The organism is Celeribacter sp., from assembly GCF_048259695.1.
GTDB lineage: Bacteria > Pseudomonadota > Alphaproteobacteria > Rhodobacterales > Rhodobacteraceae > Celeribacter.
Genome location: NZ_JBLXHL010000005.1, coordinates 1 through 109,815, shown reverse-complemented (window position 1 = coordinate 109,815; position 109,815 = coordinate 1). Strand labels below are relative to the sequence as shown.

113 protein-coding genes, 3 tRNA genes and 1 pseudogene (1 of these 117 only partly in view) are annotated in these 109,815 nt (G+C 59.7%); 56 read left to right on the top strand and 61 right to left on the bottom strand.

What is annotated here, in order from left to right; translation table 11 throughout:
- From ACN0Q0_RS10745 to ACN0Q0_RS10695, 11 genes and pseudogenes are all read left to right on the top strand, one after another.
- Positions 1 to 947 (top strand): annotated as a pseudogene (locus ACN0Q0_RS10745) (transposase domain-containing protein); its annotated part reaches 706 nt to the left of the window's first position; the annotation flags it as partial.
- 72 nt (positions 948 to 1,019) lie between these two features.
- Entirely contained in the window at positions 1,020 to 1,322 is a 303-nt protein-coding gene (locus ACN0Q0_RS10740; RefSeq protein ID WP_417243634.1) for a hypothetical protein, read from the top strand.
- 312 nt (positions 1,323 to 1,634) lie between these two features.
- Positions 1,635 to 2,228 (top strand): phage protease, encoded by a 594-nt coding sequence (locus ACN0Q0_RS10735; RefSeq protein WP_417243392.1) that lies wholly within the window; start codon positions 1,635 to 1,637, stop codon positions 2,226 to 2,228.
- Complete coding sequence (locus tag ACN0Q0_RS10730) at positions 2,167 to 2,847, top strand: phage tail protein (protein ID WP_417243391.1); 681 nt, start codon at positions 2,167 to 2,169, stop codon at positions 2,845 to 2,847. Before ACN0Q0_RS10735 ends, ACN0Q0_RS10730 begins: the two co-directional genes overlap by 62 nt.
- Positions 2,841 to 3,050: a tail protein X gene (locus ACN0Q0_RS10725; protein WP_417243390.1), complete on the top strand. Its 210-nt coding sequence runs from the start codon at positions 2,841 to 2,843 to the stop codon at positions 3,048 to 3,050. Before ACN0Q0_RS10730 ends, ACN0Q0_RS10725 begins: the two co-directional genes overlap by 7 nt.
- Positions 3,047 to 4,024 carry a phage late control D family protein gene (locus ACN0Q0_RS10720; RefSeq protein WP_417243389.1) on the top strand — a complete coding sequence of 326 codons (978 nt, stop codon included), beginning with the start codon at positions 3,047 to 3,049 and terminating at the stop codon, positions 4,022 to 4,024. Before ACN0Q0_RS10725 ends, ACN0Q0_RS10720 begins: the two co-directional genes overlap by 4 nt.
- Before the next feature lie 10 nt (positions 4,025 to 4,034).
- The gene (locus ACN0Q0_RS10715) at positions 4,035 to 4,310 is read left to right on the top strand and encodes a hypothetical protein (RefSeq protein WP_417243388.1); all 276 of its coding nucleotides are present in this window, start codon (positions 4,035 to 4,037) and stop codon (positions 4,308 to 4,310) included.
- Positions 4,311 to 4,312: 2 nt separating this feature from the next.
- Positions 4,313 to 5,008 carry a winged helix-turn-helix domain-containing protein gene (locus ACN0Q0_RS10710; RefSeq protein ID WP_417243387.1) on the top strand — a complete coding sequence of 232 codons (696 nt, stop codon included), beginning with the start codon at positions 4,313 to 4,315 and terminating at the stop codon, positions 5,006 to 5,008.
- A gap of 330 nt (positions 5,009 to 5,338) precedes the next feature.
- Positions 5,339 to 5,839, top strand: a complete 501-nt coding sequence (locus ACN0Q0_RS10705) for a YbjN domain-containing protein (RefSeq protein ID WP_417243386.1) — start codon at positions 5,339 to 5,341, stop codon at positions 5,837 to 5,839.
- Positions 5,840 to 5,979: 140 nt separating this feature from the next.
- On the top strand, positions 5,980 to 6,792 hold the full coding sequence (gene proC, locus ACN0Q0_RS10700; RefSeq protein WP_417243385.1) for a pyrroline-5-carboxylate reductase: 813 nt from the start codon (positions 5,980 to 5,982) through the stop codon (positions 6,790 to 6,792).
- Entirely contained in the window at positions 6,789 to 7,130 is a 342-nt protein-coding gene (locus ACN0Q0_RS10695) for a tRNA-binding protein (RefSeq protein ID WP_417243384.1), read from the top strand. Before proC ends, ACN0Q0_RS10695 begins: the two co-directional genes overlap by 4 nt.
- Positions 7,131 to 7,134: 4 nt before the next feature.
- Here the strand turns inward: ACN0Q0_RS10695 and ACN0Q0_RS10690 are convergent, their stop codons facing one another.
- The 4 genes from ACN0Q0_RS10690 to ACN0Q0_RS10675 all read right to left on the bottom strand — a co-directional run bounded on the left by ACN0Q0_RS10690 (position 7,135) and on the right by ACN0Q0_RS10675 (position 14,243).
- Positions 7,135 to 7,725: a thymidine kinase gene (locus ACN0Q0_RS10690; protein WP_417243383.1), complete on the bottom strand. Its 591-nt coding sequence runs from the start codon at positions 7,723 to 7,725 to the stop codon at positions 7,135 to 7,137.
- A gap of 90 nt (positions 7,726 to 7,815) precedes the next feature.
- Positions 7,816 to 9,147, bottom strand: coding sequence for a DEAD/DEAH box helicase (locus ACN0Q0_RS10685; protein ID WP_417243382.1), 1,332 nt, complete (start codon positions 9,145 to 9,147; stop codon positions 7,816 to 7,818).
- Between the two features lie 342 nt (positions 9,148 to 9,489).
- Positions 9,490 to 12,849 carry a carbamoyl-phosphate synthase large subunit gene (gene carB / locus ACN0Q0_RS10680; protein ID WP_417243381.1) on the bottom strand — a complete coding sequence of 1,120 codons (3,360 nt, stop codon included), beginning with the start codon at positions 12,847 to 12,849 and terminating at the stop codon, positions 9,490 to 9,492.
- A gap of 122 nt (positions 12,850 to 12,971) precedes the next feature.
- Positions 12,972 to 14,243, bottom strand: a complete 1,272-nt coding sequence (locus tag ACN0Q0_RS10675) for a glycosyltransferase family 87 protein (protein ID WP_417243380.1) — start codon at positions 14,241 to 14,243, stop codon at positions 12,972 to 12,974.
- Between the two features lie 194 nt (positions 14,244 to 14,437).
- On the opposite strand from ACN0Q0_RS10675, the gene aspS reads away from it, so the two are divergent.
- The gene (gene aspS / locus ACN0Q0_RS10670; RefSeq protein WP_417243379.1) at positions 14,438 to 16,231 is read left to right on the top strand and encodes an aspartate--tRNA ligase; all 1,794 of its coding nucleotides are present in this window, start codon (positions 14,438 to 14,440) and stop codon (positions 16,229 to 16,231) included.
- Positions 16,232 to 16,351: 120 nt separating this feature from the next.
- Here aspS and ACN0Q0_RS10665 read toward each other — a convergent pair whose 3' ends face one another.
- Positions 16,352 to 17,071, bottom strand: coding sequence for a response regulator (locus ACN0Q0_RS10665; RefSeq protein ID WP_417243378.1), 720 nt, complete (start codon positions 17,069 to 17,071; stop codon positions 16,352 to 16,354).
- Positions 17,072 to 17,236: 165 nt separating this feature from the next.
- Between ACN0Q0_RS10665 and mce the strand changes: the two genes are divergently transcribed.
- Together mce and ACN0Q0_RS10655 are read left to right on the top strand one after the other, a co-directional pair.
- Entirely contained in the window at positions 17,237 to 17,641 is a 405-nt protein-coding gene (gene mce, locus ACN0Q0_RS10660) for a methylmalonyl-CoA epimerase (protein ID WP_417243377.1), read from the top strand.
- 23 nt (positions 17,642 to 17,664) lie between these two features.
- Positions 17,665 to 17,946, top strand: coding sequence for a DUF1467 family protein (locus ACN0Q0_RS10655; protein WP_417243376.1), 282 nt, complete (start codon positions 17,665 to 17,667; stop codon positions 17,944 to 17,946).
- Positions 17,947 to 17,977: 31 nt separating this feature from the next.
- Here ACN0Q0_RS10655 and ACN0Q0_RS10650 read toward each other — a convergent pair whose 3' ends face one another.
- Positions 17,978 to 18,682: an EI24 domain-containing protein gene (locus ACN0Q0_RS10650; RefSeq protein WP_417243375.1), complete on the bottom strand. Its 705-nt coding sequence runs from the start codon at positions 18,680 to 18,682 to the stop codon at positions 17,978 to 17,980.
- On the bottom strand, positions 18,682 to 19,260 hold the full coding sequence (locus ACN0Q0_RS10645) for a nitroreductase (protein WP_417243374.1): 579 nt from the start codon (positions 19,258 to 19,260) through the stop codon (positions 18,682 to 18,684). Before ACN0Q0_RS10645 ends, ACN0Q0_RS10650 begins: the two co-directional genes overlap by 1 nt.
- Before the next feature lie 168 nt (positions 19,261 to 19,428).
- Between ACN0Q0_RS10645 and ACN0Q0_RS10640 the strand changes: the two genes are divergently transcribed.
- From ACN0Q0_RS10640 to ACN0Q0_RS10625, 4 genes are all read left to right on the top strand, one after another.
- Positions 19,429 to 19,707, top strand: a complete 279-nt coding sequence (locus tag ACN0Q0_RS10640) for a DUF167 domain-containing protein (RefSeq protein ID WP_417243373.1) — start codon at positions 19,429 to 19,431, stop codon at positions 19,705 to 19,707.
- Between the two features lie 99 nt (positions 19,708 to 19,806).
- Positions 19,807 to 20,523 carry a M48 family metalloprotease gene (locus tag ACN0Q0_RS10635; RefSeq protein ID WP_417243372.1) on the top strand — a complete coding sequence of 239 codons (717 nt, stop codon included), beginning with the start codon at positions 19,807 to 19,809 and terminating at the stop codon, positions 20,521 to 20,523.
- Positions 20,524 to 20,756: 233 nt separating this feature from the next.
- A complete protein-coding gene (locus ACN0Q0_RS10630; protein ID WP_417243371.1) occupies positions 20,757 to 21,017 on the top strand; it encodes a DUF6455 family protein in 261 nt (86 codons plus the stop codon).
- Positions 21,018 to 21,072: 55 nt separating this feature from the next.
- The gene (locus ACN0Q0_RS10625) at positions 21,073 to 21,351 is read left to right on the top strand and encodes a DUF6455 family protein (protein WP_417243370.1); all 279 of its coding nucleotides are present in this window, start codon (positions 21,073 to 21,075) and stop codon (positions 21,349 to 21,351) included.
- Between the two features lie 87 nt (positions 21,352 to 21,438).
- Here ACN0Q0_RS10625 and ACN0Q0_RS10620 read toward each other — a convergent pair whose 3' ends face one another.
- The gene (locus ACN0Q0_RS10620; RefSeq protein WP_417243369.1) at positions 21,439 to 21,939 is read right to left on the bottom strand and encodes a DUF4405 domain-containing protein; all 501 of its coding nucleotides are present in this window, start codon (positions 21,937 to 21,939) and stop codon (positions 21,439 to 21,441) included.
- Positions 21,940 to 22,014: 75 nt separating this feature from the next.
- Between ACN0Q0_RS10620 and ACN0Q0_RS10615 the strand changes: the two genes are divergently transcribed.
- Both ACN0Q0_RS10615 and ACN0Q0_RS10610 read left to right on the top strand, forming a co-directional pair.
- Complete coding sequence (locus ACN0Q0_RS10615) at positions 22,015 to 22,455, top strand: diacylglycerol kinase (protein WP_417243368.1); 441 nt, start codon at positions 22,015 to 22,017, stop codon at positions 22,453 to 22,455.
- A 19-nt stretch (positions 22,456 to 22,474) separates the two neighbouring features.
- Positions 22,475 to 22,822 (top strand): YigZ family protein, encoded by a 348-nt coding sequence (locus ACN0Q0_RS10610; protein WP_417243367.1) that lies wholly within the window; start codon positions 22,475 to 22,477, stop codon positions 22,820 to 22,822.
- Here the strand turns inward: ACN0Q0_RS10610 and ACN0Q0_RS10605 are convergent.
- The 4 genes from ACN0Q0_RS10605 to rimO all read right to left on the bottom strand — a co-directional run bounded on the left by ACN0Q0_RS10605 (position 22,813) and on the right by rimO (position 26,348).
- Complete coding sequence (locus ACN0Q0_RS10605) at positions 22,813 to 23,229, bottom strand: thiol-disulfide oxidoreductase DCC family protein (RefSeq protein ID WP_417243366.1); 417 nt, start codon at positions 23,227 to 23,229, stop codon at positions 22,813 to 22,815. The two genes, ACN0Q0_RS10610 and ACN0Q0_RS10605, sit on opposite strands and share 10 nt — an antisense overlap.
- A gap of 36 nt (positions 23,230 to 23,265) precedes the next feature.
- Positions 23,266 to 23,658, bottom strand: coding sequence for a rhodanese-like domain-containing protein (locus ACN0Q0_RS10600; RefSeq protein WP_417243365.1), 393 nt, complete (start codon positions 23,656 to 23,658; stop codon positions 23,266 to 23,268).
- Between the two features lie 69 nt (positions 23,659 to 23,727).
- On the bottom strand, positions 23,728 to 24,936 hold the full coding sequence (locus ACN0Q0_RS10595) for a PD-(D/E)XK nuclease family protein (protein ID WP_417243364.1): 1,209 nt from the start codon (positions 24,934 to 24,936) through the stop codon (positions 23,728 to 23,730).
- A complete protein-coding gene (gene rimO / locus ACN0Q0_RS10590; protein WP_417243363.1) occupies positions 24,924 to 26,348 on the bottom strand; it encodes a 30S ribosomal protein S12 methylthiotransferase RimO in 1,425 nt (474 codons plus the stop codon). Before rimO ends, ACN0Q0_RS10595 begins: the two co-directional genes overlap by 13 nt.
- A gap of 163 nt (positions 26,349 to 26,511) precedes the next feature.
- Here rimO and ACN0Q0_RS10585 point away from each other — a divergent pair, with 163 nt between their 5' ends.
- The gene (locus tag ACN0Q0_RS10585; RefSeq protein WP_417243362.1) at positions 26,512 to 27,720 is read left to right on the top strand and encodes a cytochrome b/b6 domain-containing protein; all 1,209 of its coding nucleotides are present in this window, start codon (positions 26,512 to 26,514) and stop codon (positions 27,718 to 27,720) included.
- A gap of 75 nt (positions 27,721 to 27,795) precedes the next feature.
- On the opposite strand, the gene ACN0Q0_RS10580 is transcribed toward ACN0Q0_RS10585, so the two are convergent.
- From ACN0Q0_RS10580 to ACN0Q0_RS10565, 4 genes are all read right to left on the bottom strand, one after another.
- On the bottom strand, positions 27,796 to 28,371 hold the full coding sequence (locus tag ACN0Q0_RS10580) for a YceI family protein (RefSeq protein ID WP_417243361.1): 576 nt from the start codon (positions 28,369 to 28,371) through the stop codon (positions 27,796 to 27,798).
- Between the two features lie 196 nt (positions 28,372 to 28,567).
- Complete coding sequence (locus ACN0Q0_RS10575) at positions 28,568 to 29,329, bottom strand: ABC transporter permease (protein ID WP_417243360.1); 762 nt, start codon at positions 29,327 to 29,329, stop codon at positions 28,568 to 28,570.
- Positions 29,326 to 30,276, bottom strand: coding sequence for an ABC transporter ATP-binding protein (locus tag ACN0Q0_RS10570; protein ID WP_417243359.1), 951 nt, complete (start codon positions 30,274 to 30,276; stop codon positions 29,326 to 29,328). Before ACN0Q0_RS10570 ends, ACN0Q0_RS10575 begins: the two co-directional genes overlap by 4 nt.
- Before the next feature lie 195 nt (positions 30,277 to 30,471).
- Positions 30,472 to 31,086, bottom strand: a complete 615-nt coding sequence (locus tag ACN0Q0_RS10565) for a GcrA family cell cycle regulator (protein ID WP_417243358.1) — start codon at positions 31,084 to 31,086, stop codon at positions 30,472 to 30,474.
- A 182-nt stretch (positions 31,087 to 31,268) separates the two neighbouring features.
- On the opposite strand from ACN0Q0_RS10565, the gene ACN0Q0_RS10560 reads away from it, so the two are divergent.
- From ACN0Q0_RS10560 to argF, 4 genes are all read left to right on the top strand, one after another.
- Entirely contained in the window at positions 31,269 to 32,081 is an 813-nt protein-coding gene (locus ACN0Q0_RS10560; protein WP_417243357.1) for an ABC transporter permease, read from the top strand.
- A gap of 146 nt (positions 32,082 to 32,227) precedes the next feature.
- Complete coding sequence (locus tag ACN0Q0_RS10555; RefSeq protein ID WP_417243356.1) at positions 32,228 to 33,088, top strand: trypsin-like serine peptidase; 861 nt, start codon at positions 32,228 to 32,230, stop codon at positions 33,086 to 33,088.
- Positions 33,089 to 33,339: 251 nt separating this feature from the next.
- A complete protein-coding gene (locus ACN0Q0_RS10550) occupies positions 33,340 to 34,506 on the top strand; it encodes an aspartate aminotransferase family protein (RefSeq protein ID WP_417243355.1) in 1,167 nt (388 codons plus the stop codon).
- A 24-nt stretch (positions 34,507 to 34,530) separates the two neighbouring features.
- Positions 34,531 to 35,454 (top strand): ornithine carbamoyltransferase, encoded by a 924-nt coding sequence (argF, locus tag ACN0Q0_RS10545; protein ID WP_417243354.1) that lies wholly within the window; start codon positions 34,531 to 34,533, stop codon positions 35,452 to 35,454.
- 100 nt (positions 35,455 to 35,554) lie between these two features.
- Here argF and ACN0Q0_RS10540 read toward each other — a convergent pair whose 3' ends face one another.
- Both ACN0Q0_RS10540 and ACN0Q0_RS10535 read right to left on the bottom strand, forming a co-directional pair.
- Entirely contained in the window at positions 35,555 to 37,033 is a 1,479-nt protein-coding gene (locus ACN0Q0_RS10540) for an inorganic phosphate transporter (protein WP_417243353.1), read from the bottom strand.
- Positions 37,034 to 37,299: 266 nt separating this feature from the next.
- Complete coding sequence (locus ACN0Q0_RS10535) at positions 37,300 to 37,758, bottom strand: NUDIX hydrolase (RefSeq protein ID WP_417243352.1); 459 nt, start codon at positions 37,756 to 37,758, stop codon at positions 37,300 to 37,302.
- 208 nt (positions 37,759 to 37,966) lie between these two features.
- Between ACN0Q0_RS10535 and gndA the strand changes: the two genes are divergently transcribed.
- Complete coding sequence (gndA, locus tag ACN0Q0_RS10530; protein WP_417243351.1) at positions 37,967 to 39,403, top strand: NADP-dependent phosphogluconate dehydrogenase; 1,437 nt, start codon at positions 37,967 to 37,969, stop codon at positions 39,401 to 39,403.
- Positions 39,404 to 39,480: 77 nt separating this feature from the next.
- On the opposite strand, the gene hrpB is transcribed toward gndA, so the two are convergent.
- Positions 39,481 to 41,910 (bottom strand): ATP-dependent helicase HrpB, encoded by a 2,430-nt coding sequence (gene hrpB, locus ACN0Q0_RS10525; protein ID WP_417243628.1) that lies wholly within the window; start codon positions 41,908 to 41,910, stop codon positions 39,481 to 39,483.
- Between the two features lie 209 nt (positions 41,911 to 42,119).
- Between hrpB and meaB the strand changes: the two genes are divergently transcribed.
- The 5 genes from meaB (at position 42,120) to ACN0Q0_RS10500 (ending at position 45,568) form a co-directional block, all read left to right on the top strand.
- Positions 42,120 to 43,097, top strand: coding sequence for a methylmalonyl Co-A mutase-associated GTPase MeaB (gene meaB, locus ACN0Q0_RS10520; protein WP_417243350.1), 978 nt, complete (start codon positions 42,120 to 42,122; stop codon positions 43,095 to 43,097).
- Positions 43,098 to 43,373: 276 nt separating this feature from the next.
- The gene (gene rpmB, locus ACN0Q0_RS10515) at positions 43,374 to 43,661 is read left to right on the top strand and encodes a 50S ribosomal protein L28 (protein WP_417243349.1); all 288 of its coding nucleotides are present in this window, start codon (positions 43,374 to 43,376) and stop codon (positions 43,659 to 43,661) included.
- A 272-nt stretch (positions 43,662 to 43,933) separates the two neighbouring features.
- Positions 43,934 to 44,215 carry a hypothetical protein gene (locus tag ACN0Q0_RS10510; RefSeq protein WP_417243348.1) on the top strand — a complete coding sequence of 94 codons (282 nt, stop codon included), beginning with the start codon at positions 43,934 to 43,936 and terminating at the stop codon, positions 44,213 to 44,215.
- Between the two features lie 85 nt (positions 44,216 to 44,300).
- Positions 44,301 to 44,822, top strand: coding sequence for a copper chaperone PCu(A)C (locus ACN0Q0_RS10505; protein ID WP_417243347.1), 522 nt, complete (start codon positions 44,301 to 44,303; stop codon positions 44,820 to 44,822).
- A gap of 194 nt (positions 44,823 to 45,016) precedes the next feature.
- On the top strand, positions 45,017 to 45,568 hold the full coding sequence (locus tag ACN0Q0_RS10500; protein ID WP_417243346.1) for a 2OG-Fe(II) oxygenase: 552 nt from the start codon (positions 45,017 to 45,019) through the stop codon (positions 45,566 to 45,568).
- A gap of 10 nt (positions 45,569 to 45,578) precedes the next feature.
- Here ACN0Q0_RS10500 and ACN0Q0_RS10495 read toward each other — a convergent pair whose 3' ends face one another.
- Genes ACN0Q0_RS10495 through ACN0Q0_RS10485 form a run of 3 tightly spaced genes read right to left on the bottom strand, consistent with a single transcriptional unit; the run spans position 45,579 to position 47,381 of the window.
- Positions 45,579 to 46,268 (bottom strand): NAD-dependent deacylase, encoded by a 690-nt coding sequence (locus tag ACN0Q0_RS10495; RefSeq protein WP_417243345.1) that lies wholly within the window; start codon positions 46,266 to 46,268, stop codon positions 45,579 to 45,581.
- 2 nt (positions 46,269 to 46,270) lie between these two features.
- On the bottom strand, positions 46,271 to 47,005 hold the full coding sequence (locus ACN0Q0_RS10490; RefSeq protein ID WP_417243344.1) for a DUF4336 domain-containing protein: 735 nt from the start codon (positions 47,003 to 47,005) through the stop codon (positions 46,271 to 46,273).
- A gap of 4 nt (positions 47,006 to 47,009) precedes the next feature.
- Entirely contained in the window at positions 47,010 to 47,381 is a 372-nt protein-coding gene (locus ACN0Q0_RS10485) for an arginine transporter (RefSeq protein ID WP_417243343.1), read from the bottom strand.
- A 450-nt stretch (positions 47,382 to 47,831) separates the two neighbouring features.
- On the opposite strand from ACN0Q0_RS10485, the gene lepA reads away from it, so the two are divergent.
- Positions 47,832 to 49,631: a translation elongation factor 4 gene (gene lepA / locus ACN0Q0_RS10480; protein WP_417243342.1), complete on the top strand. Its 1,800-nt coding sequence runs from the start codon at positions 47,832 to 47,834 to the stop codon at positions 49,629 to 49,631.
- Between the two features lie 169 nt (positions 49,632 to 49,800).
- Here the strand turns inward: lepA and ACN0Q0_RS10475 are convergent, their stop codons facing one another.
- The 3 genes from ACN0Q0_RS10475 to ACN0Q0_RS10465 all read right to left on the bottom strand — a co-directional run bounded on the left by ACN0Q0_RS10475 (position 49,801) and on the right by ACN0Q0_RS10465 (position 51,363).
- Entirely contained in the window at positions 49,801 to 50,247 is a 447-nt protein-coding gene (locus tag ACN0Q0_RS10475) for a helix-turn-helix transcriptional regulator (RefSeq protein ID WP_417243341.1), read from the bottom strand.
- Complete coding sequence (locus ACN0Q0_RS10470; RefSeq protein ID WP_417243627.1) at positions 50,244 to 50,510, bottom strand: DUF4258 domain-containing protein; 267 nt, start codon at positions 50,508 to 50,510, stop codon at positions 50,244 to 50,246. The genes ACN0Q0_RS10475 and ACN0Q0_RS10470 overlap by 4 nt, the downstream gene beginning before the upstream one ends.
- Before the next feature lie 490 nt (positions 50,511 to 51,000).
- The gene (locus tag ACN0Q0_RS10465; protein ID WP_417243340.1) at positions 51,001 to 51,363 is read right to left on the bottom strand and encodes a type II toxin-antitoxin system prevent-host-death family antitoxin; all 363 of its coding nucleotides are present in this window, start codon (positions 51,361 to 51,363) and stop codon (positions 51,001 to 51,003) included.
- 146 nt (positions 51,364 to 51,509) lie between these two features.
- On the opposite strand from ACN0Q0_RS10465, the gene ACN0Q0_RS10460 reads away from it, so the two are divergent.
- Positions 51,510 to 51,692, top strand: coding sequence for a CTP synthetase (locus ACN0Q0_RS10460; RefSeq protein WP_417243339.1), 183 nt, complete (start codon positions 51,510 to 51,512; stop codon positions 51,690 to 51,692).
- Positions 51,693 to 51,767: 75 nt separating this feature from the next.
- On the opposite strand, the gene ACN0Q0_RS10455 is transcribed toward ACN0Q0_RS10460, so the two are convergent.
- Positions 51,768 to 52,550 (bottom strand): alpha/beta fold hydrolase, encoded by a 783-nt coding sequence (locus tag ACN0Q0_RS10455; RefSeq protein ID WP_417243338.1) that lies wholly within the window; start codon positions 52,548 to 52,550, stop codon positions 51,768 to 51,770.
- 53 nt (positions 52,551 to 52,603) lie between these two features.
- On the opposite strand from ACN0Q0_RS10455, the gene ACN0Q0_RS10450 reads away from it, so the two are divergent.
- On the top strand, positions 52,604 to 52,975 hold the full coding sequence (locus ACN0Q0_RS10450) for a hypothetical protein (protein WP_417243337.1): 372 nt from the start codon (positions 52,604 to 52,606) through the stop codon (positions 52,973 to 52,975).
- A gap of 58 nt (positions 52,976 to 53,033) precedes the next feature.
- Here ACN0Q0_RS10450 and glyA read toward each other — a convergent pair whose 3' ends face one another.
- Complete coding sequence (gene glyA / locus ACN0Q0_RS10445; RefSeq protein ID WP_417243336.1) at positions 53,034 to 54,329, bottom strand: serine hydroxymethyltransferase; 1,296 nt, start codon at positions 54,327 to 54,329, stop codon at positions 53,034 to 53,036.
- A gap of 247 nt (positions 54,330 to 54,576) precedes the next feature.
- Here glyA and ACN0Q0_RS10440 point away from each other — a divergent pair, with 247 nt between their 5' ends.
- Complete coding sequence (locus ACN0Q0_RS10440; RefSeq protein WP_417243335.1) at positions 54,577 to 55,335, top strand: NAD kinase; 759 nt, start codon at positions 54,577 to 54,579, stop codon at positions 55,333 to 55,335.
- Positions 55,336 to 55,409: 74 nt separating this feature from the next.
- Here the strand turns inward: ACN0Q0_RS10440 and ACN0Q0_RS10435 are convergent, their stop codons facing one another.
- Both ACN0Q0_RS10435 and ACN0Q0_RS10430 read right to left on the bottom strand, forming a co-directional pair.
- Positions 55,410 to 57,299, bottom strand: coding sequence for an AMP-binding protein (locus ACN0Q0_RS10435; RefSeq protein WP_417243334.1), 1,890 nt, complete (start codon positions 57,297 to 57,299; stop codon positions 55,410 to 55,412).
- A 333-nt stretch (positions 57,300 to 57,632) separates the two neighbouring features.
- A complete protein-coding gene (locus ACN0Q0_RS10430) occupies positions 57,633 to 59,915 on the bottom strand; it encodes an NADP-dependent malic enzyme (RefSeq protein WP_417243333.1) in 2,283 nt (760 codons plus the stop codon).
- A 260-nt stretch (positions 59,916 to 60,175) separates the two neighbouring features.
- Here ACN0Q0_RS10430 and cdd point away from each other — a divergent pair, with 260 nt between their 5' ends.
- The 5 genes from cdd (at position 60,176) to ACN0Q0_RS10405 (ending at position 65,382) form a co-directional block, all read left to right on the top strand.
- Positions 60,176 to 60,562, top strand: a complete 387-nt coding sequence (gene cdd, locus ACN0Q0_RS10425; protein WP_417243332.1) for a cytidine deaminase — start codon at positions 60,176 to 60,178, stop codon at positions 60,560 to 60,562.
- 8 nt (positions 60,563 to 60,570) lie between these two features.
- Positions 60,571 to 61,881, top strand: a complete 1,311-nt coding sequence (locus ACN0Q0_RS10420) for a thymidine phosphorylase (RefSeq protein ID WP_417243331.1) — start codon at positions 60,571 to 60,573, stop codon at positions 61,879 to 61,881.
- The gene (locus ACN0Q0_RS10415; RefSeq protein ID WP_417243330.1) at positions 61,878 to 63,089 is read left to right on the top strand and encodes a phosphopentomutase; all 1,212 of its coding nucleotides are present in this window, start codon (positions 61,878 to 61,880) and stop codon (positions 63,087 to 63,089) included. The genes ACN0Q0_RS10420 and ACN0Q0_RS10415 overlap by 4 nt, the downstream gene beginning before the upstream one ends.
- 45 nt (positions 63,090 to 63,134) lie before the next feature.
- Positions 63,135 to 63,767, top strand: a complete 633-nt coding sequence (upp, locus tag ACN0Q0_RS10410; protein ID WP_417243329.1) for a uracil phosphoribosyltransferase — start codon at positions 63,135 to 63,137, stop codon at positions 63,765 to 63,767.
- Between the two features lie 79 nt (positions 63,768 to 63,846).
- Positions 63,847 to 65,382, top strand: coding sequence for an SPOR domain-containing protein (locus ACN0Q0_RS10405; RefSeq protein WP_417243328.1), 1,536 nt, complete (start codon positions 63,847 to 63,849; stop codon positions 65,380 to 65,382).
- A gap of 125 nt (positions 65,383 to 65,507) precedes the next feature.
- On the opposite strand, the gene ACN0Q0_RS10400 is transcribed toward ACN0Q0_RS10405, so the two are convergent.
- Entirely contained in the window at positions 65,508 to 66,530 is a 1,023-nt protein-coding gene (locus ACN0Q0_RS10400; protein WP_417243327.1) for a hypothetical protein, read from the bottom strand.
- A 556-nt stretch (positions 66,531 to 67,086) separates the two neighbouring features.
- Here ACN0Q0_RS10400 and ACN0Q0_RS10395 point away from each other — a divergent pair.
- On the top strand, positions 67,087 to 67,800 hold the full coding sequence (locus ACN0Q0_RS10395; protein WP_417243326.1) for a Hint domain-containing protein: 714 nt from the start codon (positions 67,087 to 67,089) through the stop codon (positions 67,798 to 67,800).
- Positions 67,801 to 67,875: 75 nt separating this feature from the next.
- Here ACN0Q0_RS10395 and ACN0Q0_RS10390 read toward each other — a convergent pair whose 3' ends face one another.
- The 7 genes from ACN0Q0_RS10390 to ACN0Q0_RS10360 all read right to left on the bottom strand — a co-directional run bounded on the left by ACN0Q0_RS10390 (position 67,876) and on the right by ACN0Q0_RS10360 (position 75,334).
- Positions 67,876 to 70,083 carry a 3-hydroxyacyl-CoA dehydrogenase NAD-binding domain-containing protein gene (locus ACN0Q0_RS10390; RefSeq protein WP_417243325.1) on the bottom strand — a complete coding sequence of 736 codons (2,208 nt, stop codon included), beginning with the start codon at positions 70,081 to 70,083 and terminating at the stop codon, positions 67,876 to 67,878.
- A 12-nt stretch (positions 70,084 to 70,095) separates the two neighbouring features.
- Positions 70,096 to 71,307, bottom strand: a complete 1,212-nt coding sequence (locus tag ACN0Q0_RS10385; protein WP_417243324.1) for an acetyl-CoA C-acetyltransferase — start codon at positions 71,305 to 71,307, stop codon at positions 70,096 to 70,098.
- 10 nt (positions 71,308 to 71,317) lie between these two features.
- Positions 71,318 to 71,956 carry a glutathione S-transferase family protein gene (locus tag ACN0Q0_RS10380; RefSeq protein WP_417243323.1) on the bottom strand — a complete coding sequence of 213 codons (639 nt, stop codon included), beginning with the start codon at positions 71,954 to 71,956 and terminating at the stop codon, positions 71,318 to 71,320.
- A 67-nt stretch (positions 71,957 to 72,023) separates the two neighbouring features.
- Positions 72,024 to 72,236 carry a hypothetical protein gene (locus ACN0Q0_RS10375; RefSeq protein WP_417243322.1) on the bottom strand — a complete coding sequence of 71 codons (213 nt, stop codon included), beginning with the start codon at positions 72,234 to 72,236 and terminating at the stop codon, positions 72,024 to 72,026.
- A gap of 91 nt (positions 72,237 to 72,327) precedes the next feature.
- Positions 72,328 to 74,100, bottom strand: coding sequence for an acyl-CoA dehydrogenase C-terminal domain-containing protein (locus tag ACN0Q0_RS10370; protein WP_417243321.1), 1,773 nt, complete (start codon positions 74,098 to 74,100; stop codon positions 72,328 to 72,330).
- A gap of 29 nt (positions 74,101 to 74,129) precedes the next feature.
- Entirely contained in the window at positions 74,130 to 74,528 is a 399-nt protein-coding gene (locus ACN0Q0_RS10365; protein WP_417243320.1) for a MerR family transcriptional regulator, read from the bottom strand.
- A 434-nt stretch (positions 74,529 to 74,962) separates the two neighbouring features.
- Positions 74,963 to 75,334: a MerR family transcriptional regulator gene (locus ACN0Q0_RS10360; protein ID WP_417243319.1), complete on the bottom strand. Its 372-nt coding sequence runs from the start codon at positions 75,332 to 75,334 to the stop codon at positions 74,963 to 74,965.
- A 275-nt stretch (positions 75,335 to 75,609) separates the two neighbouring features.
- Between ACN0Q0_RS10360 and ACN0Q0_RS10355 the strand changes: the two genes are divergently transcribed.
- The 3 genes from ACN0Q0_RS10355 to ACN0Q0_RS10345 are packed head-to-tail and all read left to right on the top strand — an operon-like array spanning position 75,610 to position 77,832.
- On the top strand, positions 75,610 to 76,035 hold the full coding sequence (locus ACN0Q0_RS10355; protein ID WP_417243318.1) for a PaaI family thioesterase: 426 nt from the start codon (positions 75,610 to 75,612) through the stop codon (positions 76,033 to 76,035).
- Positions 76,032 to 76,499 carry a PaaI family thioesterase gene (locus ACN0Q0_RS10350; protein WP_417243317.1) on the top strand — a complete coding sequence of 156 codons (468 nt, stop codon included), beginning with the start codon at positions 76,032 to 76,034 and terminating at the stop codon, positions 76,497 to 76,499. The genes ACN0Q0_RS10355 and ACN0Q0_RS10350 overlap by 4 nt, the downstream gene beginning before the upstream one ends.
- Positions 76,492 to 77,832: an MATE family efflux transporter gene (locus ACN0Q0_RS10345; RefSeq protein WP_417243316.1), complete on the top strand. Its 1,341-nt coding sequence runs from the start codon at positions 76,492 to 76,494 to the stop codon at positions 77,830 to 77,832. Before ACN0Q0_RS10350 ends, ACN0Q0_RS10345 begins: the two co-directional genes overlap by 8 nt.
- Here the strand turns inward: ACN0Q0_RS10345 and ACN0Q0_RS10340 are convergent.
- Together ACN0Q0_RS10340 and ACN0Q0_RS10335 are read right to left on the bottom strand one after the other, a co-directional pair.
- Positions 77,829 to 78,902 (bottom strand): quinone-dependent dihydroorotate dehydrogenase, encoded by a 1,074-nt coding sequence (locus ACN0Q0_RS10340; RefSeq protein ID WP_417243315.1) that lies wholly within the window; start codon positions 78,900 to 78,902, stop codon positions 77,829 to 77,831. The two genes, ACN0Q0_RS10345 and ACN0Q0_RS10340, sit on opposite strands and share 4 nt — an antisense overlap.
- Positions 78,899 to 79,249 (bottom strand): DUF952 domain-containing protein, encoded by a 351-nt coding sequence (locus ACN0Q0_RS10335; RefSeq protein WP_417243314.1) that lies wholly within the window; start codon positions 79,247 to 79,249, stop codon positions 78,899 to 78,901. Before ACN0Q0_RS10335 ends, ACN0Q0_RS10340 begins: the two co-directional genes overlap by 4 nt.
- A 242-nt stretch (positions 79,250 to 79,491) precedes the next feature.
- Between ACN0Q0_RS10335 and ACN0Q0_RS10330 the strand changes: the two genes are divergently transcribed.
- The 3 genes from ACN0Q0_RS10330 to ACN0Q0_RS10320 all read left to right on the top strand — a co-directional run bounded on the left by ACN0Q0_RS10330 (position 79,492) and on the right by ACN0Q0_RS10320 (position 82,210).
- Positions 79,492 to 81,069 (top strand): bifunctional metallophosphatase/5'-nucleotidase, encoded by a 1,578-nt coding sequence (locus ACN0Q0_RS10330; RefSeq protein ID WP_417243313.1) that lies wholly within the window; start codon positions 79,492 to 79,494, stop codon positions 81,067 to 81,069.
- 69 nt (positions 81,070 to 81,138) lie between these two features.
- Complete coding sequence (locus ACN0Q0_RS10325; protein WP_417243312.1) at positions 81,139 to 81,444, top strand: DUF1992 domain-containing protein; 306 nt, start codon at positions 81,139 to 81,141, stop codon at positions 81,442 to 81,444.
- A 106-nt stretch (positions 81,445 to 81,550) separates the two neighbouring features.
- Positions 81,551 to 82,210: an SOS response-associated peptidase gene (locus ACN0Q0_RS10320; protein WP_417243311.1), complete on the top strand. Its 660-nt coding sequence runs from the start codon at positions 81,551 to 81,553 to the stop codon at positions 82,208 to 82,210.
- Positions 82,211 to 82,260: 50 nt separating this feature from the next.
- Here ACN0Q0_RS10320 and ACN0Q0_RS10315 read toward each other — a convergent pair.
- Positions 82,261 to 82,334: transfer RNA gene (locus ACN0Q0_RS10315), tRNA-Gly, on the bottom strand.
- Positions 82,335 to 82,530: 196 nt separating this feature from the next.
- Here ACN0Q0_RS10315 and ACN0Q0_RS10310 point away from each other — a divergent pair.
- Positions 82,531 to 83,997, top strand: a complete 1,467-nt coding sequence (locus ACN0Q0_RS10310; RefSeq protein ID WP_417243310.1) for a UbiA family prenyltransferase — start codon at positions 82,531 to 82,533, stop codon at positions 83,995 to 83,997.
- Positions 83,998 to 84,027: 30 nt separating this feature from the next.
- On the opposite strand, the gene rpe is transcribed toward ACN0Q0_RS10310, so the two are convergent.
- The 3 genes from rpe to ACN0Q0_RS10295 all read right to left on the bottom strand — a co-directional run bounded on the left by rpe (position 84,028) and on the right by ACN0Q0_RS10295 (position 86,583).
- Complete coding sequence (gene rpe / locus ACN0Q0_RS10305) at positions 84,028 to 84,708, bottom strand: ribulose-phosphate 3-epimerase (protein WP_417243309.1); 681 nt, start codon at positions 84,706 to 84,708, stop codon at positions 84,028 to 84,030.
- A 176-nt stretch (positions 84,709 to 84,884) separates the two neighbouring features.
- Positions 84,885 to 86,111, bottom strand: a complete 1,227-nt coding sequence (locus ACN0Q0_RS10300) for a DUF1566 domain-containing protein (RefSeq protein WP_417243308.1) — start codon at positions 86,109 to 86,111, stop codon at positions 84,885 to 84,887.
- A gap of 166 nt (positions 86,112 to 86,277) precedes the next feature.
- Positions 86,278 to 86,583, bottom strand: a complete 306-nt coding sequence (locus ACN0Q0_RS10295) for a hypothetical protein (RefSeq protein ID WP_417243307.1) — start codon at positions 86,581 to 86,583, stop codon at positions 86,278 to 86,280.
- A gap of 425 nt (positions 86,584 to 87,008) precedes the next feature.
- Here ACN0Q0_RS10295 and ACN0Q0_RS10290 point away from each other — a divergent pair, with 425 nt between their 5' ends.
- The 3 genes from ACN0Q0_RS10290 to ACN0Q0_RS10280 all read left to right on the top strand — a co-directional run bounded on the left by ACN0Q0_RS10290 (position 87,009) and on the right by ACN0Q0_RS10280 (position 89,947).
- On the top strand, positions 87,009 to 87,902 hold the full coding sequence (locus ACN0Q0_RS10290) for a hypothetical protein (RefSeq protein WP_417243306.1): 894 nt from the start codon (positions 87,009 to 87,011) through the stop codon (positions 87,900 to 87,902).
- 256 nt (positions 87,903 to 88,158) lie between these two features.
- Entirely contained in the window at positions 88,159 to 89,403 is a 1,245-nt protein-coding gene (locus tag ACN0Q0_RS10285) for a cytochrome P450 (RefSeq protein WP_417243305.1), read from the top strand.
- Complete coding sequence (locus ACN0Q0_RS10280; RefSeq protein WP_417243304.1) at positions 89,396 to 89,947, top strand: hypothetical protein; 552 nt, start codon at positions 89,396 to 89,398, stop codon at positions 89,945 to 89,947. Before ACN0Q0_RS10285 ends, ACN0Q0_RS10280 begins: the two co-directional genes overlap by 8 nt.
- On the opposite strand, the gene ACN0Q0_RS10275 is transcribed toward ACN0Q0_RS10280, so the two are convergent.
- The 13 genes from ACN0Q0_RS10275 to ACN0Q0_RS10215 all read right to left on the bottom strand — a co-directional run bounded on the left by ACN0Q0_RS10275 (position 89,944) and on the right by ACN0Q0_RS10215 (position 98,297).
- The gene (locus ACN0Q0_RS10275; RefSeq protein ID WP_417243303.1) at positions 89,944 to 90,801 is read right to left on the bottom strand and encodes an alpha/beta fold hydrolase; all 858 of its coding nucleotides are present in this window, start codon (positions 90,799 to 90,801) and stop codon (positions 89,944 to 89,946) included. The genes ACN0Q0_RS10280 and ACN0Q0_RS10275 overlap by 4 nt on opposite strands.
- Positions 90,801 to 91,223, bottom strand: coding sequence for a hypothetical protein (locus ACN0Q0_RS10270; RefSeq protein WP_417243302.1), 423 nt, complete (start codon positions 91,221 to 91,223; stop codon positions 90,801 to 90,803). Before ACN0Q0_RS10270 ends, ACN0Q0_RS10275 begins: the two co-directional genes overlap by 1 nt.
- A 460-nt stretch (positions 91,224 to 91,683) precedes the next feature.
- Positions 91,684 to 91,758: transfer RNA gene (locus ACN0Q0_RS10265), tRNA-Phe, on the bottom strand.
- Positions 91,759 to 91,837: 79 nt separating this feature from the next.
- A complete protein-coding gene (locus tag ACN0Q0_RS10260; RefSeq protein WP_417243301.1) occupies positions 91,838 to 92,044 on the bottom strand; it encodes a DNA gyrase inhibitor YacG in 207 nt (68 codons plus the stop codon).
- On the bottom strand, positions 92,044 to 93,078 hold the full coding sequence (locus ACN0Q0_RS10255; protein ID WP_417243300.1) for a ribonuclease E/G: 1,035 nt from the start codon (positions 93,076 to 93,078) through the stop codon (positions 92,044 to 92,046). Before ACN0Q0_RS10255 ends, ACN0Q0_RS10260 begins: the two co-directional genes overlap by 1 nt.
- Positions 93,075 to 93,653 carry a Maf family protein gene (locus ACN0Q0_RS10250; RefSeq protein WP_417243299.1) on the bottom strand — a complete coding sequence of 193 codons (579 nt, stop codon included), beginning with the start codon at positions 93,651 to 93,653 and terminating at the stop codon, positions 93,075 to 93,077. The genes ACN0Q0_RS10255 and ACN0Q0_RS10250 overlap by 4 nt, the downstream gene beginning before the upstream one ends.
- Positions 93,654 to 93,674: 21 nt before the next feature.
- Positions 93,675 to 93,893, bottom strand: a complete 219-nt coding sequence (infA, locus tag ACN0Q0_RS10245) for a translation initiation factor IF-1 (protein ID WP_062220139.1) — start codon at positions 93,891 to 93,893, stop codon at positions 93,675 to 93,677.
- Positions 93,894 to 94,055: 162 nt separating this feature from the next.
- Complete coding sequence (locus tag ACN0Q0_RS10240) at positions 94,056 to 94,514, bottom strand: low molecular weight phosphatase family protein (RefSeq protein ID WP_417243298.1); 459 nt, start codon at positions 94,512 to 94,514, stop codon at positions 94,056 to 94,058.
- Between the two features lie 5 nt (positions 94,515 to 94,519).
- Positions 94,520 to 94,999 (bottom strand): UPF0262 family protein, encoded by a 480-nt coding sequence (locus ACN0Q0_RS10235; protein WP_417243297.1) that lies wholly within the window; start codon positions 94,997 to 94,999, stop codon positions 94,520 to 94,522.
- Positions 94,992 to 96,305 carry a histidinol dehydrogenase gene (gene hisD, locus ACN0Q0_RS10230; protein WP_417243296.1) on the bottom strand — a complete coding sequence of 438 codons (1,314 nt, stop codon included), beginning with the start codon at positions 96,303 to 96,305 and terminating at the stop codon, positions 94,992 to 94,994. Before hisD ends, ACN0Q0_RS10235 begins: the two co-directional genes overlap by 8 nt.
- Before the next feature lie 66 nt (positions 96,306 to 96,371).
- The gene (locus ACN0Q0_RS10225) at positions 96,372 to 96,851 is read right to left on the bottom strand and encodes a DUF2948 family protein (protein WP_417243295.1); all 480 of its coding nucleotides are present in this window, start codon (positions 96,849 to 96,851) and stop codon (positions 96,372 to 96,374) included.
- A gap of 11 nt (positions 96,852 to 96,862) precedes the next feature.
- Positions 96,863 to 98,131, bottom strand: a complete 1,269-nt coding sequence (gene murA, locus ACN0Q0_RS10220; protein ID WP_417243294.1) for a UDP-N-acetylglucosamine 1-carboxyvinyltransferase — start codon at positions 98,129 to 98,131, stop codon at positions 96,863 to 96,865.
- Between the two features lie 10 nt (positions 98,132 to 98,141).
- Complete coding sequence (locus tag ACN0Q0_RS10215; protein ID WP_417243293.1) at positions 98,142 to 98,297, bottom strand: hypothetical protein; 156 nt, start codon at positions 98,295 to 98,297, stop codon at positions 98,142 to 98,144.
- Between the two features lie 201 nt (positions 98,298 to 98,498).
- Here ACN0Q0_RS10215 and ACN0Q0_RS10210 point away from each other — a divergent pair.
- A tRNA-Thr gene (locus ACN0Q0_RS10210) sits at positions 98,499 to 98,573 on the top strand.
- 316 nt (positions 98,574 to 98,889) lie between these two features.
- Here the strand turns inward: ACN0Q0_RS10210 and ACN0Q0_RS10205 are convergent.
- Positions 98,890 to 99,096 carry a hypothetical protein gene (locus ACN0Q0_RS10205; protein ID WP_417243292.1) on the bottom strand — a complete coding sequence of 69 codons (207 nt, stop codon included), beginning with the start codon at positions 99,094 to 99,096 and terminating at the stop codon, positions 98,890 to 98,892.
- A 202-nt stretch (positions 99,097 to 99,298) separates the two neighbouring features.
- The gene (locus ACN0Q0_RS10200) at positions 99,299 to 101,194 is read right to left on the bottom strand and encodes an acyl-CoA synthetase (protein ID WP_417243291.1); all 1,896 of its coding nucleotides are present in this window, start codon (positions 101,192 to 101,194) and stop codon (positions 99,299 to 99,301) included.
- A 247-nt stretch (positions 101,195 to 101,441) separates the two neighbouring features.
- On the opposite strand from ACN0Q0_RS10200, the gene ACN0Q0_RS10195 reads away from it, so the two are divergent.
- Positions 101,442 to 102,560, top strand: a complete 1,119-nt coding sequence (locus ACN0Q0_RS10195) for a beta-ketoacyl-ACP synthase III (protein WP_417243290.1) — start codon at positions 101,442 to 101,444, stop codon at positions 102,558 to 102,560.
- Here ACN0Q0_RS10195 and ACN0Q0_RS10190 read toward each other — a convergent pair.
- The 3 genes from ACN0Q0_RS10190 to ACN0Q0_RS10180 all read right to left on the bottom strand — a co-directional run bounded on the left by ACN0Q0_RS10190 (position 102,557) and on the right by ACN0Q0_RS10180 (position 106,254).
- On the bottom strand, positions 102,557 to 103,798 hold the full coding sequence (locus tag ACN0Q0_RS10190; protein WP_417243289.1) for a DUF2254 domain-containing protein: 1,242 nt from the start codon (positions 103,796 to 103,798) through the stop codon (positions 102,557 to 102,559). The genes ACN0Q0_RS10195 and ACN0Q0_RS10190 overlap by 4 nt on opposite strands.
- Positions 103,799 to 103,890: 92 nt before the next feature.
- A complete protein-coding gene (gene lysM / locus ACN0Q0_RS10185) occupies positions 103,891 to 104,322 on the bottom strand; it encodes a peptidoglycan-binding protein LysM (RefSeq protein WP_417243288.1) in 432 nt (143 codons plus the stop codon).
- Between the two features lie 144 nt (positions 104,323 to 104,466).
- A complete protein-coding gene (locus ACN0Q0_RS10180) occupies positions 104,467 to 106,254 on the bottom strand; it encodes an ABC transporter transmembrane domain-containing protein (RefSeq protein WP_417243287.1) in 1,788 nt (595 codons plus the stop codon).
- Positions 106,255 to 106,673: 419 nt separating this feature from the next.
- Here ACN0Q0_RS10180 and ACN0Q0_RS10175 point away from each other — a divergent pair, with 419 nt between their 5' ends.
- From ACN0Q0_RS10175 to ACN0Q0_RS10165, 3 genes are all read left to right on the top strand, one after another.
- Positions 106,674 to 107,675 carry a glycine betaine ABC transporter substrate-binding protein gene (locus ACN0Q0_RS10175; protein WP_417243626.1) on the top strand — a complete coding sequence of 334 codons (1,002 nt, stop codon included), beginning with the start codon at positions 106,674 to 106,676 and terminating at the stop codon, positions 107,673 to 107,675.
- A 99-nt stretch (positions 107,676 to 107,774) separates the two neighbouring features.
- Complete coding sequence (locus ACN0Q0_RS10170; RefSeq protein WP_417243286.1) at positions 107,775 to 108,662, top strand: ABC transporter permease; 888 nt, start codon at positions 107,775 to 107,777, stop codon at positions 108,660 to 108,662.
- Complete coding sequence (locus tag ACN0Q0_RS10165) at positions 108,655 to 109,743, top strand: quaternary amine ABC transporter ATP-binding protein (RefSeq protein WP_417243285.1); 1,089 nt, start codon at positions 108,655 to 108,657, stop codon at positions 109,741 to 109,743. Before ACN0Q0_RS10170 ends, ACN0Q0_RS10165 begins: the two co-directional genes overlap by 8 nt.
- Positions 109,744 to 109,815 lie beyond the last annotated feature (72 nt).

The following is a 109,815-nucleotide window of genomic DNA, read 5'->3' as shown; positions in this document are numbered from 1 at the left end:
CCAAGCCCATGCAAGTCCTTGCTCGCGTGGGCATGGATGGGCTGAAGAACATGTACCCTGCGCAGACCCGCGACAAGTCGGGCATGCATGCCCTCGAGTATGTGAACGCCGACTACCACAAATGGGACGTCATGGTGAAATGGCCCCTCGGCGGTGGTAAGTTCGAAGTGATCCGCCCGCAGATGTGTGCGTTTCAGGACATCTACTCTGGCCGTATTCTGTGTTGGCGTCTGGATCAAACGCCGAACAAGAGCTCTGTTGCGCTCACGTTGGGTGATCTGGTTGAGCAATGGGGTATCCCCGGTCACGTGGTCCTCGATAACGGTCGGGAATTTGCCAACAAATATCTGACAGGCCAGTCTCCGACGCGCCATCGCTTCAAGATCAAGGACGATGATATTCCGGGCTGCTGACACTTCTTGGGTGCCAAGTGCATTGGGCGAAGCCTTACTCGGGCCAGTCAAAGCCGATTGAGCGCGCCTTTCGCGACATGTGCGATGACATCGCCAAGGATCCGCGGTTGGCCGGCGCGTACACGGGCAACAAGTCAGGCGCACAGCCAGAGAATTACGGCTCGCGTGCCGCTGACTACGACACCTTTCTTCAGGTGGTGGGAGACGGGATTTCAGAGCACAACGCCCGCCGTGGTCGTCGTGCCGAGAACTGTCATGGACGCAGCTTTATCGAGACGTTCGATGTCAGTTACGAGACGGCGCCAATCCGCAAGGCAACGCCCGCGCAGCGCCGTCTTTGGCTCATGGGGGCAGAAGGTATTAAGGCCACGCCTTCGGGCGAGGTCCGGTTCCAGAAAAACCGGTATTGGGATCACTGGATGCATAGCATTGCAGACAGGAAGGTTGTGGTCCGCTTTGACCCTGCCGACCTGCATGCGGGGCTTGATGTGGATCTTGATCAGCTCGTATCTGGTGCGTCCTCTGCGGATCTCGTGAAGTTGAAGGAGTTGGAGTTGAACTTCCGCGCAGATCTCAAAGCCGCGGGAGTTCAGCTTGAAGAGGTGCATGCCTCTGATCGTGCATCGGCGCGGGAAGGCAGACCGGCAGATCACCGACCTCTTTCATTTCGCGGATCTCGATCGCGCCACCGATGTGATCCTTCAGAAGAAGGACGGATTGAAACACCCGCGCGTTGTGTTCTTCCTGCCTCAAGCTGCGAGCGGCGAAACCGGATATCTGGCACAGCCCCTGATCGTGTCGGTCGTCGTGAAGCCGAACGGCAACTTCGTTTCGACGTTCTGGCGCGCGGGAAGACGTCGCTGGGATCGATTGGTCGCCAGCGAAGGTGTGACAGTGCTGAAGGAGTGAAAAGAGCGCGGAGGGGCGGGAACCCTCACCTGGTCAAGCCAGACTCCCATCATGTCGCGCTCGTGGTAAATTTATGCCAAGTCGGGGCAAAATTCAAGGGCGGGTCGCAGCTGTGAGGACGCAATGGGCTCCGAGTGGCCCGCACAGCGAAATTAAATACCGGTTGAATACCCTTTGACCATTCCCACGGCTCGGCATAGCTTGGGGCCGCAAAAGTCCCTGTACGGGCAATTTTTCACAGCTTTGGATTTGACGCCCCCCCCGACCAATGTCGGTGGCGATTTGCGTTGTTGCATCGCGCATTGTCGCTCCATGGTCAAAAACGTTGCATATCTCACCCCTGTCGCCCTCAACTTCGCCGTTGGTGAAGAGGTTCCCGAATGGGTTCAGCTTCTGCCCGCTGCGCCACACGTCATCGGGCGTGACGGTCGTCGTTGGCATATGTTTGATCCCTCGGTTGTCGTGTCCCGTTTTGATCCGGCGAAACTTCCACAGGTTGATATCGAGCACTCGTCTGAACTTCTCGCGCCGCAAGGCATGCCTGCGCCCGCCGTCGGTTGGATCGAGGCGCTTGACGTTCGGGATGGCGCGATTTGGGGGAAGGTGAGTTGGACTGGCGTCGGGCGCGATTACGTTGCCTCGCGTGCGTACCGTTACCTTTCTCCAGTGTTCCGCCACACACAGTCCGGAGAAATTATCGAGATCGCTTCGGCGGGCCTGACCAACAACCCCAATCTTGAGATGGCCGCGTTGAACGCGGCTCAGTATGAGGAGAACGTGATGGATCCTGCCATCCTGGAGGCGCTTGGTTTGAAGCCTGACAGCTTCTGCTGTCGACGTCGTTGTGGCGATCAACAGCCTGAAAGACAGCGAGCGCACTGCGCTCAATGCTGCGCAAACCCCTGACCCTGAAAAGTTTGTTCCACTTGCGGATCACACGTTGGCGCTCAATCGTATCAAGACCTTCGAGGCAGATGAGACCAAGCGTCTCGACTGCAAGATTGAAGATGCCGTCAGCAAGGCTATCGAAGATGGCAAAGTTGCGCCTGCATCACGTGACTATCATCTCGCTGCATGCCGTGCAGATGGTGGCCTCGAGCGTTTTCAAGCGGCCATGAATATGCTTAATGCTCTGGTCATGATGGCCTTAGGCTCTTTTCGTTTCGGGGTGAGCAAGCCCGAGCACAAGAAGCTCTCTCGCTCAACGGTCTATCGTTGGAAAGCGATGGAGCGGATCGGGCGCGCCCCTGCTCTGCAGTTTTTGGGTGAGGGGGGCGATGAAATCACTCTTGAAGGCACCATTTACCCCCAGTTCAAAGGCGGTTTGAAACAAGTTGACGGCATGCGTTCGATGGCGGGAACCGGCGTGCCGATGATGTTGGTTGATGGCGGCGGAGCGGTCTGGAAACGTTGGTGTATTACATCTGTGGATGACACTAAAACGTACTTGTTTGCCGATGGCACACCGCGCCGCATCGATTTCTCTATCCACCTCGCTGCATACGGAGGCGACGTGCTATGGTGATGTATCGCACAAAGCAGGGCGACCGCCTTGATGCCATTTGTCACGAACAGCTCGGCAACGTTTTTCAAGTCCCTGAAATCTACACGTTGAACCCCTGGCTCTCGGCGAGGCCTCTTCTTTTACCTGAAGGCCTTCTCATTAATTTGCCGATGAAAGCCGCCGCCGTTGAGCCGACTACTGTGAAGCTTTGGGGGACGGCATGACGCCTGCGTTTTCAGTATCGATCAATGGGGCCAACCGAACATCGGTGATCGCGGATCGCTTGTTGTCTCTGGTGATCGTCGATCATGACGGAGGATCCGCTGACCGGCTCGAGATCGAGCTCGATGACCGGGATGGTCGTATCGAAGTGCCCGATGATGCAGCGGAAGTGACCGTTGCTCTTGGTTTTGAGGGCGCAGCACTCGCTCCGATGGGAGTGTTTTTTGTTGATGGGGTGTCTGGATCAGGTCCGGACCAGAAAATACGTCTGACCGCGACAGCCGCCGATATGAAAGGTGCAATCCGCTCGGCCAAGACCCGCCCCTGGTTTAACAAGACATTGGTGGAGATTGTTGAGACGATTGCGAGCGAAGCCGGTTTGACGGCGGTGGTCGGTGAAAGCGTTTCGTCTATCACCTGGGACTACCTGGCCCAGACGGCCGAAAGCGATCTGCATTTTCTGGACCGGATCACCCGGCCGCTCGATGCGACTGCCAAGCCGGCAGGCGGCGCTTTGCTCGTTCAGCGCAGGGGTGAGGGCAAGAATGCCGCCGGCGAAGGGCTTGCTCCGGCTCAAGTCTCTCGATCCATTTTGACGAACTGGGCTTGGGACTTTGATGACCGGAAAAAGGTCGGGGCGGTTGCCGCCAAGTGGTCCGACACCGGCAGCGGTTCCATTGAGACGGTTGAGGTCGGGGAAGGAGAGCCCCGCAAAACGTTGCGCACAGTTTACGGAAGCGCTGACGCCGCCACGCGGGCCGCAGAGGCCGCCAAGCGGGCCGCCACGCGTGCGTCGGGGACCTTTAAAGGGCAATTGGCCGGTTTTAACCCTGATCTGTTTGCGGGCCGTGCGCTCGCACTGACAGGCATGCGCTCTGAACTGAACGGTGAATGGCATCTCAAAACAGTGACGCATCGTCTGGGCAATAGCGGACTTCAAACTGAGTTCGAGGCGAATGCCTCTTCAGAAATCTAAGGAGAAAATGATGGCAACTCATCAATTGAATGCAGAATGGCTTGGCCCGATCGATATCGGCTTGGATGCAGAGGTCTCCGGCCCTTGGGTTCTTCAGGCTCAAGGCGGGGATGTGTTCGTTCGTATGTTCGATGCGCCAGGGGGCGAGGAGGGGGGATTTCTCCTTAAGGAAGGACAAAACGAGAAGTTCGGCTTTGCACCGGGGGCTCAAATCTGGCTGCGTGCCGCTGGCACCAACAAGTATGCAAAGGCCTATCTCGGCCGTTGGCAACTGCCTGGAGTTTGAACATGAAGAAAATATTGGAACTTCGGTCTCGTGGGCTCCTGACGGAGCAACAAATTCTTACGGCAGGCCGCTTCAAGAAGAACCCGCAGGCATTCAAACTCTCCCCCACTTTGTTTCGCGTGCTACACGATGTGATCATTAAAGAGCGTGGTTTCGAAGAGATCGAACGACAACGCGGATGGTCTGCGCGAAGCTGTAAAGTCCTTGTGTCGGTGTTGCTTTATTCACTCGAAGAGTGTGATGGCATGGTTTGGGATGCGGATGAGAAAACGTCTGATAAGGAACTAGTCGAGTTTTTGCGTGCTGATGATATTGAGATTCTGACTTCGGCCATGTCATTGCTCGGGTTAACCGAAACACTGGCCCGCCTGTTTTTAATTTTGGCGCGCTCCAATGGGCCCGCTTCCAAGGAAACAATACATCGGCGCCTGTACTGCGAGGAGATGGATGACACACCATCTCTCAAAAGCTTGGATGTGATGGTTTGTCTGCTCAGAAAGAAACTTCCACCAGGGATGAAAATCGAGACGATTTGGGGGATTGGTTATGAGTTGAAGAGCGCGGAGAGTTTGAAGCGAAATCAGCATTGGGCGGAGCTTCAAAACGAGGGCCACTCACTTCGGAAAATTGCAGATGTTTTTGGGGTGCAAGCATCCACGGTGAAACGTGCTATCGACAATTTGCCGGTGTGGACGTGATTGCCAACTTCCCTTAGGCAGTGCCACTCACGCGACTGATTCGAAGAAGATGGAAAAACATGCATACTTCAGACACGCAAATTTTCATCTGCTGCAAATATCTCTGTCGAACACTGCAAATATCTCTGTCGCGCTTCACATCCCCTGTGGAGGAACGTCGATTGCTGGGGATAAGGTGAATAAATAACTTTACAGCTGCGCCCCTTTCGGACCACCATATCTAGTAAGGGGGCGCGATGAAACATCACCCCCTTGAGCAGGCACCAAGTCTTAGTGGCGCCGTGGGGGCTTTGCGCACGGTCACATGAGCAAACAAACATGAGGCCGTAAATGTCGCTGATCGAGCATGATATCTCCGAAGACATTCACCCCATTGATCTTGTCGAGACCCTCGCCGAGTATAATGACTGGGAATTCGAACGCGTCGCCGAGGACCAGATCGCTATGGCGGTCGAGGGTCAGTGGCGGACCTATTCCATCACCCTCGCATGGTCGGACTACGACGAGACCCTGCGCCTGATTTGCACGTTCGAGATGGAGCCACCCGAAGACACGCTGCCCAAGATTTACGAAGTGCTCAACCACGCCAACGACCAATGTTGGACGGGGGCGTTTTCCTATTGGAACGAGCAAGGTCTGATGGTGTTCCGCTATGGCTTGCCGCTCATGGGCGGCCAATTGGTCAGCTCCGAGCAAATCGACCGCCTGATCGGATCGGCCGTTGGCAATTGCGAACGCTTTTACCCCGCCTTTCAATTGGCTGCGTGGTCGGATCGCACCGCCAAAGACGCAATGGATATCGCGATCCGCGAGGCGTATGGCCGCGCGTGACCGCAGCACATCGCCTAGCTCACGGGGGGGTGTGCATCTGCGCGCGGCCCCTGTCGTTGCGCTTGTGATTTGAGCCGCTAAAATGCCCCCTGTTCCCGCAGGGGGTTTTTAATTCGACACGATGGAAAGTGGGAAATGCCATGTCTATGGATGATGTAACGACACGCGGATTGGTCCTTTTAGGGTGCGGAAAAATGGGCTCGGCCATGCTCAAGGGATGGTTGGAGGGCGGGTTGCCGGCATCGTCCGTGACCGTGATCGCCCCGCGCCCGTCCGACTGGGTCAAATCCACGGGCGTCAATATCAACACCGCGCTGCCCACCAATCCTGCGGTGGTTCTGCTCGCGGTCAAGCCGCAAAAGATGGCCGAGGCGCTGCCTGCGTTGCAGGCCTTGGGCAATGGCTCCACCGTGTTTTTGTCCGTGGCTGCCGGTCTCACGCTTGCCAATTACGAGGCGATGCTTGGCGCGGATACCCCGATTGTTCGCGCTATGCCCAACACCCCCGCCGCCGTGGGGCGCGGCATTACGGGGATTGTGGGCAATGCGGCGGTGAGTGCGGCGCAAATGGATTTGGCCGACACGCTCCTACAGGCCGTGGGACAGGTGGTGCGCCTCGAAAACGAGGGCCAGATGCGGGCGCTCACGGCAGTATCGGGTTGTGGCCCCGCCTATGTGTTCCACCTGATCGAAACCATGGCGGCGGCAGGTGAAAAGGCGGGTCTATCGGCGGATCTGGCGCTGCAACTGGCGCGTACCACCGTCGCGGGTGCGGGGCATCTGGCCGAAAATTCGGAGGAAACCCCAACCCAGTTGCGCATCAATGTGACCTCGCCCAACGGGGTAACGGCCGAGGCGCTGCGGGTCTTGATGAGCGAAACCGATGGCTTTCCACCTTTGCTCGACCGTGCCATTCAGGCCGCGATGGCCCGCGATGCGGAGCTTGGGCAATGAGCGACGAGATTGCGTTTGACGATTTTCTAAAGGTCGATGTGCGGGTGGGAACCATCACCCGCGCCGAACCCTATCCCGAGGCCCGCACGCCCGCGATCAAACTGTGGATCGATTTCGGCGGCGAGATCGGTGAGAAGAAATCATCGGCCCAGATCACCGTGCATTATGCGCCCGAGACCCTGATCGGAACGCAAGTGATGGCGGTGGTCAATTTTCCGCCGCGCCAGATCGGCCGGTTCATGTCGGAGGTTCTGGTGCTCGGGTTTCCGGACGCCAACGGCAAGGTTGTGTTGGCGCGTCCCGATCAAACGGTACCTGTGGGCGGGCGGTTGCACTAACCGCTCAGGGTGCGGCGCGGTCGCCCATGGCCTCGCGCCAATGACGGCGGCACAACGAGACATAGCGCTCGTTGCCGCCGATCTCGACCTGCGCGCCCTCGGTGAGAACAGTGCCGGCCTCATTCATGCGCACGACCATCGTGGCCTTTTTCCCGCAATGACAGATGGTGCGCACCTCGCGCATTTCATCGGCGAGGGCCAAAAGGGCCGCCGAGCCGGGAAAGAGATGCCCCTGAAAATCGACGCGCAAGCCATAGGTCATGATCGGCACGCCCAAATCATCGACGACACGCGCCAGTTGCCAGACCTGATCGTGGCTCAGGAATTGCGCCTCGTCGATAAAGATGCAGGTCACGGGGCTCTGGTCCAGGCGGGCTTTGATCTTGGCAAACAGATCCTCGCCCTCTCCGAACGTATCGGCCTCTTCACCGATGCCGATGCGGCTACCGATGCGCCCCTCGCCCGCGCGGTTGTCGAACTGCGCGGTCATCAGATAAGTGTCCATGCCGCGCTCGCGGTAGTTGTGCGAGGCCTGCAACAACAGGGTCGATTTGCCCGCGTTCATGGTCGAGTATTGAAAATAGAGCTTTGCCATAGGGATAGGGTTTGCCCCACGACCGCAGTGCGATCAAGGGGACTTGGCACGAAAAAGGCGCGAAGGTTTCCCCCCGCGCCTGATTTCGGATCAGCCTTGTGATTTGCCGCCGCCGGACCGCCGGCGGCTGTGGCCGGGACGACCGCCGCCATTGGCCGCTTTGGGGGCGCCGCCTTGGGGTTTGCCGCCGCCCGAACGGCGTGGTCCACCGCGGCCGCCGCCACCGCCGCCGCCGCCATTGCCACGACGGCCTTGCTGCTTGGGTTTGGGTTCGGCTTTTTGGTCATCTGCGGCCCATGACGCGGCTGTCGCGATGGGGATGCGGATTTTCATAACCTTCTCGATCGAGCGGAAATCGTCCAACTCGGTGGGCGCACAGAATGCTACGGCCTTGCCGTCACGCCCCGCACGCGCGGTGCGGCCAATGCGGTGAACGTAATTTTCCGGTACGTTGGGCAATTCGTAGTTGTAGACGTGGCGCACGGCGGGAATGTCGATACCACGCGCCGCCACATCGGTGGCCACGAGGACCTCGATCTGACCGTTGCGGGCGTCCTTGATGGTGCGCTCGCGTTGGTTTTGCGATTTGTTGCCGTGGATCGAACCGGCGTTAAAGCCCGCCTTTTGCAACTGTTTGGACATGCGTTCCGCGCCGTGTTTGGTGCGCGAGAAGACAAGTGCCAGATCGCCACGGTGTCCGGCAAGCATCTCTTTGAGCGTGTCGAATTTATCGCCCGCAGGGATGAAATGGACCTCTTGGTCGATCTTGTCGGCGGCCTTGCCCGCAGGGGACACTTCGACGCGCACAGGCGATGTGAGATAGCTTTGCGCGATCTCGTTCATCTGTTTGCTCATCGTGGCCGAGAACAACATGGTCTGACGCTCTTTGGCGAGCATCGGCACCAATTTGCGCAGCGCATGGATGAACCCCATGTCGAGCATCTGGTCGGCCTCGTCGAGCACGAGGAACGAGGTCTCGGACAGGGTGATGGCGCGGCGGTCAATCAGATCCATCAGGCGGCCGGGCGTGGCGACAAGGATGTCGGTGCCACGCTCAAGGCGCTTGATCTGGTTGTTGATCGAGGTGCCGCCCACAACGCGGTTCAATTTGAGATGCGTGTCTTTGATGTAGGGAAACAGCGTGTCGGCGATCTGGTTCACCAACTCGCGGGTCGGGGCGAGGATCAGCGCCCGCGCGGTCTTTGCCGATGGTTTGGAACCTTCGGTCAGGGCCATGTGCAACAGCGGCAGGCCAAAGGCCAGTGTTTTACCGGTGCCGGTCTGGGCAAGGCCCATCACGTCGCGGCCATTCATCACTTCGGGAATGGCGCGGGCTTGAATCGGGGTGGGGGTCTCAAGTTTCATATCTTTCAACAACTTGAGAAGGCGCGGCTGAAGGCCGAGCATAGAAAAATCAGTCATAAACGTCCTTTGGTGGGTAGCCCACACAGCATGACGCACCCCGAAACGGGGCGCTTTTGATGGTCGCGGGAAAGGATACCGAAGAGGGCCGATTGCCCTGCTCGTCTTCCCGCCGACCCCATGCGTGATTTTGGGATCTGGTGGCCGATATCGGCCATGGTGTGACGTCTGCGGCGCGGTCCATCATGGACACATACGCGGCTGCTCACGCGGCAGCATGGGACGTCTGTAAGGGACACATGGGGGAGTTCGGACCATAAGTCAAGGATTTGCTGCGCCTGCAAAATAAAACGCCCCGCTCATTGGCGGGGCGTTTGTTATGTTTCACGATGTCGAGTGACCTTACAACTCTTGCAAGCTCATCACGTCCATCTCGCCCTCGACCCGTGATTTGATCGCCATCGCGGCGGCGTGGGAGGCGGCGGCGGTGGTGAAATACGGGATCTTGTCGTAGAGCGCGACTTTGCGGATTTCGCGGGAATCCTCGACGGCTTGGGTGCCTTCGGTCGTGTTCAGAACCAATGCAATCTCGCCGTTTTTCATGATGTCGGCAATGTTCGGGCGGCCCTCGTAGACCTTGTTCACCACCGTGGTGGCGATGCCGTTTTCCTCGAAAAACTTGGCGGTGCCACGGGTGGCGACGATTTCAAAACCGAGATCGGAGAGGGTCTGGATCGCTTCGACCATCTTGGGCTTTTTGTCATAGTCTTTGACGGATACGAACACTTTGCCGCCTGACGGCAGGTCGGTGCCTGCGCCCAATTGCGCCTTGAGGAAAGCGCGTGCAAAGCTCACATCCTGCCCCATGACCTCGCCCGTGGAACGCATCTCCGGTCCCAAAATCGTGTCGACGCCGGGGAAGCGGGCAAAGGGCAGCACGGCTTCTTTCACCGCAAAGCGGCCGGTTTTGGACGGGTCGACCAGATCGAAGTTCGCCATTTTCTCGCCTGCCATGAGGCGTGCGGCGATGGAGGCGATGGGCGAATTCACGGCTTTGGCCACAAACGGCACGGTGCGCGAGGCCCGTGGATTGACCTCGATGAGGAAAATCACATCGTCCTTGACCGCGAACTGCACGTTCATCAGACCCACAACATTGAGCGCCAAAGCCAGTTCAACCGTCTGGCGTTTCAGCTCCTCGACAATCTCGGGTTTGAGCGAGTAGGGCGGCAGCGAACAGGCACTGTCGCCGGAGTGGACACCGGCCTCTTCGATGTGCTGCATGATGCCCGCAACGTGGACGGTTTCGCCATCGGACAGCGCATCGACGTCGACCTCTGTGGCGCCCGACAGATAGCTGTCGAGCAACACGGGGCTATCGCCAGACACCACCACGGCATCACGGATGTAGCGTTTGAGCTGATCCATATCGCGCACGATTTCCATCGCACGACCACCCAGAACATAGGACGGGCGGATGACAAGCGGGAAGCCGATGTCGACAGCGATTTCAAGCGCTTGCGCATCGGTGGAGGCAATGCCGTTGTGCGGCTGTTTGAGGCCCAAACGGTTCACGAGATCCTGGAACCGCTCACGGTCCTCGGCCAGGTCGATCGCGTCGGGCGAGGTGCCGAGGATCGGGATGCCTTCGTCTTGCAAGGCCTGCGCGATTTTCAGCGGGGTCTGGCCACCAAACTGGACGATCACGCCGTGCAGCGTGCCGTTTTCCTGTTCCACGCGCAGGATTTCCATCACGTGTTCAAAGGTCAGCGGCTCGAAATACAGACGATCCGAGGTGTCGTAGTCGGTGGACACGGTTTCGGGGTTACAGTTGACCATGATGGTCTCGTAGCCCTGCCCGGTGAGCGAGAAACAGGCGTGACAGCAACAGTAGTCGAACTCGATCCCTTGGCCGATGCGGTTCGGCCCGCCGCCCAGAATGACGACCTTTTTGCGGTCCGATGGCCGTGCCTCGCATTCTACGTCGCCCATCATCGGGGCCTCGTAGGTGGAGTACATATAGGGCGTTTGTGCCTCGAACTCGGCGGCACAGGTGTCGATACGTTTGAACACGGCGTTGACGCCAAGGTTGCGGCGCGCACGGCGCACGTCAGCCTCTTTACCTTCCGTCAGCTTGGCCAGACGGGCATCGGTGAAGCCCATCATCTTGACAGCCCGCAGCCCCTCTTCGGTGGTGGGCAGCCCGTCTTTGCGGATGTCGTTTTCCATCGCCACGATTTCGCGGATGCGGGCGAGGAACCACGGATCGTAGCTGTTGATTTCGTTGATTTCGGCGTCGGAGAACCCGAACCGCATGGCTTGGGCAATCACGCGCAAACGGTCCGGCGTGGCTTTTGCCAGTTCCCGGGTGACGCTCTTGTCGATCTTGCGCTGTGCCTGTTCGTCCGCCCCGCTCAGGATGAACGGCAAGCTGTCCGCAGTGCCGGCGGTCTCGATGATTTGCGCCGGTTGCGGCATGTCGGGCAGGTCGATTTCGTCAAACCCTGTGAGGCCGGATTCCATTGACGCAAGCGCCTTTTGCAGGCTCTCGTGAATCGTGCGGCCAATTGCCATGGCCTCGCCCACGGATTTCATCGCGGTGGTCAGGTTCGGCTCGGAGCCGGGGAATTTCTCGAACGCGAATTTCGGGATCTTGGTGACAACATAGTCGATGGTCGGCTCAAAGGACGCAGGCGTCACTTTGGTGATGTCGTTGTCCAATTCGTCGAGCGTGTAGCCCACGGCCAGTTTCGCGGCGATCTTGGCAATCGGGAAACCCGTTGCCTTGGACGCCAGAGCCGACGAGCGCGACACGCGGGGGTTCATCTCGATCACGATCATGCGGCCATCGACGGGGTTCACCGCCCACTGCACGTTGGAGCCGCCCGTTTCCACGCCGATCTCGCGCAGCACGTTGATGGAATGGGTGCGCATCAACTGGTATTCTTTATCGGTGAGCGTCAGCGCCGGGGCCACCGTCACACTGTCGCCGGTGTGCACGCCCATCGGGTCGACGTTCTCGATCGCACAGACGATAATGGCGTTGTCGGCGGTGTCGCGGACCACTTCCATCTCGTATTCCTTCCACCCGAGCAGGCTCTCGTCGATGAGAATCTGCGCCATGGGTGAGGCTTCCATGCCCGAGCGGCAAAAGTGTTCGTAATCGTCGCGGTTGTACGCCACGCCGCCGCCGGTGCCGCCAAGGGTAAAGGCGGGGCGGATGATGGCCGGAAGGCCGATTTCTTCGAGGGCGTCCATCGCCATTTTCAGGCCGGCGGAGATGTCGTATTTGCCGTGGGACAGTTTTGGCGCGGTGACAATCGTGGCCTTGGGGTTTTCGATGCCCAGACGGTCCATGGCCTCGCGGAACAGTTTGCGATCCTCGGCCATTTCGATCGCGGCACGTTTTGCCCCGATCAGCTCGACGTTGAATTTCGCCAGAATGCCCAGATCATCCAACTCGAGCGCGGTGTTCAGACCCGTTTGACCGCCCATCGTGGGCAGGAGCGCGTCGGGGCGCTCTTTCTCGATGATCTTGGCCACGACCTCGGCGGTGATCGGCTCGATATAGGTGGCATCGGCCATGTCAGGGTCGGTCATGATGGTCGCGGGGTTGGAGTTGACCAGAATGACGCGGTACCCCTCTTCGCGCAGCGCTTTACAGGCTTGGGCGCCGGAGTAATCAAACTCGCATGCCTGTCCGATCACAATCGGCCCCGCCCCAATAATCATAATCGACTGGATATCGGTTCTTTTGGGCATGGCAGACCTCTGATGTTTGTGCAGCACGGCACACCCCCTGTCGGGGGGGGTGCAAATTGTCGTGGGTTATAGCCGTGACAGGCGCAGGTGCAAGACCAACACGTCGCGATTGCCTTATTTTTTCACGCAGCAGGTGGCCGCGCGGTGAGCAGGCGCAGACCAAGTGCCAACATGACGATAAGCGGCGGCACGATAGAGACAAGCCCCGTTTGGTTATAGGCGATGAGCGCGGAGAACACGGGATAGGAGAACAGCACTCCGATTACCGCCAACCAAGCCCAGGCAGCGCGGGTGGAAAAGACGTGAAACAGGGCGGGCAACAGCATCAGTGGCAAAATGAAATAGTGTCCCCATGACAGCGGGCCAAACAATGCCCCGAGCAAGGTGAGCGAGAGCCAGAGTGCGGGGGCGCTCATGGCACGCCCTTTACGCACAAGTGTCGCAAGCCCGACGAGCAGCAGCAATTTTGGGATCCATTCCACCCACGCGGGCGCATCCAGAATAGCCACGGCGAGGGTGCGTCCGTCAGGCAGGGGGATGCCCGCACGCATGGCGTGGAGGTGATACAGCAGGGATTCGAGCGCGTAATTGACCTTGGTATAGACCACCATCCCGTTGATCTGGTCGAGCCGCGACAGCATCGCCAGATGCAGGTCTACCCCCGCCACGAGGATCGACAACACAAGGAGCGACAGGGCGCTCACAGACATGGCAATCGCGGCGCGCCAGTCGCGGTGGATCAGAAATACAAGGCCGAACAGCGCGGGCTGTAGTTTGATCGCAGCGGCGAGGCCCATCAGAATGCCCGCCGCCACGGGGCGGTCGCGGGTCGCGCACAGGATGGACAGCATAACGATAAAGGTCACGGCGATTTGTGGCTGGTTCTGGATGATCGCGCCGAGCGACGGGGCCGAGAGTGCGAGCAAGCCATAGCCGACCAAAAGCCAGACCTGCGCCGACACCTCGCGCGGGCGGGCGATTGCGTAGCCGATTGCGGGCAGGGCTGCGAGCATGGCCATCTGCACGATCAGAACCACGTTGAAAAAGGGTGCCGGCGCGACATGGTCCACAACCGGGGCCAGCGCATAGGCCCAGATCGGCGGATATAGATAGGGCAGGATCACGCGGTCTTGCACCCCAAGCTGCACCGCCAAATCGCGCCACTCGGGCGGCGTCCCGGGGGAGAAAAAATCGGGCGGGGCGGCATAGATGATCTCGGGGGTGCCGATGGCCACGGATTTGGCGGCGAAATACAACGCGGACAGATCGGCGGGCCACCCGTCCCAAAAGGCCGACACAAAGGTATAGATGAACCCGACGGCCAGAACCGCTTGCAAGACCCAAAGGCGCAGGGGGAGCCGCGGTGCCGGCGGATCAAAACTTGGGTGCGACATGGGTGGGCCTGACTGATGATCGGTACAACATGCGGCTTTAGTTGCCGCTTTTGGTGCAGATTGCCCGAGGAATGTCCCCCACGCAAGGCTACGAGGCCCATTCTCCCCGCTGCAAGGCTTGACTTTCCCCCGCCCAGATTGTGTATCGGAGCCAACGTTTCCAGACTGCCCACCCACCAAAGGGACATGATTACATGCACGCCTACCGTAGCCACACCTGCGCCGAACTGAACAAATCCAACGTCGGCGATACCGTCCGTCTGTCGGGCTGGGTGCATCGCATCCGTGACCACGGCGGCATCCTGTTTATTGACCTGCGCGACCATTACGGCGTCACACAGGTGCTTTGCGATCCCGATAGCCCTGTGTTCAAAGACATGGAAAAAGTGCGCTCGGAATGGTGTATCCGCATCGACGGCAACGTCAAAGCCCGCGATCCCGAACTGGTCAACGACAAGCTGCCCACGGGCGAGGTCGAGGTTTTCGTGCGCGATCTCGAGGTGCTCGGTGCCTCCGAGGAATTGCCGCTGATCGTGTTCGGCGATCAGGAGTACCCCGAAGAAACCCGCCTGAAATACCGGTTCCTCGATCTGCGTCGCGAAGCGATGCAAAAGAACATGATCCTGCGCTCCAACGTGGTGGCCGATCTGCGCAAACGCATGTGGGCGCAGAATTTCAACGAATTCCAGACGCCGATCATCACCGCCTCCTCGCCTGAGGGGGCGCGCGATTTCCTCGTGCCGTCCCGTTTGCACCCCGGAAAATTCTACGCCCTGCCGCAGGCGCCACAACAGTTCAAACAGCTGATCATGGTGTCGGGCTTTGACAAGTATTTCCAAGTGGCCCCGTGTTTCCGCGACGAAGATCCCCGCGCCGACCGCTCGCCCACCGATTTCTATCAGCTCGACATGGAGATGTCGTTCGTGTCGCAACAGGACATTTTCGACACGATGGAACCCGTGATTGCGGGCATGTTCGACGAATTCGGCAAAGGCCGCAAAGCCAACCGTGACTGGCCGCAAATCTCCTACAAGGATTCCGCGCTGTGGTACGGCACCGACAAACCCGACCTGCGCAACCCGATCAAGATGCAGGACGTCTCCGAGCATTTCCGTGGCTCCGGCTTTGCCATCTTTGCCTCGCTGCTTGAAAACGAAGGCACCGAAGTGCGTGCGATTCCCGCGCCCAAAGGTGGCTCGCGCAAATTCTGTGACCGCATGAACAAATTCGCCCAGCAAGAGGGTCTGCCCGGCATGGGCTACATCTTCTGGCGTGATCAGGGCGAGGGCATGGAAGCCGCAGGTCCATTGGCCAAAAACATCGGCCCAGAGCGCACCGAGGCGATCCGTCAACAGCTTGGCCTTGAGGTTGGCGACGCCGCCTTCTTCCTTGGCGGCAAGCCCAAAGCCTTTGAACGCGTGGCCGGCAAGGCGCGGACCGTGATTTGGGAAGAAACGCCCAAAGCACCCGAAGACGAAAACTGGCGCGACAGCTTCCAATTCGCATGGATCGTGGATTTCCCGATCTATGAAAAGGACGAAGAGACAGGCAAAATCGATTTTGAACACAACCCGTTCTCGATGCCACAGGGGGGAATGGACGCGCTGTTGGGCGACCCGCTCGATGTGCTCGGCTACCAATATGACCTTGCGTGTAACGGCTACGAACTGGTGTCCGGCGCAATCCGCAACCACCGCCCCGAAATCATGTTCAAGGCCTTTGAACTGGCGGGCTACGGCGAAGAGGAAGTGCGCAAACGCTTTGGCGCTCTGGTCAATGCATTCCAATACGGCGCTCCGCCCCACGGTGGCTGTGCGCTTGGCATCGACCGCGCTGTGATGCTCTTGGCCGATCAGGACAACATCCGCGAAGTGATCATGTTCCCGATGAACCAACGCGCCGAAGACCTGATGATGAACGCGCCCTCCGATCCGCAAAACGAACAGTTGCGCGAACTCAGCCTGCGCGTCATCCCACGCGAAGACTAACCGTCTCGCACCACAGGGTATCGCCTAAAAACGCGGCGCGGGGGGAACCTTCGCGCCGCTTCTGCGTCTACCCGCCGCAGGTGTTGTTCGACACCTGAGACGCCCGGGGATTGACGCGCCCTAGCTTGCCTGGCTCATGGTGATCCGGTTTTGCACAAGACCCGCAATGCGTGCCACATCGGTGCGATAGGGCTGTCCTGCCTCGCGGTGGCGCGCAAGGGTCTGTGCGGCTTCGGCCACTTCGGTGTCGCCCGCCGTGCGTGCCACACCCGCAAGGAACTGCGCGATATAGTCGAGCATCTCATCGCCGTTGTGTGCGGTGAGAATATCCGCCACATGGGAAAAGTCGTCTTGCAGGGCGATGGGGTCGGGGTCGATCTGTTCGTCCGTGATGATGCGTAGCCCACTCGGGCGGGCCGCCTCGGGCAAGGCATCCAATACCATTTCTTGAAAGGCCCCGAGATTGGCGATGGGTTTCTCGATAAACCCGTGTGCGCCGGCGGCCTGTGCCGTGGCGCGGGTGCCGCTGTCGCCCGACATGCCGATGACGCAATCCACAGGCGAATGCAAATGGGTCAGCTCGTCGATCAGATCGGCCCCCGACCCGTCGGGCAAGCCGAGGTCCACGATCACCACATTGGGGCGGTACACCGCCAGATGTTTATGCGCCGCCGCAAGGCTGTCGGCACGGCGGATGCGCGCCCCTGATCGCAAACACAACAAGCGCACCGCCTCGGAGGCAAAGCGGCTGTCTTCAACCACAAGAACCGTCAGCCCGAGCAACGGGCGCTGTGGCGTCGGTTTTTGCAATGGCATCAGGTCGTCGAGGATGTCGGACATTGGACAGGTCTCCGGTTTGAGGGTCCCCAAACTAAACGCAAGATTGGTGAAGGCTCCGTTAACCGCGCGTGGATTTGTCCACCCTGCGCCCCTTTGACGCTTGCGAGCCTGCCGGTGAGGGGCGATAACATTTCCCTAGAGAGCATTCATCTGGAGGAGAGAGACATGATTGGCCGTCTCAACCACGTCGCGATTGCTGTGCCTGATCTTGAGGCCGCATCGGCGCAATACGCAAACACTTTGGGCGCAAAGGTAAATCCGCCTCAGGACGAGCCGGACCACGGCGTCACGGTGGTGTTCATCGAGCTGCCCAATACCAAAATCGAATTGCTCTACCCCTTGGGGGACGACTCCCCGATCAACGGATTTCTGGAGAAAAATCCGGCGGGCGGCATTCACCACATGTGTTACGAGGTCGAGGATATTCTTGCGGCCCGCGACCGTCTCAAGGCGGACGGCGCACGGGTTTTGGGAACTGGCGAGCCAAAAATCGGCGCCCACGGCAAACCGGTCTTGTTTTTGCACCCTAAAGACTTCAATGGCTGTCTGATCGAACTAGAACAGACCTGACGACCTGACACAAAGGAAACGCGATGGCGATTACATCTGCAATAGTTCTGTTTGCGGTGACGTGGTTCATGACCATGTTCATCGCGCTTCCGATCGGCCTGAAGACCCAAGGCGACATGGGCGAAAAGGTCGAGGGAACGCATTATGGCGCCCCCGCCAACTACAACCCGCGGCGCAAAGCCGTGATTGTCACGATCATTGCCTTTGTGATCTGGGTGGGTCTGGTGAGTTTTATCACCCTGACCGATTTGACGTGGCATGATCTGGACTGGACCACGCGTCTGCCGCCTGTGGCCGACAACTAAGGTCGATCGCACAGAGACGCCGCGCCGCGCATCATCGCGGTGCGGCGTGCATCGCGTCACCCTCGAGGCGCATGAACATATGCGTAAAGGTGGCCACGCCCAAAACGGGGATCAACAGGTTCACAAGCGGGATCGACAGCGGCACCGCCATCACGGCCCCCGCGACCCAGATCGCCCCCATATGACGTTTGCGCGCCGCCTTTGCGCCCTCACGACCCAAGCGGCGCATGGCGATCATCTGAAAATACTCGCGCCCCAACAAAAAGCCGTTGAGCGCCCAAAAGATCAACGGTGCGGCGATGTTCAGCAACAGGTAGAGCGCAAGCGCCACCACGTTGGCGGCGATTAAAACGCCCAGAAACCCAAGCGAATCCAACACTGTATCAGAGAGAGACTGACGTGGCGCGGTGGGCAGTGCGGGGTAGTGGCGGTCCTCCACGGCCTCGGCGACCTCGTCGAGAAACAGACCGGTAAAGGCGGAGGCCACCGGCACCATCAAAAACACCGACAGCGCAATCATCACAAAGAACGAGCCGACCGACAGTGCCACACCCAGACCGATTTCCCCAATCCACGGCAGTGTGATCGTGTCGGGTAAAAACAGGCCCAACACCCATACGAACGCGATGTAGATGGCCACCAAAAGCCCGAGCGTCAGCCCGATTCCCTTTCCCAGAACCGCGCGAAATCGCGGGTCGGTCATCTGGGCGACGGCCTTGGCAAAATCGCCGAACATCAGGCGCTGACCCAATCGGTGATTGCATCGACATCGGGACGGGGGCGTTCGGGCGGGGCGGAGGTTTCGGTGCCGATATGGATGATGCCCGCAATCTGTTCGTGTGCGGCAAGGCCAAGCTCCGCCTCGCAGAATGTGCGATCGTGGCTGATCCAACCCGAAAGCCAGTTTGCGCCCCATCCGGATGCCAATGCGGCGTTCAAAAGCGACAGACACACCGCACCTGCGGAATAGATCTGTTCGATATGCGGGACTTTTTCGTTGTCGACAGGGGCGGCCACAACAACAACGGCAAGGTTGCCGTCCGAGAATTGTTTGGTGTTTTTCTCCACCTTGTCGGGGGCATAGCCGAGCGTCTCGCCCAAACGCGTCACCACGCCCGCCAAACGGTCAAGTGCGGCTTTTTCCAACACGATAAACCGCCAAGGTTCCAGTTTGCCGTGGTCGGGCGTGCGGGCGGCTGCGGTCAGGATCGGCTCCAACTGCGCCCGTGTCGGCACGGGCAGGGTCAACGTTTTGGCGGGGCGCGACCGGCGGGACAGCAAAAATTCCAGAGCGGCGGGGTTCGGTGTGGGCATGGGGCGTCCTTTTACGGTCGATGTTGCGTGCGATCGCAAACGGGATGCGGTCTTGTTTCCCCTTTTATCTCGGGGCTTTTGCGGGCAATTTCAAGCCACTGATCGTATTTCGCCCCCGCATTCGGCGCCACAACCGTCCGCTCCGCAACAAAACGAAGGTGAGGTCGCATGAACAAAACAGACCTGAGAACGGCGCTTGAGGCTGTGGTGCGAGACGGCGAATTGCCGGTGCGCGTCACGCCCAAAGCCTCGCGCAATGCGGTCGTCGTGGAACCGGGGGAGGCGGGCGCGGTGGTTCGCGTCTATGTCACCACCGTGCCGGAAAACGGCAAGGCCACAAAGGATGTGGTGAAATTGCTCGCCAAAGCGATGGGTCGGCCCAAATCCGCGCTTGCTTTGGTGCGTGGCGAAACCGCCCGCGATAAAGTGTTCCGCCTGAACGATTAAGGTCAGGGGCGCGGCTGTACACGACTTCGCGATTGGCAAAAGTCCCCGTACCGGCCTAAACTGTGCACTCCCGATCCGCAGTTCGAGTAGCTATAGCAAATGATCCCCTTTCGCATTATTTCCGCCTTTGGTGCCGCCGTCGCTTTGTCGGCCTGTGTGACGCCTGTCACCACCGCACCCTCTGCGCCTGCGTCCACCTCCACCGCTGTGCCAAGCGGCGCGAACACAGGGGCCACGCTTGCGCAATTCACCTCGGTTGTGGCGCGGATGGAACCCGTGGCCGAGGCCGAATGCCGCGCCCGTGCGCCGGGGGCCAATTGCGATTACAAAATCGTGGTCGACCGCCGCGCCGATGCGCCCGCCAACGCCTATCAATCCGTAACAGAAAGCGGTCAGCCGACCATCACATTTACCGTCGCGTTGATCGCGGACGTCTATAATGTCGATGAGTTGGCCTTTGTCATGGGCCATGAGGCGGCGCACCATATTCGCGGTCACCTGTCACGGACACAGGACACGGCGGTTGCGGGCGCTGTGATTGGCAGCTTGCTCGGGGCGGCGCTTGGTGCGGATGCGCAGGGGCTGCAAACCCTGCAAAACCTCGGCGCCACGGTCGGGTCGCGTACCTACTCCAAATCCTACGAACTGGAGGCGGATCAACTGGGCACGATCATCACCGCGCGGGCGGGCTATAACCCCGTGCGCGGCGCGCAGTATTTTACCCGCATCCCCGATCCCGGCGATCAGTTTCTGGGCTCCCACCCGCCCAACGCGCAGCGCATTGAAACCGTAAAGCGCACTATGGCGACGATGTAGGGCCGTCAATCGTGCGGACAATCGTGCGGGCGTGACGGCGGCGTTCTCGCCCGCCACAAACGCACTGCAACCCTGCGTTGCTCCGTTTTCAGGCATACGCCGAGAAAATCGCCGGTCACGGCCCTCAATCGTGCGGTTTTGACACGGATCAAGGTCAGCGCCCGCGCCGCGTGCTGTCTTTGCCGCCGTATGGTCGGGCCGTTGCCTGACTGTGAACACGACGGGGGCCACAGATGATCGTCAACCGCACATTCAAAGCGCATTCCGCCCTTTTGACGCGCATGGCCGACACGCTTGGTGTGGATCTGGTCGCGGCGCTCCGTCATGGTACGGTCGAGCCACGCGAGATGACCGGACATGTGTATCGGTGCCTGAGTTGTTCGTCGCCCGACACCTGTCGCACATTTATAAACGCGCATACGGACACGGGTGCAAAATCCGCACCGTGCTATTGCCGCAACAAACAGACCCTCGAACGGATGGCGCGACAATAACGCGCCCGTTCCGTCCACCGCAAAGATCATGCGGCGGGGTCAGGAGGAAAACAGGATGGTGAATAACGCAATCAAGCCCGGTGACGCCTGCTTGTTGCACGGCATGGCCGAACGCCTTGGCGCGGATGTCGCGGCGGCGGTGAATGCGGGAGAGATGACCGCGGCCGAACTGTCAAATATCGTTGTGCGATGTGGCCAGTGTACCAAGCATGACGACTGTATTTTGTGGATGTTGGAACATCAAGGGGCGCAACAGGCCGCCCCCGACTATTGCCTGAATACCCAAGAGCTGAACTATGTGCGTGCCGTGCAGTCGGGTGAAACGTCCCACTGATACCCGCCGCAAATAACGCGCCACTTTCGAACGTTTGACACAGAAAACGGCCCCCATGCGGGGGGCGCTTTTTCGTCGGTGTCGGGTCTACTTGCCCATAACCTCAAAGGCGCCCATCAACCGGCCCGGTTCGGCACCCGCCAGATCGATCACGGTGCTCGTCGGGGTTGCGCCCTTGTACCCTGCGGCAACCATTTTGGCGGCCAAGGCATCGCCATCGGTGTCAAACACAGGTGCCAGTGTCGCGAGGTCTTTCGCCCCGAGCATCTGGACCGCCGCAAACCCCGGACGTCCGCCCCCCGCCTGTTCGGTGTCGGGCATCACATAGCCGCCGATGGTCAGGGCGAAAAAACCGAGCATCAAAACAAGCGCGATCGGGCGTTTGAAATAGGTCAAAAAGGCCCGCCAGTTAATCACGAGGTGCAAGCCCACGGCGGCCATCATCGCCAAACCGATGATTTCGTGTAGCCACCGACCCGCGTCCGTAACGATGTGAAAATACCAAAGCGTCCCCGTAACACCCGTAACAAGAAATGTGCCGACTGTGAGCGGAGTGGCGAATTTACGCAGAGTTGAAGTGGTAGACATGGCGTTCACCTTTCTCTTGATCGGTCATACCCATTGAACGCCGCGCGCCGCGCTTTCCGTCGAGGATTTGGAGACATGCGTAAGAAAAATCTTGCGCTGTGGCCCGTCATTTCCGACCCTGTGCGTCACGCATTCTCTCGCGATGGAACAACGAACATGCAAAAGCTGATCTACACGTACAAACGGCTGATCCTGCGCACGATCTGGAGCCTGCACGGCCTGCGTGCCACATGGGCGAGCGAGCATTCGTTCCGCACGTGGGTCTGGGCCAATCTCGCCTCTGCCACGCTCGCCTGTGTGCTTGACCTGACGGCGGCGGAACGCGGTCTGATCCTTGCGCTCGGGCTTTTGATCCTTGCCGCCGAACTGATCAATACGGCGATCGAGGACGCCGTGGATTATATTTCAACCGACAACCACCCGCTCGCCAAACGCGCTAAGGATGCGGGGTCGGCGGGGGTGTTCGTCACGTCCGTGGCGGCGGGTGTGGCGTGGGTGGTGGTGCTCATCGGCTAATCTCGCTACACCGCGCCCCATGCAGATCTTTGACAACATTCTCACCGACCGCGGATCAAAATACGCCGTTTCCGGCGGGCCGTGCGCGGATGTGGATGCCGCCAAAGCCTTTGTCAAAGCCCTATGCCGAACCAAAAAGTTCGCGAAAGCCACGCACAACTCGTGGGGCCTGATCTGTGGTGACGGGCCGGTCAAAAACGATGACGGCGAAAGCGGCGCAGGCATGGTGATTGTGCGGATGTTGGAACGCGAGGGGCTATCGGGTCACATCGTCGTCGTGACACGGTGGTACGGCGGCAAACACCTTGGCGGTGACCGGTTCCGCCATGTGCAAACGGCGGTGCGTCACTACCTTGATCAGCTGTGACGCGCCAAGCGGGCCTGACGCCGTTTGTGCCACCGGTAAATCACCGGCGCCAGAATGCGGTCATAGGTGAACACCGTGACGGGGCGCACAACCGGCCACCCTGTGACCCGCGCAAGCCAGAGGTAGCGCGGCATCTGCGCCCATAGCACCCGAAACGCGGGCATCCCGGACACCAGTTCCCCCGCATGCAGCACATACAACCGCCGCGCCGCCGTATCCGTGTCTATGCCCCATTCCCCCGCCGCGCAATTGAGATCATCGAACCGGATCGGCAGGGCATTGTTGCCGGCGTAGGCCGCGTAATGCCCGATCTCGAACGCGCACACGGGGCACTGTGCATTGAACAACACGGCGGTGTCTGTGGCGGGCGTCGGGGCGGGTCTGGTGTCGGGGTCTGTCTGTGTCATGGCCGTCATCTAGCGCGGTTGGGTTAAAATCCCACGCTATTTTGCCGCGACCTGCTCCACCGCGCCGCCCGCGTCCCGCCACGCCGAAAACCCGCCCTCGATATGGGCGACGTTGTCAAACCCCATGTCCTGTGCGGTTTTGGTGGCCAGGGCCGAGCGCCACGCCGAAGCGCAATAAAATACGATCTGTTTGGCCTCGGCCAAGACCGGTTTGTGGTAGGGGCTGCCCGGATCGATCCAGAACTCCAACATCCCGCGCGGACAATGGAATGCCCCCGCAATCTTGCCCTCCCGCTCCAACTCACGACGATCCCGCAGATCGACGATCAAGGTGTCAGGGTCATCCACCAACGCCATGGCCAGTTCGGTCGGAAGAGTGGCGATCTGGTCATAGGCCTCGGCCAGAAGGTCTTGGTAGGTTTTGGTCATAGGGGGGCTCCTTTGGGGGAGAGTGGACGGGCAGGTGCAATGGGTTAAGCTCGACGCCACGCCACAAGGTCAAGAACCTGCCGTCTTTGTACTCAAAATAACTTTGTCGTATGAGGGCAAATGTGTGCAGGCGAATGCAATCATTTCTTTTCGTGCAATCGCAACCAGTGCTTCAACGCGCTCTTCATTTGCTTCTTCAATGTTTTTTTCTCGTCTAATTGTCTTCGAGGCAAGGCGCGTCCATTGATCCGTTAGCTTTTTGCAGTTTCCGAGGTCAACAGTGGCATCTTTTAAAGCTTCGTATAGGTTGCGGCGCATGGTCATGTCGCCACGTCCAATGATCATTCTGGTGTGAATGCGCTCTCCGTAAAACTCTGTTTCAAAGACAATCAAATGTCGTGATTCAGTAAAGTCGCCATGCACCATACTTGGGTTCTTTCTCCATGCAGGTACAAACAATCTGCAATAGGTGGAGGAGCTTGAGTCCTGTTGGAGTAATACGCCTGTTCGATCTTTGATTTCCGAAATTATCCCAGGCATGACGTCTGTAGATTGAATCTTGGCGCTGATGTCGCGCATCGGGCTCGGGCGTTGACTCATAAGATATTCAAGCGTTTGGCCGTGCTTTTGCCAAAGCTTTTTGGCTAGGCTTTCCATTTTTTCGTCAGGCACAAATTTTCTCCTCAGCATGCTAACGTATGCTTCTAGCATTTGTCTTGAGTTCGGGGTTCCTGCTGATGCCTTGGTTGCCCTCTCCAATGCCTCGCACAATGCTGAAAACCCCAGTGCATTCCACACAGCGCTTGATCCTTCCATTCCTGTAGGCGAAACGAGGAAATAGCGAATTTTATAACCGTCCCAGAGGTGCTCGGCGATCTCTTCATAGCGTGAGAGTTGATTACTATGTTCTTTGGCGTGAACTTTAAGCTCGATCACAAAAACAGTTTTGGGGGTGAAGTCTTCTAGGATTATAACCAAATCCATGTTTCGGAATTCGCGTAAGATTTCTACGCGGCCAATATCCGTGAGGGAAAGCTCAAGCCGAAGGTCATGATCACCGCTTGCGTCAAGCATGCAGTCCAGAAATGATGCCAGTACTGTTTCGCCAAAGCCGTGAGGGGCAAGAGGGTCCAGCGCATTTGCAAGAAAATTGCTGTGCCTTATCTCGCTGTTGGATACTTTCAAGGCGTCAAACGGACAATATGTATCTTGGGACTGGGTGAGCTCGGTGAATTCTGGCCCAAGAATAAGATTTGTTAAATTCTCTAATTCGGGCAAATTTTCCCCCACAAATCATACTCCCCTGCTTCATCAACGTCCACCGTCACCAAATCCCCGACGGACACCCCGTCCGTTCCTTCGTCAATAAACAGGTTCCCGTCGATCTCTGGTGCATCCGCTTTGGTGCGGCAGGTGGCGATGCCGTCTTCGTCGATGTCGTCCACGATGACCTGCATCGTCTGGCCGACCTTGGCCTCAAGCTTGGCTTCGGAAATGGATTGTGCCTTTTGCATGAACCGCTCCCACCGCTCTTGTTTGACCGCTTCGTCAACATGATCGGGCAGGGCGTTTGATCGCGCACCCGCAACGTTTTCGTATTTGAAACAGCCCACCCGATCGAGTTGCGCCTCGTCGAGCCAGTCGAGCATATATTGGAACTCGGCCTCGGTTTCGCCCGGGTAGCCGACGATGAATGTCGAGCGCAGGGTGATGTCGGGGCAGTCCGCCCGCCATGCCGCGATCTCGTCGAGCACCTTGGCCGAGGCGGCAGGGCGCGCCATGCGTTTGAGCACATCGGGGTGGCCGTGTTGGAACGGGATGTCGAGGTAGGGCAGCACCGCACTGCCCGCATCCGCCATCAGCGGGATCAGCTCGCGCACGTGCGGGTAGGGGTAGACGTAATGCAGCCGCACCCAAAGATCATCCGCCGCACCCAACTGTCCCAATTCGCGGGTCAGGTCGGTGATGTGGCTGCGCACCTCGCGGGCATCGCTATTTTTCGGCGCCCACAGGTGCGTGTCATAGCGACGGTCCAACCCGTAGGCGGAGGTGTCCTGTGAGATCACGAGCAATTCCTTGACGCCCGCCTCCACCAGTTTTTCGGCCTCGCGCAACACTGCGTGGACGGGGCGCGACTGCAATTTGCCGCGCATGTCGGGGATGATGCAGAATTTACAGGCGTGGTTGCAGCCCTCGGAGATTTTCAGATAGCTGAAATGGCGCGGCGTCAGGCTCACACCGCTCGCGGGCAACAGGTCGATGAACGGATCGGGCGCGGGCGGCACTGCGCCATGCACCGCGTCGAGCACCTGTTCGTACTGGTGTGGCCCCGTGACGGCCAGAACCTTGGGGTGGACCCCCGTGATATATTCGGGATCGGCCCCGAGACACCCCGTGACGATCACCTTGCCGTTTTCACTGAGCGCCTCACCAATGGCCTCAAGGCTCTCGGCCTTGGCGCTATCGAGAAACCCGCAGGTGTTCACAATCACCGCATCCGCGCCCGCATAATCGGACCCGATTTGATAACCCTCGGCCCGCAATCGCGTCAAAATGCGCTCGCTGTCGACCAAGGCCTTTGGACAGCCAAGGGACACCATGCCGATGGTCGGCTGACCGGCGCGGGGTGTGACATCAAACGTGGCCTTGGGGGCCAGATCGGGGCGGAGATTCGGAGGATTTGTGCTCATGGACCGCTTTTAGCCGCAATGCGGGCATTCGGAAAGAGAGCGTGACCTCGCGACTTGCGCACCAATCGGGCCGGTTTGCACAGATTGTGTGCGCCCACATGGGGTGCGAGTCGGTGAAATGCGGCGTATTGTGACCGCAACGCACATGATATGGACCTCCCCAATGTTGACCAACACCGCCACGCGCTATGGCACGCTTGCCCGTTTTTTCCACTGGAGCATTGCGCTTCTTATTCTCGCGGCCATCGGCCTTGGCCTGATCGGGGACAACACGCCGCGCAACGCCGATACGGTGGCCCGCCTGCAAACGATCTACTCGGCGCATAAAACCATCGGCATTACGGTGCTGTTGCTCGCCGTGTTGCGCATCGGGTGGGCGGTGACGCAGCCGCGCCCCGTGCCGTTGCACCCTGAGCGGCGCGCCGAGACCCTCGCTGCCGAAGTCGTCCATTGGGCGCTCTATGGCGCGATCCTGATCATGCCGCTGTCGGGGTGGGTGATGCACGCCTCTGAGAGCGGCTTTGCCCCGATCTGGTGGCCCTTCGGTCAGGGCTTGCCGTTTGTCCCCAAATCCGATGCCGTGGCCCACGCCGCAGGGGCCGTGCATGGCCTGTCCGCATGGGTGATCTACCTGACGGTCGCCGCCCACATCGGTGGCGCGCTCAAACACCAGATCATCGACAAGGACGCGACACTGGCACGGATGAGCCACGGGCGGGACGCGGGCGATGCCGCGCCCCCCCACGGACGTGCCGCGCCGGTTTTCGCCGTGGGGCTTTGGATCATCGTTCTGGGTGTCGCCCTCTTTGGGGCTGCAATCCCCCCCTCGGACACGTCCACCGAAGCCCCCGCGCCAACACCAATTGCCACCACGCCCACTGCCGCACCAACAGGCGGCCCCGCATGGGAGGTGCAAGACGGCGATCTGACATTCGCAGTCACGCAAATGGGCGCGCCTGTTGTGGGCAATTTCGCCACATGGTCCGCCGCGATCACCTATGACGAGGCCACAGGCACAGGTGCGGTGACGGTCGATATCGACACCACCACGCTCACGCTCGGGTCTGTCACGGACAATGCCAAAGGTGCGGAGTTCTTTAACGTGGCGGCCTATAGCACCGCGACGTTTGCCGCCGACATCACCCGCACCGATGGAGCACATCTGGCGTCAGGCACTCTTACGCTTGCGGGTGTGACGGTCCCTGTGACCTTGCCGTTTGAATTGGCGATCGCGGGGGATGTGGCCACGATGTCGGGCGAGGTGGTGCTTGACCGGCGCGACTTTGCGATGGGCGCGGGCTACGCCGATGAAAGCACGGTGGGCTTTGGCGTTACGGTTGCGGTGACATTGACGGCCACCCGCGCCGACTAATCCCCCAACCGATCCGCACAAACAAAAAGGCCGCTCCCTCACAGGAGCGGCCTTAACCCTGTCCACCGGACCGGCTTAGTCGGCGAGCATCGCCTCGATGGAGATTTTCACGGCCACCTCGTCGGCGACAAACGGCGTGAACATGCCCATGTCGAACTCGGAGCGCAGCACGGTGGCGGTGGCGTCAAAGCCGAGCCATGCCTTGCCTGCCATCGGGTGGTCTCCCTTTTGGTTGAGCACGGCGTCAAGCGAGACGGGCTTGGTGATGCCATTGATCGTCAGGTCGCCGGTGATGACGCCCGTGGTCTCGCCGGTGACCTCAATGGAGGTGGAGGCAAAGGAGATGGTCGGGTTCTCGTCGGCGCCGAAAAAGTCACCGCCAAGGAAGTGCGCGGTGCGTTCGTCCCAACCTGTGTAAAGGCTATCGGTGGGAAAGGAAACTTCGACAGAGGAGGCCGCAGGATCGGCTTCGTCGAACTGGATTGTGCCGTCAAAACCGGAGTAAACGCCAACGGTGTTGGAGAACCCGAGGTGGTTGTATTCGAACACGATCTGGCTGTGCGAGGGGTCGAACACATAGGTCGCGGCCTCGGCGTGGGCGGCGGTGGACAGGCCAAGGGCGGCGACGGAGGCGAGGAGAAGCGTTTTCATGGATGGTCTCGTTTCTGTTTGGTTACTGTGCTGCAACTGGTGTGCATTACGCCAACACATAGATTTTTTGCGGCTGCGTTCAATTCGACGCGGGCAAACAAGTTCTGTTCGCCAGCGCACACGAGATTTAATTGACGGATGGGCATGTGCGCATTTTGAGCGCACGATGAGGGATGATGCGGTGTCCCGTCCCGGATCACTCTTTGATCCGCCACCCCGTTTTGAAAATCCACCCGATAAAGCCAAGGCAGAGCGCCAGAAACAGCGTGATTGCGCCGATGGACACCGCCACGGGCACGTCCGCCACCTCGAAAAACGACCACCGGAAACCGGAGATCAGGTAGAGCACGGGGTTGAATTTCACCACGATTTGCCAAACGCCCGGCAACATATCGGCGGAATAGAACGCCCCGCCCAAAAAGACGAGGGGCGTGACGATCAACAGCGGAAAGATCTGCAACTGTTCGAAGTTGCCCGCCCAGATCCCGATGATGAACCCCATGAGCGAGAAACTGACGGCGGTGAGGATCAAAAAGGCCGCGGCCCAAAACGGGTGTGCCACGGGCAGATCGACAAAGAAATTCGCCGTGATCAGGATGATAACCGCGATGAACAACGACTTGGTCGCCGCCGCCCCGACATAGCCGATGACGATCTCGACGTAATTGATCGGCGCGGTGAACAGCTCGAATATCGTGCCGGTGAATTTCGGGAAATAGATCCCGAAGGAGGCATTGGAGAGCGCGTTTTGCAACACCGTGAGCATCACCAGACCCGGCACGATGAACGCGCCGTATTCGATGCCGTTCACGGTGTCGATCCGCCCGCCAATGGCCGCGCCGAACACCACGAAATAGAGCACGGTGGACAGCACCGGCGAGATGATGGACTGGCTTAGTGTGCGGAAAAATCGCGCCATTTCAGTGTGGTAAATGGATTTTATTGCGAGCCAGTTCATGCTGTGGCCTCCTGTGTCGCGGTGGTGTTGTCCTCGACCAGAGTGAGGAACACCTCTTCGAGCGAGTTTTCGCGGCTGGCCAGATCATGTACGGAAATCCCGCACTCGGCCAAATCCGCGATCATCCGCGTTAGTCCCGTGCGCTCGGCGTTGATGTCATAGGCGTAGGTGAGTTGTGTGCCATCCTCGGACAGGCTGAGGTCATAGGCCTCAAGTCCGGCAGGCAGGGCGGCAAGCGGATCGCTCAGATCCATCACCAGATGTTTTTTGCCGAACGCGCGCATCAGGTCGTCTTTGTCCTGAACGAGCAAAATCTCGCCCTTGTTGATGACGGCCACGCGGTCGGCCATTTCCTCGGCCTCCTCGATGTAGTGGGTGGTCAAAATCACGGTGACGCCATCCTCGCGCAGCTTGCGCACCACCTCCCACATGTCGCGGCGCAAGGCGACATCGACACCGGCGCTCGGCTCGTCCAGAAACAACACAGTGGGGTTGTGGCTGAGCGCCTTGGCGATCATCACGCGGCGTTTCATGCCACCCGAAAGCGCACGGGTCTGCGTATCCTTTTTGTCCCAAAGCGACAGGGATTTAAGCACCTTTTCGAGAAAGGCATCATCGGGCGGACAGCCGAACAACCCGCGTGAAAACCGGACCGAATTCCAAACCGTCTCGAAAATATCAAGTGCGATTTCCTGTGGCACGAGGCCGATCATGCGGCGGGCCTCGCGGGGCTGTTTTTCGGCATCGAACCCACCGACCGTGACGGTGCCGGAACTGATTTTGACGAGGCCACAGACCGCGCCGATCAGGGTGGTTTTGCCGGCGCCATTGGGGCCGAGCAGGGCGATGATCTCGCCTTTTTCAATATCAAGGGACGCGCCTTTGAGCGCCTGAAACCCGTTTGAATAGCTCTTTGTGAGCGCTTTGATGGAAATAATGGGGGCCATGTGCGGGCCTTTCTGTTTATGCGTTCAGCATAGATAGGGCGGCGTCACGCATATTTGAACCACCGTGTTTCCCGCATGCCGATTCTCTTGCGCACACTGGGGTCTGCGTTTGTGCGCGTCAGGTGCGCGGGTCGGGCGCGCCAAACAAAAAACCGCCCCGAAGGGCGGCATTTCAATGGCGCAGTGTCGCGCGGTTTAGCGGCGGCGGTCGCGGCGTGAGGACATCGGCTGAAACGCCACGCCCACATGCGCCTCGCAATAGGGCTTGCCCGTTTGCGAGGGCAGGCCACAAAACCAGAACTCTTCGGTGGCGGGGTCGCCGATCGGCCATTTACAGGTCTTTTCGGTCAGATCCATCACGGAAATTTTCTTGGCCTTCTTCTCGATCTCGTTCACCTTTGCCAAGGCTTCGGCAGGGATTTCGTTGGTCGAGGGCTGTGGCGGCAGGGGCTGCCCTGCGGGAATGATCTGGCGACGGTTATGCGGCACGGCCTTTGGCGTCGCTGATTCTGTCTTTGGACCTGTGTAGGGCTCTTCTTCCTTGGGGGCGGCGGGCTTGGCCTTTGCCTTGGGGGCGGCGGCTGTGGCCGGTTTCGCCTTGGCGGCTGCGGGCGTGGCGGGCTTGGCCTTGGGCGCGGCTGTTTTCGCCGCGGCCCCTGATCCGGCACGATTGGACAGACCCAAACGATGCACCTTGCCAATGACCGCATTGCGCGTCACACCGCCAAGTTCCTTGGCGATTTGCGAGGCGGATTGACCCTCGCCCCACATTTTCTTTAGTACGTCGACGCGTTCATCGGTCCAGGACATGTGTCTTCCTTAGCATCTGCAAAAGTCGCGGTGGTTCCCACGACCTGTCACACCCAGTCTCGCAACGCACCTGTGCGCACGCACTGTTTGTAGAATTCTCTCGTCCCCCTATTTAAACGGCGTGTGAGCGGTTACAAGCACGCAAACGGGACAGACATAGGGTTTATCAGAGGATTTCGGCGATGGAAACAGGCACAAACGATATTGCGATGGGTGTGCGGCGGTTCGGTCGCGTCAACTGGCTCGGTTTGCGGACTTTGGCGCATCGCGAAATCCGCCGCTTTCTGGCCGTGTGGACCCAAACGCTGGCTGCACCTCTGGTGACGGCGGGGTTGTTCCTGACCATTTTCACTCTGGCGATCGGGCCGGGGCGTGGCGATGTGATGGGCGTGCCGTTCATCCACTTTCTGGCTCCGGGCATCCTGACCATGACCGTGATCCAGAACGCCTTTGCCAATACCTCCTCGTCGATTGTCATCTCCAAAGTCCAAGGCAATATCGTTGACACCCTCATGCCGCCGCTCTCGCCCATCGAACTGGTTCTGGGCTATCTCGCGGGGGGGCTGGTGCGCGGATTGATCGTTGCCGTGGCGATTTGGGCGGCGATGGCGCTGTTCGTCGGGCTTGGCCTCGCGCATCCGCTGTTCGCGCTGACCTTTATCTCGCTTGGCGCACTTTTGCTCGGGGCCTTGGGGATCATGGCGGGCGTTGTCAGCCAGAAATTCGACCAGATGGCCGCGATCACCAATTTCATCATCACGCCGCTGTCGTTCCTGTCGGGTACGTTCTACTCGGTGGAAAACCTGCCGCAGTGGTTTCGCGTCCTTACCCACCTCAACCCCGTGTTCTATCTCATCGACGGGGTGCGCTATGGCGTCATCGGGCAATCCGACAGCTCGCCGTGGCTTGGCCTCGCGGTGGTCAGCTCGGTCACCGCAGGCGTCATTTTTTGGGTCTGGGTCCTGTTCCGGCGCGGCACGAAACTCAAAACCTGACCACGAGGCACTACGACAGGGCGGTGCGACAGGGCGGGACGGGTTTCCCGCCTTCGCCGCGCGGCCTCCTCACTCTTGCCCCATTCTGGCGCGATCCTGCCCTTGGTTCATCCGTTAACCACATCCGTTAACTCCAAGGGTTCCCCATGCGTTTCGCCTCTTATCTCCTTGTCCTCATCGCCGCGCTCACCGCGAGTGCCACCTTTGCCGCCGATAGCCTGCCGTCCGAACTGGACCGTGTGGACCGGCGGGCCGAATTGATCGGATGGGAAGCCGTGGGCCGTCTGGATATGGCGGGGCATGGCACCTGCACGGGGGCGTTGATCGAACAGGATCTGGTCCTGACGGCGGCGCACTGTGTCCTTGACGACACCGGCCAGAAAATCGCCGCCGGTAAAATCACCTTTCGCGCAGGGCTGCGCAACGGCGACTACATCGCCGCCTCCAAAGGTCGCGCCGTGGCCTATGCCGCAGGGTTTACACAGGAAAAAGACGGGGCGATCGGCGCCGCCAACATTGCCCGCGATGTGGCGTTGATCCAGTTGGAGAAACCTGTCGCCCGCGCCCTTATCCTGCCGTTTCCGATCCACCGCGTGCGCACCTCGCGGGGCGAACTCATGGTGGCCTCCTACGGGCGCGGCCGCAACGCCACGCTGTCGGTGCAACGCGCCTGCAATGTGCTGCGAAAATTCGGCAACGGTGTCATGACCTTTGATTGCGACATCACCTATGGCTCGTCCGGTTCGCCCGTTCTGGCCTATGATGGCGGGCGATTGGCCGTGGTCTCGGTGGTTTCGGCCCTGCGTCAGGAGGGCAACAAAAAGGTCGGCCTCGGCATGGATATCCTCGACATCATCCCGACCCTCAAACGTGAAATTGCGCTCGGATCGCCACAACAGGCGCCCAAACCCGTGGTCACGCGCCGCATCACCGTGGGTGCGGAAAAATCGGGGACATCCGTTGGCACACGCTCGGTTGGCGGCGCTAAATTCCTGTCGTCGAACTAAAAATCTCTTTGACAGGGCGCCCCGTGCAGGCGTAAACGCAGCCCCATGAACACGATGACCGATCATAATTCCATCGCCCGACGCCGACGCTAACCCGTCGATCCGCGTCCGTTCATCCGTGCCGTTGCGTGACCCGCATGGCACATCCCGCGCCAAACCGGCGCAAATCCATTGAAAACCCATCTCAATCGTTGACAGCCTTGCCCCGTCGGGCGTTCAAAAGGCTTTCTGATCTCCAAAGGACCCAACCGATGATTACGTCCGTTCTGCCGACCTACAACCGCGCACCCCTTTCCTTTGTCAAAGGCGAAGGCAGTTGGCTTGTCGAGGCGGATGGCCGACGGTTCCTCGATCTGGGCGCGGGCATCGCGGTCAACACGCTTGGCCATGCCAACCCCGAACTGGCCGCCGTGCTCAAGGCACAGGCCGATACGCTGTGGCATGTCTCCAACCTCTACCAGATCCCCGCGCAGCAAAAACTGGCCGACGCGCTTGTCGATGCGACCTTTGCCGACACCTGTTTTTTCACCAACTCCGGCACCGAAGCGGCGGAACTGGCGATCAAGATGGCGCGCAAATACCACTCCGATAAAGGTGCGCCCGAGCGCATTGAAATCATCACCTTTGACGGCTGTTTCCATGGCCGCTCCACAGGCGCGATTGCCGCCTCGGGCGCCGAGAAAATGGTCAAGGGGTTCGGCCCGTTGATGCCCGGGTTTGTGCATCTGCCGTTTGGCGATGCCGATGCGCTCACCGCCGCTGTGACGGATAAAACCGCCGCGATCCTGATCGAGCCTATTCAGGGCGAGGGCGGTATCCGCGTGGTTCCCGATCAGTGCCTCAAGGCGCTGCGCGACCTGTGCGATGCAACCGGTACCTTGCTGATTTTCGACGAGGTACAATGCGGTGTCGCCCGCACGGGCAAGCTGTTCGCCCATGAATATGCGGGCGTGACACCCGACATCATGATGGTGGCCAAGGGCATCGGCGGGGGCTTCCCGCTTGGTGCTGTGCTCGCCACTGAGAACGCCGCGAGCGGTATGGTTGCGGGGACGCACGGATCGACCTACGGCGGCAACCCCTTGGGCTGTGCCATCGGTCTCAAGGTGATGGAAATCGTGTCCGACCCTGCGTTTTTGGCCGAGGTGAACCGCAAATCCGCACTTCTGCGTCAAAAGCTCGAAGGGTTGGTCTCGGCCCATCCGGATGTGTTCGAGAGCGTGCGCGGTCAGGGGCTTATGCTTGGCCTCAAACTCAAAATCGCGCCCGCCGATCTGGTGGGAAAAGGCTATGCGCAGGGTCTGTTGACCGTGCCTGCGGCCGACAATGTGGTGCGCCTGTTGCCCGCCCTTAATATCTCCGACGAGGACATCGCCGAGGCCGTTACACGTCTTGATGCGGCCGCCTCATCGCTTTGATCCCAATGACGAAAAGATAAGAATATGAAACATTTCCTCGATATCAACAAAACCGATGCCCATGAGTTGCACCGCATTATTGCCGCCGCCAAGGCCACCAAGATCGCGCGTCACGGCAGGCCTAAGGCCGCGTTGGATACCGATCTGCCGCTCAAGGATAAAATGGTCGCGCTGATCTTTGAAAAACCGTCAACCCGCACCCGCGTGTCTTTTGATGTCGGCGTGCGCCAGATGGGCGGGGAAACCATGGTGCTGTCCGGCTCCGACATGCAGCTTGGCCACGGCGAAACCATTGCCGACACCGCCCGCGTTCTCTCGCGCTACGTCGATATGATCATGATCCGCACCTTTGAGGAACAGACCCTGTTGGAGATGGCCGAATACGCGACCGTGCCGGTGATCAACGGCCTGACCAATCGCACCCACCCGTGTCAGATCATGGCCGATATCCTGACTTTTGAGGAACACAACGGGCCGATCAAAGGCAAAAAGGTCGTGTGGCTTGGCGATGGCAACAACGTCTGCGCCTCGTTCATCCACGCCGCAGGCCAGTTCGAATTCGATCTGACATTCGCGGGGCCAACGCCGCTTGACCCCGAGATGGAGTTCATTGAGGAAGCCCGCGGCAAGGGTTCTAAAATCGAAATCGAACGCGATGCCGATAAGGCGGTCGTGGGCGCCGACCTGATCGTCACGGACACATGGGTGTCGATGCACGACCCCGCCTCGGCCCGCGAACGCCGCCACAACCAGTTGCGCCCTTACCGCGTCAACCGCGCCTTGATGGCAAAGGCCAATGAGGGCGCGTTGTTCATGCACTGCCTGCCTGCGCACCGTGGTGACGAGGTGACAAACAACGTCATGGACGGGCCACAGTCGGTGATTTTCGACGAGGCGGAAAACCGTCTTCACGCACAAAAGGCCGTGATGCAGTGGTGCGTTGAATAACGCCGCTCCCGGATGGGGCGAACCCGGACGGGTCGAGCAAGGCAAAAGGGCGCATCCTCGCGGGTGCGCCCTTTTTATATCCGCAGATCAATGACGCGCCTTAGTGGAACAGATGCGTCAACAGGTAGAACACGATGGCCGACAAAAATGCGGCGGCGGGGACGGTGATCACCCATGCGGCCACGATGGTCATAAAGTGCGAGCGGCGGACCAGTTTGCGACGGCGGCGCTCTTCGGCGGCGATCCGCTTTTCAGGAGTCCGTTTGGCGGAGTTTTCGCGGGCGCGGCGGTTGTGGTGCCATTCGCGGAAAAAGCCGACCCCGAACACCCCGCCCACAGCGATGTGGGTGGAGGACACGGGCAGACCGAGCCATGAGGCGACAATCACCGTGATGGCCGCCGACAACGCCACGCAATAGGCGCGCATCGGGTTGAGTTTGGTGATCTGGCTGCCCACCATGCGGATCAGTTTCGGACCGAACAACAACAGGCCGAACGAGATGCCGAAGGCGCCGATAACCATGACCCATTGCGGAATGGACACTTTGCCCGCGAACCCGCCGAATTCCTGAGCGTGGACGATAGCGGCAAGCGGGCCGACCGCGTTGGCCACATCATTGGCCCCGTGGGCAAACGACAAGAGGGCGGCGGAAATCACCAGTGGCAGGCCGAACAGCACCTTGAGTGACTTGTTGCGGTTCTCCAAACCTTCGGACTGTTTGCGCACCAACGGTGCCGAGCCCACGTAGGACACGGCCCCCACAGCGGCCCCGATCATCACCGCGCTGAGCAGGTCGATATCAACGATCTTTTTGAGTCCCTTGACGGCGAGGTAGGTGGAAAACGTCCCCATCATAATGCCGACCAGAACCGGCACCCATTTGCGGGCTGCGGCGATTTTATCCTCTTGGTAGATGATTTTCGCCTTGATAAAGGCAAGGAACCCCGCCGCGACCACGCCCCCCAGAACGGGGGAGATCACCCACGATGCGGCGATGAGCGACATCGAGCTCCAGTTGACAGCGGAAAATCCGGCAGCGGCGATCCCTGCGCCCATAACGCCGCCCACAACGGAGTGGGTGGTGGACACGGGCGCGCCGATCCATGTGGCAAGGTTCACCCAAAGCGCCGAGGACAGCAGCGCCGCCATCATCGCCCAGACAAAGATACTGGTGTCGGAGACGGCGGTGGGGTCGATGATGCCCTTGGATATGGTCGAGACAACATCGCCGCCCGCAAGTAACGCACCGGCACTTTCACACAGCGCCGCAATGACAATCGCGCCGCCCATGGTGAGGGCTTTCGCGCCCACGGCGGGACCCATGTTGTTGGCCACATCGTTGGCGCCGATGTTGATTGCCATATAGGCGCCCAATGCGGCCGCCGCGATGATGATTGCGCTACCCGGTTGCCCGCCAAAGATGAACGCAGCGGCGATTCCGGCAATGATGATAAAGGCAAGGGCGACACCCAGACCGACCATCGGGCGAGCGACAACCGTGAGGCCGTATTCGACCTGACTGATACGATTGAGGTCTTTATCTAGTGTGGCCCACTGTTTATCGCTGTTTCCGCTCATATCCATCCTCTGGCTGTTGAGTGCAACCGATCCGGTGGATCACCGCACACGCGCCCCAAACATGCGCCGCAAACACGCGCTATGTCTGCGACAATTGCGCGAAGCGCTAACCCGCGTGAGCCGTGCGATCAAGTCTTAGTTGGGGCTAGGCACAAATCCACACCCGAGTGACGCAAGGGCGCGGCATCTCCCGGGGTGTGGCCATAGGCGGTGCAGGGGCGAAAAGGGGGATCTGTGTGACAGGGGCGGGGACACCGTGGCGGGCGTTAAAACGCGCGCAGAATGTCCTTGAGTTCCGGCTCGTCCACCAACTCGGCCGCCGCCGCAGGGGCCATCCAGTTGCGCGTGCGCTCGGAGCATTCGGGGAATGTGTCCGCCATGCCCTCGACCTTGATCGAATAGACCGTGGCGGTGACGGGGGCGGAGGCCCCGTTGTCGAACAGCTTGTCGTAATGATACTTGCCCAGTGGCTTTGGCTTGACCTTTGCGGGCTGCACGCCGGCTTCTTCCCATGCTTCCTGCGCGGCGGTACCCGCGCCGTCCATGCCGTCAATCGGCCACCCTTTGGGCAGGATCCAACGGCCCGTGCCGCGTGACGAGATCAACAGGACCTCTTTGCCCTGCGCGCCCTTGCGATAGCAAAGTGCTGCCGATTGCACCCGCTTGGGGCGACGGAAAAACGGGTTAAGGACGCCTTCCCAGGCGGTTTTGAACATCGTGACCATATGAAACCTGCTGTCTGCGCATTGGTGCGCTTGGTGATTAAAGCCTAATATAGATATTTTTTGGTAAAAATCAAGATCATGCAGCGAATCGCGCTCCTTTGGCTGTGGTATCCCCTTGTATACCTCCGACTTTGGCGGCAAATTCGGCCCGAAACTTGGTATACCAGATGCGCATCGCCCGCCTTGGCGACAAGAGGAGACCCCACATATGTCACAGGCTCGTATCGGCCTCATCGGTCTTGGCGTCATGGGCGCCAACCTGTCGCTCAATATCGCGGACAACGGCTTTCCCGTGGCGGTCTATAACCGCACCACATCCATCACCGACGATTTCGTGGCCTCGGCGGGGGATCTGGCGGATCGCCTGACCCCCGCGCATACGCTTGCCGATCTGACCGCCGCGCTGACCAAACCGCGTGCCGTGATCATCATGGTTGCCGCCGGCGCCGTGGATGCGGTGATCGAAGAGCTCAAACCGCACCTTGATGCGGGCGACATGATCATCGACGCGGGCAACGCCAATTTCCATGACACCCGCCGCCGCGAGGCCGCCCTGAAAAATGACGGCCTCAACTTTATCGGCATGGGCGTATCGGGCGGCGAAGAGGGCGCGCGCTTTGGCCCGTCGATCATGGCGGGGGGCGATCTGGCCTCCTTCGAGGTGATCCGCGATATCCTCGAGGCGATTTCGGCCAAGCATAAAGGTCAGGCCTGCGCCGACCACTTCGGCCCTGATGGCGCGGGCCATTTCGTGAAAACCGTCCATAACGGCATCGAATACGCCGACATGCAGATGATCGCGGAGGTCTACGGCCTGTTGCGCGATGGCGACAAACGCCCCACCGCCGAAATCGGCAAGCTGTTCGAGGCATGGGACCAAGGGCCGCTCAACTCCTACCTGATCGAAATCTCGGGCAAGGTGCTTCAGACGGTTGACGACAAAACCGGCAAACCGCTCGTGGATATGATCGTCGACAAAGCAGGCCAGAAAGGCACAGGTCGCTGGACCGCGATCGAGGCGCTGTCACTCGGTCAATCCCCCTCCACCATCGAGGCCGCCGTGGCGGGCCGTTCATGGTCGGCGGAGAAAGACACCCGCGAAGCAGGCGAGGCGATTTTCGCCGACATCCAACCGCAAGCGGGCGCGGAAACACTGTCCGATACCGATCTGGAAAAGGCGCTTCTGGCCGCGAAAATCATCGCCTATGACCAAGGCATCAAATTGTTGGCCGCCGCCTCCGAGGAATACAAATGGGACCTCGATCTGGCGTCCTGCGCCGAGGTCTGGCGGGCGGGCTGTATCATCCGCTCCGCACTGCTTGACGACATGGCCGCCGCCGTGCGCGAAGGCCTGCCGCATACCCAACTGATCTTTGCGCCCCGCTTTGCCCAGATCATCCGCGAAGGCTCCTCGGCGCTGCGCCGTGTCGTCGCCTCCGCCGCGCTGCGCGGTCTGCCGACCCCCGCCTTTTCCAATGCGCTTGCCTACTTTGACACTATGCGCATGGGCCGTGGCACCACCGACCTGATCCAAGGCCAACGCGACTTCTTCGGTGCGCACAGCTTTGAACGCACCGATGGCGGCAAGGGTCACCACGGTCCGTGGGCGTCCGACGTGGCGCATTCGGCGGCGCTCACCGACTAATTACGACTTGCACAAATGCGATAAAAGCGGCGCCGGGAGAGACCTTCGGGCGCCGCTTTTTGTCTGTTTGCAACATTTCAGGTGCCGCGCGGTTTTGCCCGCAATGTCGGGTCGGCCTGTGTCGGGTCCTCTGGCCACGGGTGGCGCGGATATTTGCCGCGCATGTCCTTGCGCACATCGGCGTAGGATGTGGTCCAGAACGCAGGGATATCCATCGTCACCTGAACGGGGCGATGCGCGGGCGAGGTCAGCGTAACGCGCAACGGCACCCGCCGCGCCCCCACCGTGGGATGCGTTGTGGTGCCGAACATCTCTTGCAGACGGGCGGTGATCTCGGGGGCCTCGCCACTGTAATCAATCGGCAACTTGCGCCCCAGTGGACTGGTCCATGATCCGGGAACCTCGCGGTCCAAACGGCTCATCTGATCCCAATCGAGCATCCCGCGCAACGCCTCGGTAATGTCGAGATTGCGCAGCGCCGCATCGGTTTTCGCCCCCTTGAGATAGGGCAGCAGCCACGTCTCTAACCTGTCCATCAACGCCTCCTCAGACAGGTCGGGGAAATCATCCCCCATCAACATGACCCGCGCCTGAAACCGTTTTGCGGCGGCGGTCCACGGCAGACCGATATGGCGAATACCGTCAAGCGCCCCACGCGCCACCGCCTCTTTGGGGGCGTCGGGCCATTGGCGATCATCAAGGCACAGTGCGCCGAACATCTCGCGTTTGCGGGCCACGACACGGCCTGTGCGTTTGTCCCACTGACAGATATCCACCCAAGCGATCTGATCGGCAAAGAGTGCGCGAATGTCGGCCTCGCTGATTTGTGCCGCCTGCCGGATCCGCGCCTCGCGCGGCGCACCATCGGTGTCGGTCACCACGATAAGCCGTGCGCCGGCGAGCGCATCGGCGTCGTCCATCACCGCCCCCTTGCCGCCCGACATGACATAGCGGGCCTGATCGCCCTTGCGGCGCAATCCAACGCGGTCGGGGTAGGCGAGGGCGGCCATCGCGCCCAGACTCAAATCCTGCAATTCGGCGGCCCCTGCCATCGGGCGCAGGCGTTTGGCCTCTTGTTTGATCCGCTCCACCGCGCCGCGATCGGCGCGGGCATCAGGGCGTGATAGCGCGGCGATGCGTGTCGCAAGGTCCACCCCCGCAGTGCGCCCCGCGCCGATGAACGGATCGCGTTCGTTCAACAATGCGGCCAGTTCCGCCGCTTTTGGTCCCGCTTTTTGTAGCATATGTGCAAGTCGTGGATGCAGCGGCATCGCCGCCAACGCCCGCCCGTGGGCGGTGATGTGGGACGTTGCGTCCAGAGCCTCAAGCCCGTGCAGCAACGCCCGCGCCTCGGCCAGAGCCCCCACCGGCGGCGCGGTCAGGAACGCCAGATCGTCCTCGCCCGCCCCCCACATCGCCAGTTCCAACGCCAAGCCCGTAAGGTCAGCGGTTTCAATCTCGGCGGGCGGAAAGGTCGCCAATGCGCCCTCTTCGCCCTTGGTCCAAAGTCTGTAACACACGCCCGCGGACACGCGTCCCGCGCGGCCTCGACGTTGCTCGGCTTCGGCCTTTGACACCCGTTCGGTCACGAGGCGCGACATGCCCGAGGCGGCGTCAAACCGTGCGCGGCGGGCACGTCCCGCGTCCACCACAATGCGCACATCCTCGATGGTCAGAGAGGTTTCGGCGATGGCGGTGGCGAGCACGATTTTGCGACCCGATGCACAGGGTGCAATCGCCGCACGTTGCTCGGTGAATTTCATTGCACCAAACAGCGGCCGCACGGCGCAATCCGCAGGCACGCGGCCCTTGAGCAATCCCTCGACGCGGCGGATTTCGCCCTCACCGGGCAGGAACACCAAAGCCGATCCGTGCTCCGCCGTCACCGCCGCCACCACGAGATCGGCGGTGGCCTGTTCCAACCGTGTCGTTTTGGGGATGGGTGCCGCGAGCCACCGCGTCTCGACGGGAAACGCACGGCCCTCGGACAGGACCACGGGCGCGCCATCAAGCAGATCGGCCACGGGTTGCGCGTCGAGCGTTGCCGACATCACCACCACGGCCAGATCCTCGCGCAGCGCCCCGCGCACCTCCTGAACCAACGCCAATCCGAAATCGGCGTTCAAGGACCGCTCGTGGAACTCGTCAAAGATGACACAGCCAACGCCGCGCAACTCGGGGTCGCTTTGCAACATGCGGGTCAGGATGCCCTCGGTCACCACCTCGATGCGGGTGGTTTTGGACACTTTGCTCGCCCCGCGCATCCGGTAGCCGACGGTCTCGCCCGCTGTCTCTCCCAAGGTTTGCGCCATGCGTTCGGCGGCAGCCCGCGCGGCCAGACGGCGCGGCTCCAACATCAAAATCCGGCCCGTGACATGCGGCAAAAGCGCGAGCGGCACGCGGGTTGTCTTGCCCGCACCGGGGGGGGCCATCAATACGACACGACCGGCGGTGGCCACTGCGGCCACTACTTCGTCCAACACATCATCTATCGGCAATCTATCCATGCCGCCCTTATCCCCGATTGCGGCCCGAAGCAAAAGCACCGTCATGGCGTCAGGCCGCGATTGCCCCCTATCGCCATGCATACCCCCCCGCACGCGGTGGCCCGCGCGTTGCAAAATGCCACACTGGACAGGGGCGGTGGCATCGGGCATTCCTTTGCCATCCCCCGACCGCTTTGGCTGACCAGAGCAAAAGACAAAGAGGCCCGCCTATGGACCCCACCGAACTGGCCGCACAGGTGATTGCAGGCAACCGTCGCGCCCTTGCCCGCGCCATTACATTGGTCGAAAGCGCGCGCGCCGATCACCGCGAACAGGCGATTGTGCTGATGGATGCGATCAAATCCGCCGGTCGCGTGGCGCTGCGGGTGGGGCTATCGGGAACGCCGGGGGTGGGCAAATCCACCTTTATCGAAAGCTTCGGCATGATGCTGATCCGCGAGGGGTACAAGGTCGCGGTGCTGGCCGTCGACCCCTCGTCCGCGCGCTCCGGTGGGTCGATCTTGGGCGACAAAACCCGCATGGAATTGCTCAGTCGTGAAAAACACGCCTTTATCCGCCCCTCGCCATCCCAGTCCGAACTGGGCGGTGTGGCGCGGCGCACCCGCGAGGCCGTGACCCTGTGCGAGGCGGCGGGCTATGACATTATCCTGATCGAGACCGTGGGCGTCGGCCAGTCCGAAACCGTGGTCTCGGAAATGTCCGACCTGTTCCTCTTGCTGCTCGCCCCTGCGGGCGGTGACGAGTTGCAGGGCGTCAAGCGCGGCATCATGGAAATCGCCGATATGATTTTGGTGAACAAGGCAGACGGCGACCTCAAAGCCGCGGCCAACCGCACCTGCGCCGATTACGCGGGCGCGCTGCGTCTGATCCGCAAACGCCCCTACGACCCCGAGGGGTTCCCCAAGGCCACCACCGTCTCCGCCCTTGAGGAGGACGGCCTGTCCCAGGCATGGGACGATATGCAGGCCCTGATTGCATGGCGCCGCGCCAACGGCCATTTCGACAGCCGTCGCGCCGCGCAGGCCGAATACTGGTTCGCTCAGGAAATCCGCCATGGCCTCTTGGGCCAACTGGCGCGTGAGCCGCTCAAATCCATGATCGCGGACCTCGCGGCGCATGTGTCCTCGGGCGAGATCACACCAAGCCACGCGGCACGCGATGTGCTCGACGCGCTGCGCCACGGGTAGGGCGCGGTCCCCGGTGTCGCGAATCCCCCGTGATGCGCACCGCGAGGGCTTGACGATTCTCCCGCTATCGCCTATCCACCGCGAACTGAATTTCGGGCGCCGCACCTGTGCAGGGCCTATTTCTGTTTAAATCGGTAGTTTTCGCGGAAACTTGGGTGTGGTTGCACTTGATTTCCATCCGAATGCGGCTCATAGAGAGCGCCGATCCGAACAGGACTTTGAACAACCCGCGGGCCGCGCCTTGCTGCCCCCCGACTGTAAGACGAGGATGACCACATGGCACGCCGTTGCGAATTGACTGGTAAAGGCCCGATGACTGGCAACAATGTCAGCCACGCAAAAAACCGGACCCGCCGCCGCTTTCTTCCGAACCTCAACGATGTGTCGTTGATGTCCGAAGCACTTGGCCGCACGTTCAAGCTGAAAATCTCTGCGGCTGCATTGCGCTCCGTCGACCACCGCGGTGGCCTCGACGCGTTCCTCGCAAAAGCCAAAGACGCCGAGCTTTCGGATACAGCTTTGAAAATCAAAAAAGACATCGCCAAAGCTGCCGTCGCAGCCTAAGCCGTCTTTTTCGAGACAGACGTTTAGAGACCCCGTGTGGCCCGCCCGCACGGGGTTTTCGCTTGTCCGGACGATAGGGCGGGGCGGGCAGGGATGCAGACGGGCGCATGGCCGCCCATCCCGTCCCGACCACATCCCGCCGCCGCGCATTTGGTCGCAGCAGAGCGGCCTTTTCATTCCTCACGTTCCCTCGTAATGTCCGCGCCATGCGATCCTTGCGCCCTCTCATAGCCGTCGTTTTTGCGGTCTTGTTGTTCGCCACGAGCCAAACCATGGCCGTGACGCGCGGGACCATGCGCGATGCCGCGGGCGCGATGGTTCTGTGTACGGGGACAGGTCCGGTGACGGTTCTGATGAATGCGGATGGCGCCCCCGTCGGTCCGCCGAAAATCTGTCCCGACTGCACCATGAGCGTGATTGCGGATGTGGCAGGCGCCTTTGTCCTTTCAGCTCCTGCGTCCCGCGTGACCCCGCTTGCCGTGGTCCGAAGCGTCTTTTTGCCCCGGACAGCACAGACGCTGACGCCGCTCGCGCGTGGCCCTCCTGTCGTGTGATCCGACCCTCTTTTCTCCACACATAGACCAGACGAGCAGTGAGCTGACCCACAGGGCGGCACTGCGCAGATCACAGGATAAAACCATGACACTTAAAACCACCCTTTTCGCGGGCCTCTCCGCGCTTGCTTTCGCCATGCCCGCCTTTGCCGCCGACATCACCATTGACGATGCCTATGCGCGCTCCTCGGGCATGTCCGCCAAGGCGGGTGCCGCGTTCTTTGTCATTCACAACACCGGTGCCGAGGACGACCAACTGATCGACGCCAAATCCGATGTGGCCAAACGTGTTGAACTGCACACGCACAAGGACATGGGCGATGGCGTGATGAAAATGCTGCATGTCCCCGAAGGCTTCGCCATCCCCGCAGGCGGCGAACACACCCTCGCACGTGGCGGCGATCACGTCATGTTCATGGGCCTGAACCAAGGTTTCGCGCAGGGCGATATCCTCACCGTGACCCTGACGTTTGAGAAAGCGGGCGACATCACCGTTGAAATCCCCGTCGATCTGGAGCGTCAGGATGGCATGGGCATGCAGCACGGCAAAATGGACCATGACAAGATGGACCACGGGAAAATGGGCGGGAAAATGAGCGACAAGTAAGTCGCGCCTTTTTCACCATACCCACCGACCGGACACCCGCCCGTGCATGACACGCGGCGGGTGTTTCTTTTTATATTGATTCGGTGCGCGAATGGCGTAAACCGCATGCAGGACATCGGGTCAGTCCACCCGATTCTACCCTCATAGAGACAATTGAACAGGGCGGTGCGCGGCGCACTTGCCGGAGATAGAGCATGCTGAATGTCTATTCTTTCGATGCGGCGTTTTCGCCCGCCGAATGTGACGTGATTGTGGGTCTGGCCTGCGAGGCCGAGCTTGCGGATGCGGGGCTTGTGCGCGGCGGGGCCAATCACAACCTGCGCCGTGCCGACCTTGCGTGGCTCGACGAACGTGACGGCACCGAATGGGTGATGGCGCGGATCATGGATCTGGTGGCCGAGGCCAACCGCACCCATTTCGATTTTGCGCTGACCGAGTTTGGCGAAAGCCCGCAAGTCGCCCGCTACGGTGCCGAACGTCAGGGCCATTTTACGTGGCACTCCGACATTGGGGACGGCGTGTTCGCGGCGCGGCGCAAACTGACCATGGTGGTGCAATTGTCCGAGCCTGCCGATTACGAGGGCGGCGCATTGGAACTACAACCCGATGCGGGGGTGCAGGAGGCCAACCGCACCCGTGGCTCGGCGGTGCTGTTCCCGTCCTTTACCTTGCACCGCGTGACACCCGTCACCAAAGGCGAGCGGTTCTCGCTCTCGACATGGGTTCACGGCCCCGCATTCCGCTAGCGGGTCGCCCTCAGCTCGCCAACACCTCGGCCACCCACGCAGGGACCACATCGGACGCCGCGCCTTCGCGCACCTCGTCGAACGGCACGCCCGAGGCCGCGAGGTTCAATTCCAACGTCCTGATCCCCGATTGCTGCGCCAACTGGCGAAAGCCCGCCGCGGGATAGACATTGCCGGAGGTGCCGAGCGCCACAAATAGATCACTGGCCTCCAGTGCCGCGTGGATCCGGTCCATGTGGTACGGGATTTCCCCGAACCAAACGATGTCGGGCCGCGCGGTCGGTGCGTCACACGCGGGACAACACGCGCCCACCGCCATCTCCACCGGCGCGGGCCACCGATGACCACAGGCGCCACACAGCGCCGATGTGACCTCGCCATGCATGTGGATCACATCCGTTGCGCCGGCGCGTTCCAACAGGTCGTCGATGTTCTGTGTCACCAGATGCACAGGCGCGTCATATGTTGCCTGTAGATGCGCCAAGGCGACGTGCGCCGCGTTGGGGTGCGCCGCCGCCACACCGGCGCGGCGCGCGTTGTAGAACCGCTGCACCAAGGCAGGATCGCGCACAAAGGCCTCGGGGGTCGCCACATCCTCGACGCGGTGGTCCTCCCACAAACCGTCCTCGGCGCGAAAGGTTTTCAAGCCGCTTTCGGCCGACAACCCCGCCCCTGACAAAATGAAAATCCCGCCGCGCATCGCTACACTCCCAACCACGCAAAGGCCCGTTTCAATTCGGCCGTGCCATCCGTCTCATACCACCGTCCATGGCTGATGATCACCTTTTCGGGGGCCCATGCGATCACCTCGCGCATCACCGCACGGGCCGCCTTTTTCGATTTGAACGACATCCGCATATCAAGCGGCGCCTTGCCATCAGGGTCCAGAATTCCCGCCATGCGAAACAACACCGCCTTGAGCGGGCTGACCTTTGCGGCCTCGAAATTCTCGATCAGATCGGTGAGGATCAACACCTGTGACGCGCCGTGATAAAATACCACCTCGTGCAGGAACCGGTGCCCCGCCACCACGCGCTGTTGAATCTCCGCCGCCCAGGGTGCGGGGGCCTCATCGCTCAATACCTCATGCGGCGGAAAGGCAATCGCGAATTTTTTGGCCCGTGCCGCCACACCCGGTGCGGCGTAAACCTGTGCCTTTGGAAACTGCTTGGCCCAATCGCCCACGGACACATAATGAATGGGGTTGGGCGCGATCAGCCACGCCACCTCGCCAAGGGCCGCCATCTCGGCCAACAGCCCCGCATCGGGCGCAATCGGAGAATGCACCCAAAGCTGCGCCCCGATACGCACCACCGTCATGCGCGTCGGAAACGCCACACCGTAAAACGGCACGGGCGGGCCGTCGGCAATCCAGACATCAGGCCCCACGGGCTTGAGCGTGTTCAGCGGGTCGTAGAGGTTGCGGGGCCTGGCCATGGGCCTAGCCGCAGGTGCTTGCCGCCGAGGCTCCGAACGCCTTGTAGCGTTTCCAGAAGGCCTCGTTGAACGGATTGTCCGACTGGCGCACCTCTTGCGATTTATGCGGGTCGCGGAAAAACGCCACGGCCTTGGACTGGTCGCTTGCCGACAGCTTCTGGTTGGCCACCGCCTGAACACACCCGCAGGTGGACGATGTCGCGGCCTTGCGATCCGCGGCCATACAGGCCGAATACAGCGGCCCCGTGGCAAAGGCATGGGGCGTGACCGAACGGTTCGACCCACGCGCCCCGCACGAGGCGACAAGCGCGACGCAGGACATGAGAAGAACCGTTTTGGTGAGTGTGTGTGCTGTGGTAGAAGTTCCGAACGTCATGCGCTGCCCTTTGCCCGTCTGTCCGCTCTGTGGCGGGATTTGCCCCAGTATGCGGGAAATCGAAGACGGGGGCAATTCACGGGTTTGTTGGGGAACACACAAAAGCACGAACCCGCGCATGGTGGCCCCAATCCAACCCGCCGCCGCAACGTGTGGACAGGGGGCGGGCCGTCACGCCAAAGGCGCGCGGTCAGCACGGGGGCGGGAGCGCTTCACGCCCCACCAAAATTCACGGCCTCAATCCGCCATAATTCACGCAGACCTCAAACGATTGCAAGCTGCGCCTGCGGTGACGCGGCTAAAGTTAAGCCTGCCAATCGCACAGGCCTTGCCTTTCCCCCGCTTTCCCCCCATAGAAATCAGCTAAATTCACGCGCGCGCGGGGGGAGTGTTTTGCGCTCTGGCCGCACAGTTGACCGCGCTTCATTTGCATCCGTCCAAGGGCCTCCCATGACCGAGCTGAAAAACATCCGTAACTTCTCCATCGTCGCTCACATCGACCATGGGAAATCGACCCTCGCCGACCGCTTGATCCAGTCCACAAACACCGTGGCGGATCGCGATATGAAGGCGCAGATGCTTGACAGCATGGACATCGAACGCGAGCGCGGCATCACGATCAAGGCCAACTCGGTGCGCATCGAATACACCGCCAACGACGGCGAGCTGTATATCCTCAACCTGATCGACACCCCCGGTCACGTTGATTTCGCCTATGAGGTCAGTCGCTCGATGCAGGCCGTCGAGGGCTCGCTCTTGGTCGTGGACGCCTCCCAAGGGGTCGAGGCGCAAACGCTCGCCAACGTCTATCACGCGCTCGACGCCGACCACGAAATCGTGCCGGTGCTCAACAAGGTCGATCTGCCCGCCGCCGACGTCGAGGCCGTGCGCACCAACATCGAGGACGTGATCGGCATCGACGCCTCCGAGGCGATCGAAATCTCCGCCAAAACCGGCCTCGGCATCCCCGCCGTGCTCGAAGCCATCATCACCCGCTTGCCCGCCCCCAAAGGCGACCGCGATGCCCCGCTCAAGGCGATGCTCGTGGACAGTTGGTACGACGCCTACCTCGGCGTGGTCGTTTTGATCCGCGTCATCGATGGCGTGATCAAAAAGGGCGACAAGATCAAGATGATGAAAACCGGTGCCGCGTACGGCGTCGACAAACTGTCCGTCCTCAAACCGCAGATGGTCGATATTGCCGAGCTTGGCCCGGGCGAAATCGGCATCTTCACCGCCTCGATCAAACAGGTGCGCGACACCAAAGTGGGCGACACTATCACCCATGATAAAAAGCCCTGCGCCACGGCACTTGCGGGTTTTAAACCCTCGATCCCCGTGGTGTTCTGCGGGCTGTTCCCCGTCGACGCCAACGATTTCGAGGACCTGCGAAGCGCCATCGAAAAACTGCAACTCAACGACGCCTCGTTCAGCTCCGAGATGGAAACATCCGCCGCCCTCGGCTTCGGCTTTCGCTGTGGCTTCCTCGGTCTGCTGCACCTCGAGGTGATCCGCGACCGCCTTGAGCGCGAATACGATATCGACCTCATCACCACCGCGCCCTCCGTGATCTACCGTATCTTTATGCGCGACGGCACGATGAAGGAGCTGCACAACCCCGCCGACATGCCCGACCTGACCTACGTCGACCACATCGAAGAGCCGCGCATCAAGGCCACGATCATGGTCCCCGACGACTACCTCGGGGACGTGCTCAAACTGTGTCAGGATCGCCGTGGCATCCAGATGGATCTGACCTATGCGGGCGCACGCGCGATGGTGGTCTACGACCTGCCGCTCAACGAGGTGGTGTTCGATTTCTACGATCGCCTCAAATCCATCACCAAGGGCTACGCCTCGTTCGACTACCAGTTCCTCGATTACCGTCAGGACAATCTCGTCAAGATGTCGATCCTCGTGAACGACGAGCCCGTCGATGCGCTCTCCACCATGGTGCATCGTGACCGCGCCGAATCCCGTGGCCGTGCCATGTGCGAAAAGCTCAAGGACCTGATCCCGCGCCACATGTTCAAAATCCCGATCCAGGCGGCGATCGGCGGCAAAGTCATCGCCCGCGAAACGCTCTCCGCACTGCGCAAGGACGTGACCGCCAAATGCTACGGCGGCGACGCCACACGCAAAAAGAAGCTGCTCGAAAAGCAAAAAGCAGGGAAAAAGAAAATGCGCCAGTTCGGACGCGTAGAAATCCCGCAAGAAGCGTTCATCAACGCGCTGAAGATGGACAATTGATCGCTTCGCGATCATTCGTCCATTTTAGTGCGCGTGGGTGACAGGGCGCGTTTCGCAGGAAAAGAGTGCGGGGACGCCGCGGCGGGGTGGGGCGCTAGGTGGCGTCATGCGAATGAAAAAGGCCGCCCGATTTGGGCGGCCTTTTCATATTTCGTTGATCTGAAACTTGTTAGGCCGCTATCAACCTGTAACCATTGCCGCTCATTTCGACGTTGATTTCTTCATCGGTTGAATCGGCTCGAATGCTTGCCGCGAGGTCTTCGATGCTTTGTGTAAAGGCTTCGATTAACCGCTCAGCAGCAACTCGGCGAATTACCGTTTCAGCGGTTGGGTTGAGGGGAGTTTCTCCCCGCTCCGCACGTCCGATCAGTTGGTGAGTTACACTAGCGACTTGAGCCAATTCGGATTGAGTAAGACCCATTTCCGTGCGCAGAAAACGGAGTTCCGAGCCGTCAATTTTCCCCTTTTGGTTGATGATTCCACGCGCGATCTCCGCGTGTAGCGCGGCAATGAAGCGAATTTCGATCACCTCGTCACCTTCTTCATCGATTACTGGGGCGAGGCCCTCAATGTAAACATTGTCGAGGCCACATTCGGTGTAGTGATATTTTGTCATTTCGGGCCCTCCATTGACGTACCCGCTTTCGTCGTTTCTTCGTCGACCCAATAAAGCGTTACAATCTTCATGGACATTGTAGCGGCATTTGGAATTACAACGGCTGCAATCTGTCTGCTGTCACTATTTGGGGTCGTTCCCTGTACAACGTATCGGAAGTACCCTCGGGATTTCGCGGGAACAGCGTCTTCATAAACGAAGCCATTTTTTAGTAAATATCGAACATCAGGTGTCAGTATGCTGCGTTCTGCCGCTCGTTGCATCGCATGCAATTTATATGCGATCGATAAGGCTGGGTGTCGCCCGATTTCACGAATAGAGTATGTTGCATTTGTAGGTGTCCAAGGTTCTGTTTCATTGCAGTGCATATATCACCGTGATACATTTGATCAAGTTACTAAACCGTGAACAGATCGTTTTTTTGTACGTCCGTTGCACCTCTCACAACATATATGGGTCCAAAATACATTAGGCACAAGAGAGCTATCTGCTGTTTCGTCAGTCAGCGCCCGTTCATCAGGGCTTACGCCGCCCCACTGGGGCGACGGTCCCTTCTTCATCCCCACGGGAGGGCGCTTTCAGCCCCCACCCAGTGTCGGGCGCTGGGGTTTGGATAGCGCGGTGCCTTCTTCTTTAGGGGGGGATTTTGGGGAGGGCGGGAGCTGCCCAAACTTCTCTGCCGCATCTTCGCCTATAAACCGGCGTTCGCAAGTGTGCGAACGCGTTTGGGCGCTTTGAACCTGTCTCACAGGTTCAATCGCTCGTTCCGAGCGACCGCGCCCAAACCCAAAAACTGTTCCATTTCTTGTCTTCGCCGTTTCTTCGTGCGGCCTCGCGCTCTTGGTCTTCGCGCTCCAATCGGGCGCCCCACCCGACGAGCGCGCGCCCTGGTCGCACCCCTGTGCGCGGGCTGCGCGGACCGTCGCGTTCCTCGTCCTGATGGTCCCAGATCCGTTCCAGATCAACCATCGGCACGATCGCGGCCACCGCCCGTCCGTGGCGCCGGATGATCACGTGATCGCCGCGCTCGACGCAGGCCAACAGTTCGGTCAACCGCGGGCGTAGCGTGCTTAATTTGATCCCTAAGTAGGCCATAATGATCTTAACCTTTTGCAACGTCTGGTCCCAAAGTTGCGCAAAAGATTAAACATCGTGTCACATTGGCGTACGCATTCAGCTTTACGATTGTTCCAGATCAAAGCGACACGCGCGGCGCCTCTTTACCTGTGATGTGACGCGAACGAGTGACATAGGAGACAGCCATGAACAGGCTTGCCGGTATTCTTTTTTCCCTGATTTCAACGACCCTGATGGGGGTTGGTGTGGTGGTGGCCCTGACCATCGGCATGGACACGCTCAAACCCATCCTTGTGGCCGCAGCCATTGGATTTGTTGTATCGATTCCAGTGACTTGGATCGTTTCAAAAAAGATCGTCGACCTCTAGGGGCTCCCGTTCCGGCGTGGGATGCCGCGTGATTTTACGCCGGAATTTTCCCGCCTTTGACCAATGTGCGCGGCGTCAGTTCCCTGCGTCCATTGCCGTCATCCATGCGCGACATGCCGCCTCGAACTCGCGTGGCTTTTCCGCATGAAGCCAATGGCCTGTGCCGGGAATGGATGCGAATTTTGCACTTGGAAACAACGCCTTAGTTGCTCCGCGATGGTCGCGCGAGACATAGGTGCTCTCGCCTCCGGAGACAAAAAAAGCGGGGCCGTTATACTGTCCGGATACCTGCGGGAAGCCCACAATACTGGGCATTTCGGCCTCTAGAACGTCATGGTTGAGAAGCCATTTTTTCTCTTTCGTCACAAGGCTTTGCAGCAAGAACGCCCGCACGCCCGCATCCGGAATTGCGTCCTCCAATGCCGCGTCCGCCTCTGACCTGCGGTCAATGTCCGTCAGGTCCAGATCGCGCATGGCATGGATCAGGTGGGTGTTGTCGTGGCTATAGGCGACAGGGGAAATATCTGCGACAATCAAAGACTTAAGGAGTTCGGGGCGCGTCAGGGCCAACAGCATCGCCGCCTTTCCGCCCATTGAATGGCCTAAGACATGAAACGTGCCGTGGGTCGGGACGAGGTGGTCCAGAACCTGTGCCAGATCGGCGGCCATATCGGCGTAGGACTGGGTCGCGAACCGTGGGCTTTCACCGTGGTTGCGCATATCGACGGAGACGATAAGTCGCTGATCAGAAATGCGTTTTGCGATTACGCCCCAATTCCGCGCAGAGCCGAACAGGCCATGAACGATGAGCAGCGGGGGCAGGTCGGTGGGGGCGCCAGTGGTGATATAATTCAACATGACCCAGACTTAGTGCCTTGGAGCGGCGGCGAAAAGCCCCTAGTTTCGCAAACATGGATCATTCAATTGCACATCAAGCGGACCATCTTTCGGAGCTATTGCACAGCCGTTTGGGCGTGCGCTCAGGTCACGGGTTCGCGGCGAAACTGGCCAAGGCAGGACGGCGTTTGCCCCGATGGGCGCGCCGTGACGGTGCGGTGATTGTGGCGGCTATGGCGTTGGAAACACACCCGAAACTGGCGCGTCAAATTGACCACACGCGGGTGGAGCGGGCGGTGGCAAACCTGTCGCGCCACTTGGGCGCGGTCGATCCTGTGCAGCGGCGCAAGACCAAGATTCTGGACCTGATTGCCGCCATCGCATTTGTCGTGTTTGTGACCATTGGTTTGGTGCTTGGCACCATGATCTGGCGTGGGCTGATCTAAGCGCGGGCAAAGAAAAAGGGGCCCGAAGGCCCCTCTTAAATCATTCTAACTCAATCGCTTAGAGGTTCGGGTACAATGGGAATTTGGCGCAAAGAGCGTCCACATCCGCTTTGACTTTCGCCTCTACAGCCGCGTTGCCCTCTTCGCCGTTTTGCGCGAGGCCGTCGACGACCTCCACAATCAGGTCGGCAATCTGGCGGAACTCGGCCTCGCCAAACCCGCGCGTGGTTCCCGCGGGCGAACCCAGACGCACGCCGGATGTGACCATGGGGGGCTCTGGGTCAAACGGGATACCGTTTTTGTTACAGGTGATGTGCGCACGTCCCAGCGCGTTCTCGGTCGCGTTGCCTTTGACGCCTTTGGGGCGCAGGTCCACGAGCACCACGTGGGTGTCGGTGCCGCCGGTGACGATGTCGAGGCCACCCTTCATCAACTGGTCTGCCATCGCTTGGGCGTTTTTGACGACCTGCTCGGCGTAGGCCTTGAACTCGGGGCGCAGCGCCTCGCCAAAGGCCACGGCTTTGGCCGCGATCACGTGCATGAGCGGGCCGCCCTGAATGCCGGGGAAGATGGCCGAGTTGACTTTCTTGGCGATCTCGACGTCGTTGGTCAGGATCATACCGCCACGTGGCCCGCGCAAGGTCTTGTGGGTCGTGGTGGTCACAACATCAGCATGTGGGAAGGGCGAGGGGTGTTGGCCGCCCGCGACGAGACCCGCGAAGTGGGCCATATCCACCATCAAGATCGCGCCAACGGAATCGGCAATCTCGCGCATTTTGGCAAAGTCCACCTGACGTGGAATGGCCGAACCACCTGCGATCAGCATCTTTGGTTTGTGCTCTGTCGCAAGCTCCTGAATCTGGTCGTAGTCGATCCGCTGATCCTGTTTGCGCACGCCGTACTGGATCGCGTTGAACCATTTGCCCGACTGGTTGGGCTTGGCGCCGTGGGTGAGGTGCCCGCCTGCGTCGAGCGACATGCCGAGGATCGTATCCCCGGGCTGAAGCAGCGCCTGGAATACGCCTTGGTTGGCTTGCGAGCCCGAGTTGGGCTGAACGTTCACGTATTTACAGCCGAACAATTCCTTGGCGCGGTCGCGGGCGAGGTTTTCGGCCACGTCCACAACGTCACAGCCACCGTAGTAACGGCGTCCGGGGTAGCCTTCGGCGTATTTGTTGGTCAGCACAGAGCCTTGCGCCTGCATCACGGCAGAGGAGACGATATTCTCGGAGGCGATCAATTCGATCTCGTCGCGTTGACGGCCAAGCTCGTTGGTCAGGACGTCAAAAATTGCGGAGTCGCGTGTGGAAAGGTCTTCGGTAAAGAAACCGGCGTCGCGGACGTTGGATGTCATCGGGGTGCTCCTTGGCAGCAGGGACGTGTCTGCGCGATGTTTAGCCAAAGTGAGCGGTTTGGAAAACCCATAACAGGCGCATAATCATCTTGAAGCACATGGTTTTGGGGGACAGGGGCACGCCAAGCCGCAAGATGAGTGGCCCACGGTGCTGAAAAGACGTGAAAACCTGCGGTTGGTTTGATAGGCAGACAGACGAGAGTCGCGCACAGATATTCGCATGCGGGCCATAGAAAGTCGGAGTGCCATGGTCAAAATCGCCATCACCGCCAGCGAGGCGCAAATCGCCCAACGTGCTCTTGAGCGTCTGGAGGCGCGCTATACCCCTGTTGCGGCCGAGGACGCGGACGTGATCGTGGCCTTGGGCGGGGACGGGTTCATGTTGCAAACGCTGCACGCGACCATGCATCTGGACACGCCTGTGTACGGAATGAACTGTGGCACGGTCGGTTTTTTGATGAACGAGTTCCAAGAGGACGGATTGCGTGACCGCCTCAATGATGCCGCCGAAGAAGTCATTAATCCGTTGCGCATGACGGCCTTGGGGGCGGACGGTGAGATGCACCACGCGCTCGCGATCAACGAGGTGTCCATGCTGCGCGCAGGGCCGCAAGCAGCGAAATTGCAGGTCTCGGTGGACGGGCGGGTCCGGATGGAAGAATTGGTGTGTGACGGGGTTTTGCTGTCCACGCCTGCGGGATCGACCGCCTATAACTATTCCGCACGGGGTCCGATTTTGCCGATTGGCTCGGATGTTCTGGCGCTCACCGCGATGGCGGCGTTTCGCCCGCGTCGGTGGCGTGGGGCGCTTTTGCCCAAATCGGCCAGGGTACGCATCGACGTGTTGGAGGCGGAAAAACGCCCCGTGATGGCGGATGCGGATAGTCGTTCGGCGGGCAATGTGCTTTGGGTCGAAATTGCCTCCGAGCCGTCAATCAATCACCGCATTTTGTTTGATCCGGGTCACGGGTTGGAAGAGCGGTTGTTGCGCGAGCAATTCACCTAAGCGCACCCGCATATGTGGCGGCCCATGAAAAACGCGCCCCGGTCGGAGCGCGTTTTCTGTGCCGTATGAATGGCTTATTTGGCGTAGCCAAGTCCCTGAAGCGCCACTTTGATTTCGTCGAGAATCTCGGGGTCATCAATGGTGGCGGGCATTTTGAAATCCTCGCTATCCGCGATTTTGACCATCGTAGCACGCAGGATTTTGCCCGAACGGGTTTTGGGCAGACGGTCCACGATACAGGCCAGTTTGAACGCGGCAACAGGGCCGATGTCCGTGCGCACGGCGGCGATGCATTCCTTGATAATGGTGGTGTGGTCGCGGTCGCAGCCCTTGTTGAGGCACAAGAACCCCATCGGCATTTGCCCTTTGAGCTGATCGGTGACGCCGATCACGGCGCATTCCGCAACATCGGGGTGACCCGCGAGAACCTCCTCCATCGCGCCCGTCGACAGGCGGTGGCCCGCGACGTTGATCACGTCATCGGTGCGCGCCATGATGTAGAGGTAGCCGTCGTCATCCTTCACCCCTGCATCGCCGGTCTCGTAATAGCCGGGAAAGGTGTTGAGGTAGGATTTTTTGTAGCGCTCTTCGGCATTCCACAGGTTTTGCAGCGTGCCGGGCGGCAGGGGCAATTTGATCGCGATAGCACCGAGTTCGCCATTGGCAACGGGGTGGCCCGCATCATCAAGAATGTCGATCTCATAACCGGGCATCGCCACCGAGGGGGAGCCGATTTTGACGGGCAGTTCCTCGATCCCGAACGGGTTGGCGGCAATGGCCCATCCTGTTTCGGTCTGCCACCAGTGGTCGATGACGGGGATGCCGAGGTGTTTTTGCGCCCATTTGATCGTGTCGGGATCGGCACGTTCGCCCGCAAGGAACAGCGCCTGCAGATCGTGGAGCTTGTAGCGTTTGATCCATTCGCCATCAGGGTCTTCGCGTTTGATCGCCCGCAGGGCGGTTGGCGCGGTAAAGAACGATTTGACGCGATGGTTCTGGATGATTTTCCAGAACACGCCTGCGTGTGGCGTCCCGATCGGCTTGCCCTCGAACACCAATGTCTCGGCGCCCGTGATCAGCGGCCCGTAGCAGATGTAGGAATGCCCCACGACCCACCCGACGTCCGAGGCGGCCCAGAACCGCTCTCCCGGTCCGACATTGTAAATGTTTTTCATGGTCCATTGCAGCGCCACAAGATGCCCGCCCGTGGCGCGAATGACGCCCTTGGGTTGGCCCGTGGTGCCGGAGGTGTACAGAATATAGGCGGGGTGGTTGCCCTCAACGGGGACGCATTCGGCGGGTTTGACACCGTATTGGAACCCGTGCCAGCTAAAGTCGCGCCCCTCGACAAGTTTCGCAACCTCCTGCTCGCGTTGGAAGATCACGCAAAAATCAGGGCTGTGCGTGGCCATTTCGATGGCTTGATCAAGCAAAGGTTTGTAGTGCACCACGCGGTTCGGCTCCAACCCGCAAGACGCGGCGATGATGGCTTTGGGGGTGCAGTCGTCAATACGTACGGCCAACTCGTTGGCGGCAAATCCACCGAACACCACCGAATGGACCGCGCCGATCCGCGCACAGGCAAGCATCGCCTCAAGGGCCTCGGGGATCATGGGCATGTAGATGATAACGCGGTCGCCTTTGCCCACGCCACGCATCCGTAGCGCGCCGGCGAGCGAGGCCACGCGGTCGCGCAATTCGCGGTAGGTTATGCCCTTGGATGAATGGGTGATCGGGCTTTCGTGCATGATGGCAAGGTTGTCGCCACGGCCCTCTTCGACGTGGCGGTCGACGGCGTTGTAACAGGTGTTGGTCATCCCGTCGGAGAACCATTCGTAGATGGGCGCGTTTTCATCGAACAAGGCTTTCGACGGCTTTTCGTACCAATGAATATCCTCGGCGGCCTCCATCCAGAATGTCTCCGGATCGGCTTTCCAAGCGCTGTAAACGTCTGCGTAACCCATGTGTGTTCTCCTCACTGCTAGCGCGGCCAAGGCGCGTCGACATCACCCCGTCGCGCAAAATGTTGCATATCGGGGTGTCTCGAAACAACTTAAACGCTTCCAGTGACCATCGGGCAAGGTCTCCTCCCTGTGCCAGATGGTCACTGATTGCCGACTCTCGTCGTGCAAGCTCTCCACTCGCGTGAGTGTCCTAGCAAAGCCACCGAGTCGTTTGGGGAAAATGTTGCAAACCTGTGTAGCAATTTGGTTTGCAAACTTTGCAGATCGCGGCAAGTGCAAACGGAAATCGCCCGCCAAAGGGCGGGCGACGGTTTGGCGTATTGCGGCGCTGCGTCAGCTGTAGTGCGTGACGGGCGTGCCTGCGATGGCGGACATGTTCAACAGCCCGCGTGAGGTGATCGACGGTGTTACGATATGCGCACGGTTGCCCATGCCCATCAGGATCGGCCCGACTTCCAGACCGCCGCCTTTGGTCTTGAGAATGTTGCGCACGCCCGAGGCCGCGTCGGCGATGGCAAAGACCAAGGCGTTGGCGGGGCCCTCAAGGCGCGAATGCGGAAAGGACCGCTCGCGCAAATCAGGCGTCAGGGCGCTGTCGATGTGCATTTCGCCCTCGTAGATAAAGTCGCGCGGCTCACTGTCGAGGATCGCCATCGCCTCACGCATGTGGCGCCCCGTCATGCAGTTGAGGTTGCCAAACTCGGAATGCGAACACAGCGCAATTTTGGGATCAATGCCAAAGCGGCGGATGTGACGTGCCGTAGCACAGACCGTTTTGGCGATTTGCGCGGGCGTGGGTTCGGTGTGTACGTGGGTGTCTGCGACGAATAGCGGCCCGTCCTCAAGGATCATCAGGGACAGCGCGCCCACGGGGCTCAGTTCCTTGGTGCCAAGGATCTGTTCAATGTAGTTGAGGTGCCACAGGTACTGGCCAAAAGTGCCACAAATCATGCTGTCGGCGTGGTCCTCATGGACCATGATTGCGCCGATCGCGGTGGTGTTGGTGCGCAAGATGGCTTTGGCCAGATCGGGCGTCACGCCACGGCGTTCCATCAGTTTGTGGTAGGACTGCCAATACTGTCTGTAGCGGCTGTCGTTTTCGGGGTTCACGATCTCGAAATCCACACCGGGGCGGATTTTGAGGCCTGCGCGTTCGGCCCGCATGGCGATGACCTCGGGACGACCGATCAGGATTGGCTTGTCCGTGGTTTCCTCGATCATCGCCTGTGCCGCCCGCAAAACGCGCTCGTCCTCGCCCTCGGCAAAGGCGATGCGGCGTTCGGCCTGTGAGGCGGCGTGGAACACGGGGCGCATCAAAAGTGCGGATTTAAAGACCGAGTGATCCAGACTGTCTTTGTAGGCTTTGAGATCATCGATAGGCCGTGTGGCGACGCCACTTTCCATCGCGGCGCGGGCCACGGCAGAGGCGACAACGCCCATCAGACGTGGATCGAACGGTTTGGGGATCAGGTATTCGGGCCCAAAGGTCATCCGCTCGTCCTGATAGGCGGCGGCGGCCTCCGCGGATGTTGTGGCCCGTGCCAGGGCGGCGATGCCTTCGATACAGGCGATTTGCATGGTGTCGTTGATCTCGCTTGCGCCGACATCAAGCGCACCACGAAAGATGAACGGGAAACACAGCACGTTGTTGACCTGGTTGGGATAATCCGAGCGGCCCGTTGCGATGATTGCGTCTGGCGCGATCTTTTTGACCGCGTCGGGCATGATTTCGGGCGTCGGGTTGGCCAGTGCAAAGATGATCGGTTGTTTGGCCATCTTTTTGACCATCTCGGGCGTGAGGACCCCCGGGCCGGACAGGCCAAGGAACATGTCGGCCCCGTCCATCACCTCGTCAAGCGTGCGCAGGTCGGTTTTTTGGGCGTATTCGGCTTTTTGGGCCGTCATTTCGGTTTCGCGTCCCTCATGGACCAGTCCTGCGATGTCGCATAGCCAGACATTTTCGCGTTTGAGACCGAGTTTGAGCAACATGTTGAGACAGGCAATGCCCGCCGCGCCACCGCCCGTGGAGACAACCTTGATATCTTCGATGTTCTTGCCCGCAACGCGCAGGGCGTTGGTCGCGGCGGCGCCGACAACGATGGCGGTGCCGTGTTGGTCGTCGTGGAATACGGGGATGTTCATGCGCTCGCGGCACAATTGTTCAACGATAAAACAATCGGGGGCTTTGATGTCTTCGAGGTTGATCGCGCCAAAGGTGGGTTCCAGCGCACAGACGATATCGGCAAGCTTTTCAGGGTCGGTTTCGTTCACTTCGATGTCGAAACAATCGATGTTGGCAAACTTTTTGAACAGGACCGCCTTGCCCTCCATCACGGGCTTTGAGGCGGCGGCGCCGATGTTGCCCAACCCCAATACGGCCGTGCCGTTCGTGACCACGGCGACGAGGTTGCCGCGCGAGGTGTAGCGGCTTGCGGTGCTCGGGTCGTTTTTGATCTCGATACAGGCTTCGGCAACGCCGGGGGAGTAGGCCCGCGCAAGGTCACGCCCGTTGGCAAGCGGTTTGGTGGCGCGAATTTCGAGTTTCCCGGGATTCGGGAACTCGTGATAATCGAGGGCCGCCTTGCGGAGGCTTTCGTCTCTTTTGTCGTCTGCCATGGGTTTCTCCACCATTTAGTTTAATGCTAAACTAATTTAAAGTTGTGCGTCTGTCACGATGTGATTTCTTTGCCCTTACGCGCTTGGGCGGCGGTCGCGCAAGCCTCGCGTTGACCTAGGGGGCGGGGTTAGCGCAAACAAATGCATTTTAGGGCCTGACGCGGAGTTTTTGTAACTTGAGGCGGCATCACGCTTGCATCCCAATGCCTCAAAGCGCAATCTCGACCATGTAGTCAAATTTTGCGAAAGGCCTTTGACCGATGCCCCTGATTGACGATGCCAAAGCCGCCCAAGGCAAGGCCTATGCGCCCTATTCCAATTTTAAAGTGGGCGCCGCCGTAAAAACGCCATCGGGCGCGGTCTTTGCGGGTGTTAACGTCGAGAATGCCGCCTATCCCGAGGGCACATGTGCCGAGGCGGGCGCCATCGCGGCAATGGTTTTGGGCGGCGAGACGGAAATTGTCGAAGTGGCCGTGATCGGGTCAAGTGACGAGCCAACCCCGCCGTGTGGTGGCTGTCGTCAAAAGCTGCATGAATTTGCAGCACCCGAAGTGCCGGTCACCATGATGTCACGCACGGGTAAAACACTCACGCTTACGGTTGGTGAATTGCTGCCCGGGGCCTTTTCCACCGAATACATGGATTGAGATACCAAATGGACGCGCGCCGCATTATTGAAAAGCTTCGGGACCGAAATACGCTTTCGCCCGACGAATTGACGTGGTTCGCCCACGGGTTGGCGAGTGGCGTTGTGACCGATGCACAGGCGGGGGCCTTTGCCATGGCTGCGCTCCTGAACGGCATGTCCGACCCCGAGCGTGTCGGCCTCACACTCGCGATGCGCGACAGCGGTCGCGTGATGACATGGGACGCCCCCGCGCCCGCGATCGACAAGCATTCCACGGGTGGCATTGGCGACTGTGTGTCCTTGCTCCTTGCGCCTGCACTTGCCGCTTTGGGCGGATTTGTCCCGATGGTGTCGGGGCGGGGCCTTGGCCATACGGGCGGGACGCTTGATAAGCTAGAGGCCATTCCGGGTCTGAAAACCGAAGTGAGCGAAGACAGGTTTCGCGAGATTATGGCGCAAACGGGTTTTGCGATCGTGTCGGCTACGGGGGCCATCGCCCCCGCCGACAAGCGGCTTTATGCGATCCGCGATGTCACGGGGACGGTGGAAAGCATCGACCTGATCACCGCGTCGATCCTGTCGAAAAAACTCGCCGCAGGGCTTGAGGGTTTGGTGCTCGATGTCAAATGCGGCTCGGGCGCCTTCATGCACACCCGCGAAGAGGCCAGAGCCTTGGCGCAAAGCCTCGTGACCACGGCCAACGGGGCAGGATGCAAGACCTCCGCGCTGATTACGGACATGAACCAACCGCTATGTCCGTGGATGGGCAATGCGCTTGAAATCATGGCGGTGATGTCGGCGATGACGAGCGGCGAAGTGGACAACATCCTGTGCGACCTGACCTGCGCCTTGGGTGGTGAGTTGATGGTTCTGTCGGGCATGGCCGAGGACGCGGATCACGCGGCGGACGCCGTGCGCGCCACCTTGCAAGATGGCTCTGCCGCCGAACGGTTTGGCGACATGATCCGTGCAATGGGCGGGCCGCGCGACTTTGTCGACCACTGGCGCGACCGGTTGCCATCGGCTCCTGTGGTGCGCGATGTTGTCGCCAAAGACGCGGGGTTCGTGGCGCAGATGGACGGTCATGCGCTTGGTATGGCGGTGGTTCACCTTGGCGGCGGGCGGCTTAAAGGCGGCGATACGCTCGACCCTGCTGTCGGCTTTTCCAACTTTAGCATGGTCGGGGACCACCTTGGCTCCGGCGACCTTGTCGCGACCATTCACGCGCGCTCTGACGCCGATGCCGACCGGGCCGAGGCGGCGGTTCGCGCGGCTGTAATTCTTGGCGAAACACAACCCGACGCCCTACCGCTTGTCTATGAAAAGGTGACGCTATGACCCGTGCATTTCTGATCGTACTGGATTCCGTGGGCCTCGGTGGCGCACCGGATGCGAGCGCATTTTTTAACGGCGATGTGCCCGACACAGGGGCCAATACGCTTGCCCATATCGCGCAGGCCTGTGCGGCGGGAAAGGCCGAAGAGGGGCGGTCGGGGCCGCTACATTTGCCCAATCTGGACGCGCTTGGTCTCGGGGCCGCGATGGGCGTGGCCACATCCGATCCCGCGCCAAATCTGGCGGCCGCCCCACGCGGGCTGTACGGGGCCGCCGCCGAAGTGTCGCAGGGCAAGGATACGCCCTCGGGTCACTGGGAGTTGGCGGGCGTGCCTGTGCCGTGGGACTGGGGCTATTTCCCCAAAACCGAGCCGTCATTTCCGCAAGAGATCATGGACCTGACCGCCTCCCTGTGCGGGGCGGGTGGAACATTGGCCAATTGCCACGCGTCCGGCACGCAGGTGATCAATGATTTTGGTGCCGAGCATGTCAAAACCGGTTGGCCGATTTGCTATACGTCGGTGGATAGCGTGATGCAGATCGCGGCGCACGAAGAGCATTTCGGCCTGGAGCGTCTGCTCAAGCTGTGTGAGGACCTCGCGCCAACGCTGCACGCGATGAAAATCGGACGGGTGATTGCGCGGCCGTTTGTGGGCAATGAGGTCGACGGGTTTTCGCGCACTCTGAACCGTCACGATTACGCCATTGCGCCGCCCGCGCCGACGATCTGTGACTGGGCGCATGATGCGGGGCGCAAGGTCTATGCCGTGGGTAAAATCGGCGATATTTTCTCGATGCAGGGGATCGACGAGGTGCGCAAGGGCGCCGATGTGACCCTGTTCGACCATCTGTGCGATGTCATGGACGAGGCCGCAGAGGGCTCGTTTACCTTCGCCAACTTTGTCGAATTCGACAGCCTTTATGGCCATCGCCGCGATGTGTCGGGCTATGCGCGTCACCTCGAATGGTTCGATGCCCAGATCCCGCGTTTGATGGCGCGCGCCCGTGCGGGAGATTTGATCCTGTTCACCGCCGATCACGGCAACGACCCGACGTGGGTCGGCACCGATCACACCCGCGAAATGGTGCCTGTTATCGGCCACGGGGTCGGCCCGCGAGCCATTGGCAAGGTCGCGTTTGTCGACGTTGCCGCCTCTATTGCCGCCCATCTCGATCTCGAAAATCCCGGGCCCGGGACATCGTTTCTATGACCCGGACCGTTCCATTCCTTTCCGCCAGACCAAGGACCCATTGCTATGCTTGACCACCTGACCGTTGTGAAACACCCGCTTGTTCAACACAAATTGACACTGATGCGGGAGGTCGACACCTCCACGGCGGTGTTCCGGCAGTTGTTGCGCGAAATCTCGCAGCTTTTGGCCTATGAGGTCACGCGTGGACTGGACATGACGACCAAGCGGATCGAAACCCCGATGCAGCCGATGGATGCGCCTGTTCTGGACGGTAAAAAGCTCGCGCTGATCTCCATTTTGCGGGCGGGCAACGGTTTGCTCGACGGGGTGTTGGAGCTGATCCCTTCCGCCCGTGTCGGCTTTGTCGGGTTGTACCGCGACGAGAAAACGCTGCAACCTGTGCAGTACTATTTCAAGGTGCCGGACGCGCTTGAGGATCGTCTTGTGATTGCGGTGGATCCGATGTTGGCCACGGGCAATTCCTCGGTTGCGGCGATCGATCTGTTGAAACAGGCAGGCGCCACCAACATCCGGTTCCTGTGCCTTTTGGCTGCGCCCGAGGGCGTCGCGCGGATGAAAGAGGCGCACCCAGATGTGCCGATTGTAACCGCCTCTCTGGATGAAAAGCTTAACGAGCACGGCTATATTGTTCCGGGGCTCGGTGATGCCGGTGACCGGATGTTCGGCACAAAATAGCTGTGGATAATCTGAATTGATCTTTGCAACCTAAGGTGAACTACGGTAGCCTTACCCACAATATTTTGTGTGGGGGCACATGATGAAGGTCTTAAAATCAGTTTCCATTGCGGCCATTATTGCCGTTTTGTCTGTCGCACCTTTGAGCGCCAAAACGCTCCGCAACGCGGATGAGCCGGCGGAGTTTCCTCCGTCGAGCTTTAAAGGGTCGCAATATGTCGACAGCCGTGGCTGTGTCTATGTCCGTGCCGGATATGGGGGTGGCACCCAATGGGTGCCGCGCGTAACCCGTTCGCGCGATGTCATGTGCGGATTTAAACCCACGCAGATCGCGGACGCCAAGCTTCCCGTGATTGCGGATCCTGTTGCACAGGCCCCTGCCGCTCAGGTGCAAACACCGGCTCCTGTGGTCGCCGAGGCCCCCCGCGCCGTTGCCCGGGCGCCCAAGCCGGTTGCGGGTCAAGCGGTTCGCGTTGCGACGCCTGTCGCCGTTGCGCAATCGCCCGCCCGATCCACCGTTGTGCGCGTCCCGTCCCCCACGGTGACCGCGGCTCCCGCTGCCCAAAGCCCCGCTACCCAAAGCCCTGTCGGCACCGCGGTCCCCCCCGCCACGCCGGTCACGGTTCAGATGCCCACCCGTGCCGTGACGCACGTTACCCGCACCGCAGACGTAGGCATCCGCCGCGGCCCGCAGGATGTTCACCCGTCCGACTACGTGATGAAACGCCTGCCCGCGGGTGTCACAGTGCGTACGGCGGGTGGCGGCCAGATCACCACGACACAGCCCACAATGGTGCGCGTGCCTGTTGCTCCTGTTGCGGTGCAACCACGCTATGCCGCCGCTCCGCAGTCTGCCGCAGCGCCACAGTACGGATCTGCGACTGTTGGCGGTTGCGCGGGGCTAAGCGGCAATGCCGCGCAATATATGGTGAACTCTGGCGCATCCGATGTGCGCTGTGGCCCACAGGCACAGCACCCGTCGAGTTTTGTTGTGCGCCGTCAGGCCCATGTGGCACAAACACAGGCCCAATCGGCGCAACTTCAACGCGCCGCCGCCGCGCAGGGCATCACCCTGCCGCGCCCCGTGCCGGTGAGCATTCCCGCCGGTTATACCCGCGTGTGGGAGGATGGTCGTTTGAACCCCGAACGCGGCCCGCGCACCTATGAGGGCGATTTGCAACAGGCGCAGGTCTGGTCACAGGAAACTCCTGCACGCGATGTTTATGCACCCGCACCGAAAACCTTTTGGCAAACCTTGTTTGGCTCTAGCCAGAAAAAGGCCACGGTCATTGTGCCTCAGGCCCCTGTTGCGGTGGCACCCTCCACCCGCATCTCGACCAAAAGCACCGCTCCCGCGACCACCCCACGGGTGCAAGCCGCGCCTGCCAACCTGCGTTATGTTCAGGTCGGGGCCTTCGGGGTCGCAACCAATGCCGACAAATCGATTGCCCGCCTGACGTCGATGGGTGTGCCTGTGTCGTCGCAAATGCTCAACCGTGGCGGCAAATCGATCAAGGTCGTGATGGCGGGGCCGTTCGGTTCGACGCAGCAAACGATGAATGCCTTGGGCTCCATTCGCGCCGCAGGGTATTCCGATGCCTTCGCCCGCAAATAAGCCCGAGATTGCTTTTTAACGCACTGATATTACATACAATAATACGACACCCCCGCATTTGGCGGGGGTTTTCGTTTGCGAGCTATGTGGCGAGACCGGGACGTGGGCGGGTGTGGACTGTGGGATCAGCCGCCGCAAATGCCCTGTAAGGCCACCCAATCCCCATCTGACAAGACCGCGCGGGTATCGTCGACGTTGACCGCATCGGCCTCGATCAGGGGCAGGGTCGTCTCGCCTGTTATATCCACTGCATAGGCATAGGGCGCGATGTGGACCTGAGCCGCGACGAACCGCGCAATGAGCGCATCGGTCGCCTCGATCGGAGCGGGCGGGGCGGTCAACAGGTCCTCGGTATGCGCATCCAGTGTTTCGGGATCAATGTGGCCCGTGGTCAACAGGCGCAGTGTTGCCATCAGCCCTGATTGCTTCAGCAATCGTTCAAGCGGATCATGCTGACGCGCCCGCTCCATCTCGGCCAGAGCAAATCCGGCAGGGACGGCGGGGTCGTCGAAATCCTCGACCAAGGCCCGATTGAGCAAAACGATCCGGCCCGGCAAGTGTTGCGTCGTCGGCACGCCGCTTTCGACGACGACAAGCCGCCCGCCCGCGACCGCGCGCAAACGGCTGTTGAGATGCTCAAGAGCTTGGGCGCTGCGCTCTGTGACGCACGGGCGCCCCGACAGGCGCTGCATCCGGTCAAGGAGCTGTGCGCCGATTTCCACCCGCGTGACATCCGGCACAATCGAGACGGCCTGTCGGATAAGCGCATCGGGAAGCCAGAACACGCCAAGGGCCACCCCCCCCGCGAGCGCTGCGCCGATGACCATGCCGCGAAGACGACCGGGATGGTAGCGGCCCCGTTCAAGGGCGCTCCGGATACGGGCGATACCTTCAATCAATGTGCTGTCGTCGACTTCCAACCGCTCGTCGGTATCGGGGTCGGGGCTATAGAGCGCCTTTTTTTCGTTGGTGCCATTGATGCGTTCAATGGCGGGCAGGGACCAATGGGCCAATGGTGTGCCGGCGAAATCCGAAATCACCAGAGTGGCATCGCCAAGGGACACGAGAACCTCGCGTTTCTGGGTCTCGCCCTCGGGTCGCCAGAGGGCCGAGGCCTCCAGTCGCTCATATTCGGTAAGCGCAGTCATGCGCGGGCCTGCTCTTTTGTTATTGTTGACCGACTTTACCGCGCCTTGGTCGCTGCGACAATGAAAAGCGGGACAATGCGGCCGCGTCGATCGCTCAAAGACGGCGGTCTTGCCACATTGTCGAGACGCAAAGGGCCGTCGTGCGGGTGTCTTTGGCGTGATTTGGGCCGCGCATGCCGCGTGAAAGCGGGGGGCATAGGGGGGCGTATGACGGGAAAATGCCCCGACATAAAACGGCGTACATAGTTAATTCTACGGCGGACGCCCGTCCCGTTTATGTGCGAATCCCGTCCGAATCTCCTTTTAAAACAGCGATACACATCGCGGATTGGCTCCGGAATACTGGTTAAATTCAGCGGCGCGGGGAAAAAAGTTAAGAGATCGTTATCAGAACCGTGAACAATGAAACGCCCCTGTCAGGATTTGTGCCAATGGCGGGATTATGCCGCATTTGCGTCCAATTTGCGGCGAATTGTGACCCACCCCTACTGGCCAATTGGTCTCACCAGATACGGACGGGCTGCCACCCACAAAGTCCGAACAAGGGGATGAAGAGATGAAGCTCGGTGAGATATTCGGCAAAGAGCCTGTCCGCGATGCACATGGGTTGCATCGTGCGTGGGAGTTCGGCCAGCGCGGTGGCGCGCCACGGCGCCCGATCTGCGCGGGTCTCGTTGCCGGGACCCAGGTGGCCACGGGTCTCGGTTGGCGCAAAGTCGACGCTGTCCAAGAGGGGGATAAAGTTCTCACCTTTGATGACGGCCTGCAAACCGTGCGGCGCCTTGAGCGGCATTTTGTCGAGAGCCGTGCCGTAGGGTGCGGTGACGCCGCCGATGCGCCCATTTGCGTCCCCGAGGGCGCACTGGGCAATCGGGACGCCTTGCGCATTTTGCCGGATCAACCCGTGATGGTGGAAAGTGATCTGGGCGAGGAGATGTTCGGTGACCCCTTCACCCTCGTCCCCGCGCTCGCGTTGATCGGCTACAAAGGCATTCGCCAACAAGACGAAATCGAGATTGTCGAAGTCATCACCTTGTACTTCGATACCGAGCAGGTCGTGTTCGCCAATGTCGGTGCGCTGTTTTATTGCCCCGCTTATGCAGGGGCGGACATGCTTGATATGATCGATGAAAGCTATGCCCCCGGCTATGAGGTGCTTTCCCCCGAGAAGGCCCGCAAACTCGTGGCGGCGATGATCCACGAGGATGGTCAGGACGCTGCTTGGGCGCGTGCGGCCAAAGAAAACCGCCCCCTTCACGTTGTCGCCTGACCTCGTGTCGAGGCCCCGATAAAAAAACCCGCACATGGTTCCATGCGCGGGTTATGTCGTGTTGTGATGTGGGGGTTAACCCGCGTTGATATCGGTGCCGGTGCCAAAGCGTCCGTAGAAGGTTTCGCCACGATCCGCCATCTCACGCAGGAGCTTTGGCGTTTCGAACCGTGGGCCGTGAGTGGCGGTGAGGTTGTCGCAAATCTCCACCGCTTTCGCCGCCCCGATGATGTCGAGCCAAGAGAACGGACCGCCCGACCACGGCGCGAAGCCCCAGCCAAGGATCGCGCCAACATCGCCTTCGCGAATATCGGTCAGCACACCGTCTTCGAGGGCGCGCACGGCTTCGAGAACCTGCGCCATCATCATGCGGTGCTGGACTTCGTCCAAGTCAGGTTGGACTTCCGCGGTGGGGAATTCTTTGGCGAAGCCGTCCCACAGGAGGCCACGTTTGCCGGCCTCGTCGTAGGTGTAAAACCCCGCTTTGGCCTTTTTGCCCATGCGGTTTTGATCGGCCATCCAGAATACCACCTCGTCAACAGCGGAGTCCGGATAGGCATCGCCCATTGCGGCTTTGGTCGCTTTGGCGATTTTCACACCGAGGTCGATGGAGGTCTCGTCGATGAGCTGAAGCGGACCGAGCGGGAAGCCCAAAAGCTTGGCCCCGTTTTCGATCAGCGGTAGATCGACGCCCTCGGCGGCCAGTCGCACCCCCTCGTTGATATAGGGGATGATACAGCGGTTGGCATAGAAGAAGCGCGCGTCATTGACCACGATCGGCGTCTTGCGGATCTGGCGCACGAAATCGAGCGCCTTGGCCACGGCGACATCGCCCGTTTCTTTGCCCTTGATGATCTCGACGAGCAACATCTTGTCCACGGGGGAGAAGAAGTGAATGCCGATGAACTGTTCAGGGCGCACCGAGGCCTTGGCCAGTTCGGTGATGGGCAATGTCGAGGTGTTGGAGGCAAAGATGCAATCAGGACCAACGATGGCCTCGACCTTTTTCGTCATCTCGGCCTTGACGCCAATGTCCTCGAACACGGCCTCGACGATCAGATCACAGCCCTTGAGCGCGTCGAGATCGGTTGTGGCGGTGATGCGTGACAGCACTTCGGCTTTTTTCTCTTCCGTGACCTTTTTGCGGGCGATACCCTTGTCGAGGATGCCCTCGGCGTAGGATTTGCCGCGATCTGCCGCGTCCTGGGCCTGGTCGATCAACACGACCTCGATCCCTGCGTTGGCAGAGACATAGGCAATGCCGGCGCCCATCATGCCCGCGCCAAGAACGCCGACGCGTTTGACTTTTTGGTCGTCAACGGCGGGACGGTTGGCCCCTTTTTCAAGCGCCTCTTTGTTGATGAACAGCGAGCGGATCATCGCGGAGGAGGAGGGGTTCATCAGCACATTGGTGAACCAGCGCGCCTCGATTTTGAGTGCGGTATCAAACGGCACCATCGCGCCCTCGTACACGGACGAGAGCAAGGCCTTGGCGGCGGGATAGACGCCCTTGGTGTTGCCGTTGACCATCGCGGAGGCGCCGACAAAGGTCATGAAGCCCGCAGGGTGGTAAGGCGCGCCGCCGGGCATTTTCCAACCCTTCGCGTCCCAAGGCTTGAGAATGTCGGCATCGGTCGCGGACAGAACCCATGCTTTGGCCGTGGCCAGTAGCTCGTCTGCGGGGACGACCTCGTGGACCAACTGGGCCATCTTTGCCTTTTTGGGGTCGAACATTTTGCCCTCAAGCAAAATAGGGGCTGCCGCCATTGCGCCGACCAAACGCGAGACGCGCGTTGTGCCGCCCATGCCGGGGAAGATGCCGACCTTGATCTCGGGCAGGCCGATTTTGGCCTTTGGATTGTCGGCCGCAAAGATGCGGTGCGTTGCCAGTGGCAGCTCAAGGCCAATGCCGAGAGCGGTGCCGGGCAGGGCGGCGGCAACAGGTTTGCCGCCTTTGTTGGTTTTGGGGTCCATGCCTGCGCGTTCGATTTTGCGAAGGATCGCGTGCATGTTCATCAGCCCGTCCATCAGACCTTGGGCGGGATTGTCGCCTGCGGCCTCTTTCATTCTGGCGATGATGTTGAGGTCCATGCCGCCCGCGAAATCGGGTTTGGCGGAGGTGAGCACGATGCCTTTGATGTCGTCATCGGCAAGGGCCGCGTCGAAACAGGCATCAAGCTCGGTGATGCCCTCCAACGAGAGGACGTTCATGGATTTGTTCGGGACGTCCCATGTGATGACGCCAACGCCGTCTGCGTCTTTGTTTAGTGTAAAGTCAGCCATGTTTTCTCTCCCTTACACGCGTTCGATGATGGTTGCCGCACCCATGCCGGATGCGATGCACAGTGTTGCAAGGCCCGTGCCTTTGCCCGTGCGCTCCAGTTCGTCGAGCAGCGTGCCGATAATAATTGCGCCTGTCGCGCCAAGCGGGTGGCCCATTGCGATGGAGCCGCCGTTGACGTTGACCTTTGAGGCATCGACGTTGAACGCTTGCATGAAGCGCATGACGACGGCGGCAAAGGCTTCGTTGACCTCAAAGAGGTCGATGTCGGAAATGCTCATGCCGCTGTCGGCCAAGATTTTCTCGGTGACGGGGACGGGACCTGTGAGCATGATGGTCGGGTCGGTGCCGATTTTGGCGGTGGCGCGGATGCGGGCGCGGGGTTTGATGCCCCACTTCTCGCCGAATTCCTTGTTGCCGATCAACACACCTGCGGCGCCGTCCACGATGCCCGACGAGTTGCCGGCGTGGTGGATGTGGTTGATACGCTCAAGGTGCGGGTATTTCATCAGTGCGATTTTGTCGAAACCGGGCATCATTTCGCCCATGTCCTTGAACGAGGCCTTGAGATTTCCAAGCGCCTCGGTCGTGGTGCCCGGACGCATGTATTCGTCGTGGTCCAGAATGGTCAGGCCGTTCTGGTCGCGCACCGGTACGATGGATTTGTCAAAGTGACCCGCTTTCCATGCCGCTTCGGCACGGTTCTGGCTTTCAACGGCGAGGGCATCGGCCTGTTCGCGCGAAAACCCGTATTCGGTCGCGATGATATCGGCCGAAATCCCTTGGGGGACAAAATAGGTCGACATGGCAAGCGAGGGATCGGCGGCAATGGCCGCGCCATCGGAGCCCATCGGCACGCGGCCCATCATTTCGACACCGCCCGCGATATAGCCCATGCCCGCGCCACCCTGCACTTGGTTCGCGGCGAGGTTCACGGCCTCCATGCCCGAGGCACAAAAGCGGTTGATCGCAAGACCGGGGATGGATTGGTCAAGCTTGGAGGCCAGAACGGCCGTGCGGGCAAGGCATGCACCCTGTTCGCCGATTGGCGTCACGTTGCCCCAGATCACGTCCTCGACCGCGTGACCCGAAAGACCGTTACGGTCGGCCAGAGCGTCGAGCATCTGCGACGAAAGGCGCACGGATGTCACTTCGTGCAATGCGCCGTCTTTGCGGCCCTTGCCGCGCGGCGTGCGAATGGCGTCATATATATAGGCGTCTGTCATGTGGTCCTCCTCAGGCCGTCGTCGCATAGGCGCGCGGCATCAAATCATAGGGGTGTGTACAACCGTCCAGAGCTTCGATATCCGAAAGCCAACGGTCGATGTTCGTCCAATCCGCACGGGTGAACCCATACGTTTCGGGGTAAAAAAGATATGCGCAGCACGAAAGATCCGCGTTGGTCGGCCCGTTGCCCCCTGCGATCCATGTGTGGTCTGCGAGATGGGAATCAAGGATCCCCATCGCGGCCTTGATGCGGCCTTGGGTAAAGGTGATGACCTCTTGTGGCCGCTTGTCCTCGGGAATGAAATTCATCAAGAAACGCGTCATGCCGATCTGGCTTGAAAACTTGTGGTTGTCCCACAAGGTCCACCGCAACACCTCGCGCCGTTCGGCCTCGCTCTCGCCTCCGAATTTTCCGGTTTGTTTGGTGAGGTAGTCGAGGATCACACCTGATTGCGTTAGCGTCAGGTCGCCATCCACCAAGACGGGACATTCGCCCATCGGGTTGATGGCCTTGAACGCGGGGCTGCGCGCCTCACCGTTGAAAAAGTCGACAAAGCGCAGGTCATAGGGGACCCCCGCGAGGGACAGGGCCAAGGCCACTTTGTACGAATGGCCGCTTTCGCCAAATCCATAAAGCTGGATCGTCATTTTTCCCTCCCCTCCCGGAGTTGCGTGCCTGATCCCGTACAAGGGACGGGTTTGAGCCCGTGGCGCGTTATGCCTTGCGTCTCTCCAAATCCGCCCTGAACAGGTTCAAACGGTGTTTGAGGTTCTCTTCATGCGTGACCGATGTGAAGTTTTCGAAAAGAAACGATAGCGCTTCTCCCTCCTCCAGTCCGGCCTCCCGTGCGAACGTCTTGAGACGACGATAGCCATCTTCGGTCATCGAAACAGGAAAACGCCGCGTCATTCTAAATCGTTTGGGCATAGTTACGCTCCGTCAAAAGCCAAGGTGTTGTTTGAAAACAAAAACGCCCCCGCCGAAGGGCGAGGGCGTCTCAATTCCGGTCGTGGCAATCTTAGAAGTTTTCGGCATCCAAGGCCATGACAGTGTCGGCGCCGCTTTCGATGCGCTTGAGCAGGGTCATGGTCATCGGCAGCTGACGCGCCATGAAGTAACGGGCCGTGGCCAGTTTTGTCTCATGGAATACAGGGTCATCGGTGCCGTTTTCCAACGCCGCCAAGGACACCTTCGCCATGCGGCCCCACATCAGGCCAAGGCAGGTGTAGCCGAACAGGTGCATGAAATCATACGAACCCGACAGCGCCGCATTGGGGTTTTTCATGCCGTTTTGCATAAAGAACATGCCCGCCGCTTGCAGGTCTTTGGAGGCCAGTTTGAGTGGCTCGACGAAATCCGCCATGTCCTCGCCATTGTTTTCTTTGCAGAACCCTTTGACCATTTCAAAGAAGGCCATGACGTGTTTGCCGCCATCTTGTGCCAATTTGCGGCCCACGAGGTCGAGCGCCTGAACGCCGTTTGCACCCTCATAGATCATCGCGATGCGGGCATCGCGGGTGAACTGGGACATGCCCCATTCTTCGATATAGCCGTGGCCGCCGTAGATTTGCTGCGCGTTGACCGTCGCCTCGTACCCTTTGTCGGTCAAAAAGCCCTTGAGCACGGGGGTCATCAGCGACACGAGCCCTTCGGCGTCTTTGTCGCCTTTGAGGTGGCCGGCGTCGATCAGTGATGCACTCCAGTACAAGAACGCCCGCGCGCCCTCGATGAAGCTCTTCTGATCCATGAGGTTGCGGCGGATATCGGGGTGTACGATCAGGGGATCGGCAGGGCCATCGGGGTTTTCGGCCCCTGTGACAGCGCGCCCTTGCAGGCGGTCTTTGGCGTAGATCACCGCGTTCTGGTAGGCGGCCTCGGCCTGTGCCAAACCCTGCATCCCGACGCCCAAACGGGCCTCGTTCATCATGGTGAACATGGCACGCATCCCTTTGTGCATGTCGCCCAACAGATAGCCCTCGGCCTCGTCGTAGTTCATCACGCAGGTGGAGTTGCCGTGGATGCCCATTTTCTCTTCGATGGAGCCAACGGAAACGCCATTTGCCTCGCCCACGGAGCCGTCGGCGTTCACTTTGTATTTGGGCACGATAAAGAGCGACACGCCTTTGATCCCCTCGGGGCCGCCCGGAATTTTGGCCAACACGAGGTGGATGACGTTCTCGGCCATGTCGTGGTCGCCCGCCGAGATAAAGATTTTCTGACCCGAAATCTTGTAGCTGCCGTCGTCATTCGGTTCGGCCTTGGTGCGCATCAGGCCCAGATCGGTGCCGCAATGCGGCTCGGTCAGGTTCATGGTGCCGGTCCATTCGCACGACACCATTTTGGGCATGAACAGGTCTTTTTGTGCGTCCGTACCGTGAACCAGGATGGCGGAAACCGCGCCGTGGGTCAGGCCCTGATACATTGTAAAGGCTTGGTTGGCAGAGGAAAACAGTTCGCCAACTGCGGTCCCGACGATGTAGGGCATGCCCTGACCGCCATACTGTTCGGGCAGATCAAGACCGGTCCAACCGCCCTCTTTCATCTGCTCGAATGCACCTTTGAACCCTGTGGGGGTGTAGACCACACCGTTCTCGAGCCGACAGCCCTCTTTGTCACCGACAGCATTGAGCGGGGTGAGGACTTCGGAGGCCAGTTGGCCCGCAGCGTCGAGGACGGCTTCGGTGAACTCAGGCTCCAGATCGCCGTAACCGGAGATGTCGGAGCCTGAGATGTTCAACAGATCGTGCAGAACGTATTGGATGTCTTTCGTCGGTGCTGTGTAGCTAGGCATTGCCTTCTCCCTTGCGATGCTTCGGGAGGTTAGCTTGCCTTCCCGAGTAGGTCTTTGGAACCAAGCGCCTGCTCGGTCCATTCGATTTGTTCGGCGAGCTCGTCCATAACCTGGAGCAGCTCGTCACGTTGTTTTTGCATCGCCACCATTTGGTGCCGATATGCATGAAGCGTGCCGCTCATTTGAGCACGCCCGCCGTCGGCCTCACTGTAAAGATCAAGCAGTTGCCGGATCTCTTCTAGCGAGAAGCCGAATCGCTTGCCCTTCAAAATCAATTTGAGGCGGGCGCGATCCCGACGTGTGAAGAGTCGTTTTTGCCCCTCCCGGATCGGAAAGAGCAACTCTTTCGCTTCGTAAAACCGCAAAGTGCGTGGCGTCACATCGTGCGCATCACACATCTGGCGGATTGTCAGTACCTCGTTTGTCACGTTTATCACTCCGGCGTTTGTCTTTATGGGTGCTCAAGACCCATGTGCTTTCAGCGCGAAGTGGATGCTTCGCTACCAGTCTACAAGTTGAATGATCGCCACCAAAACTTTAACGTAGCGTCACTTTCCAAATGGTAAAATTTCCGGAATAGTTACCTAGCGGAAAGAGCAATATTGTTCTGTTAACACCTGCGCAAGCGGTTTGACTAAAATTATTTTAAATAGTTAAAAAATACCAGTAATCGCAAGCTTAAGCGCTTTGGCTTACCTAAGGGTATTTTGTGCATTTACCGCAATGCACGGATCGCGATGTTGTTCTTGTTTCGGCCGCGAGGGGCGAGAACGAGGCAACGGGCGCGTAAAACGTTACGTCGCATGTTTACAATCTGTAGCGCCCGCCGGCTGCGAAGGCGCCACATGCGTCAAAGAGAGGCTCAGGACGGTGATGCCGCCTCGGTCTGGCTGCGCAATTCGCGCAACTCTTCGATCGCATCATCAAGCTCTTTGCGCTGTGCTTCGAGGGCGCCGAGTTGACGGTCCGCCAATTCAACAAAGGCATCATTTTGCGCCTTTGTCCCTTTTTCTTCGTAGATCAGCAGCCACTGACGGATTTCTTCGAGTGAAAATCCGTAGCGGCGTCCACGCAGGATCAGTTTCATGCGCGCCAATTCGCGGGTGGTGTAATAGCGCGAGCGCCCTTCTTTTTCGGGATCAAGCAACTCGATATACTCGTAATAGCGCAACGTGCGCGGCGTCACATCAAATGTGCTGCACATCTCTTTGAAGCTTAGGCGGTCATCGGGCATGTCAATCCTCCACGGCGCTCGAACTAAACTGATTGGTTCAGAAAATCAATTCGGTTTGGGGCCTTTGTGAAAACCATAGTTAATACAGGGGTATGGGATCAAGGCCGTTCGCACCGGTCTCCGAATCATTTCGTAGCAGACCCGTGCCTTTGGTGACGGATTGCGACGTAACGTCACTTTGCGCCATCCCATCGCGGCTTCGGGGTCTGGCGTCAGTTTGGGCTTGCGGCGGGGGCGTGGAAGCCGATTAATTGTCCCGAGGTTTGGGGAGCGATATGACAGATCAACGGACTAAAATTGCACGACAGTTTATCGAGGCCATTCCGCATAGCCGCGATTTGGGCATGGCGTTGACCTCGATCGGTGCGGGCGCTGCAACCATCACGATGCCGTATCTGGAAAAGCTGATCGGGGATCCGTCCACGGGCGTGATTCATGGCGGTGCGGTATCGGCCTTGATGGACACCTGCGCGGGGGCGGCGGTGATGAGCCATCCCGAGGCGGGATTCGCCACTGCGACGCTTGACCTGCGGATCGACTATATGCGCTCGGCCAAGCCACATCACACGGTCACCGCCCACGCCGAATGCTATCACATGACGCGATCCGTGGCCTTTGTGCGCGCGACCGCGACCGACGGATCCTCCGACACGCCTGTGGCCACGGCCAGCGGGGCCTTTACGGTGGAGCGCGGCGCATGAGCGAAACGACACCCCGCGATGCCCTGCTTGCACGGTTGATGGAGCGCGTGCCCTACATGGCCTTTATGGGGTTCGAATTCACAGCCAAGGGGGCGGATTTATCCGCGAAAATGCCCTATCGCGCCGACCTGATCGGCAACCCCGTATTGCCCGCATTGCACGGAGGGGCCATTGCCTCGTTTCTGGAGATGACCGCCTTTATGAGTTTGGGGTGGTCGCGTGTCTGGATGGGGGATGGCTGTCTCTCGGCGGATGGCGAAGTCTGGCCCGCTGTGCCCAAAACCATTGATTTGACCATCGACTATATGCGTTCGGGCAAAGCACAAGACACCTTTGCCTCTGCGCGGATCACCCGTGCGGGCCGCCGGTTTGCCACGGTTCACGCGACGGCATGGCAGGACGAGCCCGATCGCCCCATTGCCGATGCCATGTGCCACTTTCTAATGCCGCGCCGGGATGGCTGAGCCGGTGGGGCATCCGCCGTCCGGAGTGCGCCGTTTGACCCACAGGCGTGTCCTCGCCATTGCTTTGCCCATCGTTTTGTCGAACGCCACCGTTCCTATTCTGGGTGCGGTGGATACCGGTGTGGTCGGGCAAATGGGGGCCGCCGCGCCCATCGGGGCTGTGGGCATTGGCGCGGTGATCCTCGCGTCGGTGTATTGGATTTTCGGGTTCTTGCGCATGGGGACCACGGGGCTCGTGGCCCAAGCCCGCGGCGCAGGTGATGCCGCCGAGGTCTCCGCCTATCTCACCCGTGCACTGATGATTGCCGTGATTGGCGGCGCGGGGGTGATTGCTCTACAAATGCCGATCCTTTGGGCGGCTTTTCATGTCTCGCCGGCCTCCGCGGAGGTGGAAAGCATGGCGCGGTCCTATATCTCGATCCGCATTTGGTCCGCGCCGTTTGCCATCGCCATCTTTGGCCTGACGGGTTGGTTGATCGCCCAAGAGCGCACACGCGCCGTTTTGTTGCTGCAACTGTGGATGAACGGCATCAATATCGGGCTAGATTTCTGGTTCGTTCTGGGGCTCGGATGGGGGGTCGCGGGCGTGGCCATCGCCACAGTCATCGCCGAAGTCACGGGGGCCGTTATGGGGCTGTGGCTGTGCCGCGATGCCTTTGGCGTGCCTGCGTGGCGCGATTGGGCCGTGGTGCTCAAATCCGAGCGACTTGTTCACATGGCAAAGGTCAACACCGACATTATGGTCCGCTCGGTTTTGCTCTTGTCCATCATGGTGTCGTTCGCATTTCTGGGCGCGGGGTTTGGCGATGTGACCCTTGCGGCCAATCAAATCCTGATGCAGTTCATCGAGATCACCGCCTATGCGCTTGACGGGTTTGCTTTTGCCGCCGAGGCGATTGTCGGCACCGCGATGGGGGCGCGCTCGCGTGACGCGTTTCGGCGCGGGGCGCTGTTGGCGGCGTTCTGGGGGATGGTCGCCGCCGTGGCTCTCGCCGTGGCCTTTGCGCTGTTCGGGGGCGCGATTATCGACGCCATGTCCACCGCCACGCCTGTGCGCGTCGAGGCGCGGTCCTACCTGTGGTGGATGGTGTTGGCGCCTGTGGCGGGCCTCGCCTCATGGATGCTCGACGGGGTGTTCATCGGCGCGACCCGCACGCGGGATATGCGCAACATGATGCTGCTTTCGGTCGCGACCTATGCGGTTGCGGTCTGGGCGCTCATCCCGCTCCTGGGCAACCACGGCCTATGGGCCGCGTTGATCATCAGCTATATCGCACGGGCGGTGACATTGGGGTGGAAATACCCCGCGCTTGAGCGCGACGTGGCGGGTTAGAGCCAGTCGCCGCGCTTGGTTCCGACAGCCTCTGATACGCTGTCATACCCGTCGGCTTTGAGCAGATCATCAAGCCCCTTTGCGATGCGCGGCGCGAGCGACAGCCCGTGATAGACCATCGCGGAATACAGTTGGACCACCGACGCCCCTGCACGGATTTTGGTGTAGGCATCAAGCGCCGATCCGACCCCGCCCACACCAATAAGCGGCAGGTCATCCCCGAGGGTGCGCGACAGGCGGGCCAGAACGCGCGTGGACTTTTCGAACAAAGGCTGCCCTGAAAGACCGCCCATTTCGCTTTTATGCGCACTTTTCAAACCATCGCGCGAGAGTGTCGTGTTGGTGGCAATCACCCCGTCAATGCCCGATTTGCGCGCCACTTCGGCAATCTCGTCGATCTCGGAGCTGTCGAGGTCGGGCGCAATTTTAAGGAACACCGGCACGGATTTCTCCAACCCCTTGCGTGCATCCAGAACACCCGCGAGGAGGGCTTCGAGGGCTTCGGCGCCCTGTAGGTCGCGTAATTTTTCGGTGTTGGGCGAAGAGACATTGACGGTGGCAAAGTCGATGAAGTTGCCGCAATGCGTCAGGACCGTTGCGAAATCCGCCGCGCGGTCTGTGCTGTCTTTATTGGCGCCAAGGTTCAGCCCCACGGGGATCGTGATTTTGTGGCCCGAATGCCGGCAGCGGGCAAGGCGGGTGGTGATGGCCTCCATCCCGTCATTGTTAAAGCCAAAGCGGTTGATAACGGCACGATCCTCCGTCAGGCGAAACAGGCGTGGTTTGGCGTTTCCGGATTGCGGACGCGGCGTTGCGGCCCCGATTTCAAGGAACCCGAAACCCGCACGGCTCAACTGCGGAATGGCTTCGGCGTTCTTGTCAAACCCTGCGGCGAGGCCAACGGGGTTGGGCATTTCCATACCGGCAATTGTCGTTTTCAGGCGATGCGAGGTGACGGGGCCGGGCAGGGGGGCAAGCCCCGCACGCAGCCCCGCGAGTGCCAGGGTGTGCGCCCGTTCGGGGTCAAGCTTACGCAAGGCCGCAAGGCCGATTTGCTCGGTGACGCTCATACCATGTCCTCGGGAAAGATGTGGCTGTCGGGGTGCGCATCGGGGGCCACGGGCAAGGGTTTGTCCCACACGACATCGCCCATCCGCAGGTTACGGTAAAGATGCGGAAACAGAGCCCCTCCCCGCGATGGTTCCCATGTGATGTCGGGGGCCATTGCGTCGGCGTCACAGGCCAACAGGACCAGACCGGTCTCGCCTGCGAACCATTTGGCGGCGGTTTCACGCGCCTGTTCGGCGGTTGAAAAATGCACGTAGCCATCCGCCACGTCGACAGGGGCGCCCTGTGTCTGGCCATCACGTTGCAGATCGGCCCACTCGCTTGCGCGGAATATTTTATAAATCATCATGGCGCAGAAATGCCCCGTTTTGCACAGGCGGGTCAATGGGCATCTCGCCGTTGTCGGGGCAGGGGCGGCGCGTCAAAACCCCAAGGTTTCGGCGGCTGTTCGCATGGCGGGGCGCACCCGGGAGGCGTGTTGCCTGTCATATAGGCGTTACGCGGCGGCGTTAGCGCTAATATTTGACAGATCCTTTGACTCTTCGGTCAACTCTTTGCAGCATTGCAAAATAACTCAACAGGGGGGCAGACATGCTCAAGAAGATTCTCACAACATCCGCGGCTATGACACTGTGTGCAGGGGCGGCTTATGCCGATTATTCTCTGACCGTTTTGCACACCAACGATTTCCATGCGCGGTTTGAACCGATCTCGAAATACGATTCGGGCTGCTCCGCCGAAGACAACACCGAAGGCAAGTGTTTTGGCGGCTCCGCCCGTCTGGTCACGGCCATTGAGGAGGCGCGGTCGCGCTCGAACAATTCCATTCTCGTGGATGGCGGCGACCAGTTCCAGGGCACCTTGTTCTACACCTATTACAAAGGCAAACTTGCTGCCGAGATGATGAACAAGATGGGCTATGACGCGATGACCGTGGGCAACCACGAGTTCGACGATGGTCCCGAAGTGCTCCGCGGTTTTATGGACGCACTGGATTTCCCCGTGCTGATGTCCAACGCCGATTTCTCGGGCGAGGAATTGCTTGCGGACAAGTTGCTCAAATCCACGATCATCGAGCGTGGCGGCGAAAAAATCGGCCTCATCGGCCTGACGCCACAAAACACCGACGAACTGGCCTCTCCCGGTCCCAACGTGATCTTTACCGACCCGTCCGAGGCGGTGCAGGGCGAAGTGGACAAGCTGACAGCCGAAGGCGTGAACAAGATCATCGTGCTGTCGCACTCGGGGTATCGCGTTGACCAGATCGTCGCGGCCAATACGACAGGTGTCGACATCATCGTTGGCGGGCACACCAATACGCTGTTGTCCAACACCAATGATCGCGCCGAGGGTCCATACCCCACAATGGTTGGCTCTACCGCGATTGTGTCGGCCTATGCATATGGCAAGTTCCTTGGCGAGTTGAACGTGACGTTCGACGATGAGGGCAATGTGACCGAAGCTGTCGGCGAACCGCTCATTATGGACGCGGCCGTCACCGAGGATGAGGTGACCGTGGCACGCATCGCCGAAGCCGCCGTGCCACTCGACGAGATTCGCAACAAAATCGTGGCTGAAACGGCCGAGGCCATCGACGGTTCGCGCGAGGTTTGCCGCCACATGGAGTGCCAGATGGGCAACCTCGTGGCCGACGCCATGTTGGACCGCGTCAAAGATCAGGGCATCCAGATCGCACTGGCCAATTCCGGTGGTCTGCGCGCCTCCATTGATGCGGGTGACGTGACACAGGGCGAAGTGCTGACCGTGCTGCCGTTCCAGAACACGCTGTCGACCTTCTTTGTGGATGGCGCCACGCTCAAAGCCGCGTTGGAAAACGGCATGGGCCAGTTCGACAATGCCGAAGATGACGGTCGCTTCCCTCAGGTTGCGGGCATGACCTATGTGGTCGAGTCCGGCAATGCGACGGGCGAACGTGTGGTCGAGGTGATGATCGATATGGACGGCACTTGGGAACCACTTGATCCCGCCAAAACCTACGGCGTTGTGTCCAACAACTACGTGCGCAACGGTGGTGACGGCTACAAAATGTTCATTGATGCCTCCAACGTCTATGATTTCGGTCCCGATCTTGCGGACGTGACGGCGGAATACATTGCTGCAAATGCGCCCTACACGCCCTACACCGATGGTCGCATTACGATTAAATAATCGCGCCCTCTTATAAAAACGGTAAGCCCTCGCTATCATGCGGGGGCTTTTCTTTTGACGGGCTGGCGCATGGACCATCCTCTTTTTGATTTGATCGACGCAAGGATTTCACAGGCACAACGCGAGGGGGCGTTTGACAACCTTGCGGGGGCGGGCAAACCGTTGCCGCATGAGGCCGACCCCGAAAATGCGCTGTTGAGCCGCTTGGTCAAGGAAAGCGGCGGGGTCCCGGAGTTTGTGATTCTGTCTCGTGAATTAGAGCGGTTGCGCGGCGAGCTGCGCGACACGGGGGATCGCACGCGGCGCTCCGAGATTATGAAAGAGATGTCGATGATGGACGCCAAGATTGATCTGGCGAAAAAGGCGTTTCGCTAACGCGCCCTGTGCGAGGCTCCGTGCTACACGATCTTTCTCTCGACTGACCCGCCCGCCGATGCGCCATGGCTCTGGCTTTCGTGCGTATTCGATCTATTGTCGGCGCATGTGCGGACGATTTGCCATCACCTTGCCCAACGATGCGATGGCGCAGCTTTTTGCGGCGGCACCCGCAAATGATTTGCCGGTGATCCCGAATTACAACGTCTGCCCGACCACGAAAATCCATGTGGTGTTTGGCGAGGACGGTACGCGTAAATTGGTGCCGATGCGTTGGGGTTTTATCCCGCAGTGGTATAAAAAGCCCAATGACGGCCCGCTGTTGATCAATGCACGGGCGGAAACCATTGCCGAAAAACCCGCCTTTCGCGCCGCCTGTCGTGCGCGGCGGTGTCTTATCCCTGCGGACGGGTTTTACGAATGGCACCGTCCCGAGGGCGGCGAGAAACAACCGTGGTTCATTCGCCCAGCTGATGACGGCCCGATGGTGTTCGCGGGGATTTGGCAGGATTGGGAACACGCGGGCGAGCGGCTGCGGACCTGCGCGATGGTGACCTGTGCGGCCACGGGGCGTATGGCCGGGATCCATCACCGCGTGCCTGTTTTGCTGTCGCCCGACCAATGGGGCAAATGGCTTGGCGAGGAGGGGCATGGGGCGGCAACGCTCATGCGCTCCGTGGACGATGCGGCGTTGCAGTTCCACAAGGTCTCGACAGCGGTCAATTCCAACCGCGCCGAGGGACCGGACCTGATCGCGCCGCTGTAATCCGCCACCGGCAGGACCGTGGTGCAAAAAATCTAGGGCAGGGGGGAGATTGGAGCGGGTGACGGGAATCGAACCCGTGTCATCAGCTTGGAAGGCTGAGGTCTTACCATTACACAACACCCGCTCGGGTGAGACACGAATTAGGCCATCACATGGCGGGGGTCAAGGCGGATTGCGTGACTCAATTGCCCCGAATTGCGGCCATTGTGGCGGCAATTGGTCTCAGGTCTTGCCAAAAAGGGCTGTAACGTTCGATATGGGGCAACACAAAATGTAACAGTATCGCCGCAAAGGCGAACGGCACGTAATTGAGGTGCGCAGTGAGCAAGACAGGTCATCCCCAACAGGACCACAGCGCCCCGAAGGCCCCTGTGCCGGTTCTGGCCGTCGATCTGGACGGAACCCTTTTGAAATCGGACATGCTGCACGAGACGTTCTGGAATGCCGCGTCAAAAGACTGGTCTGCGGCGTTGCGTGCCGTAAGGCAGCTCAAATCGGGCAAAGCCGCGCTTAAACGCGAATTGGCGGCACGCTCGAACGTGGATGTTGCAAAGCTGCCGTATAACGCCGAGGTGCTTGATTACATCGCGGCGTGGCGCAAATCAGGCGGGCAAGTTGCTCTTGTCACGGCGACCGATCAATCCCTCGCAGATCAAATTGCCACACATTTAGGCGTATTTGATGCGGTGTTTGGTTCGGATGGGGACAGAAATCTCAAAGGGGCGAATAAGGCCGCGTTCCTCGTCGAGACCTACGGGGAAGCCGGATTTGCCTACGCGGGCGACCATGAGGCCGACCTCGATGTCTGGCCCCACGCGGCAAGGGCCGTGACCGTGAATGCCTCCGAGGCACTGCGTGGCAAGGTCGCGCGACTGGGGGTCGAGGTGGATCACATCGGCGCGCCCGAGCGCGATCTCAAACCCTATGTCAAAGCGTTGCGCCCGCACCAGTGGCTTAAAAACATCCTCGTCTTTATCCCGCTTTTGTTGGCGCACCAACTGGATGCAATCTCGCTTATCCGTGCGCTGACCGCCTTTGTCGCCTTTTCGCTCGTGGCCTCCTCGGTCTATGTGCTCAACGACCTGTTGGACCTGAACGCCGACCGTGCCCATGCCCGCAAATGCAAACGCCCCTTTGCCGCAGGAACCGTGCCGATCGGACAAGGCACCGCGATGGCGGGCGGGTTGCTTGGCGTCGGGGCGGTTCTGTCCGTGGCGCTCGGGGCCACTTTCCTGTTTGTCATGGTGTGCTACTACGCGATGACCACCGCCTATTCGCTCTATTTCAAACGCCGCGCGGTGATTGATGTGTCGGTGCTTGCGGGGCTGTATACGCTACGCATCGTTGCGGGCGGCGTGGCTGTTGGTGTCGGGCTTTCGATGTGGCTTCTGGCGTTTTCGGTGTTCTTTTTCTTTGCACTGGCCGCAGTCAAGCGTCAGGCGGAACTTGTCGACAATATCAAGTCGGGCAAGCTGCAACCCGAGGGGCGCGGCTATCGCAATGATGACGCCGAGGTTATCTCGCAAATGGCGCTTGGCACGGGGTATGTGTCGATTCTTGTGTTGGCGCTTTACATGAATTCGCCCGATGTGGCGCTGCTCTATTCGAACCCGCCGGCGCTGTGGGGCATTTGTCTGATCTTGTTGTTCTGGATCAGCCGTATCGTGCTTTTGACCCATCGCGGCGAGATGCACGACGACCCGATTGTCTTTGCCGTGCGCGACCGTATCAGCCGCCTGTGCGGCATGATGGTGGTGGGCTTTGCGGTGCTCGGCGCGGTGATGTAACCGCGCCGCCGTTCGTGGATCTGTGCGGGACTAGCCCTGTGCGGCCATGCGGATGGCTTTGATGTTGTCGCCATAGATGCACGGGGTGTCGACCGAGCCGCCCCGGAACACCGCGGATCCCGCGACAAGCACGTCGGCGCCCGCAGCGGCGACAAGCGGCGCGGTCGTTGGATCAACGCCGCCGTCGATCTGGATATGAATCTCGCGGTCGCCAATCATCTCGCGCACTTTGCGCACCTTGGATGTCATGTCGATGAACTTTTGCCCGCCAAATCCGGGGTTCACGGTCATCACCAATACCATATCCGCCATATCAAGGATGTCCTCGACGGCGGATGCGGGCGTGCCGGGGTTCAGCGCCACACCGGCCTTCATCCCTGCGCCACGAATGGCCTGTAGCGTGCGGTGGATGTGCGGACCTGCCTCGACGTGGGCGGTGAGAATATCGGCACCTGCATCGGCATACGCGTCGATATAGGCATCCACGGGCGAGATCATCAGGTGGACGTCCATGACGGTTTTGACATGGGGGCGGAACGCTTTGACGGCGGGGGGGCCAAAGGTGAGGTTCGGAACGAAATGCCCGTCCATCACGTCGACATGGACCCAATCGGCGCCCTGTGCCTCAATGGCCTGGATCTCTGCGCCGAAGTTGGCGAAATCTGCGGATAGGATCGACGGGGCGATCTTTATGGAACGGTCGAACGTCATGGGGGTCTCCTCGGGGCCAGTCGAGCGGCGCGACATGCGCCAAAATCAGTCCCCCCTATGTCCCGCATCACCCCGCGTGACGCAAGAGGCCAAGACGACACAGATCATAAGAAATCATGCGCCATGCCGTCGGCTTTGATCCTCGGGGCGGTTTGGCCCGCCCCAAGGGGGATTGGCTAATTCGCGTCGCGCACCAGTCGCACAAAGTTTTCGGCCCGAACGGCGTCCCCTTGCGGGCCGTTGCCTTGGGGGTAGTCGGCGGCGTCTCCGGTTTTGGGGTCCGAGCGTTGCGCCCCCGCGCCATGCACATCCGTCCAGACGTTGCCGAAATACCCCGTGGCACGACCAAAGCTGACGTAGGCCCCATAACCGCCCACGTTTTCGGTCCAGTTTGCATGTGTGGTTGAACTCCACACAAACGGATAATCAGCTTGTCCGGCTTCGTTGGTGATTTCGGTGGTCATGAAAACCGGGTCAATCGCGGGGCTATCGGTCGTGTCGGGCGAGCGCGTGTAGTCTACCAACACTTGCAACTCCTTGACGTTGGGCAGGCGCCAGTCATCAAACCCAAGGTAGGTGTTGGCGTTGGCGTCTTCGGCAAAGGCCAGTGCGGCCTGCCAATCCATTGCCGCACCGCTATCGGTTTGTGACCACATCAGCCCCGTGGCCGCATCGGTTACGGTGCCGTCATTGTTGTCGGTAAAATCATTCACGCCGTATCCCGTATCGCCGCGCACATACATCACGAAAAACGTCTTGTCCTGACCGTGCAGTTCAAGCCCGTAGCCTTTGATCCGCCCGTCGGCAAAATTCACACCGAATAAAGTGGCGTCCTTTGTGGCGTTCGTACCTGAAACGTACAGTGTGCTTGACGCCATTTGTGAGTCGATCAGGCGTTCACCCGCCGCCATGTCACCATAGGCAAAGTCGAAATAGTCCCGATTGATAAAGGGGATCAGCGCGGAGAGGTCGTCGCCCTCAAAGCCGCTTGGATCGGTGCCGCGGAAATCCATCAACGAATACATTTCCTTGATCGTTGGCAGCCGCCAGTCATCATATCCCGCCAGATCGAATGTCTTGGCCCCTGCGAGGGCGGCCTCGTAGCTGAGTTTGTCAGATGCCAGAATTTCGCCATCGCCATTGAGGTCGGGGGTCTGCGCCCACATCAGGCCCGTTACGGTATCGGTGACTGTGCCATCGTTGTTGTCGGTGTAGTTGGTGGCGGGGCCGGTCACTTGGGCGTCTTGGCCGGAAAACGCATCGCCCGTATCGGCGCAGGGGATTGCAACCGTCGCATTATAGCAGACGTCCTGCATCGTGTCCGGGATGGGAAATGGCGCCTCGGCAAGGGCCGCAGTGGAGGACAAGAGTGCGGCGGCAAGTGTTAGGTGAAAGGTTTTCATCGGAATGGTCCTGTTTCATTAAAGCGTGTCGTTTTTCGCGGGGGTCAGGCGTTTAACGCGCGGCGTGGTTGTTCCCGTCGGAATTTTTTCCAAGTTCTGACGCGCGTTGCGTCAGGGGGGCGGGCGCACCCGGTGACAGGGTCGGGTGCGCCACATGCCGGTTGAGCTACCTTTTGGGGGGAGGCGGTGCATCGCGCATGGCGGTCATTGCCGCATTGATCTGATCCGCGGTCAAAGAACTGTTTTGACCGATGAGGCAGTCGATCATTGCGGCTTGCGCTGCCTCGGATGGGCGCGCCCCTTGCGCCGGTGGCTCCCCCAAGCAGCTTTTCAATTGTGCGGGCTTTAGGCCAAGCTGTTCGGCGACGCCGTCCATGGGATTTCCACCCCGCGCCAGTGTGGCGGTGGGGGAGGTTGCCGCGATTGATGCCGCCGCTACGGTGATGAGGACCGTCTGTGTGAGTCGTTTCATGTCTGCGCCCTTTTTATGTGAGACGTCCTCTCAACGTGGGGCGGTTCATTTTCCGTCGGGTTGGCAAAAATTGCGTGGCGTTTTACCCCTGTTTCTGGCCCGTGGGCGGCCTTTCCTCACTCATGCCGTGCAAAAGGCGCCTTCCAATGGACCGAACGCCATTACGCCATTTGCGTGCATCCCGGGCGCGGGTGTTCGTGTGCGCGAAGCCACTCGGAGAAAACCACAAACATTAAACCATCCTAAAGGATAAGGTGCTCTCTTTTGCGCTGTCACTTTCTCCAAAGAGGCGTTGTGTCCATCGCTCTGGGCGGGCTAGTCGGACGGGATGCGTAACTAGATTTTATGTGCCTGTTTGTTCGATTTCATGACCCGGTTTGAAAAGACTTGCGACGACCAAGGCATCACAACACGAAGGATATACAATGGCCGCAACCGTCCGCAAATTGAACATTGGCTTGGCATTCGGCGTCGCCGGTCTGGCCGCAGGGGCCCCAACGATTGCAGTTGCCGATGACGATGGCATGACCGTTAGTCTGGCAGGCGGCGCAATGCAGTCGGATTTCACGCGCGAAAAGCTTGGCGCACCCGGGGGTGTGGTGGATGATGATTTTGGCCTCTACGGTTCGGTAGAAGTTCTTCGTGACATCAAACCCGGATGGGACTGGTCCGCGAGCGCGTCTGCCGTGGCCTTTGCGCCGAACTCATTTACCGATCTTGGAGACGACATCAGCGATGAAAGCTCTCTGACGTCTGACTTCGATGCGGGCATCGCCAATTTCGATATTGGTCGAAAATGGGAAACATCGCGCACGTCCTTGCGTTTGGGCGTGGGTGTCGAGGCGCTCTCGACGTCTCAGGACAAGGGCGTTTCCGCGTTTTCTTCAAGCGGTGGCGGATCCGTCGATTCCCTTCAGAGCAACAACTCGCGAGACTATGTTGGCGCGGGCCTCCGGATCTCGGCACAAGCAAAAGCACAACTCGCAGCAGGCTCCCCGTTTAGCGTTTACGGTGGCGCAAGTGCGGCTGCCACGCGGGGCCAGTACAGTTATGATAAGGGCCTAACCTACACCGATGACGTTGACGGCCCAAGCGGAGGCGACGTCTCGGCGTCCGGAAACGGAGGCTTGGGCCACGGCACACTTGATGTCGGCCTTGAATACGCCCCTACGTCGCGCACGGCGTTCCGTGTGGGTCTGCGCCGCGATATTTTCAAGATGGACGCCGACTCCGGTATCCTGCCTGACGAGCTTCCGGATATCTTCGGATCGACGATCAAGGCGGATACCGTTTATGTGGGCGTGGCGATCAGCTTCTAACGTTCAGACCAAACAAGATAAACCCGGGCGCATCACGCGTTCGGGTTTTTACACGGACATGCACGTGACAATTGCGTCCACATATCGTGTTTGTAAGGCGTCGGTGTTGCGGACCATTTTATCAGATCCAAGTCGTTCGTTAATATCCCTGACGTACAGTTTGGCCAAACCGGTGCGACGGTTCGTCGTGGCCCTTGTTGCGTGGCCCTTGGCCCTGACCGCGTTGTAACGATCCATTCTTTTAGTGAGGCCAGCCATGAATGACGTCCATTCCCTACAACGGGACGCATCACAGTTTCTCGATCGGGTCGTCGTCGAGCTTTTAAACCGCACCACAGTCGCACCAAGCGAAAGGCCTGCCCGTCTGGGCGCGTTGTTCGTTCTCGAAGACGCCATAGACATTGAACGCGTCTTGAATGCGCCGCAGGTGTTTGAAAAGGATTTCGGACTGGTGGCTGCTGTCGGGCCCAGCCGCTTTAACATGAACGGTGCGGACTGGGTCAATCTGCGGGCCAAAACACAGCGCCACTATGCAAAAGCGGGCAAGCCATCCTATTTGAGCGTGTATCGCGACATTTATGACGCAGAGCTGTCCGCGTTGGAGACCGCTGATCATGCCGGATTGGAAACGGCTATATCGCGTGCAGCATTGCGATGTTTTTTCTATGCCTTGGGTATTCAGGTCAACGTGGCGGATTTCCTGCCGCATTTTCGTGACTTGCGCACGATGGCGGAACTGCTTCAATTCAGATCATGGATCGCGGCCTCCGAGGCGTCGAGCGAGCTGACAACACTGTCCCGAGAGCTCACGCGCATACGGGTTGCATTGTGGGACACATGCCAAGACAGCCCTGAATTGGTCGCACTTTTTAACAGGTTCGCAACACAGGGGGATCCCTTTCCTGTCGAAACCATATTCAGCGACTTTTTGACGAACATGTTCGCCGGTATTGAAACCACGACGTCCAGTTTGTTGTGGATGATTGATTGCCTGAGCCGAAGCCCTGATGTGCAAACCGCGTTGCGTGCGGATGCCCACGCACAGATCGACGCGCGTATCGACGGGTTTCGGGACGAGACAATGCGGCTGTTTTCACCTATCCCGTTTGTTGTCCGCAAGCTCAGTCATCCGGCCCGGTTCGGGGAGACGTCATTGCAGGCGGGTGAAATGGTTCTGATCTCTCTGGTCGGTCTACATCGGGATCCCCGATATTGGTCCACTCCACACGAATTTCGCGCAGGCCGGCCTGAATTCCAACGGACCGCGCCGTCCGACAATGTGGCGTTTCGCCCGTTCTTGACGGGGCCGCGTGTGTGCGGCGGGCGCAGAATTGCGGAAATGGAGATCAATGTCGGGTTGCGTCTGATCCTTACACATTTCGAGCTGAATACACGCGCACAACAAACGGGCTTTCGGTACTCATTGGCCTTTCGCCCGGTGCTGACCGAGGCGTTGGAGGTTACTCCCATCACGGCCCCGCCGGCCCCTACGCATGCCTGAGATTGTGAAATTCGAGCTTGTCGGGGCGCGGCGTTATGTTCGGGCAACGGATGTTTTGCGCGCCATAGAGGCTTACACGGGCGAACAAGATGCGCGGGTTGATTTCATCAAGCCCTTGCGTACGCACGCAGCCATTGTCGAAGGGCCTTCGGGGGAGGATAGTCCCGATCCCGCGTCTGTGCGTGTCACGCTTGCAACGGGGAGAACCCTTCGCCTTGTTCCCGTCAGGCAGCGGGCGCAAAAGGCCGGTGATCGCACGGCTGCGGGGCGTAGAAGTTTCGTCTTGCGGTTTGGCCGCGCATATATTGTCATTGCGCCGTTCGGCATGTCTGCCCTCGATCTCATAGAAACCAGTTTTGATCGGGTGCACCCAAGCTTGCCGCGCCGGTTTGTGGTGCGCAGCCTCACGCGGTCCACGCCATTCACGCCACGCATCCGCGCCCTATGGTTTCGACTAAAGGTTTGCGACAATGTCGCACAGATTACCATGCGGGCGCGTGGCGCAAATATTGCCCACATAGAATGCTGCGTGGTGGATCGCTAACCAAGGCAACGCGCCAGAAACCCTGCAATCGTGAAGATTTGATCGGTCTTCATCAAGGATGGCGGATGCGGGTCGGACATGCTTTTCAACAGTGTGATATTCGGGTTGGCCCGGGCAATCCCGTCATTCAACGGGTCAGCGGCATAAGGGCTTTGTGTGCCAAAACTCATCAGGACGGGACGCGGCGCTCTTTTCAATAACGCTTCGACCGAGAAGGGCGCATTTACGCGCAAGGTCTCACCAAGAGTGGGGTCATAATTCAGACGCCATTTGCCTGCAATATTGAGGATGCGGCTTTCAATAAACCGTTCGCGCCATGCGCCCTCCAGAAAGTCCATGGACCGGGATGTCAGCACATACTGTGCCGCCTCGTCGCGGGTTTCAAAGACTTTCACAGCTTCTTCGGTCAGCTGCTCCCGCAGATCCTGAACTGTTGCGTTTGCCTGTATCGGGCAATCGTTGAGAATAACGCCTTTGGTGTCCCACCCGATACTCGCCACATGTGCCAAGATCATCAAACCACCCCAAGAGGTGCCTAAAAAACAGTTGTTTGGCAGTTGGTACCGCTGCGTGACCGCAAGCGCCGACATCTGGTTGCGCAATGTGTAAAGGGTGGGGTCAAGAAAAAACGTACTGTTGCCGCGCCCGAACATATCGGGGGCAATAACGGTGATCCCACTTTGGACCAGTGTTTCCGCCAAAGGCGCGAAATCGTGACTGGTCCCGCCAAAGCCATGCACGCAGACGACCGACGCCTTGGCATTCCGCGCTTCCCAGATGCGCACCGATACATCCGCGATCAAATCACCGATCAAGACGCCGATCGTTTCAACGCGCTCTGTGACGTCAGCCATCACGTGACCTCGACTATTTTGGATGTTGGGGTGCGCCCATCCTGATAGTATCTTTTCCAGAATACCGTCAGGCCCGGTTCACGTTTTTTGGCATAGCGGACCATTGGCAATATGAACCTGCGATCCGTGACCGCGAACACCGTTACCGCAATCGCCGTGGCATCTGCATCCGTCAATAAAGGAGCGCCCTCATTTAACCAGGCATTGGCCTTGTCCTCGGTGGTGCGGATCCAACCAAGATATCCCGCCACCCTGTCATTTTGCACGCAAACGATATGGCAATTGGTTTGCATTTGATAAAAGACAGATTTGGTTGTCACGCCAAATTCAAATTCTGAAAACGGCTCGTGATCGGCCAGGAATTTGAGGACAATGCCCAAGCTGTAGGGATTGCTGGGAAGTTCCGATACTTCAAACGTCATGAGACCTCCCGATGTGGGGTTTGGTGTTGGTTGAGCAGATATAAAGCCGCTGCGCCGTACGATGTTTCATCTCGTATGCTACAGTCTCCTTATGCCTGAGCCGGAGTGTGCATTCAACATGGATGGTTGTCCAAGCAAAGTCATAAGTCCGCAATTTCACAGGTCTATCAGGGTTTTCAAGACGCCGGAATGTGAGGGGACAACTGCAGCTGAAGTGGTCCGGAAAGTTCGCACAGCGGGCCAAGACGCCCCCCCCCCGAACGCGTGGATGCGAGAATGGCGCAGTACCGGAATTTTCGGATCAACTTGAGGCGGCTGCGGTGCCGCATGGCGTATGCGGCAAATGATGACTTACGGGAGGGGTTCCGAACGCGCAAAGTGCAACCTTGACGCAGCCAAACGCAACAATGCTTCCCCGCTCGATCAACGGGAATATGGTATTGGTTCTTATGTGTAAAAATGGTGCCCAGGGGCGGAATCGAACCACCGACACGAGGATTTTCAATCCACTGCTCTACCCCTGAGCTACCCGGGCACCGGAAGAACGCTGTTGCGTTCGGGTAGCGGGTTTCTAGTCGCAGGGCGGGCGGGTGTCCAGAGGTAAAATGAAGAAATCAGCGGGGTTTATCTGTGCCATCGGGATATTCGGCATCCACGGCCTCCTTGAGCGCTTTTGCGACCTCTTCGGGGTCAAATTCGCGCTCGGACGGGATGGCATAAGCGCCATTCATCCAACGCCCAAGGTCGATGTCAGCGCAGCGTTTGCTACAAAACGGGCGGTATTCTTTGGCGCTGTCTTGTTTGCAGATCGGACACCCCATCACAGCACCTGCGAGATTGGCAACCGGGTGCGTTTCTTTTGAATTTCAAAGTTGCCAAGAGGGGTCCATCCGGCAAGGACGACATCGCCGCCTTCGGCCTTGAACCCTGCTTTGAGGGCCTGCTCGAACTGGCGGCGCTCTTTTTTGGGCATGGGGGCCAGATCGAGGATGATTTGCCCCGCAAGGCCACGCACACGCAACTGACGCGACAGGTCGCGGGCAATCGCAATGTTGGCTTTGGTCCCCGCGGCGGGGGAAAACTCCCCGCCTGTGTTGACGTCCACCGTGACCATCGCGCGGGTCTGTTCGATATAGGCAAAGGCCCCACCCGTGAGCGGCGCCTTGAGCGCGCGGATGTCGTCGACATAGTCCATCACGCCGTGGTTATCGAACGCATCGTCACTGTCGTCGAACACATCGGCGGACCAGTCGCGCCATGCGGTTTCCCACGCATCCGCGCCGGAGATGAGCAACTCGGGATCGCCCGCCACGTCGGCGGTCACGGCCTCGGCCAGATTGCGCATGGTGGCGATGTCGTCGAGGATGTCATCGTCTGGTGTCCCCTCGCAGGCAGAGCGCAGGATCAAGCCAAAGGCCTCGTCCGCGTCTTCCATGCCGGCACTGGCCAGATCGTGAAGGCGCAACAATTCGTCGTCTTCCTTGATCGCGCGGGAAATATTGAGCCCCGGCGCATCGGGGGTGACGATGCAGTATTTCGATTTGAACAACAGGCGCGTCGTGACCGGCACGGCTTTGCCCTCTTCGGCGATGTGGGTGACTTGCACCAACATCGGCGCGCCGGGCTTGAGCCCCTTGGAGCCGCGCAGGTAGGCCTGTTCGCCATCGGGTAGGTCAAGCAGGGCGCCGCCCATCCCCTTGAGCAACCGACCGCCCTTGGCGCGGAAAATCGAGCCGGGGGCAGGGGCGGCGGTGTCATCCGCATCCACCACGAAATCGTCGAGTTTGCCGTCACGGATCAGGGCCGCCGCGCGGTTGCCGTTGATCTGGCCAAGTGCAATGACGCTGCCCTTCATGATGTCTCTCCGTATACGGGGTAGCCTGCTGCGAGGAGCAGGTTTGCGGTTTCGGCCACGGGCAATCCCATCACGGCAGAGTAGCTGCCTTGAATCCACGGGATAAAGGCGCCCGCGGGGCCTTGGATGCCGTAACCGCCCGCCTTGCCCTTCCAATCGCCCGAGGCGAGGTAGGTGTTCAGCTCAGCGTCTGACAGGCGTTTCATTTTGACTTGGGTCACGACAACGGATTCGAGCACGCGGTCGCCCACGGCCACGGCCACGGCCGTGATCACCGTGTGACGGCGCCCTGCCATTGCGAGCAAAAAGGCGGCCGCCTCTTTTTCGTCTTCGGGTTTGCCCATGATGCGACGGCCCAGGGCCACGGTGGTGTCGGCGCACAGGACAATCTCGTCCTCGGCACGCGCCACTGCCATCGCCTTTTCGCGCGCCATGCGGGCGCAATAGGGGCGGGGCAATTCCCCCTTGGCGGGCGTCTCGTCAATGTCGGGAGAGCGAATATCGTCGGGTGCAAGCCCGATCTGCGCCAGAAGTTCCTTCCGGCGCGGGCTTGCTGAACCTAGGATCAGTTTCATGTGTTAACCGCGCCGCCGCGTTTAGCGGAAGCGATAGTTGATCCGACCCTTGGTCAGATCGTAGGGGGTCATCTCGACCTGTACCTTGTCGCCTGCGAGAACGCGAATGCGGTTTTTGCGCATCTTGCCTGCCGTGTGAGCGATGATCGTATGGCCGTTTTCCAGCTCGACCAGGAATGTCGCGTTCGGCAGGAGTTCCTTAACGACACCGGGAAATTCGAGCAATTCTTCCTTGGCCATGTTCACTCCATGTTTGTTTCGCCCGCCAATTTGCGAGCGCGTGCAGTAAATGCGCCTTTGATCGTGGATTTTCAAGACCGATTCCGCGCAAAGCATGTGTTTTGGCCACAGGCTGTGGGGTTTTGGCCGCCAAATCGGGAAAGCTGTCGTTAAATCAGGGGGTCAGGACGTCTTGGGGGCGCCGAACCGTGCGGTCATGCGGGCAATGATTTGATCGCGGGTTTGGCGGTAGGCATCGAGTTTCGCCTCGCGGGTCTGTCCGATACCCGTGGGGTCCATGATCGGCCAGTATTCCACGTCGAGGTGATAACACCGCGTCATTTCAAGGGCTTGTCTCTGGGATGCGGGGGACAGGGCAATGATCAGATCATAGGATGAAATGTCGTCGCCCCAGTCTTTCATGTCCTCGAACGAACGGGACCGGTGACGGTGCAACGCGATTCCCATCTCTTCGCAGACCGCCACAGAAAATCCGTCGATTTCCATATCGCTTTTGACACCGGCGGATTGGACGTAGCTGTCGGTGCCGTAGAATTTTTTCATGAGCCCTTCGGCCATAGGCGACCGGACGGCGTTGTGGTCACAGCAGAACAGGACGGAATGGGGGAGTTCTGCGGCCATCTGTGTCACGCCCCCCAGTGCAGCACGCAGATCAGCGTGAACAGGCGGCGGGCGGTGAGCGTGTCCACATCGGCCTTGCCCTCGAGGCGCTCCTGCAACACCCGCGCGCCCTCGTTGTGGATGCCGCGCCGCGCCATGTCGATCGCCTCGATTTGAGACGGTGGCATGGTTTTGACCGCGTCGAAATAGCTTTCGCAAATCTGGAAATAGTCTTTGACGACCTGACGAAAGGGGCCAAGCGACATGTGGAACTCGGCGACTTTGTCGTCGGCCTCATTGGACAAATCGAACACCAGACGGCGCTCACGGATGCACAGCAACAGTTTGAACGGCCCTTTCGGGACATCGCGGTCCTCGCGGGCGGGCAGATCGAAATTGTTGTCTTCGAGCAGGTCGAAAATCGCTACTTTGCGTTCTTGTTCGATCTCGGGGGTCGGCGGGGCCAACCCGTCGTTGTCAATCGTTACAGCAACCAGTTTACTCATTTGCGCCCCCATTGAGCCGGTCAAGGCGGGCGCGGACGGACAGCCCGTGTGCCTCAAGGCTCTCGGATTTTGCCAACCGTTCGGCGGCGGGGCCAATGGCGGCCAGAGCTTGCGGTGTCATTTTCGTCAATGTCGTGCGCTTCATAAAATCAAGGACCGACAGGCCCGACGAGAATCGCGCAGACCGTGCGGTGGGGAGAACGTGGTTTGGTCCACCAATGTAGTCACCAATTGCCTCGGGCGTATAGGCCCCAAGGAAAATAGCCCCCGCATGGGTGATTTTCGCACTCAACGCCTCGGGGTCATCGACGCAAAGTTCAAGGTGCTCGGGGGCAAAGCGGTCGGACAGTGCGGCGGCTTCGTCAAGGTCGCGCACGGTGATGATCGCGCCGAAATCGGCCCATGATTTTCCGGCAATGGCGCGGCGCTCAAGGGTTTCAAGGCGCTTTGTGACGGCCTTGGCCACGGCCTCGCCAAAGGCGGCGTCATCGGTAATGAGTACGGATTGGGCGCTCTCGTCATGTTCGGCCTGAGACATCAGATCCACCGCGATCCAGTCGGGGTCATTGTGCTCGTCGGCGATCACCAGAATCTCGGACGGGCCGGCAATCATGTCGATGCCCACCTTGCCAAAGACGCGGCGCTTGGCCGCGGCGACAAAGGCGTTGCCGGGGCCGGTGATCTTGTCCACGGGCGCGATGCTTTGCGTGCCATAGGCGAGAGCGGCGATGGCCTGTGCGCCGCCGATGCGGTAAATTTCGTCCACGCCCGCAATGCGCGCGGCCATGAGGACAAGCGGGTTGGCGACGCCATCGGGTGTCGGGACCGTGATGGCCAGACGGGACACGCCCGCAACCTTTGCAGGGATGGCGTTCATCAGCACCGATGAGGGGTAGGACGCCAAGCCGCCAGGCACGTAAAGTCCCGCCGCCGAGACCGCCGACCACCGCCACCCGAGTGTTGCGCCATCGGGGTCGGTCCACATTTGATCGTCGGGGATCTGGCGCACGTGATAGGCGCGGATGCGTTCGGCGGCCAGTTCAAGTGCGGCTCGTTCCTCGTCCGAGACCTGCGCACAAAGCGCGTCGATTTCCGTGTCGGAAAACCGCAGCTTGTCGGCGGTGATTGCCATGCGGTCGAATTTTTCGGTCAGCTCCAGAACGGCGAGATCGCCACGGGTGCGCACATCGGCAATGATCCCCGCCACGATGTCGTCCACATCGGGGCTATCCTCACGTTTCATCGCGAGGAGTGCGACAAAGCGGGCTTCGAAATCGGGGTCGGCAGCGTTCAAAAAGTGGGGCATCGTGGTCTCCTTGCCCATCACATACCGTGCAGGTCGCGGACGGGCAAGCGCCCAGACCCCGAGCGGTCAGACCTCGTGGGTTGGAACCTTGTGGGAGGGGGCTGCGTAGGGGCGGGTGACGTCCTTGAGTGTGGCATCGATGGTCTCGACGTCCAGTGCAATGGCGCCATCGCCGGCAAGCGTGATGTCGACGCGCCCGGTGCCATCCTCGCCCGCCACAAAGGCGAGCGAAAGCACGGACACGATGGTGTCGGTGTCGCGCCCGTCCACGCCCATGGACCGCGCTTTGATCACGTCGTCGAACAACAGCACGGTTTGGACACGTTCCACGGCCCGGCCACGCGCCTGTGCCGCCTCGACATCTTCCCACCGGAAGCGGTTGAGCAACATGGCAAAGCGGCGTTTGCCCGCGTCATAGGATATTTCGGCCACGGGGACCACGGCGTCCTGGATGAGGGCCGAGAACACGCCCAGATCTTCGGCATCGAGAGCCTTGAGGTGGAGCGGGCGCTCGCCGCCATCTTCGAACCGTGCGTCTTCGACCATTGCTCTGTCCTTTAGGCTTTGATGCGCTCGACGTGGGCGCCGATGCCCGACAGCTTGCGCTCGACGAACTCATAACCACGGTCAAGGTGATAGATCCGGCTCACAACCGTTTCGCCCTGCGCCGCCAGACCCGCGAGGATCAGTGATACAGAGGCGCGCAGATCGGTCGCCATAACCTGTGCCCCCTTGAGTTTGCCCACGCCTTTGACGATGGCCTTGCCGCCGTGGACCTCGATGTTGGCCCCCATGCGGATCAATTCGGGCGCATGCATGAAGCGGTTCTCGAAAATGGTTTCTTCGAGGACAGAGGTGCCATCTGCGGTACACAAGAGCGCCATCATCTGCGCCTGAAGGTCGGTCGGGAAGCCGGGGAAGGGTTCGGTGACCACATCCACCGCGTTGACGCGCTCGCCCGTACGTTTCACGGTCAGCCCGCGGTCGTTTTCCTGCACGTCGATGCCCGCCATGTTCAACTTTTCAACAAAGCTTTCCACGAGGCGCATTTTGCCACCCAAACAGGTCACCTCGCCACCACAAATCGCGGGGGCAAGCATGAAGGTGCCAAGCTCGATACGGTCGGTCACAACGGGGTGGGTCGCCCCGTGCAGGCGGTCGACGCCCTGAATTTCAATGCGGGATGTGCCATCGCCCTCAATTTGGGCGCCCATGGCCCGCAAGCAATCGCACAGGTCGATGATCTCGGGTTCGCGCGCCGCGTTTTCCAACACCGATGTGCCTTTGGCGAGCGAGGCGGCCATGAGGAAGTTCTCGGTCGCGCCCACCGAAGGGAAGCGCATTTTGTGAACGGCCCCCTTAAGCCGTCCGCCTTTGACTTTGGCGTGCAGATAGCCGTCCTTCAGCTCGATTTCAGCCCCCAAAGCCTCCAGAGCTGTGGTATGCAAATCCATCGGGCGCGCGCCAATGGCGCAGCCGCCGGGAAGCGAGACGACCGCATGGCCCAATCGCGCCAGAAGCGGACCGAGGACAAGGTTGGAGGCGCGCATTTTGCGCACGATTTCGTAATCGGCCAAGGGGCTGACCTCACCGTGGCACGACATGGCCTGAACCTTGCCCTCTTGGAGGGACGAGACTTCGGCGCCGAGTGAAGACAACAGCGCGGTCATGGTTTTGATGTCGGACAGGCGCGGCGCATTGGTCAGCGTGAGCGGCTCTTCCGAAAGCAGGGTTGCGGGCATCAGCGTCAAACAGGCATTCTTTGCCCCCGCGATTTCGATGTCGCCGTTTAGCGGGCCACCGCCGCGTACCAAAATACTGTCCATTGCTCTCGCCTTACGTTTTATCTTTGTGCTGATCCGTTTCGTCCGCCCGCGCCCGTGCCTGTTGTTTGCGACGTGCGAGGTTGGCCTTTAACGCCGCTTTGAGCCGTGCGTCACGGGCCGTGGCGGGCGTTTTGGGATGAGGGGTACGATCGGTTTTCTTATCCATGCCTCCCCATGTATCCAATGGCGCGCGGCCCGTCCAGTGCCCGCCGTTCCGGCCCGTCTACATCCTGCGCCTGCAGCGTCCGGTGGCACCATGCGGGGGATGGCAAACCGGCCCGCGTGCCAAAATCGTAGCGTCGCGGAAAGTTTTCGGCAAATACCCCTTGCGCCGACCCGCGTGAGCGTCTAATCAGCCGCCCACGGCGCTGCTGTAGCTCAGAGGTAGAGCACTCCCTTGGTAAGGGAGAGGTCGAGAGTTCAATTCTCTCCAGCAGCACCATGAATTCCCGCTTTGGACAGGTAACTCGTTTGGCACGCTTGCGGTGTCGGGTGATGTGATGTTTCGGCTGTTCGCGCACTTGGTGTGCGTTCGGGGCGCTCTTGGCGGCTCTGGGTAAAGGATCGGATGGGGGCAGTCGCAGGTGCGAACAAGCCAGACCCACCGGCCGCGAAGGCGGGTGCTTGGGCGGCGTCGACGGTTAGCCATGCGCCTGAAAGACAAATATTAAAATGAATCCGGCCTGACCGTACAGGTCGCGCCCGCGCCGCGCTGTTCGCCGGATGATGTCATGCAGAGCATTGACCTGTGCGTGCTCTCAGTGAGTGACGGACAGCGTTTCGTGTTGGTATGATTTGGGGGCGGGTTTTGCGCCATTGCCCATGGCATAGCGTGCGATGGCGAGGGCCATTAAAATGGCGATGCCCGAGAGCGAATACGTGGCCACAACCACCCAAACGGGGGCTCCGGCGACAAGCGTTGCAAGGCTGCACGCGATAGCCCCAAAAACGGTTAGAACGACCATAAAAGACATCATTTTCACCCTTCGTTACGGTGTCCGCTGTTCGCGTCGAAGACGGCGAAAACCGGAAACACTGTTGTTGTGGCGGTTCTCACCGTGATTGGCGGGCCGTCTTCAAAGAGTATCACCGACAAAGATTAACAGGTGTTCAATTCACGACACGTTGTCTCTCGCGCACGTGATGTGGCGTGCGCGAGAGAGTATTTTACTCCGCCCATTCCCATGGGTTGGTGAACTCGCCAAGGCAATGGCCCACGGCCTGTGCCTCCGGTTTCGCGCTTGGGTCGATCCGCGCGACAAGGCCGCGTTTTTTGTCGTCGATCACCGCAACCACCGTGGCGGACAGGCCGGCTTCGGCCAGGGCGGCGTTGTAAATCCGCGTGATGGCGCGTTTGCGCAGGTCGGGCTTGAACACTTTGCCCACAGCCGTTTTTGGCAGTTCGTCCAGAATTTCGATGTGCTTGGGAAAGGCTGCGCGTTCGTGGATGTGGACCCGCGCATAGGCCATCAATTCCTCGGGCGTGACGGATGCACCCGCAACCAACTCAACATAGGCACAGGGCAGTTCGCCCGCATGGGCGTCCGGTTGGCCGATGGCCCCGGCCATGGCGATGGCTTCGTGACCGGCAAGCGCCTCTTCGATCTCGGCGGGGTCAATGTTGTGACCGCCGCGAATGATGAGGTCTTTGGCCCGCCCCGTGATCCACAGGAATCCGTCGGCATCAATGCGGCCCAAATCGCCCGTGCGCAGGTAGCGGTCGTGGTGGAACAGGTCGTGGTTTTTATCGGCTTCGGTGTAGGTCGATCCTGCGAAAACGCCCGGGTTGTCGATACAGATTTCGCCGACCTCGTCGACGGCACATTCTTTGGGGCCGTCTGCGGTCTGGATCAGGATTTTCACATCCGTGTGTGGCAATGGCACGCCCACGGAACCGATTTTCTTTGGCCCGCCCACGGGGTTCACGGAGACGAGACAGGTCGCCTCGGTCAGCCCGTAGCCCTCGACGATCTCGACGCCTGCGGCGGCCTCGAATCGTTTGTACAACTCGACGGGCAGGGGGCTTGATCCAGAAAAGGCCATTTTCACCGAGGAAATATCGGCATCCACGGGACGCTGCATCAGTGCGGAAATGGCTGTTGGCACGGTGATGACAAAGCTGATTTTCCACCGCTCGCACAGTTTCCAGAAATTGTCGAACACGCCATCGCCACGATACCCCGCAGGCGTCGGGAACACACCATGTGCGCCGCTCGACAGCATCGCCATGATAATGACGTGGCAGGCAAAGACGTGAAACATCGGCAGCGGACACATGATGACATCGGTTTCGTCAAACAAAAGCCGCGCGCCGAGCCAGCCGTTATAGATCATCCCCGAATAGCAATGCTGTGCCACTTTTGGCATGCCTGTGGTGCCACCGGTGTGGAAATAGGCGGCAACGCGGTCCGTGGTTCCGTCCTCGAACTGGAGTGTGGTGGGGTGGCGTTTCAGTTCGGCGTTGAAGTCCAGAAAATCCGCGTGGCTGCCTGAGGCGGCGAGATTTTTGGGACGAATGAGCGGCACGATCCAGCTTTTGGGCGGGCTGAGGTAGGACAGCAGGTCCACTTCGAGAACCGTGTTCACATTCGGTGCGTGGCGCACGGCCTCGGCCACCTTTTGGGCCACGTCGGTTTTCGGAAAGGCCCGCAGCGTGACGACGACCTTCGCATTGGTTTCGCGCAAAATCGCGGCGATTTGCTCGGGCTCCAACAGCGGGTTGATCGGGTTCACGATGCCCGCAACCATACCCCCGATAAACGTGATCGCCGTCTCGTGACAGTTTGGCATGATATAGGCGATGGTATCCGTCTCGGTCACGCCGAGTTTGCGGAACATGTTGGCCGCTTGCGTGACGCGCGCATGAAAGGTGCGCCATGTCAGTGTCTGCGCCTTGTCTTTAGGACCTGACGTGATCTGATAGGAAAAGGCGGGCCGGTCGGGATGTTTCGCCGCCGTATCGCTCAAAAGCCCATAGATTGTTTTTGGTACATCGCGCTCTTCCCACGGCATTTCGTTGTGGATTGCGTTGCGCGCCTCGACTGAACTGAAATCAGAAGCCATTGTTTCTCCCTTTCCTCCCCGCGGCCGATCCAGATGCAATATGCGCAATGATGGCCTCTCCTCTTGGGTCAATAGTGCGGACAAACGCCGCGCCGCGCAAGTCTCGCTGACGGGTGTTGTACGCTGCGTCATCTCGTGTGCCGCAGCTGTGAACGCCACGTCACCCGCACGATTGTCGACTTGCTCTTCTGGACGCCGCGCGACAGGGCGGGTAGCGTTAGCGCACAACATGAGGAGAGAACCTGGTATGGCGGATGTATTCATTAGCGGCAGCGGCGTCTTCACACCGCCCCATGTCATCACCAACGACGAACTCGTGGCGTCCTTTAACGCCTATGTTGACCTCTATAACGCCGAACACGCCGATGCGATTGCCGCCGGCGAGATGGAGGCGAAAGCGCCGTCTTCCTCTGACTTCATCTTTGCCGCATCGGGCATTGAACAGCGCTACGTGATGGAAAAAGAGGGGACGCTCGACCCGACCCGCATGTGCCCACGCTATGCGCCGCGTGCCGATGAGGCGCCGTCCTTGATGGCGCAAATGGGCCGCGCCGCCGCCGAAGATGCCCTGGCACAGGCGGGTGTCGCCGCTTCGGACGTGGATCTGGTGATTGTCGCCGCCTCGAATATGGAACGCGCCTATCCGGCCATGGCCGTTGAAATCCAACAGCTTTTGGATGCGGGCGGGTTTGCGTTCGATATGAATGTGGCCTGTTCGTCGGCCACCTTTGGCATTCAGGCGGCCGCAGATATGATCCGTGGCGGATCGGCGACCCGTGCGCTTGTGATCTCCCCCGAAGTGACCTCCGGACACCTTGAGTGGCGTGACCGCGATTGCCATTTCATCTTTGGCGATGTGGCCACGGCCGTGTTGCTCGAAGCGGGCGATATCGCGCAAAATCCGCAATTCAAAGTGATCTCGACGGCCTGTGCGACGCAGTTCTCCAACAACATCCGCAACAACTTTGGCTTTTTGCGCCGCGCCCACGATCAGATGGACGACCGCCGCGACATGCAATTTATGCAAAATGGCCGCAAGGTGTTCAAAGAGGTGCTTCCGCTTGTCTCCAAGCACATTAAAAAGCACCTCAAACGGGAGGGCGTTGTGGCCGACGATCTGTCACGGCTCTGGCTGCACCAAGCCAATAAATCCATGAACGATTACATTGGTAAAAAGGTGTTGGGGCGTGATCCCGAAGCGGGCGAGCAGCCCAATATTTTGCAAGACTACGCCAACACCTCGTCTGCGGGGTCTATTATCGCCTTTTCCAAACACTCGTCCGACATGACGCTTGGCCAACGTGGCCTGATCTGTTCGTTCGGCGCGGGCTATTCCGTGGGTTCGGTGATCGTGGAACGGGTCTAGGGCGTTTCGATTTTAGCCTTTTCGGACGTGAGCGTGAGCTTTGTCGTGGCGTAACTGGCCGCGCGGGCGGCCATCGCGGTGGCCGCTTCGCGGGTTGCTGCATCAGGGCCTTGAGCCAATGACGTCAGGGCCGCACCCAGGGAATCCACGACCTCGATTTGCCCCGCGCCATCACGCGCGGTGCCTGCGAATCCCGCTTCGATGAGGTCCGCCGCCGATGGGTCGGCCATAAAGACATGCGCAAACGCGGGTTCGAGGTCCGCAGGGCGGTGGCGGGCGTAATCCCAGATCAGCGTTGTAACCCGCGCGATCACCTCGATTGCCGTCCCCGGATCATTGATCCCCGCCGAAAGCGCCTTTGATGAAATTTCGGACAGGGTGACCAGACCGATTTCGGGGTCTTGCTCGGTGGTGCGTTGATCCCCGATTACGAAACATCCCGCCAGATGGCCAATGTCGTTGCGACTCAATTGCCCGCCAAATTGCGCCAGAGGCTGTCCCTCCAACACAAAGGTTCCCGGTTTCGCGGAGACATAAATCGCGCCGCCCTCTCCCGCACAGGTGTTCAGCTCGGCCATATTGATGATCTGGACATAGCCCGAGCAGGGGGCCGGAATATCCGTGACCTGTGAGGGCAGGATCGTTTGCGCGGTGATCGGCACCCCGCCGAGGGCAGGGCGGGCATTGAGACGTTTGAGGCTGCGTTGGGCCTCGTCAAAGCTCATGCGCATCACATCATCCAGACTGCCCAAGGTGCTGAGATGTTCGATCCATCGCAACATGGCCACGATCACGAGGACGACCACCACGATGGTGACACCCATGACGAGGACTGCCGCGTCCTCTTGGTACAAGGTTGTGCGAAACAGGATGATGGTGGAGAGCGCATAGACGAACGCGCCGATAAAGGTCGCGAGTACCGATTGCGTTGTCGTGTCCGCCAACAGCAAACGGTGGATGCGCGGGGTGGTGTTGTTGGCCGCTCCCCGATGGGCCGAGACCATGACATTGAGGCTGAATGTGGTGACGGCCAGCATCGAGGAGGCCAAAATCGTGAGCACAGGCATCACCGCGTCCGAACCGATCCGTTCGGTGAGGGCATCGGGGATCATCCCGCGCAAGAACGCAGCCCCTCCTGCAACTGTGACGGACAAGAGGGCATAGAGTGTCACACGCAGCCACAGCGCCTTGTAATAGCGTTGGAACAGCAGGACCGGCATATAGAGAAATGATTTCATGTCATGAGTGTAGTGCGATTTTCGGATGAGGAAACGGAAAAGGGCGCCCCGATCGGGACGCCCTCAACCTTATTGACCAAAGCGCGCGTGCCTTAGGCCTTTTTGTCCTGCGGGATGCGCAGCATTTGGCCGGGATAGATTTTGTCGGGGTGCGACAGCATCGGTTTGTTGGCCTCAAAGATCTCTTCGTAGCGTGCGCCATTGCCAAGTGCGGCGGCGGAAATGCCCCAAAGCGTGTCGCCTTTTTTGACCTCGTGGAACACGGGATCGTCGCCTGCGAGGTTGTCCTCGACGGCAGCAATGCCTTCGATGTTGCCTGCGGCCATGATGATTTTTTCTTTGGCCTCTTGCGAAACAGCTGCCCCGCCGACTTTCACGGTGTCGCCGTCTACTTCGATGTCAACGCCGGCAGCGTCGAGGCCGAGCGCCTCGATTTCAGCCAGAAGATCGTCTGTATTCGGTGCTGCGTCCTTTTTGCCAAAGACGGCTTTGCCCGCGTTTTTTGCGAAATTCCAAAGACCCATATTTATACTCCCAATGGTACATTACTATCGGGGACATCAGATAGCGAAACAGTCGGAATTAAAAGCGTAAATTGGGCGCATTCCATAAAAAATGCGCCCCGGAGATGCGGGGCGCATTATAGCTTTTCTATGTTCTACAAGGCGTTACTCGCCATGTGTGAATTGTAGTTTTGCCAGTCGCGCATATAGCCCGCCCTCGGCAACAAGGGCGTCATGGGTGCCGGTGGCGACAATTTTGCCGTCTTCGAACACGAGGATGCGGTCGGCCTTTTTCACGGTGGCCAAACGGTGCGCCACGATCAATGTGGTGCGGCTGCGCGACATCTCGTCGACGGCCTTTTGCACGGCCTGCTCGCTTTCGGAATCGAGCGCGGAAGTGGCCTCGTCAAGCAACAGGATTGGTGCGTCACGTAGGATCGCACGGGCGATGGCAACGCGTTGTTTCTGACCACCTGACAACATAATGCCGCGCTCGCCGACATAGGTGTCGTAGCCCTCGGGCAGCTTGGCGAGGAAGTCATCGGCATTGGCGGCTTCTGCCGCGGCAATCACGTCCTCCATCGACGCCCCCGATGCGCCGAACCGGATATTGTCGGCGGCCGATGCGGCGAAAATTACGGGGTCTTGGGGGACCAGAGCGATATGGCGGCGATAGTCACTCCGCGCCATGTCCGCAATCGGCACGCCGTCGATCGAAATTGTACCCTCTTGTGGTTCGTAAAAGCGTTGCAGCAATTGGATGATGGTCGATTTCCCTGCACCCGATGGGCCAACGAGGGCGACTGTTTCGCCCGCTTTGATTTCAAAGGAGACCTCATCCAGTGCTGCCTGTGTCGGGCGGGCAGGGTAGGAAAACCGCACCGCATCAAACGAAATCGACCCTTTGGCAGGGGTGGGGAAGGGGACTGGCGTGGCGGGATCCCTGACGGGATCTTTGGCGCCCAAAAGCTCGACAAGGCGCTCGGTCGCCCCTGCGGCGCGTTGCAATTCACCCCAGATTTCCGACAGGGCGCCGGCGGCACCGGCCACCATCACGGCGTAGATCACAAACTGGACCAATTCACCGATGGACAGGGTGGCCTCGCGCACATCGCGTGCGCCAATCCACAACACCCCGACCACACCAAAGAAGATCAGCGTGATGACAATCACGGTCATGACGGCGCGGGTTTTAACGCGGGTATGCGCGGAGACAAAACTTTTCTCGGTCACAACATCGAACCGCTCGGCCTGTTCGGTCTCGGCGGTAAAGGCCTGAACGGTTTGTGCCGACAACAGCGCCTCGGACGCTGCACCAGAAGAGGAGGCAATCCAGTCCTGGTTCTCGCGGCTCAGTTTGCGCAGGCGGCGGCCCAACACAATGATCGGTACAATGACGATCGGCACGATCAGCAACACAAGGCCCGTGAGTTTGGCGGAGGTGAACATCATCAAGATGAGGCCGCCGATCAGGATCAGGAAGTTGCGCAGGGCCACAGAGATCGACGAGCCGATCACCGACAGGATCAACGTGGTGTCGGTCGTGATGCGCGAGAGAACCTCGCCCGTCATGATCTTTTCGTAAAACGCAGGGGACATGCGGATCATCCGGTCAAACACCGCTTTGCGGATGTCGGCCACCACACGTTCGCCCAATCGGGTCACAAGGTAATACCGAAGCCCCGTCCCAAGCGCGAGCAAGAAGGCAATGGCCAGAGCCGCGCCGAAGTATTTATCGAGCAGAAGACCTTGCGATGCCTGAAAACCATCGACCACGCGGCGCACCGCCACGGGCAGGATCAGCGAGATACAGGCCGTCAGGACCAAGGCAAACATCGCGCCGAGCATGATGAATTTATAGGGGCGGATAAACGGCCAAAGTTCGGCCAAAGCACCGACACGTTTGGATTTTTCGCGGTCTGCGGCGTCTTGAAGTGTGCGGTCGTCGGCCATTTTTGATCCTTTTCGGGCTTTATCTTGCGCACGACTGATAGCGGGGCGGCCATGTCGGGGCAACCTTTGGTGGTTGGCCATGGTGCCGCAGCCTGAAAGAAACTGTTAGGGGCGCAGGATATTCAGTGTATGATGAAGATGGTTTTACTGGCCTTTCAACGCCATAGAGCGCCTGCGCCGCGTCGCGAAATCGGGCAGTTTTGGCAATCGGGTTGCATCCGGGCGCACAACATGTAGATTTGCGACATGCTCCGCCGATCGTGCTCCTCTATAGATAGAGGAGCGTTCCCAGAGAGGAACCGCGAACGGACGTGTGGAGAAATCGCCCAATTCGGGGTGGTGCGCGGTCCATCTATAACGTCATGAGGGCGTAGGATCGCTGAACACACACGAAGTAAGCAGGATTCCCCCTTATGACTATGACGAAACTTTTTGCTGTTAGCGCCCTGTCCCTTGCGGCCTCTGCCGGTGCAGCATTTGCCGCTGATTGCGGCGATGTCACGATTGCCGAGATGAACTGGGCTTCGGCCTCTCTCATGGCGAACGTTGACGCGATCATCCTCGAAGAAGGCTACGGCTGTAACGTGGAACTGATCACCGGTGACACCACACCGACCTTTACCTCCATGAACGAAAAAGGTCAGCCGGACGTTGCGCCCGAGCTTTGGATCAACGCCGTTGCGACACCTTTGGCCGCAGCCAAAGAAGCCGGTTCACTGGTCGCGCTCAACGATGGCCCGATCACGGGGCTTGGCGAAGGCTGGTGGGTCACGAAGAAATTCAAAGAAGATCACCCCGATCTCGACACCGTCGAGAAACTGCTCGATCACCCCGAACTGTTCCCCTACATCGAAGATGAATCCAAAGGTGCCTTTATGGGCTGTCCTGCGGGTTGGGGCTGTCAGTCCATCAACGCCAACCAGTTCCGTGCGTTTGACATGGAAGCAAAAGGTTGGGTTCTGGTCGATCCGGGTTCGGCCGCCGGTCTTGACGGATCTATCGCGAAAGCGGTCGAGCGTGACGAACCGTGGTTTGGATACTACTGGAGCCCAACGGCCATTATCGGCAAATACGAGCTTCAGATGCTGCCGTTCGAAACGGAATACGCCGGCGACGACAACTGGAACAACTGTATTTCCTTGCCCGAGCAAGACTGCCTTGACCCACAGGCGACTTCATGGATTGAATCCGCGGTTGAATCTGTTGTGACAGACGAGTTTGTGGCCAAGGCCGGCCCTGCGTCGGACTATTTCAAGGTACGCGTTTTCCCGGGCGAAGTCATGAATGGTATGCTCGTTTACATGAACGAGAACCAGGCCTCCGGTGAAGATGCCGCTTACGAATTCCTCGCGACGCAAGACGACGTGTGGATGCAGTGGGTTCCGGCGGATGTTGCCGAGAAAGTCAAAAGCGCACTTTGAAGACGCACGTTGATGTGGTCTGAATAAAAATAGAGGGCCCGCGATCCGGTTTACGGTCTATCGCGGGCCCTTTTTTAGAAAAAACGGGAATCAATACCTATGGATTGGCTTATAGAGTTTCCTTCGATGGGTCGTCGCGACCTCTCGCAGTTGAAACAAAGCATTGATGAAAGCTTTCGCACCTTTTCGCGGGCTTTCGGGGATGACCTCGAGGCGTTCTTTACGCCTTTGCTGAAATTCTTGATCTTTTTCGAGAAACTTCTGACAGGCGCGCCGTGGCCGCTCGTCATCGCCGTGATTGCCGCACTGACATGGCTCGGTGCGCGGTCGTGGAAAATCACCGCCGGTACGATCATCGCGTTCTTGTTGATCGGTTATCTCGATATGTGGGAAAACACGATGGCGACACTCGCCATTATATCTGTGGCGACATTTGTCTGTATCGCGGTGGGCATTCCCATCGGCATCTTTATGGCGCGTTCGGATGTTGCACAGCGGATTGTCACGCCCATCCTCGATGTGATGCAAACCATCCCGTCCTTTGTCTACCTTATTCCTGTTGTGATGCTGTTGGGCATTGGCAAGGTGCCGGGCCTGATTGCGGTGTGTATCTATGCCATCCCGCCCATCGTGCGTTTGACCAACCTTGGCATCCGCTTGGTGGACCGTGATGTGATGGAAGCCGCCGAAAGCTTTGGCGCCTCTGGTCGCGAGAAACTGTTCGGGGTGCAAATCCCGCTCGCCTTGCCCAACATCTTTGCGGGTGTGAACCAAACCATCATGATGGCACTGTCCATGGTCGTGATTGCGTCGATGATTGGCGTGAAGGGCCTCGGCACACCTGTGTTGCAAGCCATCGCCAACCAGTATCTCGCACTCGGCATTATGAACGGACTCGCCATTGTGGCGCTCGCCATCATCTTTGACCGTGTGAGCCAGACCTACGGCAAACGCCTTCAGGCTTATCGGGAGACCGGACATGACTAATACAAATGAAACGTCGGCATTTCCTGACGACGACCAGGACGAGATCAAGGTATCGATCCGCTCGCTTTTCAAGGTCTTTGGTGATGACCCTCAGGGCGCAATGACACATGTCCACGCGGGCATGTCGAAACCCGACCTGATGGATCAGCACGGCCATGCGCTTGGGCTGAAGGACATTACCCTTGATATCCCTGCGCGCAAAATTCAGGTCATCATGGGGTTGTCCGGATCGGGCAAATCCACACTGATCCGTCACCTGAACCGTTTGATCGAACCCACCGAGGGCGAGATCTGGGTCGACGGTGAAAACGTGATGCAGATGAGCGCGACGGAGCTGCGCGATTTGCGGCGCTATAAGATGTCGATGGTGTTCCAGAAGTTCGGCCTGTTCCCGCACCGCACTGTGTTGGAGAATGCCGAATACGGTCTGGAAATTCAGGGCGTCGAAAAACATGAACGTGAAGAGCGGGCCCGCAAGTGGCTTGACCGTGTCGGCCTGAACGGGTTCGAGGACCAATACCCCTCGCAATTGTCAGGTGGACAGCAGCAACGCGTGGGTCTTGCCCGCGCTTTGGCCACGGATGCGGATATCCTTCTTATGGACGAAGCCTTCTCGGCGCTCGATCCATTGATCCGCACCGATATGCAGTCGATCTTGCTGGAGCTTCAGGAGGAGCTGCACAAGACGATCATCTTTATCACCCACGATCTCGATGAGGCGCTCAACATCGCCGACAATATCGCGATCTTGCGCGATGGCGAAATCATCCAGTCCGGCGATCCGCAGGACATTATTATGAAACCGGCGGATGACTACATCACCGACTTCATTAAGGACATCAATCGCGCCAAGGTCGTGCGCCTGCGCTCTATCGTGCGCAAAGGGGCGACAGGTCAGGGGCAAACGCTTTCGGGTGGCATGTCTATTGAGGCGGCGTTGCCCAAATTGCATCGCGCACCGGATGGCACTTGTCCCGTGGTGTCGGCCAAGGGCGCTCCCTTGGGGGCCGTTTCGCTCGATGACGCGATCAATGCGCTCAAGGCGCTTGAGAGTGACGGAGACGATGTTCGTTACGCGTGAGGTTTCGTGAAGTTGTGTTTTGGGAAGGGCGGTTCGGGTACGGGCCGCCCTTTTTCGTGGAGCGGGTTGTGG

Bases quoted from the DNA above. Each gene is read 5' to 3' on its own strand.
- ACN0Q0_RS10225 (WP_417243295.1), bottom strand. From the start codon at position 96,851: ATGGTCGAAGACGCACGGTTCGAAGATGGCGGCGAGCGCCCGCTCCAC.
- ACN0Q0_RS10570 (WP_417243359.1), bottom strand. From the start codon at position 30,276: ATGGCCCCCATTATTTCCATCAAAGCGCTCACAAAGAGCTATTCAAAC.
- ACN0Q0_RS10645 (WP_417243374.1), bottom strand. From the start codon at position 19,260: ATGCCCACACCGAACCCCGCCGCTCTGGAATTTTTGCTGTCCCGCCGG.
- ACN0Q0_RS10370 (WP_417243321.1), bottom strand. From the start codon at position 74,100: ATGCCTAGCTACACAGCACCGACGAAAGACATCCAATACGTTCTGCAC.
- ACN0Q0_RS10415 (WP_417243330.1), top strand. From the start codon at position 61,878: ATGACCCGTGCATTTCTGATCGTACTGGATTCCGTGGGCCTCGGTGGC.
- ACN0Q0_RS10610 (WP_417243367.1), top strand. From the start codon at position 22,475: ATGCAGATCTTTGACAACATTCTCACCGACCGCGGATCAAAATACGCC.
- ACN0Q0_RS10180 (WP_417243287.1), bottom strand. From the start codon at position 106,254: ATGGCCGACGACCGCACACTTCAAGACGCCGCAGACCGCGAAAAATCC.
- ACN0Q0_RS10740 (WP_417243634.1), top strand. From the start codon at position 1,020: ATGCCTCTGATCGTGCATCGGCGCGGGAAGGCAGACCGGCAGATCACC.
- ACN0Q0_RS10575 (WP_417243360.1), bottom strand. From the start codon at position 29,329: ATGAACTGGCTCGCAATAAAATCCATTTACCACACTGAAATGGCGCGA.
- ACN0Q0_RS10290 (WP_417243306.1), top strand. From the start codon at position 87,009: ATGGCCGCAACCGTCCGCAAATTGAACATTGGCTTGGCATTCGGCGTC.
- ACN0Q0_RS10705 (WP_417243386.1), top strand. From the start codon at position 5,339: ATGTCGCTGATCGAGCATGATATCTCCGAAGACATTCACCCCATTGAT.
- ACN0Q0_RS10395 (WP_417243326.1), top strand. From the start codon at position 67,087: ATGAAGCTCGGTGAGATATTCGGCAAAGAGCCTGTCCGCGATGCACAT.
- ACN0Q0_RS10650 (WP_417243375.1), bottom strand. From the start codon at position 18,682: ATGTTCGGCGATTTTGCCAAGGCCGTCGCCCAGATGACCGACCCGCGA.
- ACN0Q0_RS10320 (WP_417243311.1), top strand. From the start codon at position 81,551: ATGTGCGGACGATTTGCCATCACCTTGCCCAACGATGCGATGGCGCAG.
- gndA (WP_417243351.1), top strand. From the start codon at position 37,967: ATGTCACAGGCTCGTATCGGCCTCATCGGTCTTGGCGTCATGGGCGCC.
- glyA (WP_417243336.1), bottom strand. From the start codon at position 54,329: ATGACATCCAACGTCCGCGACGCCGGTTTCTTTACCGAAGACCTTTCC.
- ACN0Q0_RS10510 (WP_417243348.1), top strand. From the start codon at position 43,934: ATGGCCGTGACGCGCGGGACCATGCGCGATGCCGCGGGCGCGATGGTT.
- ACN0Q0_RS10340 (WP_417243315.1), bottom strand. From the start codon at position 78,902: ATGAGCGTCACCGAGCAAATCGGCCTTGCGGCCTTGCGTAAGCTTGAC.
- hisD (WP_417243296.1), bottom strand. From the start codon at position 96,305: ATGCCCCACTTTTTGAACGCTGCCGACCCCGATTTCGAAGCCCGCTTT.
- argF (WP_417243354.1), top strand. From the start codon at position 34,531: ATGAAACATTTCCTCGATATCAACAAAACCGATGCCCATGAGTTGCAC.
- ACN0Q0_RS10560 (WP_417243357.1), top strand. From the start codon at position 31,269: ATGGAAACAGGCACAAACGATATTGCGATGGGTGTGCGGCGGTTCGGT.
- ACN0Q0_RS10195 (WP_417243290.1), top strand. From the start codon at position 101,442: ATGGCGGATGTATTCATTAGCGGCAGCGGCGTCTTCACACCGCCCCAT.
- ACN0Q0_RS10565 (WP_417243358.1), bottom strand. From the start codon at position 31,086: ATGTCCTGGACCGATGAACGCGTCGACGTACTAAAGAAAATGTGGGGC.
- ACN0Q0_RS10550 (WP_417243355.1), top strand. From the start codon at position 33,340: ATGATTACGTCCGTTCTGCCGACCTACAACCGCGCACCCCTTTCCTTT.
- ACN0Q0_RS10720 (WP_417243389.1), top strand. From the start codon at position 3,047: ATGACGCCTGCGTTTTCAGTATCGATCAATGGGGCCAACCGAACATCG.
- ACN0Q0_RS10405 (WP_417243328.1), top strand. From the start codon at position 63,847: ATGATGAAGGTCTTAAAATCAGTTTCCATTGCGGCCATTATTGCCGTT.
- rpe (WP_417243309.1), bottom strand. From the start codon at position 84,708: ATGACGTTCGACCGTTCCATAAAGATCGCCCCGTCGATCCTATCCGCA.
- hrpB (WP_417243628.1), bottom strand. From the start codon at position 41,910: ATGGATAGATTGCCGATAGATGATGTGTTGGACGAAGTAGTGGCCGCA.
- ACN0Q0_RS10200 (WP_417243291.1), bottom strand. From the start codon at position 101,194: ATGGCTTCTGATTTCAGTTCAGTCGAGGCGCGCAACGCAATCCACAAC.
- ACN0Q0_RS10250 (WP_417243299.1), bottom strand. From the start codon at position 93,653: ATGAAACTGATCCTAGGTTCAGCAAGCCCGCGCCGGAAGGAACTTCTG.
- ACN0Q0_RS10260 (WP_417243301.1), bottom strand. From the start codon at position 92,044: ATGGGGTGTCCGATCTGCAAACAAGACAGCGCCAAAGAATACCGCCCG.
- ACN0Q0_RS10380 (WP_417243323.1), bottom strand. From the start codon at position 71,956: ATGACGATCCAGCTTTATGGATTTGGCGAAAGCGGCCATTCGTACAAA.
- ACN0Q0_RS10620 (WP_417243369.1), bottom strand. From the start codon at position 21,939: ATGTCTACCACTTCAACTCTGCGTAAATTCGCCACTCCGCTCACAGTC.
- ACN0Q0_RS10170 (WP_417243286.1), top strand. From the start codon at position 107,775: ATGGATTGGCTTATAGAGTTTCCTTCGATGGGTCGTCGCGACCTCTCG.
- ACN0Q0_RS10175 (WP_417243626.1), top strand. From the start codon at position 106,674: ATGACGAAACTTTTTGCTGTTAGCGCCCTGTCCCTTGCGGCCTCTGCC.
- ACN0Q0_RS10475 (WP_417243341.1), bottom strand. From the start codon at position 50,247: ATGACAAAATATCACTACACCGAATGTGGCCTCGACAATGTTTACATT.
- ACN0Q0_RS10490 (WP_417243344.1), bottom strand. From the start codon at position 47,005: ATGGCCAGGCCCCGCAACCTCTACGACCCGCTGAACACGCTCAAGCCC.
- ACN0Q0_RS10240 (WP_417243298.1), bottom strand. From the start codon at position 94,514: ATGGCCGCAGAACTCCCCCATTCCGTCCTGTTCTGCTGTGACCACAAC.
- rpmB (WP_417243349.1), top strand. From the start codon at position 43,374: ATGGCACGCCGTTGCGAATTGACTGGTAAAGGCCCGATGACTGGCAAC.
- ACN0Q0_RS10235 (WP_417243297.1), bottom strand. From the start codon at position 94,999: ATGAGTAAACTGGTTGCTGTAACGATTGACAACGACGGGTTGGCCCCG.
- ACN0Q0_RS10500 (WP_417243346.1), top strand. From the start codon at position 45,017: ATGCTGAATGTCTATTCTTTCGATGCGGCGTTTTCGCCCGCCGAATGT.
- ACN0Q0_RS10555 (WP_417243356.1), top strand. From the start codon at position 32,228: ATGCGTTTCGCCTCTTATCTCCTTGTCCTCATCGCCGCGCTCACCGCG.
- ACN0Q0_RS10280 (WP_417243304.1), top strand. From the start codon at position 89,396: ATGCCTGAGATTGTGAAATTCGAGCTTGTCGGGGCGCGGCGTTATGTT.
- ACN0Q0_RS10540 (WP_417243353.1), bottom strand. From the start codon at position 37,033: ATGAGCGGAAACAGCGATAAACAGTGGGCCACACTAGATAAAGACCTC.
- ACN0Q0_RS10255 (WP_417243300.1), bottom strand. From the start codon at position 93,078: ATGAAGGGCAGCGTCATTGCACTTGGCCAGATCAACGGCAACCGCGCG.
- cdd (WP_417243332.1), top strand. From the start codon at position 60,176: ATGCCCCTGATTGACGATGCCAAAGCCGCCCAAGGCAAGGCCTATGCG.
- ACN0Q0_RS10635 (WP_417243372.1), top strand. From the start codon at position 19,807: ATGATCCCCTTTCGCATTATTTCCGCCTTTGGTGCCGCCGTCGCTTTG.
- ACN0Q0_RS10710 (WP_417243387.1), top strand. From the start codon at position 4,313: ATGAAGAAAATATTGGAACTTCGGTCTCGTGGGCTCCTGACGGAGCAA.
- upp (WP_417243329.1), top strand. From the start codon at position 63,135: ATGCTTGACCACCTGACCGTTGTGAAACACCCGCTTGTTCAACACAAA.
- proC (WP_417243385.1), top strand. From the start codon at position 5,980: ATGTCTATGGATGATGTAACGACACGCGGATTGGTCCTTTTAGGGTGC.
- ACN0Q0_RS10695 (WP_417243384.1), top strand. From the start codon at position 6,789: ATGAGCGACGAGATTGCGTTTGACGATTTTCTAAAGGTCGATGTGCGG.
- murA (WP_417243294.1), bottom strand. From the start codon at position 98,131: ATGGACAGTATTTTGGTACGCGGCGGTGGCCCGCTAAACGGCGACATC.
- ACN0Q0_RS10350 (WP_417243317.1), top strand. From the start codon at position 76,032: ATGAGCGAAACGACACCCCGCGATGCCCTGCTTGCACGGTTGATGGAG.
- ACN0Q0_RS10535 (WP_417243352.1), bottom strand. From the start codon at position 37,758: ATGGTCACGATGTTCAAAACCGCCTGGGAAGGCGTCCTTAACCCGTTT.
- ACN0Q0_RS10385 (WP_417243324.1), bottom strand. From the start codon at position 71,307: ATGACAGACGCCTATATATATGACGCCATTCGCACGCCGCGCGGCAAG.
- infA (WP_062220139.1), bottom strand. From the start codon at position 93,893: ATGGCCAAGGAAGAATTGCTCGAATTTCCCGGTGTCGTTAAGGAACTC.
- ACN0Q0_RS10390 (WP_417243325.1), bottom strand. From the start codon at position 70,083: ATGGCTGACTTTACACTAAACAAAGACGCAGACGGCGTTGGCGTCATC.
- ACN0Q0_RS10355 (WP_417243318.1), top strand. From the start codon at position 75,610: ATGACAGATCAACGGACTAAAATTGCACGACAGTTTATCGAGGCCATT.
- ACN0Q0_RS10450 (WP_417243337.1), top strand. From the start codon at position 52,604: ATGGATCATTCAATTGCACATCAAGCGGACCATCTTTCGGAGCTATTG.
- ACN0Q0_RS10275 (WP_417243303.1), bottom strand. From the start codon at position 90,801: ATGGCTGACGTCACAGAGCGCGTTGAAACGATCGGCGTCTTGATCGGT.
- ACN0Q0_RS10665 (WP_417243378.1), bottom strand. From the start codon at position 17,071: ATGTCCGACATCCTCGACGACCTGATGCCATTGCAAAAACCGACGCCA.
- ACN0Q0_RS10190 (WP_417243289.1), bottom strand. From the start codon at position 103,798: ATGAAATCATTTCTCTATATGCCGGTCCTGCTGTTCCAACGCTATTAC.
- ACN0Q0_RS10330 (WP_417243313.1), top strand. From the start codon at position 79,492: ATGCTCAAGAAGATTCTCACAACATCCGCGGCTATGACACTGTGTGCA.
- ACN0Q0_RS10285 (WP_417243305.1), top strand. From the start codon at position 88,159: ATGAATGACGTCCATTCCCTACAACGGGACGCATCACAGTTTCTCGAT.
- ACN0Q0_RS10420 (WP_417243331.1), top strand. From the start codon at position 60,571: ATGGACGCGCGCCGCATTATTGAAAAGCTTCGGGACCGAAATACGCTT.
- ACN0Q0_RS10215 (WP_417243293.1), bottom strand. From the start codon at position 98,297: ATGGATAAGAAAACCGATCGTACCCCTCATCCCAAAACGCCCGCCACG.
- ACN0Q0_RS10630 (WP_417243371.1), top strand. From the start codon at position 20,757: ATGATCGTCAACCGCACATTCAAAGCGCATTCCGCCCTTTTGACGCGC.
- ACN0Q0_RS10470 (WP_417243627.1), bottom strand. From the start codon at position 50,510: ATGCAACGAGCGGCAGAACGCAGCATACTGACACCTGATGTTCGATAT.
- ACN0Q0_RS10505 (WP_417243347.1), top strand. From the start codon at position 44,301: ATGACACTTAAAACCACCCTTTTCGCGGGCCTCTCCGCGCTTGCTTTC.
- ACN0Q0_RS10400 (WP_417243327.1), bottom strand. From the start codon at position 66,530: ATGACTGCGCTTACCGAATATGAGCGACTGGAGGCCTCGGCCCTCTGG.
- ACN0Q0_RS10295 (WP_417243307.1), bottom strand. From the start codon at position 86,583: ATGAAACGACTCACACAGACGGTCCTCATCACCGTAGCGGCGGCATCA.
- ACN0Q0_RS10345 (WP_417243316.1), top strand. From the start codon at position 76,492: ATGGCTGAGCCGGTGGGGCATCCGCCGTCCGGAGTGCGCCGTTTGACC.
- ACN0Q0_RS10485 (WP_417243343.1), bottom strand. From the start codon at position 47,381: ATGACGTTCGGAACTTCTACCACAGCACACACACTCACCAAAACGGTT.
- ACN0Q0_RS10270 (WP_417243302.1), bottom strand. From the start codon at position 91,223: ATGACGTTTGAAGTATCGGAACTTCCCAGCAATCCCTACAGCTTGGGC.
- ACN0Q0_RS10580 (WP_417243361.1), bottom strand. From the start codon at position 28,371: ATGAAAACGCTTCTCCTCGCCTCCGTCGCCGCCCTTGGCCTGTCCACC.
- ACN0Q0_RS10585 (WP_417243362.1), top strand. From the start codon at position 26,512: ATGTTGACCAACACCGCCACGCGCTATGGCACGCTTGCCCGTTTTTTC.
- ACN0Q0_RS10435 (WP_417243334.1), bottom strand. From the start codon at position 57,299: ATGGGTTACGCAGACGTTTACAGCGCTTGGAAAGCCGATCCGGAGACA.
- ACN0Q0_RS10675 (WP_417243380.1), bottom strand. From the start codon at position 14,243: ATGTCGCACCCAAGTTTTGATCCGCCGGCACCGCGGCTCCCCCTGCGC.
- carB (WP_417243381.1), bottom strand. From the start codon at position 12,849: ATGCCCAAAAGAACCGATATCCAGTCGATTATGATTATTGGGGCGGGG.
- ACN0Q0_RS10640 (WP_417243373.1), top strand. From the start codon at position 19,429: ATGAACAAAACAGACCTGAGAACGGCGCTTGAGGCTGTGGTGCGAGAC.
- ACN0Q0_RS10600 (WP_417243365.1), bottom strand. From the start codon at position 23,658: ATGACCAAAACCTACCAAGACCTTCTGGCCGAGGCCTATGACCAGATC.
- lysM (WP_417243288.1), bottom strand. From the start codon at position 104,322: ATGGGTCTTTGGAATTTCGCAAAAAACGCGGGCAAAGCCGTCTTTGGC.
- ACN0Q0_RS10685 (WP_417243382.1), bottom strand. From the start codon at position 9,147: ATGACTGATTTTTCTATGCTCGGCCTTCAGCCGCGCCTTCTCAAGTTG.
- ACN0Q0_RS10360 (WP_417243319.1), bottom strand. From the start codon at position 75,334: ATGCCCGATGACCGCCTAAGCTTCAAAGAGATGTGCAGCACATTTGAT.
- meaB (WP_417243350.1), top strand. From the start codon at position 42,120: ATGGACCCCACCGAACTGGCCGCACAGGTGATTGCAGGCAACCGTCGC.
- mce (WP_417243377.1), top strand. From the start codon at position 17,237: ATGATTGGCCGTCTCAACCACGTCGCGATTGCTGTGCCTGATCTTGAG.
- ACN0Q0_RS10615 (WP_417243368.1), top strand. From the start codon at position 22,015: ATGCGTAAGAAAAATCTTGCGCTGTGGCCCGTCATTTCCGACCCTGTG.
- ACN0Q0_RS10625 (WP_417243370.1), top strand. From the start codon at position 21,073: ATGGTGAATAACGCAATCAAGCCCGGTGACGCCTGCTTGTTGCACGGC.
- ACN0Q0_RS10655 (WP_417243376.1), top strand. From the start codon at position 17,665: ATGGCGATTACATCTGCAATAGTTCTGTTTGCGGTGACGTGGTTCATG.
- ACN0Q0_RS10325 (WP_417243312.1), top strand. From the start codon at position 81,139: ATGGACCATCCTCTTTTTGATTTGATCGACGCAAGGATTTCACAGGCA.
- ACN0Q0_RS10735 (WP_417243392.1), top strand. From the start codon at position 1,635: ATGGTCAAAAACGTTGCATATCTCACCCCTGTCGCCCTCAACTTCGCC.
- ACN0Q0_RS10430 (WP_417243333.1), bottom strand. From the start codon at position 59,915: ATGGCAGACGACAAAAGAGACGAAAGCCTCCGCAAGGCGGCCCTCGAT.
- ACN0Q0_RS10725 (WP_417243390.1), top strand. From the start codon at position 2,841: ATGGTGATGTATCGCACAAAGCAGGGCGACCGCCTTGATGCCATTTGT.
- ACN0Q0_RS10165 (WP_417243285.1), top strand. From the start codon at position 108,655: ATGACTAATACAAATGAAACGTCGGCATTTCCTGACGACGACCAGGAC.
- aspS (WP_417243379.1), top strand. From the start codon at position 14,438: ATGCACGCCTACCGTAGCCACACCTGCGCCGAACTGAACAAATCCAAC.
- ACN0Q0_RS10440 (WP_417243335.1), top strand. From the start codon at position 54,577: ATGGTCAAAATCGCCATCACCGCCAGCGAGGCGCAAATCGCCCAACGT.
- ACN0Q0_RS10460 (WP_417243339.1), top strand. From the start codon at position 51,510: ATGAACAGGCTTGCCGGTATTCTTTTTTCCCTGATTTCAACGACCCTG.
- ACN0Q0_RS10300 (WP_417243308.1), bottom strand. From the start codon at position 86,111: ATGAAAACCTTTCACCTAACACTTGCCGCCGCACTCTTGTCCTCCACT.
- ACN0Q0_RS10495 (WP_417243345.1), bottom strand. From the start codon at position 46,268: ATGCGCGGCGGGATTTTCATTTTGTCAGGGGCGGGGTTGTCGGCCGAA.
- ACN0Q0_RS10335 (WP_417243314.1), bottom strand. From the start codon at position 79,249: ATGATGATTTATAAAATATTCCGCGCAAGCGAGTGGGCCGATCTGCAA.
- ACN0Q0_RS10690 (WP_417243383.1), bottom strand. From the start codon at position 7,725: ATGGCAAAGCTCTATTTTCAATACTCGACCATGAACGCGGGCAAATCG.
- lepA (WP_417243342.1), top strand. From the start codon at position 47,832: ATGACCGAGCTGAAAAACATCCGTAACTTCTCCATCGTCGCTCACATC.
- ACN0Q0_RS10605 (WP_417243366.1), bottom strand. From the start codon at position 23,229: ATGACACAGACAGACCCCGACACCAGACCCGCCCCGACGCCCGCCACA.
- ACN0Q0_RS10375 (WP_417243322.1), bottom strand. From the start codon at position 72,236: ATGCCCAAACGATTTAGAATGACGCGGCGTTTTCCTGTTTCGATGACC.
- ACN0Q0_RS10205 (WP_417243292.1), bottom strand. From the start codon at position 99,096: ATGGTCGTTCTAACCGTTTTTGGGGCTATCGCGTGCAGCCTTGCAACG.
- rimO (WP_417243363.1), bottom strand. From the start codon at position 26,348: ATGAGCACAAATCCTCCGAATCTCCGCCCCGATCTGGCCCCCAAGGCC.
- ACN0Q0_RS10715 (WP_417243388.1), top strand. From the start codon at position 4,035: ATGGCAACTCATCAATTGAATGCAGAATGGCTTGGCCCGATCGATATC.
- ACN0Q0_RS10455 (WP_417243338.1), bottom strand. From the start codon at position 52,550: ATGTTGAATTATATCACCACTGGCGCCCCCACCGACCTGCCCCCGCTG.